Origin of the sequence: Pseudoxanthomonas composti, from assembly GCF_004122095.1 — a bacterium.
Taxonomy (GTDB): domain Bacteria; phylum Pseudomonadota; class Gammaproteobacteria; order Xanthomonadales; family Xanthomonadaceae; genus Pseudoxanthomonas_A; species Pseudoxanthomonas_A composti.
On sequence record NZ_SAWZ01000001.1, the window covers coordinates 230,687 to 345,782 of the forward strand.

Below are 115,096 nucleotides of genomic sequence, written 5' to 3' on the forward strand. Positions count from 1 at the left end.
GCCGCAGTCGATCAGGATCGTGCAGTACGAAGAGCTGGTCGCCGCGCCGGAACCGGTGACCGCGTCCCTGCTCGAGTTCATCGGCTTGCCGCCAGCGCCTGGCCTGACCGACATGCGTGGCAATACCAGCCCGGTGGCCACCGCCAGCAGCGCGCAGGTGCGCCGCCCGATCAACACCGAGGCCATCGAGGCGTGGAGGCGTTACGAAGCGCCGCTGCAGCCATTGCTGCAATTGATGGGGTCTGCGTCATGAATGGCCGCACCCCCGCCGGGCAGGGTGGCTTGGCGACCTTGGTCGCGCGGGCAGAATCCAGGGCGGCCGATGGTGACATCGCAGGAGCCATCGCCCTGCTCGAACAGGCGTTGAGCCAAGTACCGCAGGAGCCCTACCTGCTTGTCCAGCTCTCCTACATGCACTCGCTCGCGGGGCGCTATCGCAGCGCGCACCAGTACGCGCTCAGGGCCAGCGCCACCGGCACTCGCCACCCGGGCGTGCTCTCGGAACTGCTGCCGCGTCTGCGCACGTTCAACGAGGGGCCAGCGCTGCTGGAATGCGTGGCGCGCATGCTGCCCGCATCGCAGATGCCCATCCCGCTGTTGCTTGGCACGGCGGCGCAGCTGACCTATCTGAACCTTCCCGAGCGCGCCATCGCATTGCTGGATGAAGCCCGTGGCGCCGACCCGGACTACCCGCCCACCTTGATCGCCCGGACCCAGGTGCTGACCTACCTCGGTCGCTTCCATGAGGCCGAGGCCGACATCGCCCGGGCGCTCAAGCGCGCGCCGGAAATCGCCCAGGGCTGGTGGCTGCAATCGGCACTGCGCAAGCAGACCCGCAACGCCCACCATGTCGATGCGATCCGCGCCCAGCTGGCCCGTCCCGGGCGAAGCCAGCAGGAAAACGCGCTGTTGAACTTCGCCCTGCACAAGGAACTGGACGACCTTGGGGATCACGCGGCCGCCTGGGAGGCATTGGCGGCGGCTTGCCAATGCAAACGCGCGGTCCTTCGCTACGACATGCGCGAGACCGACGCGCTCTTTTCCTCGCTGGTCGACTTCCAGCACGCGGCGAGCGCGTCGGTGCACGACCCGGTGGCAGACGTGACGGCGACCCCGATCTTCATCGTCGGCATGCATCGCTCGGGCACCACGCTGCTCGAGCAGCTGCTGGCTGGCTCGGAGGACGTTCATGGCGTAGGCGAGCTCTACGACTTCACCAGTGCCATGCGCCAGGCCACGGATTACCACTGCCGAGGGGTCGTGGACCGGACGCTGGTGGACAAGGCCCGCGGCGCCGACCTGGCCCAGGCCGGGCAGCGCTACCTGCAGACAACATCGTGGCGGCTGGGCGCGCAGCGCTTCTTCACCGACAAGCTGCCGTCCAACTTCCTCAACATCGGCTTCATCGCCCGGGCGCTGCCGCAGGCCAGGATCCTGCACATGGTGCGCGACCCGGTGGAGACCTGCTTCTCCAACCTGCGCGAGCTGTTCTCCGAGGCCAACCCCTACAGCTACGACCAGCAGGAGCTGGCCCACTTCCATCGTCACTACCGGCGGCTGATGCGGCATTGGCATGCCAGCCATCCAGGACGCATCCTCGATGTCGACTATGCGCGCCTGGTGCGCGAGCCCGAGGCGGTGCTGCGCGAAGTCTGCACCTTCTGCGGGCTGGACTTCACCCCCGCCATGCTGGAACTGAGCGAGCGCAAGCGCGGGGTGGTGACCGCCAGCGCCGTGCAGGTGCGCGGCGGCATCCAGTCCCGGCAGACGCCGAAGTGGGCCCCGTATGCGGCGCAGCTGCAGCCGCTGATCCAGGCACTGGCCGAGGACTGAGCCCGCAGTTGCATTTCACCGACCGATGGGCGCATCTTCGGATCGCGGGTCCATCGGGGCTGTACGGATCACCCCACTCGCCCTACCCGCGCGTTGTTCCTGTCACTTGTCCTGGCTCAAGGAGGTGGATCATGGTTCGCGCACTACAGTTCGGAAAAGACAGCGGTCTCAGCCTGCAGCGCATCCTGGCGTTGTCCACGGCCATCGGCGTCCACGCCCTGGTGTTCCTGCTGTTGCTGGTGCCCATGGCGATGCCGCGCGTGCAGACCAAGCGCGCGCAGGAGGATCCGCCGCGCTGGCAGATCCCCATCCAGGTGCCCAAGCCGCCCGTGCCGGTGGTGCAGGAGCAGCCACCCAGGCCGCAACCGCCCACGCCCGCCACGCCGACGCGCCCCATCGAAATGCCGCCGCGCCCGATGGACCAGGTTGTGCAGGAAGCCCCACTGGAGCTTCCGAACGCGCCCACCGAAACCAGCGCGCCGCTGGTGGCCGAACCAGGGCCCTCGCTGTCCACCGCGCCGCTGGAGGGCGCCTCGCTCCAGTACGCCGTGGCCTCGCCGCCGCCCTACCCGGCCCGCGAGGTGCGCAGCGGCACCGAGGGCACGGTGCTGTTGAAGATCCTGGTCGATACCGATGGCACGCCGATCGACGTCCTGGTCGAGCGCAGCAGTGGCAGCCGCAGCCTGGACGACAGCGCGCGCCGTCACGTGCTCAAGCACTGGAAGTTCAAGCCGGCCATGGACCAGGGGCGCGCAGTGCAGGCTTGGGGGCTGGTGCCGATCGACTTCCGCCTCGGCCGCGGCTGAGGCACCGGGTGCAACGCGAAGGGCCGGCATTCGCCGGCCCTTTCGCTTCCAACCCCGACTTCCAACAGAAGCTCAAGCGTTGGCGGCGGCCAAGGCCTCCAGCTCCGCCACCCGCGCGCGCAGTTGCGCGTTCTCCTCCAGCAGTTCGCCGACCTTGCGGCGCAGCACGCTGACTTCGGTGGGCGCGCCCTCCTCGTCCGGGTCAGGGCTCGCCTCCGGACGGGGCTTGCGGCGGGCATCGCGCACGCGCTTGGCCGCTTCCTTCAGTTCCTGCTGACCGCCCTGGGCCGCGGCACGCTGCTCGTCCTGCGGCAGCGTGGCCAGCGTGGCCGCGGCGTTGAGCGAGAGACTGCCATCGCGCACCGCGGCGATGACTTCAGGCGCGGCCTGCTTGTGGATCTTCTCGACCATGCCCGCCTGGATGCTGGTAATGCGCGCGGCCTTGGCGATCTCGGCCCGGCTCGGCGCCGGCACCTCGCGCGCCGGCACCGAATCGGCGAAAGGCGTGTCGTCCGCGGGCACCTGTGCGCCGGAGGCGTCCGCCGCAGCCTGGCCCTGTTCCTGCGCGGCCAGCGCCTGGCGCTCGACCATGATCTGGTGGCGGCGCAGGGCCAGCACGCCGCGCTGGAATACCGAAACGCTGCGACGGCCCAGGTGCTGGTCGATCATCCACAGGTGCACGTCTTCCATGGTCTGGAAACGCGTGTGCTGGATGGTCTGGAACGGCAGCCCGTGCTTGCTGCAGATGCCGTAACGATTATGTCCGTCGACCAGCACATCGCCCCACAGGACCAGCGCATCGCGACAGCCTTCGGCCAGGATGCTCGCCTCCAGCGCCGCATGCTCCTCAGGCGTGAGCGGATCGATGTAAGCCTGGAGTGCGGGATCGACAACGATGTTCATGCGGTGCGGCCTGTGCGAGGGGCGCGCATTGTAGTGGCGTGGCTCGGCGATGACATGGGCGGCCGCGAACTTCCTCCGCGGCGCCTGCAACGTGCCCGTATCGCCCTGTTTTCCCGGCCGTGCGCATCGAGCTTGATGAGCCGCCGCGCACGTGCGGGGGTCGCGTCAGGCCCGGTGGTACGGATGATTGGCCAGCATGGCGCAGGCGCGATAGAGCTGCTCGGCCACCAACAGGCGCGCCAGCATATGCGGCAAGGTCAACGGACCAAGCGACCAGGTTTCATCGGCCCGCGCCAGCACCTCCGGCGAATGTCCCTCCGGCCCGCCGATGAGGAATGCCAGGTCGCGCCCCTGCGTGCGCCAATGCTCCAGCCGCCGCGAGAGTTGTTCGGAAGAGAGCTGCTTGCCGGTGACTTCCAGCGCGACCACCAAAGGATCCTTGGGCAGCGCGGACAACACACGCTTGCCCTCGTCCTCGATCGCACGCTGCGGATCGCGTCCCTTCCCGCGCAAGCCCGGCTGCACCTCGATCAGCTCAATCGGCAGCCAGTGCGACAGACGCTTCTGGTACTCGGCGAACCCTTCTGCGACCCATCCGGGGGCCTTTTCACCGGTGGCGATCAGACGGGCTTTCATTTGGAGAAGTGAGTGGAGAGGAGTGAGGAGTGAGGAAAGCAAGCGAGTTGCTCACTCCTCACTCCTGTTCACTCACTCCTGCTCCTCAGCCGGCGCGTTGTCACCGACCGTCCATAGGCGCTCCAGCGCGTAGAACTCGCGCACGCGCGGCAGCATGACGTGCACCACCACATCGCCCAGGTCCACCAGTACCCATTCGGCCTCGCGCTCGCCTTCCACGCCCAGCGGCATGACGTCGAGCTTCTTGGCGAACTTCATCACTTCATCGGCGATCGACTTGACGTGGCGGGTCGAGGTGCCGGACGCGATGACCAGGTAGTCGGTGACGCTGGACTTGCCGCGCACGTCGATCTCGACCAAGTCTTTGGCCTTCAGTTCTTCCGCCGCTTCGCGCACGGTCGCAAGCAGGAGCGGCAACGCCGGCGGCGGGCTGGGCAGGCGGGTCTTGATGACGTGGGCTTGACTGGTCAAAAGGGTGATCGGCTAAGAAAGTTGGCGGCGATTATAGCGGCCCGGCCCCATACAGTCGGTTCATGCGGATGAACCGGGCCACCGGCGGTGGCAGCAGGGTCTCCCAGGCGCCGCCGACAGCGATGCGGGCACGCACCTCGGTGGCCGATTCGGGCTGGCGCGTGTGCGGCAGTTGCAGCAGGCGCCCAGCCGGCGCATGGAGCAGGTCCTCGGGTTCCTGGACCCAGCGCCCTGTGGTCTGGGCGGCCAGCGCCTGCGAAGCCCCGGCCCCCAGCGGGCTGCCGGCACGGGCGGCGACGATCAGGTGCGCCAGGGTGAACAGCTCGGTCCAGCGGTGCCAGGCCTCCAACCCGGCGAAGCTGTCGGCCCCCATCAGGATCGCCAGAGGCTGCGCCGGGCCGATCTCGCCGCGGATCTGCTCCAGCGTGTCCACGGTGTAGGAGCGCCCGGCCCGCTGCAGTTCGCGGCGGTCCACCAGCAGCCCGGTCTCGCCGGCCACGGCCAACTCCAGCATCTGCGCGCGTTGTTCGGCATTGGCCCCCGGGATGTCGCGATGCGGCGGGTCGGCAGCCGGCATCAGGCGCACCGGCACCTGCAGCGCGTCGCGGGCGCTGCGGGCGATGCCCAGGTGGCCCAGATGGACCGGATCGAAGGTGCCGCCGTAGATCAGGTGGAGCGGGGACCGGGGACCGGGGACCCGGGACCCGGGACCAGCAGCGGCTGCCGTGGCTGTAGTGACCCCAAGCGCACGGGGATCGGTGGGCGGCTCCAGGTGGGCGGCGTCGCGGACCTGCGCCTCCCGGGTCCCCGGTCCCCGGTCCCCGGTCCCGGCCCTCATGCCGCCAGCAATCCCACCGCGCGGGCTTCGGCCACGGCCAGCAACAGCCGCTCCAGCGCGACCCAAGCATCGCCATCGCCGCGCCCCTTGGCGATGCGGTCGATGCGCGAGGCCTGGACCACGAAGCGCTCCCAGCGCGCGGCATCGGCGTGACGGGCCAGCGCCCGTTTGAATGGCGCCTGCTTGCTGTCCCAGATGCCCTGGGACTTCATCTCCGCGGCCATGTTGGCGCCGCGCGCCTGCGCCCGGGCCAGGGCGGCGGTGCGCAGCAGCTCGCGCACGATCATCGGCATCAGCCCGGCCACCACGTCGCCTTCGGCGCGTAGCCCGGCGAGCATGCGGCTGACCGCTGCCGCTTGCCCGGCCAGCATGGCGTCCACCAGCCGGAACACGTCGTAGCGGGCGGCATCGGCCACCAGCGACTGCATGGTCTGCGCATCCAGGGTGGCGCCCTGGCTCAGCAAGGCGAGCTTGTCGATCTCCTGCGCCGCCGCCAGCAGGTTGCCTTCCACGCGCTCGGCCAGCCCGGCGACCGCATCGCGCTCGGCACGCAGGCCACGGCTGCGCAGGCGCGCCTCGATCCAGCCCACCAGCTCATGCGGCTTGACCGCCCAGGCCACCGACAGCACGCCGATCCTGGAGATCGCCTCGGCCCATTTGCCCTGGTGGGACTTGCTCCACTCGCCGGCGGTGATCAGCAGCACCACATCCGGCGCGGGATTGGCGCAGAAGCGGCTGATGACCTCGGCCCCGTCCTTGCCCGGCTTGCCGCTGGGCAGGCGGACCTCGACCAGGCGCCGTGCGCTGAACAGGCTGGGCGCATTGAACGCGCTGTCCAGCGCATCCCAGTCGAAGTCGCGCCCATCGGCGTCGAAGACCTCACGCTCGCCGATGCCCTGGGCGCGCGCGGCGGCACGCACGGCGTCGGCGGCCTCGATGACCCGCAGCAGCTCCGGCCCGGCGATGAGGTAGACCGGCTGCAGGGCGCCGTCGGCGCACTGCGCGATCAGGCGCTCAGGGGTCAGCTCCACCTCAGTTCCGGTTGGCCGGGGCCTGACCGGCCGGCGCGGCGGCGCGCGTGGTCCGCCCCGCGGCCTCGCCCGCCAGCACGCCGTCCACGCGCCGCAGGATGGAGGCGGACATCTCCCGCTGCAGCTCGGTGACCAGCGTCTCGCGCTCGGTATTGGTACCGGTGGAGTCGATCGCCTGCGACACGTAGTCGCGCGAGAGCTCCACCACCTGCTGCGGCACCATCACGCTGCCATCGGCACGGCGGAACACGAACACCGCCGCGTAGCGCAGGCTGAATTCCTGCGCCCGCCCGAACTCGTCCACCGCGATCGGCATGTCGCCCCAGCGCTCGGACAGGATCTGCAAGGTGGCCACCTCGGTGGCGTCCTCGTCGGCCTTCTGCGCGCCGGCCGCATCCAGGCCGCGCTCCACCAGCAGCGCCAGCTTGCTGTACTTGGTGGTGGAAGACACCTTGACCGGGCCCAGGTCGCTCGGCAGATCCAGCTTGTTGCGCAGGTGGAAGCCGCAGCCGCTCAGGCCCGTGGCGAGGATCAGGACGCCAAGCAGGCGCGGCAGCAGTCGATTCATGGGCGAAGTCTGGAGGACCGGGTGCGGGTCGGCAAGGGTGCCAGGCGCGCTAGGGTGCCGCAGCCCGCGTGAACGCCTCTTGAGACGCACGCGTGGGCGGGGCGGCGCAGGCCTTGGCGCCGGGGGACACCGCCAGCAGTGTCCACACCGGCAGGCGGCGCCTTGGCAGGCGCCGGCTCAAGCCGCGACCAGGTTGACGATCTTGCCCGGGACCACGATGACCTTGCGGATGGTCATGCCCTCCAGGAACTTGGCGGTGTTCGGCTCGGCCTTGGCCAGCGCCTCGATCTGCTCCTTCGGCGCATCGGCCGCGACCTCGATGGTGCCGCGCAGCTTGCCGTTGACCTGCACCGCCAGGGTGAGCGAGTCGCGCACCATCGCCGCCGCGTCGGCCTGCGGGAACGGCAGGTCCTCCAGCAGCGTCTGCCCATGTCCCAGCGCCTGCCACAGCGCGTGGCTGGCATGCGGGGTGATGGGGTTGAGCAGCAGCACCGCCGCTTCCAACGCCTCCTGGCGCACGGCTCGGCCCTGGGCACTGTCGTCGTCGAACTTGGCCAGGGCATTGGACAGCTCCATCACCGCGGCGATGGCGGTGTTGAAGCTGTGGCGCTTGCCGTAGTCGAAGCCGACCTTTTCGATGGTTTCGTGGGTCTTGCAGCGCAGGGCCTTCTGCGCCGCGTTCAGGTCCTGCGCCTGCAATGCCGGCGCGGCGCCCTCGGCGGCCTGCTTCTGCACCTGCGTCCACAGGCGGCGCAGGAAGCGCGACATGCCTTCCACGCCGGCCTCGTTCCATTCCAAGGATTGCTCCGGCGGGGCGGCGAACATGGAGAACAGGCGCACGGTGTCGGCGCCGAACTTTTCGACCATGGCCTGCGGATCGACGCCGTTGCTCCTGGACTTGGACATCTTCTCGATGCTGCCGATCTGCACCGGCTGGCCGTCGGCGGCCAGGGTGGCGCCGACCACGCGCCCCTTCTCGTCGCGCTGCACGTCCACCAGCGCCGGATTGATCCAGTCCTTGGAACCATCGGAGTTGTCGCGGTAGTAGGTCTCGGCGATCACCATGCCCTGGGTCAGCAGGTTGGTCACCGGCTCGTCGCTGTCCACCATGCGCGCATCGCGCATCAGGCGGTGGTAGAAGCGGAAATACAGCAGGTGCAGGATCGCGTGCTCGATACCGCCGACATACATGTCCGCCGGCATCCAGTAGTTGGCGCGCTTGTCCACCATCTGCTCGGCGCCCGGGCTGGTGTAGCGCGCCACGTACCAGCTGGACTCCATGAAGGTGTCGAAGGTGTCGGTCTCGCGCTCGGCCGGCTTGCCGCACTCCGGGCAGGTGGTCTTGCGCCACTGCGGGTCGGCCTTGATCGGCGACTTCACCCCATCCAGGGTCACGTTCTCCGGCAGCAGCACCGGCAGCTGGTCGTCCGGCACCGGCACCGCGCCGCAGCTGTCGCAGTAGATCACCGGGATCGGGCAGCCCCAGTAGCGCTGGCGGCTCACGCCCCAGTCGCGCAGCCGGTAATTGACCCGGCGCTGGCCCTGGCCCTTGCGCTCGAAGCGCTCGGCCAGCGCCTCGAAGGCGCCGCGATAATCCAGGCCATCGAACTCGCCGGAGTTCACCAGCTCGATGTCCTCGCGGGTCTTGTCCGAATACCAGTCGCGCCATTCGCTGGCGCTCCACTGGCTTTCTTCCTCGTTGCGCGGCTGGGTCAGCCTGACCACCTGCACGATCGGCAGCTGGTACTTGGTGGCGAACTCGAAATCGCGCTGGTCGTGGCCGGGTACGGCCATCACCGCGCCGGTGCCGTAGCCCATCAGGACAAAGTTGGCCACCCACACCGGCACGGTCTCGCCAGTCACCGGATGCACGGCCTTCAGGCCGGTGTCCATGCCGCGCTTTTCCTGGGTCTCCAGCTCGGCTTCGGACACGCCGCCCAGCTTGAGCTGCTCCAGGAACGCGGCCAGCTCCGGATTGGAGGCGGCGGCCTTGAGTGCCAGCGCGTGCTCGCCGGCGATGGACACGAAGGTCACGCCCATCAGCGTGTCCGGCCGGGTGGTGAACACGGTCAGGGGCTCATGGCCGCCCTCGACGTTGAACTGAATCTCCAGGCCCTCGGAGCGGCCGATCCAGTTGCGCTGCATGGTCTTGACCGACTCCGGCCAGCCCTCCAGGGTGTCCAGCCCGTCCAACAGCTCCTGTGCGTAGTCGGTGATGCGCAGGAACCACTGCGGGATCTCGCGCTTTTCCACCAGCGCGCCCGAGCGCCAGCCGCGGCCGTCGATGACCTGCTCGTTGGCCAGGGTGGTCTGGTCCACCGGGTCCCAGTTCACCACCGCATTGCGGCGGTAGGCGATGCCCTTGCGCAGCAGGCGGGTGAACATGCGCTGCTCGTGGACGTAGTACTCCGGCGAGCAGGTGGCGAACTCGCGCGACCAGTCGATCGCATAGCCCAGCGACTGCAGCTGGCTGCGCATGTGCGCGATGTTGGCGTAGGTCCACTTCGCCGGCTGGGTCTTGTTCTTGATCGCCGCGTTCTCGGCCGGCAGGCCGAAGGCGTCCCAACCCATCGGCTGCAGCACGTTGTGCCCGGTCATGCGCTTGTAGCGGCTGATAACGTCGCTGATGGTGTAGTTGCGCACATGGCCCATGTGCAGCGCGCCGGACGGGTACGGCAGCATCGACAGGCAGTAGTACTTGGGCTTGCCGGAGGTCTCGCCCGCCTCGAAGGCGCGGTGCTCGCTCCAGAAGGCCTGGGCGGCGGATTCGACCGACTGCGGGTCGTAGGGGGTCAGTTCGGGAGCGGCGGACATGGGCGGCGGCTTGCGACGGCAAAGCCGCAAAGGGTACCGCAGCGCATCATGGCCGCCAAACGCCAGCCGCAGCCGGCCTGGCGCCGATGCCGTCCAGGTCCGCTCAGCGCCCCCGGCGCGGCGCGGCGATCGGCATCCACAGGCTGGACACGGCCAGCCAGCCGAACCAGCAGGCGAAGGCCAGGTGCTGGGCCAGCCCGGGACCCAGGGTCGCGGTGCTGATCACCGCCAGGAACACCATCACCAGCGAAAGCGCCGCGCCGGTCCACAGCAGGCGCGGCCAGGCCGGGTGATGCATCAGGCCCAGCGCCAGCAGCCAGCTGCCGACCAGGAAGGTCAGCCACCACAGCATCCAGCCGGTGGAATGCAGCTGCGTGGAGCCGCCTTCCAGCTGCATCGGGTCCAGCGCGAACAGGCCCATGGCGATGAAGCCCAGCGCCGACAGGAACAGCAGCTGCGCCCCGACCTTCACGCCCCAGCTTTCCGGCTGTGGCAGCTGCAGGCGCAGGAGGATGGCCATGACGCCGGCCAGCGCGCCGGGCAGGATGAAGCCCAGCAGATTGAAAGCCTGGGCGTGGGCGACGCCCTTGGCGCCCAGCAGCGCCACCGGATGCAGCAGATGCGAGTAACCCGCATGCAGCAGGCCGAAGCCAAGGACCGACCCCAGCCACAGCGCGGCGGCGGCCAGGCCGCTCCAACGCATCCAACCCACTGCCCGTCCTGCCACCATCGCCTGCGCACTCCAACGGCTGGCCGCGCCGGCGACCGTGGCCGACATGATCGCCGCTGCGTGCCGCTGCAGGAAGCCTTCCAGCACCTCACGCCATGCTCGGGCACGCGCCGGCTTGCAATCGGGCCGGGCCGCCACCATGAACGGGGCTGGTCCGGATCTGCGAGCACAGCCCTCATGAGCGACAAGCCCCACGTCTTCGATGCCACCACCGCCACCTTCGAAACCGAAGTCCTGCAGAAATCGCTGCAGGTGCCGGTGCTGGTGGACTTCTGGGCGACCTGGTGCGGGCCGTGCAAGACGCTGGGACCGATCCTGGAAAAGCTGGCGGCCGAGTACAACGGCGCCTTCGAGCTGGCCAAGGTCGACGTGGATGCCGAGCAGCAGATCGCCGCAGCCTTCCAGATCCGGTCGGTGCCGACCGTGTTCCTGGTCCGGGACGGGCAGATCGTCGATGGCTTCCCCGGCGCGATGCCGGAGGGCCAGCTGCGCGAGTTCCTGACCCAGCACGGCGTGCTGCCCGCCGAGGCAGTGGAGGCGGCCGCGCCCGCCGAGCAGGCACCCCAGGACCCGGCGACCCAGGTGGCCGAACTGCGCCAGGCCATCGCCGCCGAGCCGGACAAGGACGAGCTCAAGCTCGATCTGGCCGTGGCCCTGCTCAAGACCGGTGAAGCGGGCCAGGCCGAGGCCCTGCTCGACGCCCTGCCCGCCAACCTGGCCACCGACGACCGCGCCGTGCGCGCCCGCGCCCGCCTGGGCCTGGCGGCCCAGCTCAAGGACGCGCCTTCGATGCAGGCCCTGGAAGCGGCCATCGCCGCCGATGCCGGCGACCTGCGGGCGCGCCAGCAACTTGGCGTGCGCCACATCGTCGAGGGTGAGCCCACGCAGGGGCTGGAGCAGTTCCTGGAGGTGCTCAAGCGCGACCGCGCCTGGGAGGACGGGCTGGCCAAGCGCTCCCTGATCGACGCCTTCCGCGTGATCGAGGACGAGGACCTGGTGGGTCAGTACCGCAGGAAGATGTCGGCCGTGCTGTTCTGATCGGCACCGGATCGGGCCGGGCTGGTCGCGCGGTGCGGGTTGCCGCTGCGCGCTCCTGTCGGCGGCGTTAGCCGCGAAGAGGCTTTCCCGGTACAGCCTCTTTGCGGCTAAAGCCGCTGCCACGAACGGCGCTTCCACAGATTCCTCCAGGGACCTTCGGGAGGCTGGCTACCTTCCATGCAAGCCTCGGACGGATTGCGCAAGCCTCCATACTGCCTGGTATGGTACGGTTCGCACTCCCAAGTCCTGTCTCGCCCGACCGATGAAGGCCTCCACCCTGCGTCACGGCTTCAACGCCTGGCCACCGTTTCTGTTCTCCGGCATCCATGTCACCGCGCTGGCCGACGACTGGCGCCATGCGCGGGTCGAACTGCGCATGCGCCCATGGAACCGCAACTATGTCGGCACCCACTTCGGCGGCAGCCTGTTCGCCATGACCGATCCGTTCTGGATGATCCTGGTCAAGGAGTGCATGGGGCGGGACTACTACGTGTGGGACCGGGCCGCGGAGATCGAGTTCCTCAAGCCGGGCCGCGGCGTGGTCCATGCCGAGTTCAACGTGGCCGAGTCCGACCTGCAGGCGATCCGCGCGGCCACTGCCGATGGCAGCAAGTGCCTGCACTGGTTTCCCACCGACGTGCTCGACGCCCAGGGCGAGGTCGTGGCGCGTCTGCGCAAGCAGGTCTATATCCGCCTCAAACCGCAGGCGCGGCAGCCGTCGCCTGTGGCGTCCTGAGTCGACAAGCGCGCCACGCCGCGTGGGTGAGGGCGTGAACCTGCGTTTGGACAGGCGGTGACTTCGAGCAGCGCGGCGAGCCGAGCACGACCGCCATCCGGCGCGCCACCGGAACCGGACCATCAAGCGCCAGGCCATGCGGGCGTGCGGATGAACCTCCAGGCGGCCGGCATCCTGCCAGCGCGATGCGTCATTTCCACGCGTGACCCTCTGTTGGCAGGCCCGGCGCCCGTACAATGACCCGGCTATGTCACCCCCCTCGCCCACGCCCCGCCCCTCCCTCCAGAAGCTGTTCCTGACCGGCCTGCTGACGCTGCTGCCGATCTGGCTGACCTGGGTCGTCATCAAGTTCGTGTTCGTGCTGCTGTCGGACATCAGCCGGCCATTGATCGTGCCGCTGTCCGAGCAGATCGCCGAAAGCGACCCTGGCCTGGGCTGGGTCAAGGCGCTGTGGGTGCAGGATGTGGTGGCATTGATCGCCACCTTGCTGGTGATCCTGCTGGTGGGCGTGCTTGCGCGCCGGGTGATCGGGCAACAGCTGTTGCGCTGGTTCGAGGCCCTGATCCGCCGCATCCCGCTGGCCAGCACGATCTACAACAGCGCCCGCCAGCTGCTGGACATGCTGGACACCAAGCCGGGCAGCACCCAGCGCGTGGTGCTGATCGACTTTCCGCACCGGGACATGAAGTCCGTGGGCCTGGTCACCCGGGTGATGCGCGAGGAAGGCACGGGGCGCGAGTTGGCCGCGGTATACGTGCCGACCACGCCGAACCCGACTTCCGGCTACCTGGAAATCGTGCCGGTGGAACTGCTGACCCCCACCGACTGGAGCGTGGACCAGGCCATGAGCTTCATCATCTCCGGTGGCGCCGTGGCGCCCGAGGCCATGCCCTTCACCCGCGCCGGTGAAGCCCAGGCGGCCAGGCCCTGAGCTTGAACGCGCCGCCGCGCACGCTGGACGACCGCGCCGTGCGGCTGTTCATCGCGCTGGCGGCATTCTTCTGCGTCAACGCGGTGCTGGCCGAGTTCATCGGCGTCAAGATCTTCGCCCTGGAAGACACCCTGGGGATCGCGCCGCTGGAGTGGAACCTGTTCGGTCAGACCGGCTCGCTGAGCTTCACCGTCGGCACGCTGCTGTGGCCCTTCGTGTTCGTGCTGACCGACACCATCAACGAGTTCTTTGGCCGTCGCGGCGTGCGTTTCATCTCCTGGATCGCGGTGGGGTTGATCCTGTACGGCTTCCTGTTCGCCTTCCTGGCCATCCACGCCGCACCGGCAAGCTGGTGGGTGGGCGTGGCGCGGGAACAAGGCGTGCCGGACTACCAGGCCGCCTTCGCCGCCATCTTCGGACAGGGCATGTGGGCCATCGGCGGCTCGGTCATCGCCTTCCTGCTGGGTCAGCTGATCGATGTCTGGGTGTTCCATCGCATCCGTTCGGTTACCGGCGAGCGCTACGTCTGGTTGCGCGCGACCGGCTCGACCGCCGTGTCGCAGCTGATCGACAGCTTCGTGGTCATCTATGTCGCCTTCGTCCTGGGGCCACAGCATTGGCCGATGTCCCAGTTCATGGCGGTCAGCACGGTCAACTACAGCTACAAGATGCTGGCGGCCCTGGGCATGATCCCGCTGCTGTACCTGATGCGTCATGCCATCCGCGGCTATCTGGGCCACGCCCGCGAGCAGCAGCTACGCGCCGAGGCGGCGGCGGACTGAGTGGCGGGACGACCGGCCCGCCGAGCCTGGCGGCACGGGATGTGACTTTCGATCAGTATTCGGCGCACGCGCTTTGCGGCACGCTGCCGGCTCTTCCCATGGATGTCCCCGCATGCGCCGCAAGCCCCTGCTCACGCTCACCATCGCCGCCGCGTTGCTGCTGCCGGCGGCCAGCGCGCTTGCGCAAGCCACGCCGCCAGCCGCTGGCGCGAGGCAGGATGCCAAGGCCAGACAGCTCGATGCGCTGTATGCCGAGTACTGGGAGGCGCTGCTCAAGCTCAATCCGCTGCGCGCCACCTTCCAGGGCGATGCGCGCTACAACGACCAGCTTCCCAATTACCTCAGCGCCGCCTCGCGCCAGCGCGAGCACGCCTTCCTCACGCAGTGGCTGAAGAAAGTCCAGGACGTCGGCGAGGCGGGGCTGGACGGCCAGGACTTGCTGAGCTACCGCATCTTCGTCGATGAGCTCACGCAGGCGCTGGAGGGCGAGCAGTTCCCCAGCTGGATGCTGCCGGTGGACCAGTTCTCCGGCCTCACCTCGGTGCCGCCGCTGCTGGGCGCGGGCACCGGCGCGCAACCGTTCAAGACCGCCGCCGACTACGACGCCTGGGCCAAGCGCATGCAGCTGCTGCCGGCCCTGTTCGACCAGGCCATCGCCAACATGCGCGAAGGCGTCAAGGCCAAGGTCGTCCAGCCCAAGGCGCTGATGCTCAAGGTGTTGCCGCAGCTGGACGCCATCATCAAGCCCAAGGCCGAGGACACGCTGTTCTGGGGCCCGATCAAGACCTTCCCCGACGCGGTGAGCGCCGCCGACCGCCAACGACTCACCGCCGAGTACAGGCAGCGCATCGAAACCGACGTCATTCCGGCCTACCGGCGGCTGCGCGACTACATCGCCAAGGACTACCTGACGCATGCGCGCGACACGGCAGGCATGCAGGGGCTGCCCAACGGGCAGGCGTGGTACGCCTACAACGCACGGGTCTCCACCACCACCGACATGGCGCCGGCACGCATCCACCAGATCGGGCTGGACGAGGTGGCGCGCATCCACGGCCTGATCCGCCAGATCATGGTGCAGACCGGGTTCAAGGGCTCGCTGCAGGACTTCTTCAAGTTCATGCAGGACGATCCGCGCTTTTCCTTCAAGAGCGAGGAAGCGCTGCTGAGCGCCTACCGCGCCCTGGAGGCGCGCATCGACCAGCGCATCCCCGAGCAATTCTCGCTGCTGCCCAAGGCGGGCTTCGAGATCCGTCCGGTGGAAGCCTTCCGCGCCGAATCGGCCGCCGGCGGCGAGTACATGTCGCCCAGCGAAGACGGCACGCGTCCCGGCATCTTCTACGTCAACACCTTCGACCTGCCCACGCGCAAGACCTGGGACGCGGAGGATCTCTACCTGCACGAGGCCATCCCGGGGCATCACTTCCAGTTGGCCCTGCAGCAGGAGCTCACCGGCATCCCCAAGTTCCGCCGCTTCGGCGGGCAGACCGCCTTCATCGAAGGCTGGGGCCTGTACGCCGAGTCGCTGGGCAAGGACCTGGGCGTCTACGAAGATCCCTACAGCTACTTCGGTTACCTGCAGAACGAGCTGTGGCGCGCCATCCGCCTGGTGGTGGACACCGGCCTGCACGACAAGGGCTGGAGCCGTGAGCAGGTCATCGACTACATGATGGCCAACTCCGCCGCCAGCCGCACCGATGCGGTGGCCGAAGCCGAGCGCTACATGGCCATTCCGGGCCAGGCGCTGGCCTACAAGGTCGGCGAGATGAAGATCCAGGAGCTACGCAAGCGCGCGCAGGCCGCCCTGGGCGCCGACTTCGATGCGCGCGCTTTCCACGCGCAGGTGCTGGAGGACGGCTCGCTGCCCCTGGCCCAGCTGGAGCAGAAGATCGACCGCTGGATCGCGTCGCGCAAGCGCTGAGCCAAGGACGGGATGGCGACTGCAGCCTAGGCTCAGCCGCCACGTGCGACACTGCTGTCATGCACCTAGATGGCATCCACCACGTCGCGATCATTGCCTCGGACTATCGGCGCTCCAAGCGTTTCTACAGCGAAATCCTCGGCTTGAAGGTCCTGGCCGAGGTCTATCGGCAGGCGCGCGACTCCTGGAAACTGGACCTGGCCCTGCCCGACGGCGGCCAGATCGAGTTGTTCTCCTTTCCCGGCGCGCCTGCTCGGCCCAGCTATCCCGAAGCTCAGGGCTTGCGGCATCTGGCATTCCGTACGACGGACCTGGACGTAGCGGTGCAGTCGCTGACCGCGCAGGGCGTGGCCTGCGAGCCGATTCGCATCGATGAGTACACGGGCAAGCGCTTCACCTTCTTCGCCGATCCCGACGACTTGCCGCTCGAGCTGTACGAGACATGATCGACCCAGGGCGCCACGATGCCGACTTGCGCGATCGGTTCATCTGGCTGAAGCGGCTGTTAAATGAATCGCCCCTCACCAATCACATTGCGTAACCGTCGTTCATCCAATGTGCCCGTATGTGATTGATCTCAGGTCACTACCGGCTCATGTGGAAAAAAAGCGACTTAAATCGTTGCAGTTGTGTGGCCTGATTCTTACGGTCCGGTTAAGTCCATCGGTGTGGACTGATGTCGCCGTGCGGCATGCCTTACATCCGAGAACAAGAAAGACATGAATAACGCAATTGCCAGCAAGGGCAGGATGCCCCGCGCGCTCAAGCGCACCACTTTGGCCCTCGTCCTGGGCGCCTGCGTCCTGCAGGGTCAGGTCCACGCGCAGAGCACGACCGGTAGCCTGTACGGCACGGCAGAGCCGGGGACCAGCATCACTGTCACCAGCCAGACCGGCCTGACCCGCAGCATCACGGTGGACGCCAACGGTCGCTACAGCCTGGGCTCGCTGCCAGTCGGCAGTTACAAGGTCGAGCTGCGTCGCGGCGATCAGGTGATCGACACGCGTGAGAACGTCGGCCTGCGCGTCGGCTCGGGCACGGAGATCTCCTTTGCTGGTGCGGGCGCGACCGATAGCAGCGATGCGACCACGCTGGGCGCGGTGACGGTGACCGCGGCCAATGTGCCGCCGATCGACGTCAGCTCCACCAGCTCGCGTTCGGTCATCACCTCAGAGCAATTGGCCGTGCTGCCGCTGGGCCGCAGCGCCGAGGCCATCGCGCTGCTGGCCCCGGGTGCGGTTGCCGGCAGCGGCGCTTTCAGCAATGGTTCGCGCTCGGTTGTCTCCTTCGGCGGTTCGGGCGTGACCGAAAACGCCTACTACATCAACGGCTACAACGCGAGCAACCCGCTGAGCAACCTCGGCGGCGTCAGCCTGCCCTACGGCGCCATCGACCAGCAGGAAACCTACACCGGCGGCTACAGCGCCAAGTACGGTCGCTCCACGGGCGGTGTGATCAACCAGGTCGGCAAGCGCGGCACCAACGAGTGGCACTTCGGTGCGCAGGCCGTCTGGGAGCCGAAGTCGCTTGCCAGCTCGCGAGGCGATGTCTTCTACCCCAACGCCACCTTGCCCGAAGGCTACGGCTATGAGGATCCCACCTTGCCGGGCACGATGTACCGTCGAGGCAAGAATGACGTCCAGAGCCGCACCGTCTATAGCGGCTACGCTGGCGGACCGCTGATCGAAGACAAGCTGTTCGTCTTCGTCGCGGCGGAAACCGACAAGGTCGATGGTGCGACCACCAGTACGGCGACCACGGCCAGCAATCAGGGCCGCAACCACTACGACTACAGCTCGCCCAAGTTCTACGGCAAGCTGGACTGGAACATCAACGACAACAATGTCGTGGAGTACACGCGCGTTGAGAACACCGACCGGCGCGGCGGCTACTACAGCAACTTCGACTACGAGGCGCTTGCCGATGGAGGTCGCTCCGGTCTGTATCCGGACACCTTCAAGCTCAAGGACTCGTACGACATCTTCAAGTACACCGGCTACATCACCGATGACCTGACCATCAATGCGATGTGGGGCCGCAGCACCCAGCACAATCAGCAGTGGAATCCGGCGCCTTCGGATCTTCCGCATATCAGCGGCTTGAACTTGCAAGACCCTTCCGTTACAGGCGGCAGGCGCATCGGCAACGATCAGGCAGCGACGCAGCTGAAAGCCGATGACCCCATCAACAAGACCAGAAATCTCCGCCTTGAATTGAATTACCGCCTGGGCGATCACGACTTGACGGCCGGCGTGGACAATATGTATTTCAATGCCTACGACGAGGGCGTTTTTACCAGCGGCCCGGGTTACCGCTGGATATATGGTCAACAGCAACTCGACGAGGAAACTGGGCAGTACCCGCCGATCAATCCAACACTTGGCGTCGGGCCAGCCGGCGGCGAAGGCTATTACGTCAATCGTCGCATCTTCACCACGACGACCAGCATGGCGGTGGAGCAGAAGGCCTACTACGTCGAGGACCGTTGGCAGGTCAGCGACAACTGGCTGTTGACGCTGGGCCTGCGCAATGACCAGTTCACCAACTACAACAGCGACCATGTCGCCTACGTCGACAGTGGCGACCAGTGGGCCCCGCGTCTGGGCGCAAGCTGGGATGTGTTCGGCGACTCCTCGTTCAAGGTGTTCGCGAACCTGGGCCGCTATTACCTCGCCCTGCCCAACTCGGTGGCGATCCGTGGTGCCTCGGCATCGACCTACACCAATGAATACTTCACCTACAGCGGCATCGACGCCAACGGCGAACCCACCGGCCTCACCCCGCTGGGACCTGGCCCGGTGTCGTCCAACGGCGAGTACGGGCAGGCGCCCAATCCCGGTGCCTTCGCGCCCAGCAATCTGAAGTCGCAGTACCAGGACGAGTTCATCCTGGGCTTCGAGAAGACGATCGGCTCCAGCTGGAACTCCGGCGCCAAGTTCACCTATCGCAAGCTCCAGACCGCAATCGACGACGTGTGCGACACGGGCCGGATGGCTGCCAAGATCGATGCCACCGGCGGCGACTCGGAAGCCGTGGATATCCCGGGCTGCGTCATGTTCAACCCCGGCGAGACCAACAGCTATAACCTCGCCAATCTCGATGGTTCCGGCTTCACCACGGTGAGCATGTCGCAGCAGGATTGGGGTTTCACCGACAAGGCGCGCCGCAACTACGTGGCTGTCGACCTGTTCCTCGAGCATCCTTTCGATGAGAAGTGGTACGGCCGCATCGACTACACCTGGTCGCACCTTTACGGCAACACCGAAGGTCAGGTGAAGTCGGACCTTGGCCAGGCGGACACGTCGAAGACGCAAGATTGGGATTCGGCCGAGCTGATGTACTACGCCGGCGGCAACCTGGCCAACGACCGTCGCCACCAGCTCAAGGCGTTCGGCGCCTACCAGATCACGCCGGAGTGGATGGCATCTGCCACCTTGCGCGTGTATTCGGGGACGCCCAAGTCCTGCCTGGGTTACTTCGGTGACAACGAGGCGGATCCGATCGGCTATGGCTCCGGCTATCACTACTGTGGCGGAGAGCCGGTCAAGGCCGGTGGCGCCGGAGAGACGCCCTGGATCAAGAACCTCGATCTGGGCGTGACCTATCGTCCGGCCTTTGCCGACCACAAGCTGGCCTTCGGTTTGAACATCTTCAACGTGCTCAACGATCGCTCGGTCAATCGCGTCGACAGCGTCTACGGAACCAACCCGTACACCGTGTCCAATACCTACGGGCAAGGCACTTCGGCCTACAGCTTCAACCCACCGCGTTACGTGCGCCTGACCGCCTCCTACGATTTCTGACCGTGGGTCCGCATATCAACTGAAGTGGAAGCAGAAAAGGCCCCGGACGTTCCGGGGCCTTTTTTTGTCTGGGCGGCGCTTCGATCACCGTGATGGCCAAAAGTGCCAGCACGTCGTGGAGCCATGATTCAACGCAGATCCCCCATCACCACCCGCGCCGCGTTATGCCCCGGCGCGCCCGTCACCCCGCCCCCCGGGTGCGTGCCGGCGCCGCACAGGTACAGGCCGGGCAAGGCGCCGCGATAGCCGGCCTGGCCCAGGGCCGGGCGCGCAGAGAACAGCTGGTTGAGCGAGAGCGCGCCGTGGAAGATATCGCCGCCGATCAGGCCGAAGTCGCGCTCCAGATCCAGCGGGCTCTTGATCTGGCGGCCCAGCACCGAGGCGGCGAAACCCGGGGCGTAGCGCTCGACCGTGGCGATCATCAGGTCGGCCACCTCCTCGCGGTGGTCGTCCCAGCTGCGGCCGGCCGGCAGCTCGGGTGCGACGTGCTGGCAGAACAGGCTGGCCACATGCTGGCCTGGCGGCGCGAGCGTCTCGTCCAGGGTTGAGGGAATCAGCAGCTCGACGATGGGCTCGCGCGCCCAGCCATGGGCCCTGGCATCGAGATAGGCGCGGTCCATGTAGTCCAGCGAGGGCGCCAGGATGATGCCGGCGGTGAGATGGTCGCCCTCGCCGGGCAAGGCGGTGAACGAGGGCAGGCGATCAAGCGCCACGTTCATGCGGAAGGTGCCGGAGCCACAGCGCCAGTGGGCCATGCGCTCGGCGGTCGCCGGCGGTACGTGTTCGGGCCGCAACAGGTGTTGGTAGAGCAGCCTGGGATTGACGTTGGCGACTACGCTGCGCGCGCGTAGCGCCTGGCCGTCCTGCAGGCGCACGCCAACCGCACGACCGCCCTGGACCAGCACCTGCGCCACGCCGGCGTCGGTGCGGATCCTGGCACCGGCCGCGCGCGCGGAGGCGGCCATGGCCTGGGTGATCGCGCCCATGCCGCCGATGGCATGCCCCCAGGCGCCCTTGACGCCATCGACCTCGCCGAACACATGGTGCAGCAGCACGTAGGCGCTGCCTGGCGTGTACGGACTGGCGTAGTTGCCGACCACGCCATCAAAGCCGAACAGCGCCTTGACCGGCGCGCTCTCGAACCAGCGCTCCAGGTACTCGGCCGCCGAAATGGTGAACAGGTCCAGCAGTTCCTGTCGCAAGGTCTGGTCCAGCGACATCAGCCGCCGTCCGAGCGTTGCGCCGCGCAGCAGCTCCGGCAGCGCCTTCCACCAGCCTTCGCCCGTGATGTTGGGCGGCGGCTGCAGCGCCATCGCGCGCAGCACATCGGCGATGGCCTCCAGGCGCGCCTCGTAGGCGGGCAAGGCTTGCGCATCGCGCAAGGAGAACTTGGCGAGCTGGGCCTGGGTCTGGCCGGCGCCGGTGAGCAGGTACTGTCCATCGGGCAGCGGCAGGAAATTGTTGCGTCTGCGCTGCACGATGCGCAGGCCGTGGGCGCGCAGGTCCAGCTCGTCGATGACCTTGGGCTGCAGCAGCGAGACGGTGTAGGACGCGACCGAGTTGCGAAAGCCTGGGTGGAACTCCTCGGTCACCGCCGCCCCGCCCACCACGCCACGGCGCTCCAGCACCGTGACCTTCAGCCCTGCGCGGGCCAAGTAGGCGGCGCAGGTCAAGCCGTTGTGGCCGCCGCCGATGATGATCACGTCATCCTGGCCTGGCGGCACGTCGCGTTCCGGGGTGGCAGCCATCATTTTTGTGAACTTCGTCTCTATACTCGCCCAAGTCGCCCCTGAAAGAGCGTCGCATGACCCGCAGTTCCACCGCAGCCCGCAGCCCCCTGCCACAGCCGTGACCACGACGCATCGCATCAAAGCCGTGCGCAGCTATCGGCAACGGCTGAAGTCACGCGCCCTGACCGGCGTGGCCGCCATGGCGCTGGCGCTGGTCCTGCTGCTGGGCAACCTTACCCGACCGGTGGACGACCAGCTCTACCAGCTGCTGCTGCCCTCGGTGGCGCCTGTAGCCAATCCCCGCATCGTGCTGGTCACCATCGACGAGCACAGCCTGGACGAGCTGGGCCCGCGCCCGTGGTCACGGCGCGTGCTGGCGCGGCTGCTGGACCGGCTGACCGGGCTGGATGTGCGGGGCGTGGGCCTGGATGTGCTGCTGTCCGACCCGGCCTTGTTCGATCCGGAAGGCGATGCCCTGCTGGCGCGCGCCATGCGACGCAATGGACGGGTGGTGCTGCCTGTGCACGCCGAACCCGGCGTGGCCAGCGCGCCATTGATCGAACTGTTGCCGATTCCTGAATTCGCCAGCTCGGCCGCGGCGCTGGGCCATGTCGATCCGGGCGCCGACGCCGACGGCGTGGCGCGCACGCTCTACGGACAGGCCGGACCGGGTGCGCCGCGCTGGCCGGCGATGGCCGTGGCGCTGAGCCGCTTCGATGCCAGCCGCGCGCAGTCGCCCCTGCCGGTCCTGCCCGCCACCAATGGCCCGGACGCGCGCGAGTGGGTGCGGGCCGACCCACGTCGTATCGCTTTCACCGACCAGGGCTTCCGCCGCCTGTCCTTCGCCGATGTGCTGAACGCACGCGCCCCTGCCGAAGCGCTGCGCGGCGCCTGGGTGCTGGTGGGCAACGATGGCGCGCCGCAAGACCTGCGTGTTGCCGTGCCGATGCGAGGCAATGCGATGATCGGCACCCTGGAGTTCCAGGCCCAGGCCCTGAACGCCGTGCTGGCCGGCGCCACAGTGGAGGCGCTGCCATTGCCGCTGCAGGTCGTACTGACCTCACTGCTGATGACCTTGCCGCTGCTGCTGACCGGCCTGCCGGGGCTGTCGCGCATGCGCTGGACCCTGCTGCTGGCCGGCATCGCCAGCCTGGGCGCGGCCTGGCTGCTGCTGTACGCGCATCGTTGGTTCCCGCCGGCCAGCGCGCTGCTCACGCTGGCCGTGGGCGCCGCCCTGCTCGGCCTGCACCAGCTGCGCCAGCTGCACTCGCGCACCCAGACCGACCCGCGCACCGGCCTGATCAATGCCTCCGGCTTCCAGCACCGCATGCAGGTGGCCCTGCGCGAGGCCGCCCAGCATCGGCACCCGGTCTCCCTGCTGATGCTGCAGCTGGACCGGGCGCGCTCGCGCAGTGGCACCGACGCGATGCTGCACGAGCTCGGCCGCCGCCTCAGCGCGCGCGCGCGGCGACCGCAGGACCGGGTCGCGCACCTGGGCCAGGGGCGCTTTGCCATCCTGCTGCCGGATACGCCGGCCCATGCCGCCGCGGCCATCGCCACCACCGTGCACGTGGACCTGGGCGAACACCCGGCCGAGGACGAGCTGGGCACGGTCAGCATCGGCCTGCACACCTTCGACCCGGGCAGCGGCGATGACCCGTCCAGCCTGCTGGAAGGCGCGCAGGATGCGCTGCTCAAGGCCAGGACCAGCGGTGGCAACACCACCGTGTGCCATCGACGCGAAGCCGCCGCCCCGCTTGCGCCGGCCACCCTGACCCCGGGCGCATGACCTTCGACACCCTGCCCTGACCCGGGCCGGCGGTAGAGTGGCCGGTCCGCCCGTGGCGGGCGTGGGGGCCTTGCCAATCCACGCGGCACGGGCACCTCATCGATCCGTCCAAGGGAGCCTTACGTGACCTTTCGCAAACCGCATGTCCTGACCCTGTCCCTGGCTGTGGCCGCCGTCCTGGCCGGCTGCGGCAAATCCGAGGACGCCGCCCCGGCGGCCACGGAGCAGACACCCGCTGCCGCGCCCAAGACCCTGACCCTGGACGAATCCAAGCTGCCGCCGGTCAACCGCTTCGAAGCGGCCGACATCGACAGCAGCCTCAACGCCTGCACCGACCTCAACGCCTACGCCAACAGCAAGTGGCTCAAGGCCAACCCGATCCCGGGCGACCGCACCAGCTGGGGCGCCTTCGAAATGCTGGCCGAGCGCTCCAACGCCGCGCAGCAGCAGCTGGCCGAACAGGCCGCGGCCGATCCCAACGCCACCGGCGTGGAAAAGATCGTCGGCGACCTGTGGGCCACCGGCATGGACGAAGCCAAGGTCAATGCGCAGGGCATCGAGCCGCTGAAGGCCGACCTGACCGCCATCGACGGCCTGGACAGCCAGGACAAGCTGGTCGCCTATCTGCGCAGCACCGCGGCCAAGGGCCAGAACGGGCTCTTCAGCTTCGGCGCCGAGGCCGACTTCAAGAATTCGGCGACGAACATGGCCTACGCCGGCCAGGGCGGGCTGGGCCTGCCGGACCCGGAGTACTACACCAAGGCCGAGAACAAGGCCAAGCTGGACGCCTACCAGGCGCACATCGCCAAGGTGCTGGAGCTGTCCGGCGTGGCCGCGGCCGACGCCGCCACCCAGGCCCAGCAGGTCGTCGCGTTCGAAACGCGCCTGGCCAAGGTGTCCAAGACCAGCAAGGAGATGTCGCGCGATGTCTCGCTGTACTACAACCCGCTGACCCTGGCCGAAGCCGACAAGCTGACGCCGAACTGGTCCTGGACCGAGTTCTTCAAGTCGCAGGGCGTGGCCGCACCGGAAAAGTTCTCGCTGGCGATCCCGGCCTTCCACGAGGAGGTGTCCAAGATGCTGGCCGACACCGATCCGGCGCAGTGGCGCGCCTACCTGCGCTTCCACACCGTCGATGGCGCCGCGCCGTTCCTAAGCGATGCCTTCGTCACCGAGAACTTCAACTTCTACAACAAGACCCTGCGCGGCCAGAAGGAAATCCAGCCGCGCTGGAAGCGCGTGCTGGGCGCGATCAACGGCCAGGCCGGCGAAACCCTGGGCCAGCTGTACGTGAAGGTCGCCTTCCCGGCCGATTCCAAGGCCAAGATGGAAACGCTGGTGGGCAACCTGCGCACCGCGCTGAAGGGCCGGATCGAGCAGCTGGACTGGATGAGCGATGAGACCAAGGCCAAGGCCATCGCCAAGTGGGAGAGCTTCACGCCCAAGATCGGCTATCCGGACAAGTGGCGCGACTGGGCCGGCCTGAGTACCCAGCGCGACAGCTACCTGGGCAACATGCTGGCGCTGGCCGAGTTCAACTACAAATGGAACCTGTCCAAGATCGGCAAGCCGGTGGACAAGACCGAATGGGGCATGAGCCCGCAGACGGTCAACGCCTACTACAACCCGCTGCAGAACGAGATCGTGTTCCCGGCCGCCATCCTGCAGCCGCCGTTCTTCGACCCCAATGCGCCGGATGAAATGAACTACGGCGGCATCGGCGCGGTGATCGGCCACGAGATGACCCATGGCTACGACGACCAGGGCAGCCGCTTCGGGCCGTCCGGCAACTTCGAGAACTGGTGGAGCGAGGCCGACGCCAAGGGCTTCTCCAGCCGCACCGGCAAGCTGGTGGAGCAGTTCAATGGCTACGGCACCGAAGCCGGAGACAAGGTGAACGGCGAGCTGACCCTGGGCGAGAACATCGCCGACCTGGGCGGGCTGGCCACGGCCTACGACGCCATGAAAACCGCCACGGCCGGCAAGGACGACCCCAAGACCGACGGCATCACCCGCGACCAGCGCTTCTTCCTCAACTGGGCCACGGTGTGGCGCCGCAACTTCACCCCGGAAGAACTCGTCGTGCGCCTGAAGACCGATCCGCATGCGCCGGCCAACTTCCGCGCCATCGGCACGCCGTCGAACATGCCGGCCTACGCGGCCGCCTTCTCCTGCAAGAGCGGCGATCCCATGGTGCGCGACGGCGAGAAGCGCGTTGTGATCTGGTAAGACCCACCACGGGCGGCACGTCGAAAGGCGTGCCGCCCGTTGCTTTTTCCAGCGACCCGGATTGGATCGCCCTCGCGCCCTGGATGGGCCCAGGCGACGGCGATCTTCCGCACATCGATTCATTCGAGAACGAGCAGACACCATGCACGCACCCAAGCTCATCACCCTCTCGCTGGCGGTCACGCTGGCGCTGTCCGCCTGCAAGGGCGAGGACAAGCCCGCCGCCACGGCCGCCGCGCCGGCCCAGACCCAGCCTGCCGCGCCCGCCAAGCCCGCGTTCGACGTCTCCGAGCTGGACACCACGCTCAACGCTTGCGATGACTTCAACAGCTTCGTCAACGCCAAGTGGGTCAAGGCCAACCCGATCCCCGAGGACCGCAGCGGCTGGGGCGCGTTCGATGCGCTGGGCGAGACCAGCCTCAACACCCAGCACGAGATCCTCGAGGCGGCGGCGAAGAAGACCGATGCCGACGCGGCCTCGGTCGAACACAAGCTGGGCGTGCTGTACGCCGCCGGCATGGACGAGGCCGGGATCGAGAAGCTCGGCTATACGCCGATCAAGCCGCAGCTGGACGCCATCGCGGCACTTAAGGACGGCAAGGACGTGGCCCGGTACATCACCCAGCGCCATGCCGAAGGCGATTCGGAAGTGTTCGAGTTCGGCTCCGGCGCCGACTTCCACGACGCCAAGATGCAGATCGGCTATGCCTTCGAGGGTGGCCTGGGCCTGCCGACCAAGGACTACTACACCGACCCGCAGTACGCGCAGATCCGCGACGCCTACCTGGCCTACATCGCCAAGACCTTCGAGCTGACCGGCACGCCCGCCGATGCGGCCAAGGCGCAGGCGCAGCAGGTCTTCGACCTGGAGAAGACCCTGGCCGCCGCCTCGCTGTCGCGAGTGGAAGCGCGCGACCCGCAGAACCAGTACCACTTCGTCAGCGTGGCGCAGGCCGACCAGGTCATGCCGCATTTTTCCTGGGACGACTACTTCAAGGCGCAGGGCGTGAGCATCGACAAGGGCTTCTCGCTGTCGCAGCCGAAGTTCTTCGCCGCCCTGGACAAGCAGCTGGCCAGTGCACCCATCGCACAGTGGCAGGCCTACCTGCGCTTCCACGCCATCGACGGCGCGGCCAGCGCGTTGAGCAAGCCCTTCGCCGACGCCAGCTTCGATTTCTGGGGCAAGACCCTGTCCGGCCAGCCGCAGCAGAAGCCGCGCTGGAAGCGCGTGGTGGGCGCGGTCAACCGCGCCATCGGCGAGGGCCTGGGCCAGCTGTACGTGGCCAAGGTGTTCACCCCCGAGGCCAAGGCCCGTGCCACCGAGCTGGTGGACAACGTGCGGGCGGCGCTGAAGACGCGCATCGAGCATCTGGACTGGATGAGCGATGAGACCAAGGCCAAGGCCCTGGCCAAGTGGGAGACCTTCCTGCCCAAGATCGGCTACCCCGAGACCTGGCGCGACTGGTCCGGCCTGCAGTTCAGCGCGGGCGACTACTTCGGCAACCTGCAGGCGGCGGCCAAGTTCAACCACCAGTACGACCTGGCCAAGATCGGCAAGCCCACCGACCGCAAGGACTGGGGCATGACGCCGCAGACGGTCAATGCCTACTACAACCCCACCGACAACACGATCAACTTCCCGGCCGCGATCCTGCAGCCGCCGTTCTTCGATGCCAAGGCCGACGACGCCATCAACTACGGCGGCATCGGCGCGGTGATCGGCCACGAGGCCAGCCACGGCTTCGACGACGAAGGCAGCCAATTCGACGGCGAGGGCAACAACAAGAACTGGTGGAGCGAGGAAGACCGCCGCAAGTTCGAGGCGCGCACCGGCAAGCTGGTGGAGCAGTTCGATGCCTATACGCCGATCAAGGGCAAGCCGGACCTGCACGTCAACGGCAAGCTGACCCTGGGCGAGAACATCGCCGACCTGGGTGGCCTGAACGTGGCCTACGACGCGCTGCAGACCGCGCTCAAGCAGCACCCGGAAGAGGCCGGCAAGAAGATCGATGGCTACACGCCGGACCAGCGCTTCTTCCTCAACTGGGCGCGCGTGTGGCGTGGCGATATCCGCGAGCAGCAGGCCATCGTCTACCTCAACGCCGATCCGCATGCGCCGATTGCCCTGCGCGCCATTGCCGCGCCGTCCAACATGCCGCAGTTCGCCAGCGCGTTCTCGTGCAAGGCCGGCGATGCCATGGTGCGCCCGGAGGACAAGCGCGTGGTGATCTGGTAAGCGCCGCGCTTTCCTGCCCTGCTTGATGCCAAGGCCCGGCTCGTCCGGGCCTTCGCTTTTCCCGGCCCGCCGGTGCAAGAGTTGTCGCGCCGCGTCGGCACGCCGGCCGCTTGCGCCAGACCGTAGGCCGGGCCGCGACGTTGACGCCCCGGCGATCCACCGCGACTCGCTGAACGCGCCAGCGAAATCCGCCGACGATCACCGGCGCATTGGTAGAATCCGCCGCTTCGACCGCCGGAATTCTGCCCAGATGACGCAACTGCGCCACGCCCGTACTCCCACCCTGCTTGCCATGGCGCTGCTGGTCGCGCTTGGCGGCGGGGATGCCTTCGCCGCCGCCAAGAAGAAGAAGGCCGCCCCCAAGGCGCCGGTGGTCAAGGCCGAATGCACCGATTTCTACAGCGCCGCCAACGCCGACTGGCTCAAGGCCAATCCGCTGCCGGCCGGCGTGGGCTCGATCTCCGCCCTGGGCCAGCTGCGCGCGCGCGCCGAGCAGCAGCAGCGCGAGCTGCTGGAGGCCGCCGCGACCCAGCCGCAGGGCAACGTGCAGAAGCTGCTGGGCGATTTCTGGGCCAGCGGCATGGACGAGGCCGGTGTCGAGCGCGACGCCGCCAACCCGATCGCCCCGCTGCTGGGCCGCATCAATGGCATCAAGAAGGCCAAGGACATTCCGCCGGCGATCGCCGCGCTGCACCAGGTCGGCATCCCGGTGGCCTTCAACTTCGGCCCGGACGTGGACCTGAAGGCGCTGGACCGCCACATCGGCTACTTCAGCCAGGGCGGCCTGGGCCTGCCCGACCCGGCCTACTACACCCGTACCGATGCCGAGACCCGCGAGCTGCTGGGCCGCTACCGCGCCTACGTCAAGCAGATCCTGGCCCTGACCGGTACTTCGCAGGACCAGCTGGATGCCGAGTCGGCGCTGGTGCTGGACCTTGAGACCCGCATCGCCCGCGCCTCGCGCCCGCTGCCGGACCTGGTCAACCCGCTGACCAACTATGCGCCGGTGCCCACCAAGGAGCTGAAGAAGCAGTTCCGCGCGCTGCAGCTGGACGATTTCCTCAAGGTCCAGGGCGTCAACGACGACGTCGTCTCCGTGGCCAACCCCGAGCTGCTCAAGCAGGTCGATGCGCTGGTCGGCAGCATCAAGCCCGACGCGTGGAAGGCCTACCTGCGCTGGCGCGTGGGCGATGCCATGGCACCGTACTTGTCCAAGCCCTGGGTCGATGCCTCCTTCGCCTTCCGCGGCCGTGTCCTGGAAGGCCAGGTGGCCCCGCTGCCGCGCTGGACGCAGGTGCTGGGCGCCATCAACACCGCCGCCGGCCCGATGCTGGGCCGCGAGTACGCCGCGCGCTACCTGCCCGAAGCGTCCAAGAAGCAGGCCGAGACCGTGGCCGAGCAGATGCGTGCGCAGCTGGAGCAGGCGATCGCCGGCAACACGCTGATCAGCGCCGAGGCCAAGGCCGAAGCCAAGGCCAAGCTGGACAAGCTGAAGATCGAAGTCGGCACGCCGCGCCGCGACCTGGACTACACCGTGCAGCCGATGGGCCGCGGCAGCTTCGGCGGCAACATGCTGATCGCCAGCACCTGGCGCCACCGCGAAGAGATGAAGCGCATCGGTCGCGGCAACGCCGACCGCCGCTGGAACGTGCTGCCGCAGCAGCCGGCCCTGGCCTACGACCTGGCGCAGAACCGCCTGATCATCACCGCCGCGGTGCTGCAGCCGCCGGTTTTCGATGTCAGCCGCGATGCATCCGCGCAGTACGGCGCGCTGGGCGCGATGGTCGGCCACGAGCTGACCCGCGGCTTCGATACCAAGGGCCGCATGATCGATGCCAAGGGCGAGATCCGCGACTGGTGGACCCCGGCCGATGCCGCTGCATGGAATGCGTTGAGCGAGAAGGTCGCCGCCCAGTACGGCGCTTACCCCTACCCCGCCCTGACCGGCACGCGCGTCAACGGCACGCTGACCCGCGATGAGAACCTGGCCGACATCGCCGGCCTGGAGCTGGCCTGGAAGGCCTTCAACGCCGCCCAGCCCAACGCCAACCCGGGCGCCAAGGAAACCTTCTACGCGTCCTGGGCGCAGCTGTGGGCCCAGCAACTCTCGCCGCAGGAAGCCACCCTGCGGGTGACGGTGGACACCCACGCCCCCGGGCAGTGGCGCGCCAACGGCCCGCTGATGAACCTGCCCGACTTCGCCACGACCTACGGCTGCAAGGCCGGCCAGCCGATGTTCAAGCCCGAAGGCGAGCGCATCCAGCTCTGGCGCTGAGACAAGGCGCCGAGTCGAAAGAGCCAGGATGCAGGAGCGTCATCCACCCTGCGTAGGGTGGACAACGCCAAGCTTGTCCACCAATGCGCCTGCCACGCCAAGCCACGAGAAAGCCGCCACGCGCGGCTTTTTTGTTGGACGCGCTGCCACGCCACCACGCATCTTCGTTACCCGTCTCGCGGCGATGGTGGATGAAAGAGCGTCATCCACCCTACGTCGGGTGGACAACGCGAAGCTTGTCCACCGAGGCGCCCGCTGAGCCAAGCCCACGAGAAAGCCGCCACGCGCGGCTCTTTCGTTGGACGGGCTGCCGCGCCACCAGACATCTTCGTTACCCGTCTGGCGGCGATGGTGGATGAAAGAGCGTCATCCACCCTACGTAGGGTGGACAACGCGAAGCTTGTCCACCAAGCCGGCGAAGGAGGCCTGCTCCCCCTTGGCCAGGCAAGATCAGCTCCTTCAACCAACGGGCAGACAAGGAACGCTTCACTGGGCGCACCATCGCCCAGCGCGCCGCATCAACGCACCAGGCGCGGCCCCTTGCGGCGCTTGCCGCCACCACCGAAAGGCGGCTGTCCACGCCAGTAGCGGATCATCAACCAGCCGAACAGCATGCCGCCAAGGTGTGCGAAATGGGCCACGCCCGGCTGGAAACCGCCCAAGCCCATGAACAGCTCGATCGCGCCGTAGACGATCACGAAGGTGCGCGCCTTCATCGGAATCGGCGGGATCAGCAGCATGATCCGCTGGTTGGGAAACAGCATGCCGTAGGCCAGCAGCAGGCCGAAAATGCCGCCGGAGGCCCCGACGGTGGGATACGGCGGGCTGCCCATGCTGGTCATCCACCAGCCCACCAGCAGCTGGATCAGGCCGGCGCCGGCCACGCAGGCCAAAAAGTACTGGCCGAAGCGCTTCTCGCCCCAGGTCAGTTCCAGCGGCGCGCCGAACATGTACAGCGCCAGCAGATTGAACAGCAGGTGGGTGAAGCTGCCATGCAGGAAGCCGTAGGTGAGCAGCTGCCACGGCATGAACCCACTACCCAGCGGCCACAGCGCCAGCCAGCTGTCGATGGGCAGGAACTGCTGCAGCAGGAACATCACCACGCAGCCGATCATCAAGGCCTGCGTGATCGGGGGGATTCGCGACATCATCGGAGGGACACTCGAGGAAAGCTGCGGCCATGATAGCCGCCGCGGCATGACTGCCGGTTCAGTCCCCTTGGCCCCACAGCTGCTCATCCAGGCTGGCCGCGGCGCGCTGCCCGACCACCTTGCCCTTGACCACGCGCACGCCTTCGGCCCGCAGGCGCTGGCTTTGTTCGCGCCAGCCGCGGCTGCCTTCCTCGAAGGCGATGGAACCATCCGAGCGCAGGATGCGATGCCACGGCAGATCCGGCGCCCCGTACTTGCGCAGCACCTGCGCCACCAGCCGCGCCCGCCCGGGCAATCCGGCGCGGCGAGCGATCTCGCCATAGCCGGCGACCTGCCCGGCGGGCACGGCGCGGATCGCCTTGAGGATGGCGGCGGCGCGGGCTTCGGGGGTGGAGAGGTCGGTTGGCATGACGCCGATTCTAGTCTTGCGGCATCCCCGTGTTTGATCGCTCGAGTTGCGTTTCCCGTGAAATGAGATCCGTGTGGGCCACTGCCGACGCTGCCTTCGATCTGTTTGGACACCATCGACGGCTTCGGCGGAAAGCTAGATCAAGGACTTTCGTGCGGCTTCGCCGCCCGACCTACTTTCTTTGCTCGTGCAAAGAAAGGTAGGCAAAGAGGCGCTTTTCAACAGACGCATGTCTGGTCAACACGCCCCTGGCGGTCGGCTTTTCGCTGCGCGAAAAGTCCGCTGCGGCCGCCGGGATTTTTGGAAGGAACATCCATGTCCCTTCTAAAAACGACGCGCATCCTGCGCGTCGCCCTGTCGGGTCTAATCCGTCGGCCTCCGCCCGACCTCAAGGGGAAGTGAGTCAAGAGCAGCAGCAAGAGCAAGAGCAAAAACCACCGCGACCGCGACCGCGACCGCGAAGTCGAAGTCGAAGTCGAAGGCGAAGTCGAAGTCGAAGGCGAAGGCGAAGGCGAAGTCGAAGTCGAAGTCGAAGTCGAAGTCGAAGGCAAGACAAAGTGGGAACGAAGTGGATGCGGAGGTAGGCGTCAGAATTTCAACTTGGCATCCGCATCTGCTTTGACCCTCCTTGGCTCTGGCTGTGGATATCGCTTGGCTTTGGCTTTGGCTTTGGCTTTGGCTTTGGCTTTGGCTTTGGCTTTGGCTTGGGCTGTGGCTGTGGCTGTGGCTGTGGCTGTGGCTGTGGCTGTGGCTGGGGCTTTGGCTGTGGCTCTAGATCTTCCAACCCCGTGAGGCACGGCGGAGGGACGAGGACAAGACCCGCAGGGCGCCGTGCATGGATGCACGGCGTTTTCCGAAGGGACATGGATGTCCCTTTGGAAAATCCCTCGGCCCGCAGCGGACCCGCGAAGCGGGCGTGCCGCCCGGGGCGTGTTGACCAGACATGCGTCTGTTGAAAAGCGCCTCTTTGCTTACCTTTCTTTGCACGAGCAAAGAAAGTAAGTCGGGCGGCGAAGCCGCACGAAAGCCCTTGCTCTCGCTTTGTCTTGCTTTGCCCAGCCTTAACTCTGGCTCTTGACCTCTAAACCTCCGTGAGGCACGGCGGGGGCGGCGGGGGTCAGTGGGAAAGCCCCTTCGCGGCTGAAGCCGCTCCCACAGGAACGATGTGCACGCGGCTCGACTATGGCGAAGAAAGGTTATTCGAGATCCGATGAGGCGAATCACCAGGCATCAAAACGAAAACGGGAAGCCTTGAGGCTTCCCGTTCCAGTCACCGATGGTAAAAGGCGAACAGGCCTACGCCCAACCCACCTGCTGCAATGCCCACAACATGCCATAGGCGATCGCACCGGCCGCCGGGATCGTCAGGATCCACGCCCACACGATGCGCTCGATCACGCTCAGCTTGAGCGCCTTGGGATTCTTGGCATAGCCCACGCCCATGATGGCCGTGGAGATGCTGTGCGTGGTCGACACCGGCATGCCGAAACTGGCTGCCACCGTGAGGATGGTGGCTGAACTGACCTCGGCGGCGAAGCCGTTGATCGGGTGCAACTTCACCATCTTGTGGCCGAGCGTCTTGATGATCTTCCAGCCGCCCGAGGCCGTGCCCAGCGCCATCACCACCGCGCAGGTCAGCACGATCCACAGCGCCACGTCGGTGCCGCCAGCGGCCGGGTCCGGGTGCAGGAAGGACAGCCAGCCCGGCAGGTCGTCGAGCACGCCACCGGCCTGCGCGCCCATCAGTGTCAGCGCGATGATGCCCATGGTCTTCTGCGCGTCGTTGTGGCCGTGGGCATAGCCCATGTACGCGGCCGAGGCGATCTGCGCCTTGCCGAAGAACGCATTGACCCAGCGCGGGCGCGCCATCCGCCGCAGGATGCCGCCGGCGCGGGCCATGCCGGCGATGATCGCCCACAGCAGCAGCATCACCAGCACGCCCAGCACGAAGCCGGCGATCGGCGAACTGATCATGGGCACGAACACCTTCCACAGCAGGCCCTTGTTCTTGACCCAGTGGCCGGCGGTCTCCGACCAGATCAGCGCGTCCCAGTTGTTGTGTGCGGCGGCCAGCGCCGCACCGCACAGGCCGCCGATCAGCGCATGGCTGGAGGAGGACGGCAGGCCCTTCCACCAGGTGATCAGGTTCCACACGATGCCGCCCAGCAGCGCGCACAGGATGACCTGCGAGCTGGCATCGACCACATTGGTGTTGATGATGCCGGTGGCGATGGTCGCGGCCACCGCGGTGCCGGTAAGGGCGCCGATCAGGTTCATCGCCGCGGCCAGGGCTACGGCCCAGCCCGGCGCCAGCACCTTGGTCGCCACCACCGTGGCGATGGAATTGGCGGTGTCGTGGAAGCCGTTGATGAACTCGAAGACGAGCGCGGCCAGGATCACGACAAGCACGAGCGTCAGCATGACGTGCCCCCCGTTGCGTCCACGGCGGCGCTGCGGCGCGCGGCCTTGGCGCGGAAAGGAACATGGCGGGATGCCGAGAACGCGGCCACGCCAAGCCCGTGGTGCGCAAAGCCGGTCAACATGCGGATCGACGGCATGGCGATCAGGAGTTCTTCAACACGATCTGGTAGACCACCGCGCCCGCTTCCTGGCAGCGGTCGATGGCCTTCTCCAAGATCTCGAAGAATTCCTTCAGCAGGAACATCTGCAGGCTGTCCAGGCGGCCAGAGTAGATGTCGCGATACAGCTCCAGCATGAGGCGGTCGGCCTCGTTCTCCAGCGCGCGCAGTTTCTCGTACAGGGCGGTGGTGCGGTCCAGGTTCATCTTGGGCAGCACGTCCACCATCTCCTTCACCACCCCGGCGGCCTGTTCCAGCATGGCCGCGCGCGGGGCGAAATCGATGTGCTCCAGGTGCTTGATCGCCAACGAGTAGCGGTCGGCGAACTTCTCCACCTGCTTGGGGATCTTGTGCAGGGCCGAGCCCAGCGCCTCGATGTCCTCGCGCTCGATCGGGGTGATGAAGCTGTCCACCAGTGCCTGGCCGATCTTGTCCGAGGCCTGGCGCTCGCGCTGGCGGGCCAGCTTGAAGGCGTCCAGCGCCGGCTGGCGGTCGGCGCTCTTCATCATCGCGTGCAGCGCCTTGGTGCTGTCGTAGGCGGCGTCGGCGGCCTCGTCGAGCAGGGTGTAGAACTGCTGGCCGGAACCGAAGATGGTCTGCAGAGAAAACATCGGGCAATCCCGCCGTCGCGGAGTGGACGGCTCAGGGGGCGAATTATGACAGCTCCGCCGCCGCCGTCGCCCCTGGCGGCCCCCCCCACCGCGCCCCGGCCAGGGGGCACCACGCCACGCTCACCGGCTTGCTTGCAATCTTGCAAGCCCCGAAACCGGGCATCGCTCGCTGGCTTTGCTAGACTCCCCCGGCGCCCTCACCGGCGCACCCTATGGACGACGACCCCACGCACCCTCGCCGCCCCGCGACCGCGGCCCCCGCCGGACACGTTCCGCCCTCCCCTTTTGAGCAGGAGGCCGCGACGTGCTGGAGCTGCTGATCGTCTTGTTCCTGATCGTCCTCAACGCCTTCTTCGCCCTGTCGGAGATGGCCCTGATGACCTCGCGCAAGCTGCGCCTGAAGCAGATGGCCGCCGACAGCCGCGGTGCCCGCGCGGCGCTGGCGCTGGCCGAGCATCCCGACAACCTGCTGTCCACGGTGCAGATCGGCATCAACCTGATCGGCATCCTGGGCGGCGTGTTCGGCGGCGACGCCATCGGCGCGATCATCGCCGGCTGGCTGTCCGGCTGGGTCCCGGGCATCGACCAGTACGCCGGCAAGATCGGCGTGGCCACCGCGGTGACGCTGATCACCGCCGGCTATGTGATCTTCGGCGAGCTGATCCCCAAGCGCCTGGCCTTGACCAACCCGGAGAAGATCGCCGCGGTAGTCGCCATCCCGCTGACCTGGCTGCTGCGCATGGCGCGCCCGGTGGTGTTCCTCCTGGGCGCCATCAACCGCGGCGTCCTGCGGCTGATGGGCATCAAGGACGACGCCCGCCACGCGGTCACCGAAGAGGAGATCCGCCTGCTGGTCAGCGAGAGCCACGAGCAGGGCGTGATCGACGACGACGAGCGCAACATGGTCAACCGCGTGCTGCGCCTGGGCGACCGTACCGCCGACAGCCTGATGACCCCGCGCAAGCGCATCATCTGGCTGGATGTGGCCGCGCCCTACGCCGACAACCTCCAGACCATGCGCCAGTCGCGCTACTCGCGCTTCCCGGTCTACAGGAACAACGACCAGGAGGTGGTCGGCATCCTGGAGGTGAAGTCCCTGCTGGACCGTATCGCCGATCACTCGCCGGAGCTGTTCACCGAGCTGCGCGAGCCGCTGTTCGTGTCCGAGTCCACCCATGCGATGAAGCTGCTGGAGATCCTGCGCGAAGAGCAGCAGTCGCTGGCCCTGGTGGTGGACGAGTACGGCGAGATCCAGGGCATGGTGACGCTGAGCGACCTGATGAACGCGGTGGTCGGCCGCTACCACCAGGCCGCGGACAACCCGGACCCGAGCGCGCTGGTGGTGACCCGCGAGGACGGCTCGATGCTGATCGACGGCTCGCTGTCCAATGACGACCTGCGCGAACTGATGGGGGGCGTGGCGCTGCCACGCGAGGAGGACGGCGACTACCACACCGTGGCCGGCATGGTGATTGAGCACTTCGGCCGCATCCCGCACACCGGCGAGCATTTCGACTGGGCCGGCTGGCGCATCGAGGTGGTCGATCTGGACGGGGCCCGCGTGGACAAGCTGCTGCTCAGCCGCCTGCCCGAGGACGAGGAAGATGACACCGTCGGATGAGCCGCAGCGCCCCGGTGCCGCGACCCATGCGGCCGGCACCCGCGATGTGCTGGACCAGCTGGCGGCCGGGGATCCGGAAGCGCGCATCCCCTTGGGCGAGGTCATGGCCGACCTGCAGCAGAGCGCCTTCGGCATGCTGCTGTTCATCGCCGTGCTGCCCTCGTTCCTGCCGGTGCCGGGCCTGGCCGGCGGCATCAGCGGCCCGCTGGTGATGCTGGTCGGCGCGCAGCTGCTGATCGGTCTGCGCAAGCCATGGATCCCTCGCTTCATGGCCGTGCGCGGGCCGCACCGCAGCTCCATCGTGCGCTTCCGCGACCTGATGGCCCGCCCGCTGGGCTGGCTGGAAAAAGCCGTGCGCCCGCGCCTGCAGTCCACGCTGGACAGCCGCATGCTCGGCGCGGTCACCGGCGCGCTGCTGATCGGCCTGGGCCTGCTGCTGGCGCTGCCCATCCCGTTCACCAATTACCTGTTCGGCGTCTTGCTGCTGTTGTTCGTGTTCGCGCTGCTGGAGCGCGACGGCCTGCTGATGCTGGTGGCCTGGCTGGTGGGTGCGATCGCGGTGGTGGTGTTCGGGTTCCTGTCCGGGAACCTGGTGCAGATGACGATGGACCTGTTCCAGCGCTGGAGCTGAGCGGCTGGCGCAGGCCGCTGGCCTTAGCGCAGCAGCTGGTCGAACTCGGCCGAGGTCATCGGATAACCGAACCAGTAGCCCTGGGCCAGGTCGCAGCCGCGCTCGTGCAGCAGGTCGGCCTGGGCCTCCTTCTCCACGCCTTCGGCCACCACCGTGATCCCCAGCGAGTGGGCCATGGCGATGATGGCCGTGGTCAGGGCCAGGTCGTCGGGGTCGCGCTGCAGGTCGGCGATGAAGCTGCGGTCGATCTTGACCCCGTCCACCGGCACGCGCCGCAAGTGGCTCAGCCCGGAAAAGCCGGTGCCGAAATCGTCCAGCCACACCCGCACTCCGGCGCGATGCAGCTTGGACAGCAGCGCGCTGGCGTGCGCCTCGTCACTGATGACCGCCGTCTCGGTCAGCTCCAGGTGCAGGCGCGAGGCCGGCAGGCCCGCGTCGCGCAGGCAGCCGGCGACCAGCTCGGGCAGGTCGCCGCTGTGCAGCTGGCGCGCGGACACGTTCACCGACACGAACGGCAAATCCGACGGCGCCAGCCCCGCCCCCCAGCGCGCCGCTGCCGCACAGGCCGTGCGCAGGACCTGGGGCCCGATGATCTCGATCAGCCCGCTGTGCTCGGCCACATCGATGAACACCGAAGGCGGCACCGACCCCAGCTGCGGGTGCTGCCAGCGCAGCAGCGCCTCGGCCCCGACCACCTTGCGGTCGGACAGGCGGTGGATCGGCTGGTACAGCAGGCTCAGCTCGCCGCGCTCCCAGGCGCCGCGCAGCTCTTGCTCCATGCGCACGCGCCGCTCCACCGCCTGGTCCATCGCCCGGCTGTAGAAGCGGTAGCAGTTCTTGCCGGCCATCTTGGCCTGGTACATGGCCACATCGCCGTTCTTCATCAGCGCCGTGGCCCCGGAGGCATCCTCAGGGAACAGGGTGATGCCGATCGAAGTGCCCAGGAACACCTGCCGCCCCTGCACCACCAGCGGCTGGCCAAGGTCGCGCGCCAGTTGCTCGGCCAGGGCCGAGGCGACCTCGCGGACCTGCCCGTCCTGCACCAGGATCACGAACTCGTCGCCACCGAAGCGCGCCAGCAGCGCGTCGTCGCCGCCCAGGCGCTCGACCGTGGCGCGGATGCGATGGGCGAACTGCACCAGCACCTCATCGCCAGCCTCGTGGCCCAACGTGTCGTTGACCCGCTTGAAGTCGTCGATATCGGCGAACAGCAACGCCAGCTCGCGCCCGGCGCCACGCAGCAGCATCAGCCGATGGTCCAGGCTCTCGCGGAAGGCCAGCCGGTTGGTCAGGCCGGTCAAGGCGTCGGTGTAGGCCATGCGCCGCACGTCGCGATCGTGCTGGGCGATGCGGGCGTTCATGTCCACGAAGGAGCGCACCAGCTCGCCCATCTCGTCCTGGCGGCGGCTGACCAGGTGGCTGGCGTCGTAGTCGCCGCTGCCGATGGCGCGGGTGGCCTCGGACAGCTGGCGGATCGGGCGGATGACCGTGCGCTGCACATAGGCGGCGATGGCCAGCAGCAGCACCCCCAGCACCACCAGCAGGCCGATCAGCAGCTGGCTCTGCCGCTCGCGCAGCGTCGCCAGGTGCCCACGCAAGGACTGCGCCGCCTTCAGCTGGGTGCCTCGCACCTGCTTGAGGGAGTAACCGATGCGCACCCCACCCAAGGTCTCGCCGCCCACCCGCACCGGCTGGGAGACATCCAGCACCTGGTCGGACCATTGCACCAGCGGGCCGCTGCCGGAGGCGGCACGGGCGGCCAGCGGGTCTTCCATGGGCTGCCCGTAACGGGTGATGTCCAGCGACCCGTCGTGCAGCACGCGCCGGTCACGGTCGAACACCAGCACGTAGGCCACGTCCGGCTGGCGCGCGGTGGCGCTGACGATGTCGCCGATGGCCTGCATGTCGGAGAAGTACATCGGGTTGGCCAGCGCATCGGACAGCTGCTGGGCCATCGCCGTGCCGCGACGCTCCATGCTCTCGCTGGCCATGGACCGCACGGCCTCGCCGCCGAGGCGGTCGATCTCATCCTGCAGCGCGGTCTGCCGCGCCATCAACACCACCACCAGGCCGGCCACCAGGGCCAGGACCAGGGTCATGCCCACCAGGTAGCGGGCCTGCAGCCCGAAGCGCAGCCTCATTCCAGCGCGTCCCGCACCTGGGCTGCCCCGGCGGACAACTGCTCCAAGGCCTGGCGTGTCGGCGCGTCCACCTCCAGGAACCGCGTGGTGCCGAAGAAGCGCCGCAGCGCCTGCTGGCCTTCCGGCTCACGCGATGCTTCCAGCAGGACCTGGCGCAGGCGCGCCTCCACCGGCGCCGGCAGGTCGGCACGCACCATTTCCAGCGCACGCGGGTACTCGGCCGTGCGGTGGATCACCTCGAGCTGGTTGCGAAAGGAGGCCGGCATGCGGCGGTCATCGTTCCAGTCCAGGTCGCTGACCGCGCCGGCATCCACCATGCCCTTGGCGACCCAGGTGGAGATGTTCAGTTCAGAACGCGCGAACAGGTAGCCGACCTTGCCGCGGTTGACCGACTCGCGCGGCGACAACATCAGCTCCGGGCGCAGCCCCGCCTGCAGCAGGGTCATGGCCGGCACCAGATAGGCGCTGGTGGAGGACGTGCTTTGGAATGCGACGCTGCGCCCGACCAGATCGGCCAGCGTGTGGATGCCGCTGCCGCGGCGCACGATGAACAAACTGCGGTAGCGGCTGACGCCGTTGCGCTCGGTCAGCAGCAGCGGCTTGGCCCCGCTGCGTCGCTGTAGCTGCATGCCGGTGCCAGCGGTCTCGGTGACCCAGTCCACCCGGCCGCTGCGCAGGTAGATCGCCATCTGCTGCGGATCGCGCGCCATCAGCACCCGGCCCTCGGTGATGCCGACATCGCGCATGCGCGGCACCACATAGTCCAGCAGGGGGCGCAACTGCTCGTAATGCGCGCGGGGATCGTCGCTGATGCGCCCCAGCACCAGGACATGCCCGCCCTCGGAGACCGGGGCGGGCAAGGCCTTGGAGGTGCTCTGCGCCATGGCCGCCCAGGCAACGAGACAGGACAGCAGCAATCCGAGGCCAACGCAGGCACGATGTCGCACGAAACGGGCTCTCCCGGATGATCCGAGCACGTTAGCCCAATTCATTCCCGCCGGACAACACCGCCCTCAACCGCCAGCCGCGCCATGCGCTGGGCATCGGCGAGGATGCCGCGCAGCAGCCGCACTTCCTGCTCGCTCAGGTCGCTGCGCAGGAACAGGCGCCGCAGCTTGCGCATCGCCGAATCCGGGGTGCGGCCCTTGTGGAAGTCGATCTCGTCCAGGGTCTGCCCCAGCTGGGTGAAAAAGCCCTCCAGCTGCGCGTGGCTGGCCAGGACGGCATCGGCCGCAGGCTCGGCCGCGGCGAACTGCTCCGGCGCGGCCAGCCGCACCTCATAAGCCAGGATCTGCACCGCCGCGGCCAGGTTGAGCGAGCTGTACTCGGGGTTGGCCGGGATATGCACCGCGGCATGGCACAGCTGCAGTTCCTCGTTGGTCAGGCCGGTGCGCTCGCGCCCGAACACGAAGGCCACCACCCCCTCGCTACTGGCCTGCACCGCCCGGGCGGCGGCCTGGCGCGGGGCGTACTCGTCCAGCGCCACCCGCCGCGCACGGGCGGTGCTGCCCAGCACCAGGCGACAGTCGGACACGGCCTCGGCCAGCGTGGCGGTGACGCGCGCCTGGGCCAGCAGGTCATCGGCGCCCGCGGCGCGACGGAAGGCCTCATCGGCCGGGAAGTCCTCCGGCGCCACCAGCACCAGCTCGGACAGGCCCATGGTCTTGAGCGCGCGGGCGGCCGCGCCGATGTTGCCAGGGTGCTGGGTGCCCACCAGGACGAAGCGGATACGGGAGGCGAAGGCGTCGCCGCGCCAGGCAACGGCGGAAAGGTCTGGGTCGTTCATCCGCAGATGGTAAACTGCCCGACCGGCGTCAGTCCGCATGACGCCTGGCGCTCTTTCCCACCGCCCGCTATCGCTGCCTGTCCGAGGTCGTTTCGCCATGCTCAATCCCGTTGTCACCGTCATGACCAAGGCCGCACGCTCCGGAGGTGGGGTTCTGCTGCGCAACATCGCCAAGCTCGGCAGCCTGAACGTGGTCGAGAAGGGTCGCCAGGACTACGCCAGCGAAGTGGACGCCGATGCGGAGAAGGTCATCATCAAGGAGCTGCGCCGCGGCTATCCCGAGTACGGGATCATCGGCGAGGAAGGCGGCTCGCTGGTCGGCAAGAACGCCCGCTTCAATTTCGTGATCGACCCGCTGGACGGCACCAGCAATTACCTGCGCGGCTTTCCGCACTACTGCGTGTCCATCGCCCTGGTGGACAACGGCGAACCCACCGACGCGGTGATCTACGACCCGCTGCGCAACGAGCTGTTCACCGCCAGCCGCGGCGCCGGGGCCCAGCTCAACGAGCGCAAGATCCGCGTCAGCGACCGCAAGGACATCGCCGGCGCGGTCATCGGCACCGGCTTCCCGCCGCGCGAGCGCGCCCGCGCCGGCGCCCAGCTGGACTGCATCCGCGCCCTGCTGGTCCACGCCGAGGACGTGCGCCGCACCGGCTCGGCCGCGCTGGACCTGGCCTATGTGGCCTGCGGCCGCCTGGACGCGTACTTCGAAGCCGGGGTCAAGGCCTGGGACATCGCCGCCGGCGCCCTGCTGGTGCGCGAAGCCGGTGGCCGCATCAGCGACTTCAAGGGCGCCAACACCGCGCGCATGGACGACAAGGGCCCAGACACCCGCCCGCTGCTGGCTGGCAACGTGAAGATCGCCGACTCGCTGCAGAAGGTCATCAGCGCCTCTGGATATGCGGCTGCGTTCAATTGAGGCAGGAGTGAGCGGAGAGGAGTGAGGAGTGAGCGAGGGCGGTGCCAGGGGGCTGATGCCTCACTGCCCTTCCCGGGCTCCACTCAACGCCTGACCTGCCCCGCGCCCTAGCCCACCGCCCGAGCGCGTCCGCAAGGCGGCCGAGCCGCACCGTAGGGTGGATGGCGCTCTTCCATCCACCATCGCCGAAGCGACGACGCCGATGGATTGAGGCATGTCGCTCGCTCCAACGCGCAAAGCCGTTCGTGGGCGGCTTCCCTCGTGATCTGCCGCAACGGATGCCTCGGTGGACAAGCTCCGCGTTGTCCACCCTACGTAGGGTGGATGGCGCTTTTCCATCCACCATCGCCGCGAGGCGGATCACGTGCATGGAGGGAGGCGTGTGACCCATTCCAGCGCAGCAGCCCTCGGTGCGCGACAGCCCTTGGTGAGCGGCATCGCTTGTGATCGCGCCGCAGCGCGCGCCTCGGTGGACAAGCTTCGCGTTGTCCACCCTACGTAGGGTGGATGGCCCCCCCCAACCACCATCGAGAAACGACGACGCCGATGGATTGAGGCGTGTCATTCGCTCCAACGCGCAAAGCCGTTCGGGGGCGCTCCACTCGTAATCTGGCGCAACGGATGCCTCGGAGGACAAGCTCCGCGTTGTCCACCCTACGTAGGGTGGATGGCGCTCTTCCATCCACCATCGCCATGGCACCAATCTGCGTGTCGGCGTGTCTACCCGGCAGACGGACCATCAAAAAAAGCCCGCGCAATGCGCGGGCTTTTTGGTATCGCTCGGCAGAAAGGAGTCCGGCAGGCGTCCCACCCCTCACTCCTCACTCCTCCCCACTCACTCCTCGCCTCAAGGCCTGCGCGCCAGGGCTTCCTCGTCCTTGGCCTTGGGCAACAGGTCCTGCTTGCTGACCTTGAAGGGGCCGATGCTCAGCAGCGGCACGGCCACGATCACCGAGGACACCACCACGATCACCGCACCGACCATGTGCGTCTCGGCCAGGCCTTCCATCGAGCGGCCGCCGTAGATGTACAGCGCCAGCGCCGAGAGGAAGAACATCACCGCGGTGATGATCGTGCGCGACAGGGTCTGGTTGATCGAGCGGTTCAGCACTTCCAGCGGCTCCACCCGCAGCGCGCGGAAGTTCTCGCGGACACGGTCGAACACCACGATGATGTCGTTGATCGCAAAGCCCATCACCGACAGCAGGCCCGCCAACACGGTCAGGTCGAACTCGCGACCCAGCAGCGACATGTAGGCCACGGTCAGGATCAGGTCGAAGAACGCGGTGATCGAGGCCACCACCGCAAACTTCCATTCGAAGCGGAAGGCGATGTAGATCAGGAAGCCGGCCAGCATGAAGATGGTGGCGTACACGCCGTTCATGGCCAGGTCGCGACCGACCTGCGGGCCAATGAATTCACCCGGCTGCACGGTCACCGGATTGGCGTCGCTGGTCACGACCTTGCGCACGTCCTCGGCCACCGTGCGGGCGGCGTTGTCGTCGTTGTTGTGCTCGCCATGCGGCTGCAGGCGGATCATCAGCTCGTTGCTGCCGCCAGCGTTCTGGACCTGCGCGCCCTCATAGCCGGACTGCTCCAGGCGCTCACGCACCTGGTCCAGATCGGCGGGCTTTTCGAAGTGCGCGCGCACCAGCGTGCCGCCGGTGAACTCCAGCGCGTAGTTGAAGCCCTTGAGGCCGATGATGGCGAAGGAGGCGACCAGCAGGACCAGCATCAGCGCCAGCACGGGGTAGCGCGGCCGCATGAAGTCGATCTTGGTGTCGTTGGGGATGATGTGCAGCGGGAACAGCTTCATGGGTTCGATGCTCTTCGTTGAAAAGTCCGCGCACGAAGTGCGCGGGCTCTTGCGAGGGACGCGTGTCAGATCGCCACGGACTGCAGCTTCTTGCGACGCGCGTAGATCAGCGTGGCGATGGCGCGCGAGACGGTGATGGCGGTGAACATCGAGGCGAAGATGCCGATGATCATCGTCAGCGCGAAGCCCTTGAGCGGGCCGGTGCCGAAGGCGTACAGCGCGATGCCCACGATCAGGCCGGTCAGGTTGGCATCGAGAATCGTGCCGCTGGCGCGCTCGTAGCCAGCCGCGATGGCGGTCTTGCCCGGCATGCCGGCGCGCAACTCCTCGCGGATGCGCTCGTTGATCAGCACGTTAGCGTCCACCGACAGGCCCACCGACAGTGCCAGGCCGGCAAAGCCCGGCAGCGTCATGGTGGCGCCGAACAGCGACATCACCGAGACCACGATCAGCAGGTTGAACAGCAGCGCAACCGAGGTGATCGCACCGAACACGCGGTAGTAGATGGTGAAGAACACCAGCGTGAACAGGAACGAGTAGACCACCGCCTTGATGCCGCGCTCGACGTTCTCCGCACCCAGGCTGGGGCCGATGACCGACTCCTCGACGAAGCTCATCGGCGCGGCCAGCGAACCGGCGCGCAGCAGGCGGGCCAGGTTGTCCGCCTCGGTCTTCTCCAGTCCCGTGGTCTGGAACTTCTTGCCGAACACGCCGGCGATGCGGGTCGGCGCAAGCGCTTCTTCCTTCACCTTGACCGAGCGCACTTCCTTCCCATCGACCATGGTCACGGTGGGGATGCGCTCGATGTAGACCACCGACATCAGCTTGCCGACGTTGGCGCTGGTGAAGTCGAACATGCGCTGGCCGGCGGCGCTGTTCAGGGTGATGTCCACGCCCGGCAGGCCGTTCTGGTCCACGCCCACGCTGGCCCCCACCATCTGGTCGCCCGAGGCCAGCACGCGCTTGCTCAGCAGCACCGGCTGCCCGGTGTCGCGCACGGTGTACAGCTTGGCTTCCGGCGGCACGTTGCCGGTGCGCTGGGCATCGAAGGCATCGCCATCGACCACCGAGCGGAACTCCAGCGTGGCGGTGGCGCCGATGATGCGCTTGGCCGCGGCGGTGTCCTGCACGCCGGGCAGCTCGACCACGATGCGGTCCTCGCCCTGGCGCTGGATGATCGGCTCGGCCACGCCCAACTCGTTGACGCGGTTGCGCAGCGTGGTCAGGTTCTGCTCGATGGCCTGGCCGGTCAGCGTGGCCAGCTCGCTCTGCGGCAGCGACACGGTCAGCCGCTCACCGCTGCCACCGAAATCCAGCGGCGCGCTGCCGGCCGAGGCCGGGGCCAGCGCGGAGGCCAGCGCCTGGCGCGCCTTGTCGGCATCGGCCGCATCGGCCAGGGTGATGGTCAGGGTGCCGGCGGCGTTGCGCTGCACCGCCTGGTAGCGCACGCGCGCCTCGCGCAGCGCCACGCGGGCGTCCTCGACGAAGGCGTCCAGGCGCTTTTCCAGCGCGGCCTTCTGGTCCACCTGCAGCAGGAAGTGCACGCCGCCCTGCAGATCCAGGCCCAGCACCATGGGGCGCGCGCCCAGCTTGCTCAGCCAGTCCGGCACGGTCGAGGCCAGGTTGACGGCCACCACGTAGTTCTCGCCGAGCCGCTCACGCAGCACGTCGTTGGCCTTGCTCTGGGCGTCCAGGTTGCCCAGGCGCACCATCAGCGCGTCGCCCTCGACGGCCACCGACTTGGGCGTGATGCCTGCCGTTTTCAGGTCGGCCTGCACCCGATCGACCAGGGCCTGGTCAAGCGCGCCGCCGCGGTTGGCCAGGATCTGCACCGACGGGTCCTGCGGATACAGGTTGGGCAAGGCGTAGATGGTGCTGAAGGCCAGCACCAGCAGGATCAGGACGTACTTCCAGCGAGGAAACTCGAGCATTGAGAAAATTCCAGCAGATCGGGCCGGACGCGAGATGCGTCCGCAGCCCCTTGGCCGGGCCGCATCCCCTGCGGCCGGCCGTCCCGTGCGGCGCTTAGGCCGACTTCAAGGTGCCCTTGGGCAGCACGTTACCGACCGCGCCCTTCTGCACCCGCACCTTCACGCCGTCGGCGATCTCCACGGTCACGAAGTTCTCGCCGATCTCGGCCACCGTACCGGCGATGCCGCCGGAGGTGATGACCTCATCGCCGCGGGCGATCTTGTCCAGCATCGCCTTGTGCTCCTTCTGCCGCTTCATCTGCGGGCGGATCATCATGAAGTACATCACGGCGATCAGCACGACCGGGAAGATCAGCATGGACAGGCCGCCGCCCTGGGCAGGCGCGGCGCCGGCGGCCTGGGCCTGCGCGGTCGGGATCAGGAAATCGAGAAAATTCATTGTCTACAGGTCCATTGGGGCCAAAACAGCCGGAGAGTATGCCATGCCGGCGCACGGGCCGGCGCCCGGCGCCGGTGTGCAGGATCAAGACCGCCACCGTCCCGAAAAGGTTCCCGGCGCCCGCTGCGGGCGCCCTCAGGCGCTGGGCCTGGACCCGCGCGCGGCATGGAAGCTGGCACGGAACTCGGAAAAGCGCCCCTCCTCGATGGCCTGGCGGATCTGCGCCATGAGCGATTGGTAATACCAAAGGTTATGCAGGGTGCCGAGCATCGGTCCCAGCATCTCGTTGCAGCGGTCCAGGTGGCGCAGGTAGCTGCGGGTGAAGCCGTTGCGGCAGGCATAGCAGCCGCAGCCCGGTTCGATCACCTCCAGGTCGCGCTCGTACCTGGCATTGCGGATGCGCACGGTGCCGAAGCTGGTGAAGTAGTGGCCGTTGCGGGCGTTGCGGGTGGGCATGACGCAGTCGAACATGTCCACCCCGCGCGCCACCGCCTCCACCAGGTCCTCGGGCCGGCCCACGCCCATCAGGTAACGCGGCCGGTCGGCCGGCAGCTGCGGATGCAGGTGCTCAAGCATCGCATTGCGCTCATGCTCGGGCTCGCCCACCGCCAGGCCACCGATGGCGTAGCCGTCGAAACCCAGCGCCTGCAGGCCGTCGGCCGAGCGGCTGCGCAGATCGTGGTGCACCCCGCCCTGCACGATGCCGAACAGCGCCGCGTCGTTGCCCAGCGCCTGGTGCGCCTCCAGCGAGCGCTTGGCCCAGCGCAGGCTCAGCTCCATCGAGGCGCGCGCCACCCCCTCGGTGGCCGGGTACGGGGTGCATTCGTCGAAGATCATCACGATGTCCGAGTCGAGCACGTGCTGGATCTTCATGCTCTCCTCCGGCCCCAGGAACACCCGGGCGCCATCGGTCGGCGAGGCGAAAGTGACGCCTTGTTCGCTGATCTTGCGGCGATGAGCCAGCGAAAAGACCTGGAACCCACCGGAATCGGTCAGGATCGGCCGGTTCCAGCGCGCAAAACCATGCAGCCCACCGTGGGCCTGGATCACCTCCAGCCCGGGCCGCAGGTACAGGTGGAAGGTATTGCCCAGGATGATCTCCGCGCCCAGTTCCTCGATGTGCTCGGGCAGGATGCCCTTGACCGACCCGTAGGTGCCCACCGGCATGAAGGCCGGGGTCTGGATGCTGCCGCGGGGGAAGGTCAGCTGGCCGCGGCGGGCGTGGCCGTCGGTACGATGCAGGGCGAAGGACATCCGGCTCATGCCGCCCCCTCCCCGTTCGCCTGCGGGAACAGCAGCATCGCATCGCCGTAGGAGAAGAACCGGTAGCCGGCGCGCACGGCGTGGGCATACGCATCCAGGATGCGCTGCTTGCCGGCGAAGGCGGACACCAGCATCAGCAGCGTGCTTTCCGGCAGGTGGAAATTGGTGACCAGGGCGTCGACGCTGCGGATGCGGTAGCCGGGGAAGATGAAGATGCGGGTTTCGCCGGCGAAGGGCTGCAGCTCGCCATCGCGCATGGCGCTCTCCAGCGCGCGCACGACCGTGGTGCCCACGGCGATCACGCGGCCACCGGCGGCGCGGGTGCGGCGGATCTTCTGGATCAGCTCGGCGCCGACATTGAGCCATTCGCTGTGCATGCGGTGCTGGTGCACATCGTCCACACGCATGGCCTGGAACGTCCCGGCACCCACGTGCAGGGTGATGTGCCCGAACTGCACGCCCTGCGCCTGCAACTGGTCCAGCAGGGGCTGGTCGAAATGCAGGCCGGCCGTCGGTGCGGCCACCGCACCCAGCTCACGCGCGAATACGGTCTGGTAGCGCTCCTGGTCGTCCTGGCCAGGCGCGCGGGTGATGTAGGGCGGCAGCGGCATCTGCCCGGCCTTGATCAGCCAGCTGTCCAGGGCATCGTCGACATCGAAGCGCAGCTCGTAGAACTCCCCTTCCCGCCCCAGCACCTGGCAACTGCCGCCGGCATCCAGGTCGATCCGGCCACCCGGCTTGGGCGACTTGCTGGCGCCGATCTGCGCATGGGCGTGATTGTCCGGCAGCAGGCGCTCGATCAGGATCTCCACGCGCCCGCCGGTCTCCTTCTGCCCGAACAGGCGCGCCGGGATGACCCGGGTATCGTTGAACACCAGCAGGTCGCCGGCCCGCAGTTGGCCCGGCAGGTCGCGCACATGCAGGTCGGCCAGCGGCGCATCGCCGGACGGGACCACCAGCAGGCGACTGGCCGATCGCTCGGGCAAGGGCGCCTGGGCGATCAGCTCGGGCGGCAGGTCGTAGTGGAAATCGGACTTCTTCAACGCGGCAGATCGTGTGGGGTCGGCGCACTAGTGTAGCGGGCCGCCGCCTGCCAGCCTCCCCGGCGGCTTGTCATCCCCCGCCCGTCGCGAGGTGGCCGGACCTCGGCCACGCCGCGACGGGCCAACGATTCAGTGGCGCATGCGCATCTGCGCCTCGAGCGCGGGGTTGCCCAGCGCCTGTGCCTGCCATTCGACCCGTTCCTTCCCTTGACGCTCGGCGGCGGCCTGCCACTGCGCGGTGCTGGCCTCCACCGGCTGCTGCAGCGCCTTGGTCACTTCCACGTGCGCGCGCTCGCGCGCGGCGAGCGGGGCGTCGGAGCCATCGACCACGAAGGCGCGGGTGCCGTCCTGGTTCATGGACACCCCACCTACCGAGGGCATGCGCGCACTGGCCGCGGTCAGGGCCGCGGCCAGGCGCTCGCTTGCGGCATCGGGGGTGCGCCCCCTGGCCTGATCGAGCTCGCTGACGCCGGCATGGATCTGCAGATAGCGCTCATGCGCCGGATGGCCGGGCTGGCGCATGTCCGGCGCCGCTTGCGGACCTGACGCGCCGCGCCCGCGCTCGCCCCGCGCAGGCTCACCCGCCGGCAGCGGCGGCTGCAGTCGCTCGCGGATGTGCTCATAGGCATTGCGCGGAACGAGGAATGGGCCGTCTTTGACGATGCCGAAGGCATCGCCAGCCAGCGTCGCCCCGGCACGCAGCTCGCCAACATCCTCGCGATAGCGGCCGATCATCCGCGCGTTCTCGCTCGCGCGCGTGCGCATGGCCGGGTCGCCCAGCGCCGAAACATCGCGCTTGTAGTCGCCGTCGACGTTGAGGAAGTTGTGCATCATGTGGGAAGTGTTGACCGACGCCGCCAATGGATGATCCGGCGTCACCAGGTCCACGGCCCAGTTGTTGTGATACCCGCTGGCCTGCAGCTGGCCGATCTCCCGGGCGCTGGCGTAGATGCGCACCTGGCCATAGTGCGGGCTGGCCGCGCTTACCACATCGGCCGCCATGACGTGATTGATCATGCGGGGCGTGGCCTGCTCGGGAATGCGGTGGTCAAGGCTTGCCGCGCCATAGGGGTTGAACGCCTCCCCGCGCAGGTCGAAGTGATGCGCGGTGATCTGCGCCAGCGTGCCGCCGAGGGAATGGCCGGTGACGGTGACTTCGGGCGCGGGGACATTTCTCTGATGCGCGTAGTCCTTCGCGCGCGCCTGAGCTTCTCGTGTCAACGCGATCGCATCGGCGGCCTGCTGATTGACACGGCTGAAGACCATGCCTCCATCGGTCAGCACGCCATCTTTCCATGCCTCTCGACCGAACTCGGTTCCACGATGCGCAACCACGATCTCACCCGTTTCCTCGCGCTGGAAAATCGTGCCCTGGTAACCCGATGGCTTGTCCGCGTGGGCAAGAATCCGGTAGCTCGCCCCGTCTTCCATGCGGACGACCTTGCCGACCAGCGCCCGCAGGTCGACATGCTCATTGCCCTTCTGGTCGCGCCCGTAACTGAAGTCCGCCAGGTCGGCGTATTGCTGGCTGCTGATGGTCACGGCGTCGCCTCCTTCTCAGAAGCGAATGTCACCGTAAACAGGTCCGTGTCCTTGATCGATGGACCAAACTTGGACCGATCACTCTCTCCCGTATCGATCGGCTCGTACTGACTATCGCGATGCGAGTAAGAAATCTTGTTGAAGAACACTCGCTCGGTGGAAGCCGAGAGCAGCTTGTCATCGGGAATGCTGGGAATGAAGAGCGTTTCCTCATGCGCCCCAGTGGCCTTCATATGCACCCGGAACTGGATCAGCTTCCAGTGGCACACACCGCGGCCGGCATAGTCCTGGTCCAGCATCTGGTCGGCGTAGACCGTGCCGACATATTCGGTCTCGGAGATCTTCTGCAGCGGGATCTCCACGTCATCGGTGGGCACCGGGGCGGTGCGGCCGCCGGGGTTGTCCTTCGGCGGGCTCAGGCACTCCTTGTTGACCACGTCGTACTGCGCCAGCGCCTTCATCCAGGCGAAGGGTCCCGGCGCATCCTTGAGGGTCATGGTGATGCGATAGGCATCCTTCGGCGCGGGGTTGCGCGCGGACGCAGGCGCACCGCCCTGGTCGGCAGTGGATGAGATCACGGCATTCATATCGGTCCTTGAATCCGGAGGGGAGCAGGCAGCCAGGGCGAGCAGCATCGCGGTGGCGGCAAACGAACGGGGCTGATTACGCGTCATGGGGGGTCCTTCCGCGGAGCATCGACAAGCCTTGGACGCATGGTTCCAACCAAGGAACGCCGTGTCAAATCCAGGCGTGGCACGGCATGGCCCTGCGCTGACGCGATCCACCCAGGCGCCAGGACCTGAGGGGCTTAGCGCGACGTCGCATGTAACCCCTAGCGGACACACCGCGCGCTCAGCGCTCGAACTTGGTCGACAGAATGATCGAAGACGTCGTGCGCTCCACGCCGTCGATGCTGCCGATGCGGTCGGTCAGCTCGTCCAGCTCGCCGACGGTGGGCGCCATGCCGATGGCGATCAGGTCATGCGGGCCGCTGACCGAGTGCAGCGCGCGCACCTGGGCGATGGCACGCAGGGCGTTGGTCACGGCCACCATCTGCTTGGGACGCACGGTGATCAGGATGTGCGCACGGATATGCCCATGCTCGACATCGTCGCGCAGGCGCACGCTGTAGCCTGCAATCACGCCTTGACGCTCCAGTTTCTCCAGCCGGCTTTGCGCGGTAGTGCGCGATACGCCGAGGCGGCGGGCGATCTCGGCCACCGGCGCGCGCGCATCCTCGCGCAGCAGTGCCAGCAGGGCCTGATCTGAGGCGGAGATCGTCATAGTGTCAGTTCTCGCTCGTCGTTTCGACGAAAAAGCCGGTGAATTCGCTCAGATCATACCTGCCAATGCGAGTCACGGGCCGCCAATAATGCAGGGAAGTCTGCGTTTCCCATGCCGTGCGATGCCCGAGCGGGTTCGCGGGCGCCCCGCCCATTCGAACGATGAGGTCTGCATGTCCGTGATCGCTCCCCTTGCCCCGCTGCGCACCCGCGCCGGGACCCGTCTGACCACTGGCCTGGACGATGCCACCCTGGAGCGCCTGGCCGCGGGCCACCCGGACCTGGGCCGCGCGATCGCTGCCGCCGCCGACCGCTTTGCGGGATTGTCGGCCGAATTCGGCGACCTGCTGGACCTTGACGAGGCCGAGCAGATCGCCCACGTGCAGGGCGGCTACGTGAATTTCTACGCCGATGATGCCGTGAACCCTTACGTCGCCCTGGCCGCCTGCGGGCCGTGGGTGGTCACGCTGAAGGGCGCGGTGCTGTTCGATGCCGGTGGCTACGGGATGATCGGCTTCGGCCATACCCCGCCGGAGGTGATCGCGGCGATGGCGCAACCGCAGGCCATGGCCAACATCATGACCCCTAGTCTGTCGCAGCTGCGCTTCGATAAGGCCATGCGCGCGGAGATCGGCCACACCCGCAAGGACGGCTGCCCGTTCGCCAGGTTCCTGTGTCTGAACTCGGGTTCGGAATCGGTCGGCCTGGCCACGCGCATCGTCGACATCAACGCCAAGTTGATGACCGACCCTGGTGCCCGCCACGCCGGCCGCACCATCAAGCGCGTGGTGGTCAAGGGCAGCTTCCATGGCCGCACCGACCTGCCGGGCCTGTATTCGGACTCCACCCGCAAGACCTACACCCAGCACCTGGCCAGCTACCGCGGCGAGAACTCGGTGATCGCTGTGCCGCCATACGACGAGGCGGCGCTGCGCAAGGTCTTCGCCGACGCCGATCAGCAGGGCTGGTTTATCGAGGCGGTGTTCCTGGAGCCGGTGATGGGTGAAGGCGACCCCGGTCGCGCACTTCCGGCCGCCTTCTACGCGGTGGCGCGCGAGCTGACCCGCGAGCACGGCAGCCTGCTGCTGGTGGATTCCATCCAGGCCGGGCTGCGGGCGCATGGCGTGCTGTCGGTGGTGGATTACCCGGGCTTCGAAGGACTGGAGGTGCCGGACATGGAAACCTATTCCAAGGCCCTCAACGCCGCGCAGTACCCGCTGTCGGTGCTGGCCGTGACCGAGCGCACCGCGCAGCTGTATCGCAAGGGCGTGTACGGCAACACCATGACCAGCAACCCGCGCGCCCTGGACACGGCCTGCGCGACGCTGGCCCTGCTGACGCCGCAGGTGCGCGAGAACATCCGCAAGCGCGGTGCGCAGGCGGTGGCCAAGCTGGAGAAGCTCAAGGGCGAGCTGGGCGGTCTGATCACCAATGTGCAGGGCACCGGCCTGCTGTTCTCCTGCGAGCTGGCGCCGCAGTTCAAGTGCTACGGCGCCGGCTCCACCGAGGAATGGCTGCGCCAGCGCGGTCTCAACGTGATCCACGGCGGCGCCAACTCGCTGCGCTTCACCCCGCACTTCAACCTGGACGAGGCCGAGCTGGACCTGCTGGTGTCGATGGTGGGCCAGGCCTTGCGCGAAGGTCCGCGCCAGCAGCAGGCCGCAGCCGCCTGACCCACCGCGCCGTCTGCAGCCCAGTGTGAAACGAAGGCCCGCGCGATGCGGGCCTTCGCTTTGAGAGATTTTGAGTAACCCTGAAAGCATCCCATGTCCATGCGGATCTATCAGGGTGAAAATGGATCTTCGGGGCTTTTGTAAAGCGTGCGCGTCAGATCGGCACGGCGGTCAGCTTGCGGCGCAGGAAATTGGTGATGGCGTGACGCGTGGACTTGCCGCGCCAGGATGCCCAGCACAGGTGGGAGCCGAAGGCGACCGTCCCCGCCTTCTGTCCCAGCCCGAACCAGGTCCGGTCGGGATGGAACTGATCGCGCGCCGGGAAAGAGAGGTCCTGAAAACGCGCGCGATTGGCCTGGTAGAACACCGTCATGCCGCGCGGCCCGGAGATCATCGGGATCTTGCGGTGGTCCTCCAGCGTATCCGGCGCGTGCGCGGTGAAGACGTGTTCGATGAAGGCGGCCCAGAACGGATGCCCGGGGCGCGAGCCAAAAACGGCATTGCCGATCTTGAACGCCTGCCCACCCACCGCGCCCTCCTCGATCGGCAGCACGCAGGCTTGGGACATGATCGAGCGGTCCGGTGGCTTGAGCAGCTTGTAGTCGGTATCGAAGTAGAAGCCTCCCTGCGCGTGCATGTAGGCGCAGCGGGCGATGTCGGCCTTCATCACGCCGAAGCCGATGGCCTCGTAGCGCTCGGCAAACTGCGGGAAGGCCCGGCGCATCAACTCGGCATTGTCCGCGTCGTCCCAGAGTTGGCCGCGCCAGTCGGGCAACAGGCGCTGCAGGCGCCGCTGCACGCGGCGCTCTTCCCACAGCAGGATCTTGGTGGGCGCGGTCATGTGGAAGATCTTCGGAATCATCCTGCTCACTCCTTGCATGACGACAGGTCCGACACCCTGGGCGTGCCGACCGCATCCGGTACTTCGCGCTGGCCGACAGGGCCGGCGCTACCGGTACAGCACTTACGCAGTGAAGCTCGGTTACGTCCTATGCCGCGTTTCAAGCTCCTTCAGTCAGCCCAACGCCGAACCGTGGTTCGCCCGGCCACGTCGGTCACTTGCCTTGCGCGGCGGCGCGCTGCATGGCCGCGGCAATCACCGCCCTGGCCTCGGCCGCATCGCCCCAGCCGGCCAGTTCGACCGTGTTGCGGCCCTGCGGCAGGTCCTTGTAGACACGGAAGAAGGCTTCCAGGCGCGCACGCTCGGCCTGGGGAAGGTCGGCCAGGTCGCGGATGCCGGCGTAGCTGGGATCGATCCTGTCGGTCGGCACGCCGATGATCTTCTCGTCCTGCTGGCCCTTGTCGCGCATCCGCAGGACCCCGATCGGACGGAAGCCGATCAGCACACCGGGGTGCAGCGGCTCGCGCGTGAGCACCAGCGCGTCCAGCGGATCGTGGTCGCCGGCGAGCGTGCTGGGCATGGAGCCGTAGTTGGCCGGGTACGCCACCGGCATGGACAGGAAGCGATCGACGAAGATCAGCCCGTCCTCCCCGGTCTCGTACTTGGTGAAGCTCCCCGCCGGAATCTCCACCAGCACCACGGCTTCCTCCGGCGCTGCCTTGGGCTGCGCGGCATGCAGCGGGTTGCGGATGAAATCCGAGGGACCGGACCACGCGGGTGCGGCAACAAGCGCCAGGGCGGCGCAGAAGGCAAAGCGGAGTCGCATGGCAGCGCCTTTGGGGTGGAGGTGAGTCATGGAGATGGTAGGCGGCGAAGCAGGCGTCGCAGCAGCAATGGCACCTGGAGCTTGGGGTCGACTCTGTGAGAGTGAAGTCTGTGGGAGCGCCGCCAGCAGTCCTGCGCAGCTGGCGGCGACAGGGGAATGACGACAGCACTGCCGCGGCGCATGGCCGCAGGCCAGCGCCCTACTCCCAGCAGCGGTCCTCGCGTCCCTTGGGCGAGCTGGGGCGTGCGCAGTCGCGCGGGGCGATGCGCCCCTGCGTCTGCTCGACCAGGCGCTTGCCGCCCTTGGCGTCGCGCTGCAGCTCGAAGGCGTCGTACAGGCGGCCGGTCGCCGTGCGCGATTCGTAGGACAGATGCTGCGGGTCGATCTTCAACACCTGGTACAGCTGGGTGTCCTCGCCGACCGGCTTCATCGTCCTGCGCGCGTAATCCGACAGCCGGTACTGCTTGGGCCCGGCCACGGACACCACGAACACCGGCGTGGTCGTGCTGTCGGTATCGCCGCGACGTCCATAGGTGTGGTCGTGCCCCTGCAGCACCAGGTCGACCTTGTGCTTGCGGATCACCGGCAGCACCTGTTCGACCAGCTTGAGGTTGTCGCGCTCGGCACGGGGCGAATAGAACGGCTGGTGGATCAGCACGATCGACCAGGGGTGCGGATTGCTCGCCAGCACAGTGTCCAGCCACTTGGCCTGCGCCCGTCCCGTGCCCAGGTCCAGCGCCGAGGTCCCGTCGATCACCGCCACGCGCACGCCCTGGTAGTCGAACCAGTAGGTGGTCTTGGCGGTGGCCGTCGGGCCGTTGTCCGGCAAGGCGAAAGTCACCGGCCAATGTCCACCCAGCACGCGGCGCTCCTGCGGCGTGTCCTCGAACTCCTCGTGGTACTCATGGTTGCCCGGCGCCGGCGCGACGGCCGTGCCCTCCAGCAGCCAGCGCCCGGCCTCGAACCACTCGGCCCACTCGCTGTCGTCCACCCCGTCCTTGCCCGAAACCAGATCGCCGGCAAACAACGCCAAACGCGCGTCCGGCGTGCTGCGCCAGGCCTGGCGGAGCACCCGCGACACCAGGCTCAGGTTCTTGTTCTGGGTATCGCCGAAGTACAGCAGCGTCAGCGGCGTGCCCGCCGGCGCGGCGGTCCGGAAGTGGTTCCAGCTGCCCCAGGTGTCCTGGCCCTGGACGCGATAGGCGTACAGCGTATCGGGCTTCAGGCCATCGATCTGGACGCGGTGGTGATGCGACAGGCCGTTCTCGCTGGTCAGCGCCTGGGTGGTCGCCGTGAGCTCGCGCGGGACACCGACGTCCGGCGAATCCCCCGCCAACACCAGTTGCAGCGCGGGCTGGGACACGCTGGCATCGGTCCGCCATGCCACGGCAAAGCCGGTGGAGGCCTCCTGCGCCGGCGATGCGACCACGCGGTCCGGAAAGCCGCTGGCCGCGTAATGCCTGCTGCCGGCTGGCACCTGGGTATTGGGTTCGGCCTCATTGGTGACCTGGGCACTGGCGCTTGCCGCCAGTGTCAGGCCGAGCATCATGCTCAAGGGGCGCGTCCATGCCATGCGGCGATGGATCATGGAGCGCATTCCTTCAGCTTCAGGGCCGCTGCGATGTCGCGCCAATCGAACGCGGCCACGGCCTGGTCATCATGCAGCGCATAGAACACGCCCTGCGGGAAGCGCGCATCGCCACGCGCATCCAGCCACACGCCATCGGTATTGGCCGTGACCTTGCCGGCGAACGCACCGACATGCGCCAGGGTCTTGCGGTCGAACACATGGAACAGGCTGCGGTCCTTGAACTGGTCGGTCCCGACCCAGTAGCCGCTGCCGTCCTTGCAGCTCAGCAGCGCGATGCCCTCTGCCTGTGCCTTGTACAGGCCGGCGCCGACATCGCGGCCGGCATAACGGCCATCGGACAGCCGATACTCGCGCAGGCGGGTGCCGGTGGGGACATCCTCCTCGGCCAGCAGCAGGCGATCGTTGTCGGCGTCGGCATACACCGACTCGGCAATGCGGATCGCCCCGGCCTGGGTGGTGTCGCCGAAGGTCTGCTTCAGCGTCGCCTTCCACGCATTGCCCTGACGCACCAGCTGATAGCGGCGGAAGCGCTGGTTCAACTCGGCCAGCGGCGGCACGGTCTCCTCATCGGCGCCCAGCATGTAGTTGTCGCTGACGATGACCTCGATGCCGCCCTCCTTCTGCTGCGCCCACAGGCCATAAGGCTTCTTCAGGTCTTCGGCGCCGAACACGGCCACCGAGGTGAAGTCCGGCAGCGAGAACGCCTGCACGCGATGGTTGTCGCGCTCCACCACCAAGGCCATATCGCCGACCACGGACACGCCGTTGGGGCGGTCCAGCTGGCCGGGCGCTGCGCCCTTGCCACCGACCGTGCGCAGCCGCTCGCCGGTATCGCCATCGAATACGACCAGCTCGCCGGACTTCTTGGCCGTGGTGATGACCCAGCGCTTGCCGTCGGGGGCGGCCCAGGCCGCGGGCGAGTCCAGGTTGTCCTGCGGCGTGGGCGTGGTGATGAAGGCTTCGGCCACCACCTGGTGCGGCACGTTGGCCTCACTGAGCAGCGGATCCTTCTCCATGCGCTCGTCCGGCTCGCGGTCGGCGCTGGCCACCACCGCTGCCGAAGCGGCCGGCGCGGCCTGCTCCGGCGCCTGCCTGTCGCAGGCCGCGATCGCAAGGACGGTCATGCCCAGCGCGCCTGCCAGCGCGGCGCGCTGCATCGTCACTGCCGCCATTACAGGTTCACCCGCAGGCCGATGGCGTAGGTGCGGCCGTACTCTTCCATCTGCTGGGTGTGCGAGCGGCTGCCCTGGTAGCGCTCCAGCGGTTCGTCCAGCAGGTTGCCGGCATCGAAATAGAGCTGGAAGTCCGGGGTGATCTGGTAGTTCAGGCTGAAATCCAGCTGGGTGTTGGGCGCCACGTAGATGTCGTAGGCGGCGCCGCCACCGATTTCGTCCAGGTACTCGCTGCGGTACACCGCCGACAGGCGCGTGGAGAAGTTGTTGGCCTCATACCCCAGGAACGCGGTGTAGACGTGCTTGGACGCGCGCGGCAGGTCGAAGGAATCATCCTCGCGGCCTTCGATGCCCGGATCGAAGTCGGTGTGCAGCAGGGTGCCGCTGGCGCCGGCCAGCAGGCCGCTCCAGCCGCCCGGCAGGAAGTCGAACTGCTGCTGCCAGTTGAACTCAGCGCCATAGACCTTGGCCTTGTCGCCGTTGATCGCGGTGCTGACGTCATAGCCGATGAAGGCCGGATCGTTGTTGAGGGTGACGTCGGTGATGTAGCCATCGATGGACTTGCCGAACAGGCCCAGCGAGACGATGCCGTTCTTGCCCAGGTACTTCTCGAAGGAGACATCCAGGTTGGTGGACTCGTAGGGATCCAGGTTCGGGTTGCCCAGCTGCACCTCGTTGTCGGCGGTGTTGATCGTGGCGTTGGGCGAGATCTGCCCGAAGCCCGGACGCGAGACGGTCTTGTTGATCGCGCCGCGCAGTGCCCAGGTGTCGCCACCATCCCAGCGCAGGTGCAGGCCCGGCAGCACGTTGGTGTAATTGCTGCTGACCTCGCGGGCGTTGACCTCCACCGCGTCGCCGTCATCGACCACATCCAGCTGGTAGCCGTTGGCGTTGAAACTGGTGCTTTCCACGCGCACGCCGGCGATCAGGCGCAGCGCGGGCGTCAGGTCCCAGGTGCCCATGGCGTAGGCGGCCAGGATGTCTTCCCTGGCGGTGTAGTCCTCGGCCAGGCGGGTCACTTCGGTATCGACCACATCGCCCGGGCGCACGCTGTAGCGACTGCTGTTCTGGTTCCAGTACTCGCGCATGACCGACGGGCTCAGCGCCTGGCCCATCGCGTTGCGGCGATGCGCCGGCGCGGGCAGGGTCCAGCTGGACAGGTCGATCTCCGGTCCACGGCGGTACTCGGTCTCGTTGACGTCGACATCGCGGTCGCGGAAGCGACCCAGCAGGCCGAACTTGTAGCTGCTGTGCTCGCCATCGAAGCGCACGTTGACCTTGGCGCTGTGTTCCTTGTCGGTGGTCTGGCCCGGCGAGGTGACGAAGCGGTCGAACTCGTAGTTGCCCGTGTCCATCCAGTCCGCAGCGGACAGGGTGAACTCGGGCAGCCTGCGGTTCTGGTCGACGTTGACCGTCAGGTCGTCGCCGGCGTATTCGAAACGGGCTTCCAGCTCGTCCGGCGCGCGTTCGCGGGTCTTGGTGTAGCCGACCTGGTAGTCGACCACGGCGCCATCCAGGCGGTTCTCGCCGCCGAAGCTGGTGGCCAGCGTGTCCTGCTTCTTGGTGCGGTTGCGCACGCGCTTGGCGATCCGTTTGAACGGGGCGTTGTAGGTACCGTCTCCATTGGCAATGATCAACGGAACGTCGGTACCGTCATCGAGAGTCTCAACAGCTTTAAGGGTCAGCACCGTGTTCTGGCGCGTTTCGGCATCGTCGAACCGGCTGAACAAGGTGCGCAGGTAATACTTGCTGTCCTCGTCCGGACGCCAGTCCAGGTTGAAGTTGGCGCCGGTGCGCTCGCGCTCGATGTAGTACTTGCGGCGCTGCTGTTCGATCATGACCATGTCGCCGTTGTCGGCGGCCGCGTCGTACTCGCCCTCGGTGTTGTCCGATTCGAACTTGCGATCGGAATAGTTCACGCCCACGGCGATGCCGAAGGTGCCGTCGGCGAAGATGTCGCTGTAGTTCAAGGAGGCCTTCGGGCTGTTCTCGCCGCTGAGCTGCTGGCGGCTGCCCTCGATCTTGGCGCGGATGGCGCGGCCGTCGCGGTCGAAGGCCGAGGCCGATTCCACCTGGATCGCACCGCCGATGGAGTCGCCGGGCATGTCCGGGGTGGGCGACTTGACCACCTTCAGACGCTCGGTGGACTCGGAGGGAATCAGATCCATCGGCGCGGCGCGGTTGTCCGCTTCGGTGGTGCCCAGGGCCAGGCCATCGACGGTCACGCTGTTCAACGCGGCGTCCAGACCACGCACGACCACGTAGCGGCCCTCGCCCTGGTCGCGGGTCACGCTGACGCCCGGCAGGCGCTGCAGCGACTCGGCCACGTTCTTGTCCGGGTAGTTGCCCATGGCGTCGGAGGAGACCGCATCCAGGATCGCATCCGAGTCGCGCTTCAGGTCGATCGCGCGCTCCTGCGCCATCAGCTGCGGCAGTACCTTGATGGTGTCCAGGGTCTGCGCGTCGGCCACCGCTTCGGCGGCCATGCCGGCGGCCATGGTGGCGCCGTCCGGGGTGGCGACCTGGGCCGAGGCAGGCATGGCGGACCACATCGCCACGCTGACGGAAATGGCGGCAAACAGCGGATGCTTTGCGAACACGGGGGGCTTTCCAGCGGTTAAGGAATGGTGCGCACCGTATTTCCGGCAGGTTTCACCCTCATGACATCGGCCGCGCCCGTGTTATTGAGAAACTTGGCGCTGTCATCGTTGCGTCATGCGCTGGCGTGGCCGCGCAGGCGGCGGCACACTGGCGGCCTGTCATTGCAGGCCTGCCCATGAAGATCGTCGAAGTCCGCCACCCCTTGGTCCAGCACAAGATCGGCCTGTTGCGCGATGCGTCCTTAAGCACCAAGGGCTTCCGCGAACTGGTCACCGAGCTGGGCACACTGCTGGCCTACGAGGCCACCGCCAATCTGGAAACCGAACCGGCCACGCAGGCCGGATGGGCCGGGCCGGTCCAGGTGCAGAAGATCGCCGGGGCCAAGATCACCCTGGTGCCGATCCTGCGCGCAGGCCTGGGCATGCTGCCCGGCGTGCTGGCGCTGATTCCGGCGGCGCGCGTCAGCGTGGTCGGCCTGCAGCGCGATGAGGAAACCCTGCAGCCGGTGCCCTACTTCGAGCGCCTGACCGGGCGCTTGGAAGAACGCGACGCGTTGATCCTGGACCCGATGCTGGCCACCGGCGGCACCCTGATCGCCACCATCGACATGCTCAAGCGCGCCGGCGCCCGCCGGATCAAGGGCATCTTCCTGGTCGCCGCGCCGGAAGGCCTGAAGGCGCTGGAAGCCGCGCACCCGGATGTGGAGGTCTACACGGCCGCCATCGATGACCACCTCAACGAGAAGGGCTACATCCTGCCGGGCCTGGGCGATGCGGGGGATCGGATCTTTGGGACGCGCGTAGGGTGAAGTCGAGGAACGAGTGATGAGGAACGAGGAACGAGTGAAGCGCCTGGAGCTGCCACGTCACTAGTCACTCGTTCCTTTCAACTCGTTCCTCGTTGGGGCAACGGCGCTGAGCACAGCGTCTTGTTTCCCCTGGTAGCGGCTTCAGCCTCGAAGGGGCCTTCCCGGGAAAGCCTCTTCGCGGCTGAAGCCGCTCCCACAGGGCTCGCACAGGTCCCCGTGGGGCGTCGACAAATGCCGCAATCGCGGCATCGCCGGAGCATGAACGAGTGGGAAGAGTGAGCGCTTCTGCCGCCATTCGTTCCTCGTTCCTCTCCACTCGTTCCTCGCCCCCACCCCACTCGTTCCTCGCCCCTCTTATTCCACCGCAGCCGACCCCACCTCATTGCGCGGATCGCTGCCACCACTAAGCGTATTGGTCCGCTTGTCCCACTCCACCGTCTGCAGGTTGCCCCACACGTGGCTGGAGCCGCGTCCACCGGCGGCGGTGTCGCCCGGCAGCTTGAGCTTGTGGCCCATGGCCTCCAGCGACTTCACCGTGGCCTCGTCGAAGGTCCCGGTCTCGGCTTCGATCAGGTCCGGCAGCCACTGGTGGTGATAGCGCGGCAGCGCCGCGACCTCCTGCGCGCTCAGGCCATCGTCGTAGCCCAGGATGCCCAGCAGCACCATAGTGATGATGCGGCTGCCACCCGGCGTGCCCAGCACGATGGCCTTGTCGGCGTTGTCCATGAAGGTCGGGGTCATCGAGCTCAGCGGGCGCTTGCCGGGCTTGGGCGCATTGGCCTCGTACCCCATCACGCCGAAGGCATTGGGCGTGCCCGGCTTGAGCGCGAAGTCGTCCATTTCGTCGTTGAGCAGCACGCCGGTGCCCTTGGGAATCAGGCCCGAGCCGTACAGCAGGTTCACCGTCTGCGTGGCGCCAACGCGATTGCCTTCGCTGTCGATGATGGAAAAATGCGTGGTCTCATCGTCCTCCAGCGGCGTGGGCTTGCCCGACAGCAGGTCGCTGGGCGTGGCCTTCTCCGGATTGATGGTCGAACGCAGGCCCAGCGCGTAGTCCTTGCTCAGCAGCACGCGCTGCGGCACCTCGGTGAAATCCGGGTCGCCCAGGAAGAAGGTGCGGTCGCGATAGGCGCGGCGCATGGCCTCCACCACCAGGTGCGTGCGATGGGCCGCGTCCATGGACTTCAGGTCGTAGCCTTCCAGGATCTGCAGCATCGACGCCAGCGCGATACCGCCGGAGGACGGCGGCGGCACGGTGGTGATCTTCCAGCCCTTGTAGTCGAACACGATCGGCGTGCGCTGCTTGACCTGGTAGTTGGCCAGTTCCTCGGCGGTCCACTTGCCACCGGCCTGCTTGACGCCTGCGATCAGCTTCTTCGCCGTCTCGCCCTTGTAGAAGCCGTCATGGCCCTTGTCGGCCAGCAGTTGCAGCGTGTGCGCCAGTTCTGGCTGCTTGAACAGGTCGCCTTCGGCGATGGGCTTGCCACCGCGCAGGTAGACCTCGCGCGTGCCGGGGTAGCGCTCCATCACCTCGCGGCGCTGCGCATAGCCCCTGGCCATGCGGGCATAGACCGGAAAGCCCTCGCTGGCGATCTTGATCGCCGGGGCCAGCGAGGTCTTCAACGGCAGTTTGCCGTGCTTGGTGGCCAGTTCCACCAGCGCGGCCGGCAGGCCGGGAATGCCGGCCGACCACGGCCCGTTGACCGCCTTGTTGGGGTCCAGCTTGCCGTCCTTGTCCAGGTAGGCCTCGGGCTTGGCAGACTCGGGCGCGGTCTCGCGCGCATCGATCATCACGTCCTTGCCGCTGGCGGCATCGTGCAGCAGGAAGAAGCCGCCGCCACCTAAGCCGGAACTGATCGGCTCGACCACGCTCAGGGTGGAGGACACCGCCACCGCCGCGTCGAAGGCATTGCCGCCCTCGCGCAGGATCTGCAGGCCGGCCTCGGTGGCGAGCTTGTGCCCGGAAGCCACGGCGGCGCCCGGCGGATGCGTGGCCGGCGTGGAAGCGGATGAGGGGGACTGGCCGAACGCCAGGGGGACAAAGGCGACCGTCATCACGACGGCGAGGGCAAAACGGATGGTCACGGATTCTCCTGCGGCAGTGAAAGGCTCAGGAGCAGCCCCCTTAGCCTTCTTGGAGCCGGCGCAACTTCGCCAGCAGATCCTCCCGGCTCTCAGGATACGCCGGATCCGGATCGATGCACTCCACCGGGCACACCACCACGCACTGGGCCTCGTCGTAATGGCCCACGCACTCGGTGCACCGCGCCGGATCGATCACATAGATCGTCTCGCCCATCGAGATGGCCTGGTTCGGGCAGGCCGGCTCGCAGACGTCGCAGTTGACGCAGAGTTCGTTGATCTTGAGCGACATGGCGGAACGGGCGTGGGGACTCCGATGCTGACACAGGGAAGATGAGGACGGCCGGGCGCCGCCACAAGCGGCCAAAGCCCTGACAGGCAAAACCCCGGCGCGCGCGTCACCGGGGCCTTGCAGGTCCAGCCTGCCGATCCCCGCCTGCGCGGGGATCGCACGGCGACCCGGGCGCGGGCCGCGGCGCGGCCCCGCCCGGTGTCGCCTTACTTGGCTTCGACGAAGACGAAGGTCGCGCCCGAGGGCTCGACAGCGGCCTTCACGCGCTCCTGGTCGGCCGCGGCACCCACGAACAGCACGCGCACACCCTTGAAGGTGTTGGGCTCGGCCTTGGCGAAGGACGCCACGGCCATGTCGGCGATGCGGGCGCTGTCCGGCGAACCGAAGGCGATCATGTTGCCGCTGGTCACGCCGCGCGCCATCGCGTTGGAGGCCTGCTCCAGCTGGCGGTCGTAGGAGCCCTGGTCGGCGTTGGACGCCAGGTAGTACACGAACGGCGCGTTGGTGATGTCGCCCATGTTGCGGGTGACCACGTCGGTCAGGTACTTCTTCCAGGCGGCATCGTCGCTGCCGGCGGCGGGGGCGCTCAGCGGCGCGGCTTCGGCCGGCTGGGCGGTGGCGGCTTCTTCCTTCTTGCCGCAGGCGGCCAGGGCCAGGGCCAGCGTGGACAGCGCGAACAGGCGGGTGACGGTCTTCATTGCGGTGTTCCCCTTTGCAGAAACGTGATTGGGCATGAGGCGATGGAACGGTGTGGGGGGCGGCGGGGCTGGCGGGCCAGCGCTACCGTGACCAGTGCGCGTCGAGCGCGGCGGAGACCTCGGCCGGCACGAAGCCGGTGATGTCCCCGCCCAGGCGCGCGATCTCGCGCACCAGGGTGGAAGAGATGAAGCCGAACTGCTCGGCCGGCGTCAGGAACAGCGTCTCCACGTCCGGGATCAGATGGCGGTTCATGCTGGCCATCTGGAACTCGTACTCGAAGTCCGACACCGCCCGCAGGCCGCGCAGCAGCACGCCGGCGCCGGTGTCGCTGACGAAATGGGCCAGCAGGCTGTCGAAGCCGCGGACCTCCACGTGCGGGTGATGGGCCACGGCATGCTGGGCCAGCTCCACCCGCAGCTTCAGAGGCAGCGCGGGGCGCTTGTTGGGGCTTTCGGCCACGCCGATCACCAGCTTCTCGAACAGCGGCGCGGCGCGGTCGATCAGGTCGATGTGCCCGTTGGTGATGGGGTCGAAGGTGCCGGGATACACCGCAATCCGGGTACGCGCCACACTCATGTCCGTCATCACCGCGGGAAATCTCGGGGCCGCGAGTGTATCAGCGCCCTTCCGGGCCGCGATACAGGGCGTAATGGACCTCGCGGGTCTGGCCCTGGCGGTGCAGGAACCAGCCCGCAGCCGGCGCCGGGGTCTGGCCGGCGGGCGATTCCACGTAGATCCAGCCGCCGGCGCGCATCTTCGGCAGCAGCGCGGCCAGCACCGCATCCCACAACCCGTCCGCGAACGGCGGGTCCAGGAACACCAGGTCGAAGGCATCCTCGGCCTGCCCGGCCAGCCAGGACAGGGCATCGCCCTGCACCACCGTGGCCTCGGCCTGCGCGCCCAACCTGACCACCGTGTCATTCAATGCCCGCACCAGCGCCGGGTCGCGCTCGACCAGCACCGCGCTGGCCGCACCGCGCGAGAGCGCCTCCAGGCCCAGGGCGCCGGTGCCGGCGAACAGGTCCAGCACCCGCGCCCCCGCCAGCTGGCCGGTCAGCCAGTTGAACAGCGTCTCGCGCACGCGGTCGCTGCTGGGCCGCAGCCCGGGCAGCGCCGGCACCGCCAGCCGGGTGTTGCGCCAGCGCCCGCCGACGATGCGCACCTGCCCCAGCGGCGGCGCGCCTTTGCCGGGTGCGCCCTTCACGCGCGGCCTCCCGCCTGGATCTGCAGCGGGCGTCGGCGGTGACTATGGCGGGCAGGCGTGCGCAACAGGGCAGTCCAGCGTGGGATCGAGGGGCCGCGATGATAGCCCGCCGCTTCGATCCAGCCGAAGTCGCCGCCCGGGGGACGCCTTGAAAATCGCGGGCCCGGCCCGCACCCGTGGGGCCAGGCGTCCGAACGACGCGCATCACCGAATCCGGATTTGAGGAACCACCACGACATGAGCGCCGAGACCAAACAGACCCTGGGCTTCCAGACCGAGGTCAAGCAGCTGCTGCAGCTGATGATCCATTCGCTGTACTCCAACAAGGAGATCTTCCTGCGCGAACTGGTGTCCAACGCCGCCGACGCCGCCGACAAGCTGCGTTTCGAGGCGCTGACCGATGCCAGCCTGCTGGAAGGCGATGGCGGCAACCTGCGCATCCGGGTGTCCTTCGACAAGGATGCCAAGACCGTCACCATCGAGGACAACGGCATCGGCATGAGCCGCGAGGAGGCCATCGCCCACCTCGGCACGATCGCCAAGTCCGGCACCGCCGACTTCCTCAGCCACCTGTCCGGCGACCAGAAGAAGGACGCCAACCTGATCGGCCAGTTCGGCGTGGGCTTCTACTCGGCCTTCATCGTGGCCGAGCAGGTCGATGTCTACAGCCGCCGCGCCGGCGTGCCGGCCGCCGAGGGCGTGCACTGGTCCTCCAGGGGCGAAGGCGATTTCGAGGTGGAGACCATCGACAAGCCCGAGCGCGGCACCCGCATCGTGCTGCACCTGAAGGAGGGCGAGGAAGGCTTCGCCGATGGCTGGCGCCTGCGCAGCATCGTCAAGAAGTACTCCGACCACATCGCCCTGCCGGTGGAACTGCCCAAGGAGCAGCCCGCTCCCGCCGAAGGCGAGCAGGCACCGTCCGCCGCGGAATGGGAGGCGGTCAACCGCGCCAGCGCCCTGTGGACCCGGCCCAAGTCCGAGATCAAGGACGAGGAGTACCAGGAGTTCTACAAGCACATTGCCCACGACTACACCGATGCGCTGGCCTGGAGCCACAACAAGGTCGAGGGCAAGCTGGAATACAGCTCGCTGCTGTTCGCCCCGGCGCGCGCGCCGCATGACCTGTACCACCGCGACGCGGCCAAGGGCCTGAAGCTGTACGTGCAGCGCGTCTACATCATGGACCAGGCCGATCAGTTCCTGCCGCTGTACCTGCGCTTCATCAAGGGCGTGGTGGATTCCTCGGACCTGCCGCTGAACGTCTCGCGCGAGATCCTGCAGAAGGGCCCGGTGATCGACTCGATGAAGTCGGCCCTGACCAAGCGCGCGCTGGACATGCTGGAGAAGCTGTCCAAGGACAAGCCGGAGGACTACGCCAGGTTCTGGAAGGAGTTCGGCCAGGTGCTCAAGGAAGGCCCGTCCGAGGACTACGCCAACCGCGAGAAGATCGCCGGCCTGCTGCGCTTTGCCTCCACCAAGTCCGGCAGCGATGCCCAGGACGTCGGCTTGGCCGACTACGTGGCGCGCATGGTCGAGGGCCAGGACAAGCTGTACTACCTCACGGGCGAGAGCTATGCCCAGGTCAAGGACAGCCCGCACCTGGAGGTGTTCCGCAAGAAAGGCATCGAGGTGCTGCTGCTGACCGACCGCATCGACGAGTGGCTGATGAGCTACCTGACCGAGTTCGACGGCAAATCCTTCGTCGATGTCGCCCGCGGCGACCTGGACCTGGGCGCGCTGGAGTCGGAGGAAGACAAGAAGGCCCAGGAAGAGGTGGCCAAGGACAAGGAAAAGCTGGTCGCGCGCCTGAAGGACGTCCTGGGCGAGGACGTGGCCGAGGTGCGTGTGTCGCACCGCCTCACCGACTCCCCGGCGATCCTGGCCATCGGCGATGGCGACCTGGGCCTGCAGATGCGCCAGATCCTGGAAGCCAGCGGCCAGAAGGTGCCCGAGTCCAAGCCGGTGTTCGAGTTCAACCCGGCCCATCCACTGATCGAGCGCCTGGACGCGGAGGCCGATCAGGCGCGCTTCGGCGAGCTCAGCCGCGTGCTGTTCGACCAGGCCGCGCTGGCGGCCGGCGACAGCCTCAAGGACCCGGCGGGCTACGTGCGCCGTCTCAACAAGCTGCTGCTGGAACTGGCGCGCTAAGCGCTCACTGTCCCTCTCCCGTTCGCGGGAGAGGGACTGGGTTCGAGGTCTGCCGGGTCGGCACCCTTGTTGGGCGCCATGCCTTCAAGCCAGCACGTCGAGCAAGCTGCCGAGCGCATCGTGGCCGCGCTCCAGGACGCGGACATTGGCCTGGAATCCGGCACGCGCCTGCAGCCCGTCCACCGCGTCGGCAGCCAGGTCCGCCGGTTGCTCGGTCACCCCGCTCGCGATCACGCCGCTCCCGGGCACGCTGGCCGATTCCAGCCGCTGCCGTGTCTGAGCGTCGGCACCACGCGCGACATTGCCCGCGGTGACTTGCAGGGCCTGCTGCTGCAGGCGCAGCCCGGAAGCGGCGATGTTGGTCAGCGAGTTCATGGTCTGGCTCCCACCACGATTGACAGCCCGGCCACCAGGTGGCCGGTATGCAGTCTGCATCGGCCGGCACGGCCGCCACTTGAGCCCTGCACGGCCGGAAATCCCCCCGGTGGTAGCATGTCGCCCCCCTCGGAACGCCTCCTCCATGGTCAGTTTTTTCCGTCGCAAGAAGCCCGAAGACACCGCCACCGGCGATGCTGGCAGCCGCCGTTTCAGTGTCGAGGAGCTGGCTGCGGCATTCCCCGATGCCAGACCCGCCGCACAGGAGGTCGACCCCGTCGCCGCGGTGGCCGAGGCGCGCAAGGTCCAGGACGCGATCGCCGAGGCGCCGCTGGCCGACGCGCCTGCCGCAACTGATGCGCCGCTAGCCGCTCCGCCCGCGCCCGCGCCCGCGCCTGGAAGCTTCGCACCTGCCCAGCCGCTCGCCGAGGTCGTCGTCCCCGGCCCCTCACCGGACACCTTGCCGGGCAACGCCGCAGCTGTGCCGGAGGCACCGGCGGCCGTACCGCCCCCCGCAGCGCCGATTCCCACACCTGCCCCGAGCCCGGCAGTGGTCCAGGCGCCCGAAGTAAGCGCGCCGGCATCCGCGCCCCTGCCACCGGCCGATCCGCCCGCGCCGTCGCTGAAGCCGACCACGACGATCGAGATCCCCTCCGGCGATTTCGCGACCACCGACAAGCCTGCCGCCCCGGCCGGCAAGCTCGGCTGGCGCGAGCGCCTGCGCGGCAGCGCGTTCGCCCGGAGTTTCGGCGGCCTGTTCTCGCGCAACCCCAGGCTCGACGACGATCTGCTGGACGAAATCGAGACGGCGCTGATCACCGCCGACGTCGGCATGCCGGCCACCACCGCGCTGGTGGAGGACCTGCGCAAGCGCATGAAGGCGCGCGAGTTCGCCGATGCCGCCGCCCTGCTGGCCGCCCTGCGCGCCGAGTTGATCGCCCTGCTCAAGCCGGTGGCCGTGCCGCTGGCCATCGACCGCGACGCCAAGCCCTTCGTGATCCTCACCGTGGGCGTCAACGGCGTCGGCAAGACCACCACCATCGGCAAGCTGGCCAAGCGCTTCAAGGACGATGGCTTCAGCCTGATGCTGGCCGCCGGCGACACCTTCCGCGCCGCTGCCGTGGCGCAGCTGCAGTCCTGGGGCGAGCGCAACGGCGTGGCCGTGGTCGCGCAAGGCCAGAACGCGGACGCCGCGTCGGTGGCCTTCGATGCGCTGCAGGCCGGCAAGGCCCGCGGCACCCAGGTCCTGATCGCCGACACCGCCGGCCGCCTGCACACCCAGACCGGCCTGATGAACGAGCTAGGCAAGATCCGCCGCGTGCTGGGCAAGATCGATGCGACCGCCCCGCACGAGGTGCTGATGGTCATCGACGGCACCACCGGCCAGAACGCGCTCTCGCAGCTGCGTCAGTTCCACGCCGCGGTGGGCGTGACCGGCCTGGTGGTGACCAAGCTGGATGGCACCGCCAAGGGTGGCGTGGTGTTCGCCCTGGCGCGCGAGTTCGGCATCCCCATCCGCTACGCCGGTATCGGCGAGCGCCCGGAGGACCTGCGCGTGTTCGACGCCGAGGCCTTCGTGGATGCGCTGCTGCCTGGAAGGCTGGGAGTGAGTGGAGAGGAGTGAGGAGCGGGTTGAGGAACGAGTGGAGAGGAACGAGGAACGAGTCTTGAGAAGCAAAGCACCCGGGTCCGCTCGTTCCTCGTTCCTCGGCACTCGTTCCTCGCACTACGCCGCTCGGCTCCTGCCCTGGTTCGACCAGCACGGCCGCCACGACCTGCCCTGGCAGCATCCGCGCTCGCCCTATCGGGTATGGCTGTCGGAGATCATGCTGCAGCAGACCCAGGTGCGCGTGGTGATCCCGTACTTCGAGCGCTTCGTGCAAGCGTTCCCGACGCTGCCGGACCTGGCCGCGGCCAGTGCGGATGAGGTCATGGCGCAGTGGGCCGGCCTGGGCTACTACGCCCGCGCCCGCAACCTGCACGCCGCGGCCAGGCGCTGCGTGGAACTGCACGGCGGCGACCTGCCGCGCGACTTCGAGGCCTTGCACGCATTGCCCGGCATCGGCCGCAGCACCGCTGGCGCCATCCTCTCGCAGGCCTGGAACGACCGCGCCGCGATCATGGATGGCAACGTCAAGCGCGTGCTTGCGCGCGTGCACGGTATCGCCGGCTGGCCCGGCCTGCCTGCAGTCGAAAAGCAGCTGTGGACGCTGGCGGAACAACACGTCCGGCATGTCCCGGAAGGCCGCTTGGCCGACTACACCCAGGCGCAGATGGATTTCGGTGCCACCCTGTGCACGCGCGCCAATCCGGCCTGCCTGCTGTGCCCGATCTCGGACGACTGCGTGGCCTTCCGCGACGGTCTCACCGAGGCCCTGCCCACGCCCAAGCCCGGCAAGCCGCTGCCCGAGCGCAGCGCGGTGATGCTGATGGCCTTCGACACGCAGGGGCGGGTGCTGCTGCAGCGCCGCCCGCCTACCGGCATCTGGTCGGGACTGTGGTCGCTGCCGCAGGCCGAGGACACCGGTGCGGCCCGCGCCTGGTTCCAGGCGCACCTGGCCGGCGACTTTGACGCTGCCGACGAGCTGCCTGAAACGCCCCATACCTTCACCCACTACCGCCTGCACATGCTGCCGCTGCGCTGGCGCCGCCTGTCCCCGCGCGACGCGGTGGGCGACAATGACGACCTGCGCTGGGTTGCACCCGGCGAACTGACCACGCTGGGCCTGCCCGCGCCCATCCGCAAACTCCTGGATGCCTGACATGCCCCGTACCGTGTACTGCCAATACGAAAACAAGGACGCCGAAGGCCTGGACTTCGTCCCCTACCCCGGCGAGCTGGGCAAGCAGGTGTTCGAGCACATCGGCAAGCCGGCCTGGGCGGCGTGGCTGGCGCACCAGACCATGCTGATCAACGAGAACCGCCTCTCGCCGCGCGACCCCAAGCACCGCGCCTTCCTTGAAGAGGAGCTGCGCAAGTTCCTGTTCAAGGGCGGCGCCGACAAGCCCGCCGGCTACGTCGCGCCCGAGGCCTGAGCCTTACCCGCCGACCGCATCGCGCGCGCCCGCCCGCGCCTCGCGCAGGGCCTTCTGCGACGCGCGCAGCGCCTTGGTCTCCAGTGGCCGGATCGTCCGGATACGGCAGGCCGTGGTGAAGCCGCGCGGGCTGTCGATCAACTGCACGCGGTCCAGCCCCGCCGAGACCTGGCCCAGCAGGTTGGTGATCAGGATCGTGGTGGTGCTGGAGAGGTTCGCGCATCCGCCGTCCAGCTCCAGCAGATAGGCCTCGTTGGGCCGTGTCCAGACCGCCAGCGCGTTATCGCCCACCGCATTCCAGCCGGTGAGCCGATCGGCGTAGCGGAAATCCCGCACCGGCGCCTTGGCATGCTCGCGGTACATCGCCAGTTCCTTCGAATCGCTCAGCCCGGTCGTGGCGCAGCCGGACAGCAGCAGGCCGGCGGCCAGCAACATAACCGTGGCAGTGAACGAGCGCGGCGCAAACGCGCGTTCGTGTCGGATGGTCTCCATCGTGATTCCCTTCGTTTACTGGAGGCCGGCCGCCATCAGCGGTCCGGCGCCGTGGGAGCGGCGTCCTCCGCCGGGCGCTCGCTGGTCTCGGCCTTGCGCAGCTCGGCCCGCTGCGCCCGGATGGCCTTGGTGTCCAGGGGCCGAATCGTCTCGATCCGGCACGCCACGCGCATCACGTTGGTTCCGCCGCCCAGGACGTTGATCCGGTCGAAACGCGCCTGCACCTGGCTGCCCAGGCTGGTGATCGCGATGGCCGGCGCCCAGTCCAGGTCCTGACAAGGGCCCGTGGTCTGCAGCAGGTAGGCCTCGTTCGGCCGGGTCTGCACGACCAGGGTGTGATCGTCCAGCGGGTTCCAACCGTTGAGCTGGCCGAACAGCTGGAATCGATCCACCGGTGGCCCGGCATGCTGCAGATACAGCGCGCGCTCCTCCAGCCGGCTCAGCCCATCGCTGGCGCACCCGGCCAAGGCCGCCAGCCCCAATGCAATCAGCCACTTGCCCATGTCCGCCACCCGCTCATGACCCAACTGCCGCCATCATGCGCCTGCCCCTGTTGCATGGCGTGTCGATGACCTCGACGATTCAGCCGCCGGCACGCTTGCCCTTCCGGCCACAGATCCGTATGATTCGCGACCTCGCTTCGGCTCGGCCGCAAGTGCAGTCCGGCCGGGTAGCTCAGTTGGTAGAGCAAGGGATTGAAAATCCCTGTGTCGGGGGTTCGATTCCCTCCCCGGCCACCACTTCAGGTGGCAAGCAAAGTGCAGCGACAACAAGGACCTGCGAGCGATCGCGGGTTTTTTTGTGTCTGGGGATAAGTGGCCTGGATTGTGGCTTGCATAAAATTGGGATTAAAAATAATCCCAGTAGCCTCTGAGACGAAGCCCAGAAATCGTCGCATCCTCAGTGACTGTTTCCGCCAACCATGCCTCGATGGGCCGCCGATCAAGACCCCCGCTTTGAGCCTGGAAAGGCACATGCGCGGTGCGCGCTAGGATGCTCAGACGTGCAGTTGACAGGCCCTTTCTGCTCGTCGCGACTGCTTGACACCAGCATGCGTAGCGTCGGGATCTCCTACTGGAGATCCGAATGAGCGATCAAGGCAAACCCAATCCCGTCATCGATGCCATCGCTAATGTGGTTGGCGCCGTGCGCGCCGATGGGGACATGCATGAACTGGCCAAGGCGCACGATTCACTTGAGCCCAAGGCCATCGAGAAGCTGACCCCCGAAGAAGCGCGCCTGCAGCCCACCATCGCGGACGCCGTCAAGAAACTGTTGGCAACCAAGGGCGTGGATTCCGATCCGAACAAGCTGGTCCCGGGCATTGTCCGATCTGATATACAGGTCGAAACCGCCAATGGCTCCCTGCCCGCCTACGTCTACACGCCAGCGGGGCAAGGGCCGTTTCCAGTTGTCGTTTATTTCCATGGCGGCGGCTGGGTGATTGCCGACAAAGAGGTCTACGACGGTGGCGCGCGAGGCCTCGCCAAGGAGGCGTCGGCCATCGTTGTCTCGGTTGACTACCGGCAGGCGCCGGAGCACAAGTTCCCGGCTGCGTGGGACGACGCACTTGCGACCTACGCGTGGGTCCTCGCCAACGCACATCGCCTCGGTGGCGATCCGTCGCGTGTCGCCCTGGCCGGTGAAAGCGCGGGCGGCAATCTGGCCATCGCCACGGCTGTGGCCGCTCGGGATGCAGGCCTTCAGCGGCCCGCGCACGTCGTAGCAGTCTACCCGGTAGGCCAGACGGGGAGCCTCAACACCGAGTCCTACATCGAAAACGCGATCGCCAAACCGCTCAACAAGGCAATGATCGAATGGTTCGTGGGCCATTTGCTTCGTGGCGATGACGATAAAGCTGACACGCGCCTGGACCTGGTCAACGCTGACTTGAGCGGGCTCCCGCCGGTTACGATCATCAACGCGACCATCGACCCGCTCCGTAGCGATGGCGGCAAGTTGGAAGACGCCCTGAAGGATGCCAACGTACCGGTGGAGCGCAAGATCTACACCGGCGTGACGCACGAGTTCTTCGGTGCCGCCGCCGTCGTGGAAAAAGCGAAGGAGGCACAGGTGTATGCCGGGCAGAGGCTGCGCGCTTCCTTCGGCAACACCCCGTAAGGCTTCATTGCATGACAGCAAACGCGGGCCCAGGGCCCGCGTTTGCTATTTTGGATCGTGCCGACATCGTGTTTGACAGCGGTGTCTGCATAGTGCGTTGCGCTCAGCCGTTGCGCTCGAACCGATGACTGCAGGATCGGCCGGACGCTCAGTCCACGGCGGAAATATTCAAGGAAGTCCTTAGCCGCTTCTGTCCGCTCAAGGCTCCTCCCCCGCCGCAAGCCGCTCTTCGATCTCCGCGAACGCTGAGCGCTTGCCCGGCGGTGTCTGTTCCACACCGGTGGCGAAATACGCCACACCGGTGCCGGCGTCGCGATCGATCCACAGGCCCGACAGCAGGCCATAGGCTTCGCCCTGATGCCCCACGCGCGGACGGCCGTCGCCGAAGGGATCGTCCGCGCAGCCGTCCTGCTTCGTCGCCAGCGTCTGCACCGCCAGGCCGTAGCGGCAAATGGATGCACCGGGCTTGGCCGCCGCGTCGGCAATGTCTTCCTCCCAGGTCAGGCCATTGCCAGGACGATAGGTCCAGACCGGTTTTTCCATCTCGCGCACCGAGGCGGCGCTGAGTAAGCGCACGCCGTCCACCTGGCCTTCGCCCAGCAGCATGCGACCGATCCGCGCCAAGCCATTGGCCGAGATCCGCAGGCCGCCTTGCGGTGCGAAGGTGGCGCCATTGGCGCCGGGCTTCCACACCGACAGGTCGCACCGGCCATCGGAGGCAGGCACGACCGAGCAGGCCGGCTTGGCGCCATGGTGGTCGTCGCGGACCGGCTTGCCGTCGGCGCCATACAGCACTACCGCGCGCGCGGCGGTGGCGGCGTCGCAGCTGTCCCAGTTGAAGCAGGCCTGCAGGCCCAGCGGCTCCAGCACCAGCCTGCGCATCAGCCGGTCGAAGCGCTCGCCGGTGGCACGCTCCATGACCGCGGCCACCACCGGGAAATTGAGGTTGGTAAAGCGGAAGTAGCGCCCTGGCGCATGCGCACCGTCCCAGGCGCGCGGATCGTCGAAAACATCCTTGAGCTGGCCATCCAGCGGGGTCGCGTAATACCCGGCCGCATCGGTGAGGCTGGAGCGATGGGAGAGCAACAGCCTCAGCGTGATGGGCACATCCGGAAAACCCGGATTGCGCAGCGTCCAGCCAAGGCGCTGCGAAACATCGGCATCCAGATCCAGCTGGCCCTGCTCCACCAGCCGCATTACGCCGATGGCGACGACCAGCTTGGAGATGGAGGCCACGCGCACTGGGTCGTCGGCGGTGAGCTTTCGCCCCGCGCCGACATCGGCCAGGCCATGGACCTGCGTGTCGGTGACACCGTTGCGGTCGAACACCACGCGCGCGCTGGCGATGGGCTCGGCGGCCTGCACCGCGTGGACGAACGACAGCAGTGCGGCAAGGCAGATCGAGACCCGGCGCATGGAAGCTCTCCAGAGCGGACATGGGCCGATCATAGCCAGCCAGGCACCGATGGCCGCAGGTCACGGCCGGCGGCTATGCTTCGAAACATCCCATGCACCGCTTCCGGAGCCTTCCGATGATCCACCGCCGCTCGCTGATCCTGATGGCCGCCACCGTCGCCCTGCTGGCGGCCTGCGGCGGACCGGTGCGGCGCGTCTCCGAGCCGGCGGCCAGCATCCAGCAGCTCACCGTCAATGCCGATGGCAGCTGGAAGGTGGAGCTGCGCCTGCAGAACTACAGCAGCATCCCGATGCGCTTTGACAGCGTGAAGCTGGCCATCACCGTGAACACCCAGGACGCCGGCACGCTGACCGGCAGTCCTGCCATTTCCATCGGCCCGGAGTCGGCGGACGTGGTGTCGCTGGCGTTCATGCCGGCGGGCATCGCCAAGATCGCCGTGGCCGACGCGTTGTCCGGCCGCCACGCGCTGCCCTACACGCTCAAGGGCACGGTGATGGCCACGCCGGAAGAGGCCAAGGCGCGTAGTTTCGATCTGGACGTGCGCAACACGCTCAATCCGGTGCCGGGGCTGGACGGCGCGCTCAGGTAAGGGGTCGTGCAGGTCGCGCTGGCCGGGACCGCGCACAAACATCAATCGCCGGCTACACAGGCCGATTGCTGTTCACTCGAACGCGATGCCACCCAGCAAGGGGGCCGCGACGACTGAGACCAAGACCCCGATGGACCCGCGTTCTCCACTTCGCTGCGGTGGATGGAAGAGCGTCATCCACCCTACGGGTCGGCCGTGCGTTTCTCTCCCGTGACCCGAGACGAGCACAAAAAAGCACCCCCGCACCAGGCGGGGGTGAGTGTTGCGCCCTCCATGGCGCGGGTGCTCGGGCCCCCGGCCCGATCAATCCTCGGCCAGTCGGTTGGTGTCCAGGAAGCGTCCGGCGGTCACCGCATAGGCGCCGCGGGTCACGATGGAGGACGGGTCGAAGTACGCGTGCAGCGTGGGCTGCAGGTCCGTCGGCCCCTGGGTGACGGTGTAGCGGGCGTTGAGGATGCCGTTGTCCAGGGCCGACTGCACGTATCCGCGCAGGCTGACCGGGATGGAAGCCACGTCCTCGATCGGCAGCTGCTTGCCGTTGTAGCTCACCGACAGCGTGCCGTTGAAGCCCAGCGCGGTGTCCTGCAGGCCCAGCGACTGCACCAGCGAATAGGCCAGCTGCAGCTTGGTGACCTTGTCGGCCGGCTTGAAGTTGCCGTTGACCAGGCCCATCACCCCAGCCTGGGTCTGCGACAGGTCACGCAGCACCGCGCCCTTGGCCACCACCGCCTCGGCCGCCGCGTAGCTAGGGTCCTTGGTCGACAGGCCGCTGAAGCTGGCCTTGCCCGAAGCCGGCAGCCACTGGCGCACGCCGGCACCCATGACCAGGTACTGGGCCAGCTCGGCGCGGGTCAGCGCGTCGTTGGGGCGGAAGTTGCCGTTGGAGGAACCATCCATCAAGCGGTTGGTGACCGCGTACTCCACCGCGCCACGGTAGGCGCTGGCAGCCGGCACGTCCTTCAGGCCGCTGAAGCCGGCGCTGTTGGTGAACTCGATGGTGCCCGAGACCAGGCCCGGCGCCGACACGCCATTGGTCAGGCGCAGCGGGTCGACCGCCACGCCGCCGATCGAACCGATACCGCTGATGCTGACCTTCCAGGTGCCCTTCTTGCCCGGCGCGCTGGCGCTGACCGTGCTGCCCAGCAGCGGCAGGGCGATGGAGGAGCCGTAGCGCTCGCCGTCCGGATCGGTCAGCACCACTGCGCCAGTCGGACCGGTCATGGTCGCGGTGGCCTTGACCCAGGCCACGTTGTCACCGACTTCGAAGGTTTGGTACTGCGGTTCGCCCACCGGGGTGAACAACACTTCGAATGGCTGCGAGCTCCCCTTGGACAGCAGCGCGTTGCTGTTGAACTCCTTGTAGGAGTTGACCGTGCTGCCGTAGCCAGTGCGCAACTTGGCAGCTTCCTGCAGGGCGGCGTAGGCGTTGACGTAGCCGGCGCCGGCTTCCCAGTAAGCGCGGCCGGGGATGTTGGTCGCGGTGCGCTCCAGGATGTCCTTGACCTGGGCCGGGTTCAGATCCGGGTTGGCCTCCAGCATCAGGGCGACGATGCCGGCCACGTGCGGGGCGGCCATCGAGGTGCCGCTCATCGTCGTGTAGTACGGCAGCTGCGCCGGCGACAGGTTGGCCACATCGTCCTGCGCCGCCAGCGGCGGCAGCGCGCCGGTGGAGGCGCGGGCGGCGATGATGTCCACGCCCGGCGCGGTGACGGTCGGCTCATTGAAGTAGGTCCACTGCTTGCCGTCGGGCATGGTGAAGGTGCCGCTCTCACCCTGCTTGCCGCGCGAGGAGAAGCCGGTCAGCACGCCGTCCTTTTCGCCGGCGGCCACCGAGATCACCCAGGGTGCCTGCGCATACGGGTTGTGCGTGTCCTCGCTGGGGCCGTCGTTACCGGCGGCGAAGACGTTGACGATGCCGTGCTTGTACATCTCGTAGGTGGAGACCGACACCGGATTGGTGGGATCGAACTTGCCCGAGCTGCCCCAGGAGTTGTTGACCACGCGGATCGGGTCCTTGAAGCTGAACTGGTGCACCAGCGCATAGTCCAGGCCGCCGACCGCGTCCAGGATCAGCACCACCCCGCCCGAGCCGTAGCCGACCAGGCTGGCGCCGGGCGCCACGCCCCGGTACGTGCCATTGGATTGGGCACCGGTGCCGCCCACGATGCCGGCGCAGTGGGTGCCGTGGCCGGAACCCAGGTCAGTGTTGGGCACGTTCTCGACATAGGTGATCGGCAGCATGGAGTCGAATGAGGCCAGGTTGGTATTGGCCAGCACGTTCTGCACCACGCGGCTGCCGTAGGCGACGTCTTTGTTGGTGCCATCGATGCCCGAGTCGTTGATCAGCACGCCCACGCCACGGCCGCTGTAGGGCACCGCGCGATTGAAGTCGCCCGGGTTGTCGTAGGCGCGCTCGACGCCACTGATCTCCCGGGCCTCGGCGTCGTAAAACTTCACCGGAGCGTTGTAGTAGATCGAGGCCACGTCATCGCGCGCGGCCAGCGCCTTGATCTCGGACGGGGTGGCCAGGGCGCCGGCGATGGGCAGCTTGCGCATCGCCACGCCCTGGGTGATGCCCAGGGACTTCAGGACCGACAGCTGCGCCGCGCTGGGCGCGCCGCTCTGCTTGTAGGTGATGACCACCTCCAGCGGTGCATCGGCCGCGGCCTTGGCCATCTTGGACTGCAGCTGCTCGTCCAGACGGGCGGCGGCGTGGGCGGAGGAGAAGGCGCCCATGGCGCCAAGGACGGCGCAGACACTCAGGGCAAGAACGGGACGGAACTGGGACATGTGCGTGGCTCCGGAAAGTGGACCCGTAACGGGGTGGTCCCAAGTTGCCCGCGGCGGTCGGGCCGGCCAATCCGGTATTGCCCCCACAGGCCCTGGGTAAAAACCCTCAGTGATGCGCATCCCGGTTCCCGGCTGGGTATGATCCGGACCGTGGCCCGCACAGGGTCTCCCGCCCGCAGCCGGTGCAGGACCGGCTGCACGCCATCCACAAGGGTTCGCGCCATGACTCGACTCCCGCTGTTCGCATCTGGCCTGCTGCTGATCGCCGGGCTGCTGCCCGCAGGCGCCACCACCGCGCAGACGCTGCCGGTCAACGTGGCCATCGCCGGCGATACCGCCACTGTCGCCATCGGTGCTCCCGACGCGCCGCTGGTGGACCTCACGCTCAACTTCGACCAGGCCAGCAATCTCAGCGCCGCCAACCTGGGCATCAGCGCCAAGCTGCTGACCGGTTCCGAGCTCGGGGCTCTGGCCACGCGCCTGCCCGGCCCGGCGGTGCACCTGACCCAGCCGCTGCCGCTGATGATCACCATCGAGCCACCGGTGGCCGGCGGCCTGAGCTTCAAGAAGCTGGTGCGCGTGGAACTGCATACGCATGTGCTGCCCTACACCGCCGGCTCCACGCTGCGGGTGTTCAAGGCGCCACTAGGCGGCGCGTTCCGCGACATCACCGATGAGTTGTCCCCGGGCAGCGTGCGTGCGCGTGGCACCACCGACGGCTTCTCGCAGTTCCTGCTGGTCAGCGATCTGCGGCCCTCCCAGACGGTCGTGGCCGGCAAGCTGGCGCTGCTGCGCACGCAGGTCGACGCGCTGCCACCGCCCCAGGCCGGCCCGCTGGACGCGTATCTGGATACGGTGGACGCAGCGTTGGCGGCCGATGATTTCACCGCCGCGACCGTGGCCGTGGACGGCTTCCGCGAGCGCGTCTCGTCCCAGGCCGGCACCGGGATCCCCCAGGTCTGGAGCGCCGGCGACCATGCCGGCAACCCCGCTGGCGCACTCCTGGCAGGTGCGGCGACACTGCGGTTCTCCATCGACTACCAGCGCCTCTACGACCCCTAGCGCGCGGGACTTGAGCACACAGGCCTGCGCCTTCGCTCGTGTTGCACCGGCACGGGCCGACGGTTATCCAGGACCAAGCCGCCGCGGGCGGCTTGGTGGGCCTTGCAGGCGCATCCAACCCCTACCCGCCATGGACGCTTGCGCCGCGCTGCATTGCTTTAGGCTTCCGCAATGCCCGCACGCCTGATCGCCTACCTGCCCGACGCGCCCGCGCCCTCGTTGCTGCTGCGCGAAGGCGATGCGGTGACCATTGGCCGTGCCGAAGGCAACGCCCTGCGCCTGTCCCATCCTTCGGTCTCGCGCCACCATGCCCGGCTCTCCAGCAACGCACGCGGCTGGGCGCTGGACGATCTGGGCAGCAAGAACGGCAGCTTCCGCGACAGCCAACGGGTGGAGGCGCCCGCCCGGCTGGACGGCGCGGCGTGGCTGCGTTTCGGCGACATCTATGTGGAATTCACCCCGATGGGTGAGGAAGACGCCGCTCGCGAGGCGGGCCAGGCCCACGCCCGCCGCACCCGCGCCACCGCGCTCACCCGCGGCGTGGGCCAGGCGCTCGATCTGGACGACATGCTCACCGCCAGCGTCCATGCGGTGGCCGAGCTGGCCCAGTGCGACCGCGGCTATCTGATCCTGGCAGGCGCGGACCAGCCACGCGTGGCCGCCGCCTGCGGACCCCGTGCCACGCGCGACTTCGCCGGCAGCACCGGCGCCCTGCAGCACGCGCTGGCGCGGGGACTTAGCACCGTGGCCCACGACATCGGCCACCTGCCCTGGCTGTCCACGCGCGAGTCGGTGCTGGCGTCCGGGATCAGCGCCCTGGCGTGCCTGCCGCTGCGCGATGGCGATCGGGTGATCGGCGCGCTGTATGCGGACAGCATGCGACCGGGTGCGGCCATCACCGCGCTGGACATGGAGCTGCTGCAGGCCTTCTGCGAGCGCTGCGCGCTGTGGCTGGTGGCCCGTGGCGCGCGCGACCGCCTCGACCACGCCGCGACCTGATGTCCGACGCCCCCACCGCCACCGGCCTGTACCTGCATCAGACGCTGAGCAGCGGGCAGGTGCTGGCGGGCCGTTTCCGCGTCGAGCGCCTGCTCGGCATGGGCGGCATGGGCATGGTCTACCTGGCCACCGACCTGACCCTGGAGGTGCCGGTCGCCATCAAGGTGCTGCGGCCGGAGCTGGCCGAGCGTCCGCAGGTGTTCGAGCGCTTCCGCCAGGAGCTGCTGCTGGCGCGCCAGGTCTCCAGCCCGCACGTGGTGCGCATCCACGACCTGGCCGAGCACCAGGGCCGCTGGCTGATCAGCATGGACTACGTGCCGGGCCAGTCGCTCGAAGCGCTGCTGGCGCGCGAAGGGCCGCTGGAGGTGGAGCGCGCCGTGTCCATTGCCCGGCAGATCGCGCTGGGCCTGCAGGCGGCGCATGCGCGCGGCGTGGTCCATCGCGATCTCAAGCCGGCCAATGTGCTGCTGGATGCGGACGACAACGCGTGGATCAACGATTTCGGCGTTGCCCGCTCGATGGCCAGCAGCGGCCTGACCCGGCACACCGGGGCGATCGTGGGCACACCCGACTATCTCTCTCCGGAACAGGCGCGCGGCGAGCCGGTGGACCCGCGCAGCGACCTGTACGCGCTGGGGCTGATCCTGCACGAAATGCTGACCGGGCAGCTGCCCTTCGCCAACGGCACCCTGGCCGAGGTCCTGGCCCAGCGCATGCTGCGCACGCCCGAGCCGGTCAATCGCGCGCGTCCGGGCACACCGCCGTGGGTCGTGCGACTGGTGGACCGACTGCTGCGGCCGCAGCCACGCGCGCGCCTGCAGGACGCGGCGCAGGTGGTCAGCGCCATCGATCGGCGCCACGTCGAACGCGATGCGCCACCCTGGCGGCGCATCGCGCTGGTGACTGTCGCAGTGCTGGCTGCAGGCCTGGTCGGCTGGGCCGGCTGGTCCTGGCAGCGCGCGCGTGCGCCGGCCACGGCCGAGGCGCCGGTGGTCGCGCCGCTGGCGCGGACCCTGGTGCTGCCGCTTGCGGGCGAGCTCGACCCGGTCCTGCGCCAGGGCCTGGGCGTCTGGCTGCGCGATGCGCTGGCCGAGCGCACCGCCGTGGTCGAGGCAGGCCGCACCCTGCAGGCGCTGCGTTCGGTCGACCCCACCGGCCAGGCCAAGCCGGACCTGCCCGCACTGGGGCGCGCGGCGGCCGCACGCCAGGTGCTGATGCCGCGGGTGCGACACGACGGGCAGGGCTGGCGGTTCAGCGCCACCTTGCGCGATGCCCAGGGCGGTGAGCACGCGCTGGAAGGCCCGGCGGCGGCCACCGTCGCTGCCGCGGCGACCGGCTGGCTCGACACGGCGGCAGTCGCGCTTGGGGTGCAGCCAGCACCCTGGCCCACCGCGCCGCCGGACCTCGCGCTGCAGGCCTTGGGTCGGGCCAGCGCGGCGGCCGCGCAAGGCCAGGGCGCCGCGCGCCTGGCCGCCCTCAGCAAAGCCGCCGAGGCGGCCCCGGACACGCTTCCGATCCGCCTGGCGCAGGTTCGCGCCGCCGAGGCGATCGGCGAGGAGCAGCAGGCCGACGCCCTGCTCGCCAGCCCGGTCGACACCAGCGCCTGGCCGCGCAGCGCACAGATGCTCTCGGCCATGCGCGCGGCCGCCGACGGCGATGCGCAAGCCGCGCTGGAGGGCTGGCAGGCCATCGCCGACGCCAGGCCGGACGACGCCCAGGCGCAGCTGGAACTGGCGCGCGCGCAGGCGGCAGCTGGCCAGGGCGAGGCGGCGCGGACGCGGCTGCAGGCCCTGGCCAGACGCGACCCCGACGACCCGCGCGTGTGGTTCGAGCTGGGCAAGCAATCCATCCTGGCCGGCGATGCGGCCAAGGCTGTGGACGACTACCTGCTGCGGGCGCAACTGTTGTTCCGGCGCGGCCGCGACCTGGCCGGCGAGGCCGAGACGGTCAACGCGCTCGGCGTCGGCTACGGGCGGCTGGGCCAGAGCAAGGCCGCCGAAGAGCAGTACACCCGCGCCGTACAGCTGCGCACCCAGGTCGGCAATCGCCGCGGCGTGGCCACCAGCCTGCGCAACCTGGCCGGCATCGTCAGCCTGCGCGGCGACTTCGAGGCAGCCAGCGCCCACCTGGACCAGGCCCGCGCGCTCTACCAGGCGTTGGGAGACCGCGGCGGACTGGCTGCCACCTACAACGAGGCCGGCCTGCTGGCCGAGGAACGCGGCGACTATCCGCGCGCGTTGCAGGCCTTCCGCGACGCCCTGCAGGCCTGGCAGCAGGTCGGCAACGCCCGCGGCACCGCGCAGACCTACAACAACATCGGCTTCGCCAACTTCCAACTCGGCGACTACGACAGCGCCGCGGCGTTCTGGCAGCAGGCGGCCAGCGCCTATGGCGCACTGGACGATGTCACCGGCCAGGTCCGCATCGAACAGAACCTGGGCCTGCTGGCCACCGCGCGCGGCCAGTGGCAGGACGCGGCCAAGCGCCTGGCGTCGGCCCTGCGCACGGCCGAGACGCGGCAGATGTTCGAGGAAGTCGCCGTCAGCCGCCGCAACCTGGCCGAGCTGGCGTACTGGCAGGGGCGCCTTGCCCAGGGCCTGGCCCAGGCCGAGCAGGCGGCAACGCTGTTCCAGCAGCGCGATGACCAGCGCGGGCGCGTGGATGTGGCGCTGCTGCGTGCACAAATGTGGCTGGGGGCCGGCCAGCCCGCGCGCGCCGAGGCCGAGCTGGAGCGCGATGCCAAGCTATTCGAGCAGGTCTCCGAAGAACAGCAGGCCGCCCGCGCCCTGCTGCGCGCGCAACTGGCGCACCAGCGCGGCGACGCCGCGGGCGCGCAGCGGGCATTGGCTGAGGCCACCGGCCTGGCCGCGGCCGCGGGAGTGCGCCTGCTGCAGCTGCAGGTGCGGCTGCAGGCGGCGCACGACGAAGCGTCCCTGGCGGCACTCGACGGCGATATCGCCCGCCTTGGCCATGCCGGCCTGCGCCTACAGTTCCTGTTGGCCGCGCTGAAGGACGGCGCCGATGCCCAGGTCGAATCTCGCTACCGCGAGGCCCAGCAGCTGTTACGGCGCGGCCCGATGCTGTTGGCCGCCGACGTGCATGCGCAGGCTGCCCAGCGCCTGGCGCGGCTGGGCCAGACCGACGCGGCGGCCCGCGCCGAGGCCGCCGCCGAGGCGTCGCGGCAGGCGCTGCGCGCAGACCTGCCCACCCAGGCGGCCGCGCCATGAGCGAGCCCAGCGACCCTGCCCGCTACCAGGCCCTGCTCGACCGGCTGGAGGCCAACGAGCGCGAGTTCCGCAGGCTGGGCCGCGCGGTGGTCAAGGTGCAGGAGGACGAGCGCCGACGTCTTGCGCGCGAGCTGCACGACGGCGTGGGCCAGAACCTGACCGTGCTCAAGCATCGCCTGGCCCTGCTCGGCACCGCCCTGGGATCCACGCAGGCGCCGCTGCGCGCGCAAGTGGAAAGCGCGATCGCGCTCTGCACCCAGACCCTGGAGGACACCCGCCACCTCTCCCGGCTGCTGCGCCCGCCGATCCTGGACGACCTGGGCCTGGAGGCGGCGCTGCGCTGGCTGGCGCGCAGCCAGTCCGAGGCCGGCGGGCCGCAGGTGGCTCTGGAGATCGGGCCGCTGCCCAGCATGGACGATGCGCGCCAGACCCTGCTGTTCCGCGCGGCGCAGGAATCGCTCAACAACGCGCTCAAGCATGCGCGCGCGCAGTCGATCCTGCTGCGCCTGGTCGCGCATGACGAGTGGGCGCACATGCAGATCCTGGACGATGGCATTGGCTGCGATCCGGCCCTGGCGCTGACCAGCGGCGGCAGCGGACTGGGCGGCCTGCGTGAGCGCCTGCGCCTGGGCGGCGGCAGTTTCCGGCTGGTGTCCTCGCCCGGCGCCGGCACCTGCGTGCAGGTGCGGGTGCCGCTCTCCGGCGACTGAGCACGCCGCCGCATTGACAAAACCCCGCGCACGCCCGACAAACACAGGACATCGGATGTCCTGGCGCGACAAGGAAGCCGGCACCCACTCCCTTCGCCCATAGCCACGCATGCCGCCTGCCCCGATCCGCGTCCTGTTGGCCGATGACCACACCCTGGTGCGCGAAAGCCTGGCCAGCATCCTGCAGGGTGCCGGCGGCATCCAGGTGGTCGCCCAGGCTGCCGACGGCGTCTCGGCGGTGGCCGCCGCACAGGAATGCGAGCCGGACGTGGTGGTGGTGGACATCTCGATGCCGCGCCTGAACGGTATCGACGTCATCCGCCGGCTGCGCAGCGATGTGCCGCAGGCACGGGTGCTGGTGCTGACCATGCACGAGGAGAACGAGTACGTCCTGCACGCAGTGCGCGCCGGTGCCTCGGGCTACCTGCTCAAGGAGGCGGCCACCGCCGAGCTGATCGCCGCGGTGCGCAACCTGCACGCCGGCCGCGGGCATTTCAGCCCGCAGGCGGCGGTGGCGCTGGCCGCGCAGATCCAGCACCCCGAGCGCGAGCTGGACGACCCCTACCAGGGCCTGACCGCCCGGGAACGCGAGGTCTTCCACCTGATCGTCGAAGGCCAGACCACCAAGGAAATCGCCCGGCGCCTGGACATCAGCACCAAGACCGCCGAGAACCACCGCTTCCGCGTGCTGAACAAACTGGCGGTGCGCAACACCGCCGAGCTGGTGCGCTACGCGGTGCGCCACGGCCTGCTGGACTGACACGCGCCAGGGAGGACGACCGGGCGTCCGTTGACCCGGGGGACAGCACCATCTCCATACGCAGTAGTATGCTTGGCGCCAGAAGCGGGCCGGGAGGCGGCCTGCGCCGCCACCAAGAGCACCCGCATGAGCAGCTACCGCGCGCCCCTGAAAGACCTTCGTTTCGCCCTGTACGACGTGCTGGATGTCGAGCCGCTGTTCGCCCGGCTGGGTTTTGCCGACGCCAACGCCGAGCTGGTCGATGCCGTGCTGGAGGAAGCCGGCCGCTTCACCACCCAGGTGCTGGCCCCGCTCAACCGCGTCGGCGACGAGCAAGGCTGCACCCTGGATGCGGCCACCGGGGAGGTCACCACGCCTGCCGGCTTCAAGGCGGCCTACGCGCAGTTCGCCGAAGGCGGCTGGACCGGCCTGACCGCGGCCACCGAGCTGGGCGGCCAGGGCCTGCCGCACACCGTGGGCGTGCCGCTGAGCGAGATGATCAACGCCGCCAACCTGGCCTGGGGCAACTTCCCGCTGCTCTCGCACGGCGCGATCGAGGCGCTCAAGGACCACGGGCAGCCCTGGCAGCAGGAGGTCTTCCTCAAGCCGCTGGTGGAAGGTCGCTGGACCGGCACCATGTGCCTGACCGAGCCGCACTGCGGCACCGACCTGGGCCTGCTGCGCACGCGCGCCGAACCGCTCGGCCAGGACACCTACGCCGTCACCGGCACCAAGATCTTCATCACCGCCGGCGAGCACGACCTGACCGAGAACATCGTGCACCTGGTGCTGGCCAAGTTGCCGGATGCGCCGGCCGGTCCCAAGGGCATTTCGCTGTTCGTGGTGCCCAAGTTCAAGGTCGCCCGCGATGGCAGCGTGGGCGCACGCAACGCGGTGCGCTGCGGCTCGATCGAACACAAGATGGGCATCAAGGGCTCGGTGACCTGCGTGCTGAATTTCGACGGCGCCGAGGGCTATCTGGTCGGCCAGCCGCACAAGGGCCTGCAGGCGATGTTCACCATGATGAACACCGCGCGCCTGGGCGTGGGCTTGCAGGGGATCGGCCTGTCCGATCGCGCTTACCAGAACGCACTGCGCTATGCGCGCGAGCGCCTGCAGACGCGCTCGCTGTCCGGCCCGAAGGCGCCGGACAAGCCGGCCGACCCGATCATCGTCCACCCGGACGTGCGCCGCATGCTGCTGACGGTCAAATCGCTGGTGGAGGGCAGCCGCCTGCTGGCCCTGCACGCGGGCACCCTGATCGACTTGGCCCAGCATGCCGCCGACCCGGTCGAGCGCCAGAACGCCGACGTGCTGGTGAGCTTCCTTACCCCGATCTCCAAGGCCTGCCAGACCGAATGGGGCATCGAGAACACCTACCACGCCCTGCAATGCTTCGGCGGCCACGGCTACATCCACGAGCACGGCATGGAGCAGCTGGCCCGGGACGCCCGCATCACCACCCTGTACGAGGGCACCACCGGCATCCAGTCGCTGGACCTGATGGGCCGCAAGACCGCCGCCACCGGTGCGGCCGGGCTGAAGCTGTTCCTGGAGATGGTGGAGGGCTTCGTGCGCGAGCATCAGGGCGATGCCGTCCTGAGCCCCTTCACCGACGCCCTGCAGCTGAAGGCGCGCGAATGGGCCCAGCTGACCACCGAGATCCTGGAGCGCGCCAAGCAGGACCCCGAAGAAATCGGCGCGGCCAGCACCGACTACCTGTTCTACTCGGGCTACGTGGTGCTGGCGTACTGGTGGGCCCGCAGCGTCGCCGCTGCCAATGCCAGCCAGCATGACGCCGAGTTCGTGCAGGCCAAGCTGGAGACCGCGCGCTTCTACTTCGCCCGCATCCTGCCCCGCACGGCCATGCATGCGGCGGCCATCCGCTCCGGCGCCGCGCCGCTGATGGCGATGGACCAGGCGCGCTTTGGCGACGCCTGAGCCGGCCTGAAACCACACCCGCCGATGCCGCACGCGTCGGCGGGCCTGCGTGGGCACCCTTGCGCTGTTTCGGCCGGCCGCAGCGCTATCCAAACCGTCACGATTTGGGTATAACCTGTTTCCCCGATGGAAGCAGACCCTGCTCAGCTTCATTCGATCATCGGTTCCAGGGAACAAGCGTTCCCGGCGAGCCTGCTCTCCCCTGCGCCCCGCTCCAAGTACAACGGCCTGCGGCTGTTGTCGCTGGATGCCCACGGCCGGGTGCTGGACTGGATCAACTGGCAGGAAGCGACCTGCCTGTATGCGCGCGGCGCGGTGGCCTGGACGCTGGGCGACCCCTGTCTGCGCGTCCACGGCGGCACCAATCGCCTCACCGGCGCGCAGAGCATCATCGAGCTGCATCCGATCGTGGCCTCGCGCGGCCATGCCCGCGCCGCCGGTCTCTCGCCGACGCCGGCCCTGACCAACACCGCCCTGTTCGCCCGCGATGCGCACCTGTGCCTGTATTGCGGGCGCGAGTTCACCCGCCAGCACCTGACCCGCGATCACGTCATGCCCGTCTCCAAGGGTGGCCGCGACACCTGGGAAAATGTCGTCTCGGCGTGCTTTCACTGCAACTCGCGCAAGGCCGACCGCACCCCGCAACAGGCCGGCATGCCCTTGTTGGCCGTGCCCTACCGGCCCAGCTGGATCGAGCACCTGATCCTGTCCAACCGCCACATTCTGGCCGATCAGATGGCCTTCCTGAAGGCCCAGTTGCCCAAGCGTTCGCCGCGCGCGGCCTGAGCCTCACCGCGCTTTCACGATCGTCACGGCCCCAGGCCTACGCTGGGCCAAAACCCCGTTGCTTGCCCCTCCTTCCGGGGGGGAGGACAATGACTGGCTATCAGGTTCAGCCGCAGACATGATCGATCCCACCCGCTATCCGCGCCTGTCGCGCATCCAGTTTCCGGCCGACCTGCGCACGTTCGAGGAGAGCGAGCTGACGGCCGTGGCCGATGAGCTGCGCGCCTACCTGATCGAGTCGGTGGGCAAGAGCGGTGGGCACTTCGCCGCTGGCCTGGGCGTGATCGAACTGACCGTGGCCCTGCACTACCTCTACAACACGCCGGACGACCGCCTGGTGTGGGACGTGGGCCATCAGACCTACCCGCACAAGATCCTCACCGGTCGCCGCGACCAGATCCACACCGTCAAGCAGGCCGATGGCGTCGCGCCGTTCCCCAAGCGCGAGGAATCCGAATACGACACCTTCGGCGTGGGCCATTCGTCCACCTCGATCTCCGCCGCGCTGGGCATGGCCATCGCCAATGCGCGTGCCGGCAACAACCGCCGCACGGTGGCGGTGATCGGCGACGGCGCGATGACCGCCGGCATGGCCTTCGAGGCGCTCAATCACGCCGGTGGCATGGAGGACGAGCCGGACCTGCTGGTGATCCTCAACGACAACCAGATGTCGATCTCCGAGAACGTCGGCGCGCTGACCAAGCTGCTGGGCCGGATGAGCTCCAGCCGCACGCTCAATGCGATCCGCGAGGGCGGCAAGAAGCTGCTCGGCGACAAGCGCAAGCCGCCGGCGCAGTTCGTGCGTCGCTGGGAAGAGCATTGGAAGGGCATGTTCGTGCCCTCCACGCTGTTCGAGCAGATGGGCTTCCACTACACCGGCCCGATCGACGGCCACGACGTGCCTGCGCTGGTCGGCGCGCTGAAGACCCTCAAGGGCCTGAAGGGGCCGCAGCTGCTGCATGTGATCACCACCAAGGGCAAGGGCTACGAGCTGGCCGAGGGCGATCAGATCGGTTACCACGCCGTCGGGCCGTTCGACCCGACCAAGGGCCTGATCGCCAAGGTCGGCGCGGTGAAGAAGCCGACCTACACCGATGTCTTCAGCGACTGGCTGTGCGACATGGCCGCGGCCGACCCGCTGCTGCTGGGCATCACCCCGGCCATGCGCGAAGGCTCGGGCCTGGTGCGGTTCTCCAAGGAGTATCCGGACCGCTATTTCGACGTGGCCATCGCCGAGCAGCACGCTGTCACCCTGGCCGCGGGCATGGCCTGCGAGGGCGCCAAACCGGTCGTGGCGATCTACTCGACCTTCCTGCAGCGCGGGTACGACCAGTTGGTGCACGACGTGGCGATCCAGGACCTGGACGTGCTGTTCGCGGTGGATCGCGGCGGCGTGGTCGGCCCGGACGGTGCAACCCATGCCGGCAATCTGGACCTGAGCTTCCTGCGCTGCGTGCCGAACATGGTAGTGATGGCGCCGGCCGACGAGAACGAGTGCCGACAGCTGCTCAGCACCGGCTTCCTGCACAAGGGCCCGGCCGCCGTGCGCTACCCGCGCGGGACCGGCACCGGCGTGGCGATCGACCCGTCGCTGGAGCCGCTGCCGATCGGCAAGGCGCAGCTGCGCCAGCGCGGTTCGCGTGTGGCCCTGCTGGCCTTCGGCGCGACCGTGCCGGCGGCCGAACAGGTCGGCCGCGCACTGGGCCTGAGCGTGGTCAACATGCGCTTCGTCAAGCCGCTGGACCGCGCCCTGGTGCTGGAGCTGGCGCACACCCACGAGGGCTTTGTCACCCTGGAAGACAACGTGGTGGCAGGCGGCGCCGGTTCGGGCGTGGCCGAACTGCTGCACGCCGAAGGCGTGGAGATGCCAGTGCTGCACCTGGGCCTGCCGGACCTGTTCCAGCACCACGCCAGCCGTGAGCAGCTGCTGGCCGAGGCCGGGCTGGATGCCGACGGCATCCGCGCGGCGGTATTGGCGCGCTGGCCGACGCTCAAGCAGTTCAATACGCCGCTGACCGCGGCCGGCTAAAGTCCCGCCGCGCCGGTCACGTCGACTGGCGCAGCGCGCGGGACGGCCCTCAGCCCTCTTCGGGCGCGGTGACCGTGTAACCCTTCGCCTTAAGCCGGTCCATCAGGTTGCCTGGCTCCAGCAGCAGTCCCAGCGGCAGCAGGCCGAAGCTGGTGGTGTTCTTCTGCAGCGCGGCTTCGGCCTTGCTGAGCCACAGGTCCAGCGATTGCTGGCGCAGGGTGTCGGCGCCGAACTTGCGGGCGATGCCGCTCTCGCTGACGGCGGCCATGCAGGCGCTGTACTGGTCGCGCTGCGGATTGCGCCGCAGCGCCTGGATATCGCCCACCGCCCAGGCATTGGCGCGCTCGCGCATAGCCTCGATATCGGTTTCGATCACGTCCAGGGTCCGTGCGAAGCACGCCGTGTCCTGCAGGCCGGTGCGCTGGAACTCCTTGATGGCGGCCTTGGGATCGTCCAGCGTGAAGGTCACCACGCTGGCCGTGACCGGCACGCCGGCGCGCTTGGCCTGCTTGATCACTTCCTCGCGCACCACGTTGTCCATGCTCAGCGCCGAGCGCTTCATCGCCGCCTCGTAGAGCTCGGCCGCGGCGAACACCGGGCGCCAGGATTCCACGCCCTTGTCGCGGCCGATGTAGCGCGCCTTCAACACCGACCAGCGCGCGTACTGGTCGGGGGGCACCACGTCCTGCAGGGTCTTGCCATCGGGATTCTTGCGCGCCTTGAGCAAGGAGGGGACCAGGAACAGGCTGCGGAACATGCCGCGGCCGGTGCTGACGGTCATGGTCGGCGCAAGCAGCAGCTCCTGGGACTGGGCGATGGTGTCCTCCACCTCCTTGGAACGCCATTCCATGCGCTTGGGCAGCGGCGCAGCCGTCCCCAGCACCCACAGCGTGTGGCCCTGGCGGCTGACTTTCCAGAGGCCAGGCCCTGGCTGCACGCCGGAGACCACCATCGCCTCCAGATCGGTGATGGGCGCCTCAGACGGCACCGGCACCGCTTGGCCCGCCTCCTGCGCCGCCAGCGACCCTGTCCCGGTCAAGACCCACAGCAGCAATCCCACAAAAAAACGACCACGGCGCATCGGCATCCTCCTTGTCAGCGCGTCACAGTAAGCGCAATCAGGCCAACATGGTCGAGCAGGAGCGAGCTCAGTCCAGATCGCCGCCTGCCGCGGAAATCGCCCTGGCGATCCCGGACCCCGGCTCGAGCAGCGCAAAGCCCTCCCAGACGAATCCCGGCGAAACCGTACAGGCCACCAACGTGAACGCACCCAGCGTGCGCGCGGCCTGCCAGCAGCCCGAGGGCACCACGGCCATGGCGGGACCGCCGTGCGATGCAGCGTCCAGTTGCAGGCGCTGCAGGTGTCCGGTGACCGGATCGAAGATGCGCAGCTCCAACGGCGCGCCCTGCTGCCAATGCCAGGCCTCCTCGGCATCCACCCGGTGCCAGGCGCTGCGCTCGCCCTGCGCCAGCAGGAAGGCGATTGCGGTCAGGGCTGGGCGTGACTGGCCATCGCGACAGACCTCGGCTTGGGAGACATAGGTCCGGCGGTAGTGGCCGCCTTCAGGGTGCGGCGCCAACGCCAGCTGCGCGATCAGCTCAGAGGCGGCGTTCTGTGGCTCACCCTCGTCCAATCCATTCATCTACTGAAACCTCTTGCCAACGACGCGGCCACCGTACACGGACGTTCCACCATTGTGAGCGCACTATCCCAGTTCAAACACGAGACGGATCCCATTCCCTCGGGTATGGTCCCAAAGGACGCTCAGCGCATCCGTCACGGCCGTCGCTTCCGGATCGGCATGTCAGCGGCCTGCCCGAGAGGAATTTTGCGTTGTGTCATTTGAGATTGACCTTTCACTCGGGAATGGAACCACAGGGGGACCCGACATGATCGCCATTGACCTGCCCGCCGCACGGGAGGATTACCTCACCATCCGTGGCCGACGCCTGGACCTGAATACGCTTGTCGACGAGCGCGTGTTCGACGAGCGCTATGCTCGTAGTCTGGGCCTGCGCTTCGCCAACGCGCGGCCATTCGAGCACCTGCGCCTGCAGGGCCTGTTCGACCCGGCGCTGCTGGAGCTGGTGGCCGAGGAGTTCGACCTGTTCCCACGCCAGGATTGGAACACCTTCACCACGCGTCAGGAAAAGACCTTCCGCTCGGCACCGGGTGCGCGCCTGGGGCCGGCCTCGCAGCTGTACTTCAGCATCGTCAACTCCGGGTACTTCGCCGAGTTCCTCGGCCATGTCACCAATGTCCATAACCTGATCGTGGACCAGACCTTGTTCGGCGGCGGATTGCACGAGAGCCGCAACGGCGGCAAGTTCGGCATCCATTGCGATTTCGACCGCCATGGCCACAACGGCCTGCGCAACGAGATGGTGATGCTGACCTATCTCAACAAGGACTGGGACCCGGCCTGGGGCGGCGAGCTAGAGCTGTGGGATGCCAGGACCCGCACCTGCGTCACCAAGGTGGCGCCGGACTTCGGCACCACCTTGCTGATGAAGAACACGCCGGTCAGCCTGCATGGACACCCGCATCCGCTTGCCATGCCGGAAGGCCGCACGCGGCGCTCGGTGGCCTCGTACTACTACACCAACAGCGAAAGCGTGGAGCAGATCCTCAAGGGCCGCACCACCAGCTTCATGGAACGCGCCCTGCCCGACTCGGTCCAGACCTCGGCCAAGCGATTGGCCCGCAGCTGGATGCCGCCTGCGCTTTGGGCCATGGCCCGCCGGCTCAAGCGACGCGCCAAGGCGGGAACCGAAGGCTGAGCCGGCTCGCGTTTCGCCCTCAGGCGGCGTGAAGCGCGCCGCCCAGCCTTTGCAGCAGGTCCTCGATCGCCACCGAGGGCACTGCAAGCACCAGCAGCACCGCCAGCAGCCAGGCACCGGCCATCGGCGCCCAGTGGATGGCGAGCTGCTGGCGCCAGCGATAGATCATCGCGCCGCTGACCATCGTCCCCAGGGCCAGGCCGCCGACGATCTCGGAGGCCGAGTGCAGGTTCATCGCCGCGCGCGAAAACCCGACCACCAGCGCCAGCAACGCCCCGGCGGCCACCGCCGGCCAACGCAGCGCGCGGGCCCGGGCGCACAGCGCATACAGGGCAACGGGATAGACCGTGGCCGACATGGCGCTATGGCCGCTGAAACCGTAGAACCGCAGGGTCTGCCAATCGATGCCCCAGACGATGTAGGCCAGTTTCGACGCGGCCACCGTTGCCCCCATAGCCGCCACTAAAGCACCCCACTCCAGCGCCATGCGCGGGCGCGTCCGCCACCACAGCAGCGCCATCGCGGCGATGACCGGCAACAGCAGGCGCGCATCGCCCATCCATGTCAGCAGCTGCTCCAGCGCGTTCATCTCGCACCACGCTCCCCCGCACCACGTTCGACTCATGCAGGACGCTTTCCTGCGCGCAGGCACACCCAGAAGAACGCCACCAGGTCCACCGAGTAACGCTTGAGCAAGCGACGCGGCTCGCGCGTTAATCGATAGAACCACTCCATGTGCAGCTTGCGCACCCAGCCAGGGGCGCGCTGGGCATTGCCGGACAGGAAATCCAGCAGTGCGCCCACGCCGAACTTCAGCGGCACCTGCAGCGCGCGCTGATGCTTGAGGATCCACTCCTCCTGCAGCGGGTTACCGAAAGCCACCAGCAGCACGTCGGCCTGCGCGGCGTTGATCCGGTCCACCAGTGCCGGACCGGCCGCGCGCATTTCCCCATAGCCGTCGCAGGTGCCGACCACGTGCTGCCCGTGCTCACGCTGAAGGGTCTGCGCCGCCGCCTGCGCAACGCCGGGCTTGCCGCCCAGCAGGAACAGCCGCAAGGGACGCGCGCTGCGCTGGAACAGGTAAGGCAGCAGATCGGTGCCATTGAGGTTGGAGGCGAATTTCCGGCCATGCACCAGCAGTGCACCCAGATCCATGCCGATACCGTCGTTGACGATGCTCACCTGCGGGTCGCGCAAGGCCGGGCGCAGGGCCTGGCATTGCATGACGAAGTTGGTGTTGGCGAAGAACACGCAGCGCGACTGCCCCGCCGCCAGCGAGGCCAGCAAGCCATCGACGAAGGGGTCAAGCTCCGTGGACAGGATCGGATAGCCGCCGAGATACCGGATCTCCTCCCCGCTTGCGGAAGGGCTGGCCTGCTGCATCATCGCGTATTCGTTACCAGAGGTCATAGGGGAAGGTCGCCATCAAGCCATCCTGGATGGGGCGAAGATCGAAGCTGCCGTTGCCACCAATGTCCAGGCACTCCTCGACCGTGTTGCCCGAGCGCCAGCTCGTCCGCCCGGTGCCGGCGTAGTAATCGTCGTACTTGAAGCGGTCCTCGCCATTGCCCCAGTCCAGGTAGACCGCCGGGATTCCATAGGCCTCGGCCAGGATCAAGCCATGCAGCGAGCTACTGACGATCAGTTCGGCACCAAGCAGTCCGCGCACGAATTCGCCGGGTTCCACGCGCGGGGACACCAGGTGCTCCTCATAGCCAGCGTACTTGTCCAGCGACTCGTTGAAATGCGGCACCACCGCGAACGGCTTGCGCTGGGAAGGCATCAGGAAGGCCTTGTCGAAGAATCGCGGCAACAGCAAGGCTGGGTCGCCATAGACCTCGGGGACCGCGATTCCCATGTCCATCAGGAACGCTCGGGTCTTGGGGCCACGCACCGCGCGCACGTCCAGATCGGTGAAACGGTGCGAGGCGGCCGGCATCTTGCCGTTGACGCCGCTGCCCCACACCACCTCGCCGGTCTTGGCGAAATGAAGAACGGAACCGATGCACAGCATGCGTGGCGTGCCCGCGCGCTTGCGCAGCAGATTGGTGTCGCGCAGGGCCAGCATGGCCGACACCAGCACCTTGGACAAATGGTCGCCGACGTTGACCGAACCATCCCGCGGTTTCCACCAGAACAGCGACTGCCGCTCCTTGCGTTCCACGAAATTCTCAAGCATCGACATATTCAGCGTTCCTCTGTGACGTTGGCCCCTGGTGGATGAGTTCCCCGTGTAATCCTTGCGTGCGGCTCAGAACAGACGCGTCTCCGGATACGGCGTCGGGTCGAGCACGCGATCGGTGGTTTCAGGCCACCCCAGGCAGGTGCGATAACGCACGCGCGGCGCTTCCAATGCCTGCTCGATGGCCCGCTGGATCGAGGCCTGGTCGCCCGGCGTGTAGCCGAAGCGCGATTTGTAGGTGCCGACCACACGATTGGGGCACACCGCCGGCAAACCGAAGAAATCGTACTGCAGCAATTTCATCGAACTGTCCGCCAGGTAGTCCGGCACTTGCTCGGACGAATACGGCGCGATGCCGAAGCGCGCATGCTTGATGTAGCGGATGGTCTCGGCATGCTTCATCTCGCCATAGACCTTCACGTTGTCGCCATAGCCGGGCATGCGCTCCTTGCCCGAGCCAATCACATGGAAGGTCACTTGCGGGAAGGCCTGGCTGGCGTGGGCGATGAAATCCGGATCGAACAACATCGAACCCACCGAGACCGCGTGGATACCCTCACCGTATGGCGAGGGGTCGCCCATTTCCTCAAGGCCCGGGTCCACCCCGTGCCCCACATGGAAGACATTACGCTTGGACGGGATCTCCGCGGCCATCGCCGGCGACACGAGCGCAATCACGTCCAGCTGCTCGCACACGCGCGCGAACTCGCGCTCGATGAAATCGGCCACGTTGATCGTGCTGAGTCCATCGGAAGCGCGGTAGACTAGGCGCGCCTTCGGGTTCAGGCGCTTGGCCAGGGCGATGAAGGCCACCGCCACCCCGCTCTCGAACACGATGACGTCCGAGTCCTTGATCCACGCCACCAGCTGCGCCGGCGGGCGACCGGCGTAGAGGCGGAACATCATGTCCTCGGCCGGACGCAACCAGCTGCGGTGCGTGTTGAAAGGATGGACCAGCGTGCGCCACAGGTAGCAATCCACGCCCTTGTGATGCACCACCTGGTTGGCGGTCTCGTCTAGCGGCAAGCGCATGTCGTTCTTCATCTTCGACAGGCGGCTATAGCGCAACGAGAAGAACCGGGTGGGCCCGCGCTTGGCCAACTCATCGGTGATGAAATGGATGTTGGCCCGCCGCGGCGTGCGGTAGTCATGGGCCGATAGCACCAGAAAGCGCGGTTGCGCGCTCTCGGGTTGCGCATGGGCAGGCTCTGGCCCCCCGGCGGCAGCCGTCTCCGGCCCTGAATCCTGCATGGCGCGTGAGGCAGACATGGCGATGTGGCTCATTAAGCAACTCCTTTGGATGCCCGCGCGCTGGCGAGGAGCGAACGACTATTGAGGATGGAGACGACATCGCGCCGGAAGGCCGGCCACAGCAGGCACACCAGGCCGAATGCCAAGGCCATGACGGCACCGCCGATCAGCAACTGCACGATCAGTGACTGGTCCTGCATGAAGTGGCGCACGGCGGCCCACGATGCGATGCCGCCGATCCCGTAGCCAAGGATGGCACGCAGGCCGTTGTGGAACATTTCACGCACCGGCGCCTGGGTGCAGCGCGAGATCCAGAACAGGGAGAATGGCCAGATCAGCGCCAGCCCCAGGGAATAGCCGGCCGCCACGCCGATGGCGCCCCAGTGCGAGCCCACCACGATCGCCGCGATCATGAGCACCCGACCTACCACCGAGTTCGTCAGCTGCGCTTTGCCGAGCCCCTTGGACAGAAATACCCAATAAGCCGCGTAGCCGGCAGCCTGGAACAGACCACCAATGGTCAGCACCTGGAAGATTTCCACCGCGCTGACCCAGTGCGCGCCCAGCACCAACTCGATCAGTGGCCGTGCCTGCGCGCAACCGAAGACGAAGATGGAAATGATCACGTGCAGCAGCACGGTCTGCCCCCGCAGCAGGAACGCATCGAAACGCGCCGGCTCGTCCTGCAACCGCGACAGCACCGGCAGCGCCACCGTCGTGGCCGGCGCATTGATCTGGTACAGCGGCATCATCAGCAACTGGAAGGCGCGGTTGTACAGGCCCAGGGCTTGCGCGCCGATGCGGTTGCCGATGATGACCTGGCCCAGGTTCTGGCTCGCATAGGCGAGCATCTGCGTGGCCATCAAGGTCCAGCCAAAGCTCAGGAAGCCGCTCATCTCCACATGGCGACGCGGCCGGCCCGGGAGCCAACGCGTGGCGATCATCATCACCACCAGCCCGGTCACCGACTGCACCACCTGCTGCGCCACCAGGGCCCAGTAGTTCTTCCACAACAATGCGCAGGCCACGCCCACACCCAGCCCCAGCGCCTGCGCGCTGACATCGGCGGTGGCGATCTTGGCGAATTTCAGATCCCGCACCAGCTGCGCGCGGTACTGCGTGGTCATGCCATTGACCAGGAAGGTGAAGGACAGCACCTGCGCAATCAGGACAAGGGCCGGCTCGCGATAGAACGCCGCAATGCCCCTGGCACTGAAGAAGATCACCAGGCCAAGGCCCAGGCCGATGCCGGAGTTGATCCAGAACAGGTTGCTACGCTGCGCCTGGCTGACCGACTTGGCCTGCACGGCCGCCGAGGACAGACCGAAATCGCGCAGGATCTCGCCAATGCCCACGATAGACACCACCATGGCCAGCAGGCCGTAGTCGTAGGGCGTCAGCAGGCGCGCCAACAGGATGATGCCGCCGAACTGGATCGCGATCTTGGCAGCCTGCCCGCCCATCGTGACCGCCGCACCGCGCGCGGCATGGGATCCCAGTGAACGCTGCGGTGGCGGGGGACTGTTCGATGCACTCCCAGGTGCTTGTGTCGCAGGGCTCAAGCAGCCTCCACCGGCAGCCCCAAGGCGGCCCGATAGGTGCGGTAGTGCGCTTCACCCGCAGCTGCCCACTCCCGGCGCGACAGGTCCGGTGCTGCCGATAGGCTTGCGCTACGCACGGCGGCCAGGGCCGTGTCGATGGCGGCAGCGTCGAAATCATCGTGATAGAGCTGCACCCAATGGCCCCCAACCTCATCGGCGATGGCTTGGGTGGCGCTGTTCCACGGTGCCAGCACCGGACGCCCGAGCGACAACGCCAACAGCAAGGTGCCCGAGTTATGCATCTGCCGATAGGGCAGCACGATCAGCTCAGCGGCGCTGACCTCCTGCGCCAGCGTTTCATCGTCCACATACTGCAGCAGCGAGGAAATGCGCGGATCGCGTTCTGCGGCCTCCAGCACCAGCTGTCGCATGTCATCAGAGGCCGGCGAACCCACGATACGCAGGCTCACGCCTCCGGAACGGATCTGCGGCATCGTTTCCAGCAAGGTCTCCACGCCCTTGTAGGGTCGGATGAGTCCGAAATGCAGCAGGCGTCCGCGCACCATCGCGGACTTCGGCTTGCTGGCATACCAGTCTCGGTAATGCCCATGCAGCACGGTGTCGGTGGCCGGCGCTTGTAGCGGCGTGGTGACGTTGAGGCGGATCCAGCGGGTGGTCAGCGCATCCAGCCACTTCAGCAAGGTGCGCTCGCGCCAACCCTTGTCCTCGTGCGGTTCCAGGTTGTGCAGCGTGCGCACCACGGCAGTCCGGGTGACGGCCAACTTGCATAACAGCAGCACCGCACTGAACTGCTTGAGCAACGTGCCCAACGGATGCCGATGGCGGAACAGATACTCGGGCCAATGCACGTGCAACACGTCGTAGCGCGAGAACAGGGCGCGGCGCATCGAGAAGAACCGCACCTGGACTTGATCCGGCAACGCGCGAAGCAGCTGGATCAGATACGGATTGGTGTGGTCATCGATGCGGTCCACCGACTGCAGCACGGTCAGGCTGCGACGCATCGGGTTGCCATGGGTGTGCGCGACCGCGCTCATGCCGCCTGCCCCGCCTGCTTACCCGCCGCCAGCCGATATTCCTCCACGTACTGGTCCACCGCGTGGCGCCAGTCATGGGGCGTCACCGAACGCATCGCATGCTCGCGTCGCGCCTGGAAATCCGCTGCGTCCAGTTTCGCCAGGGTCGCGACCTGGGCTGCGGCGGCCTGTGGTTCCTTGGGGTCAATCAGCAAGCCGACGCCGCCCTCCCGCACGAGTTTCTGAAACGGTGGGATCGGGCTCAGGATCGGGATCAGCCCGGCGCTCATTGCCTCGATTGGCGCGATGCCGAACCCCTCGTGCCGCGATAGACACACGAAATACTGCGCGCGCGCCATCAGCTCGGCGAGGAGCGCATCGTTCGGCGCCGCATGGAACTCGACGCCGGCCACGATGCCACGCTCACGCGCCGCGCCCTGGAGATCGGCCAGGGACAGATCGTACTCGCGCCCGGCGATGATCAAGCGCCACTCCGGATCCAGCGCCTGGAGCCTTGCGAACAGGTCCAGCGTTTCCACCAGCCCTTTGTTCACCGACCAGCGGCCGAAATAGAGGATGGTCTTGCCGGGGGAAGGCGAGGACTTTCCTGCGAACTTGTCGATGTCCACGCCGTTCTGGATCACCCGTAGGCGCGCTGGCGCCACGACCGGACGGAACATCGCGCCATCGTTCTCGCTGGTGGCGATGATGCGCCGGTAGCCGAATGCGGACGCACGCGTGATGGTCTGGAACCACAGCGTTTTCAGCTTCGATGCGTAGGCGGTGTGGAAGAAGCCGCCATGGGTAGACACCACCATCGGCTTGCGATGCAGCGGTGCGGTCCAGGCCAGGTAGTCGTAAAAGAAGTCGATGGCATGCACGTGCACGACATCGGCATCGCGGATCTCGGACAGCACGCTGGGCGCGACCGGATAACGGCGCGATCCCCGATAGGGAATGCGCGAGATCTCCACACCCTCGAAGCTGTCGCGGGCTGCCAGGGCGACCGACTCTTCGCCGAACACGCGGTCCAGGGTCACGACCCGGACGTTATCGCCTCCCCGGGCCTGGTGCCGGCGGGCAATATTCAGGACGACCGCTTCCATGCCACCCACGGAGGGATGGAACTGACGGACAACATGGACAACCTTCATGCAGGGCGCGTACTCGATCGGGGGAGTGTCTTGGCGGCAATGGCCCAGGGCGCCCAGCGGGCGAGACACCAATGGATCGGCCAACTTGCCAGCAATGCAATGAAGGCTACCGAAACAGCCCACCCCATACCGTGATGAAGACTTGAAACCTTCAAGACCGCTGCCACGCCAGAGGTCACCATCAACACCACGATATGGGTACACAGCACGACCAGCGTGTTACGCCCCAGCCATCCCAGCGATCCAAGACCCTTGAGCAGTTCGCCCAGGCACATGACCACGACGATGCCGCACACGCCAGCGCCGATCAGCAACACCGGATGCCGACCGAATCCCTGCAGATTGAAATCCACCCGGCCATTGCGAAGCGACATCCAGATCCACAAGGGTGCAGCGAGCGCCAGCAACATCGCGCTGAAGCCCCTGTCCTGGCGCAGGACACCCCACTGACGGAACGCGGCTCCGGCCGCGTAGAAGAACAGCGAAACCGGCACGATATCCAGACCCCACGGGAGCCGGTACGGCAGCGGCGCGATGCTCGTCCAGATCGCGGTCGTGGCGATGCCAATCAGCACCAAGGCAGGAGGCTCGAGCCAGCGCCTGCCCAGGTTGAAGAAGAACGTCGTGGTGAACAACGCGGGAAGGAACCAGATCGCAACGTTGACGTACAGGTCCGGGCCAAGCCCGGTGACCAGCCCCTTCAACGGATCCCACCATGGCAGGCCGCCCCAGCGCACCGCTTTTTCCCCGATATGGCGAGTCAGCAGCCAATACGCGTACGCGCAGAAGAAAAAGAACGCATACGGCAACAGCAGGGTTTTCACCAGGTGCCGCTGCCGCTGCAGCAAGCCCTGCTGAGCCCGCGCACCGTCACTGGAAAGCCAACCTGACACGAAGAAGAACAACGGCATGGTCAATGCCGAAGTCAGCACGGTGTACAGCCCCGGGGCACCCTTGGCATGCCCGATCACGACCAGGGCAATGCCGATGCCCTTGACCGCATCGATGCGCGTGTCCCGCGCGGCTGCCACACCGCTCGCCCGGCCTTTGGGCTGCAGCGGTAAGGTGAAGTTGCCGCCGCCCGGTAGCGGCTCAGGCGACCCCGGCAGTACCGACATGACGTCCGATCCCGGGATTAGGAGATGGCGAATCGTCCGCCAGGCCCGATCGCATGGCTTTCCATTGCCACAGATAGCCGCACGTGAACCACCACAGCGCGCCGGTCTTCACCGAGAAGTAGCCGTTGGAGACCAGCAAGCTCAGCGCGAAGGCGAAGATGAAGAGATTCTTGAACAACTGACCGTTGCTCGAGGGCATCCACAGCACGAACGAATACGCCAGCACGAACGCAAGCACCGTCAGGATGGACTGCGACGCGATGAAATACGAAATGCCGCTATCGAAGTAGCGATAGGCTGACGCCATGTCCAGTCCAAGCCAGGACGCCGCCGATAGGTGGGTGATGGAATCGACCGTGAAGAAGATCCGCCCCAGGGTCGTGTCCTCGTACTGCGTGGTGCGCGTCACCCAGACCAGCAACCAGGCCGACAGGATCACCAGCAAGAAGATCACCCCGGCGAAGCGCTGGTCCAACCGGCGCAGAAAGGGTGCCATCAACAGCATCAGCACGCAGGTACCGGCGGCCAGCCGGCCGTCTGAGGCGACGATGAGAAACAACACCGTCCCGATAGCCAGCGCAATCCGCCGGGGTCCGTAGGAGCGCCAGAACGTCAGCAGGGCCGCGCAGAAGAAGATGATGTAATTGCCCATCGTCACCGGCTCGATGAAGATCGAGGAGGCACGCGGCAGGCCGCTCCCGGCCAGGAAATTGCGATCGCCCGGCCGCGTCGCGCTGACGAAGAGATTGCTGTCCTCGTTCCAGAACGAGTCCTCGCTGGCGCCACGCGTGTTGACGAAGTAGGACTTGGGATTGACCACATCGCCGTAGACCGTCGGAAACGCCAGTTCGAACGCGGCGATCAAGCCGATGATCACCGCCATGCGCAGGAACAGCTTCGGCGCCGAGCCGGTGTAGGCCGCGCCGAGCAGGACGAAGGCGAACGGGATGATGGCATCGCGCAGGAACTTGGGGTCGATGGACATCGTCGCCACGAAGCGAAAGAACGCCACCAGGGCGATCAGGCCGATGCCCGACATCACGATGGCCAGCTTGCGGCGCTCTACCGTCAGAAAGCCGACCACGAAGCAGCCACCGTAGGCGAGCAGTTCGGCAGCGTAGGCCATCGACGGACTGATCGAGATCGCCAGCGCATTGATGACGGCCAGGATCAGGTTGTATCCCACCGCGAACAGCAGGATGCACTCGATCAGCAGATTGCGGCGATGCTCGGCCACGGCACTGGCCGCGGCAGGCGAGACGGCGCTCATGCCCAGCGCTCCGATTGCGATGCCCCTCGAGCCACCTCACCAGCGCCCGAGCAATCCCGACCTTGGCGCGACATCAGTAGGCGGTCTTCTGGCCGAGCACCTTCACGGCCGTCAGTACGATGATCTTGATGTCCAGCCACAGCGACCAGCGGCGGATGTAATCCAGGTCGTACTGCACGCGCTTCTTCATCGTGCGCAGCTCCGGGGTTTCGCCACGGAAACCGTTGACCTGCGCCCAGCCGGTGATCCCCGGCTTGACGTAGTGGCGCTGCATGTAGCGGTTGATCAGGGACTGGTAGTAGCTGTTGTGCTGGGCCGCGTGCGGGCGCGGGCCCACGATGGACATGCTGCCGCCCAGGACATTGAAGATCTGCGGCAGCTCATCCATGCTCGAGCGACGCAGGAAGGCGCCGAACTTGGTGATGCGCGGGTCGGTCTTGGTCGCCTGGGTGATCTTGTCCGTCTCCTGATGCACGCGCATGGAACGGAACTTCAGCATGTTGAACTCGCGTCCGCCCAGGCCATGGCGCCGCTGGCGGAAGAACACCGGACCCGGCGAGCTGAGCTTCACGCCAATGGCGATCGCCAGCAGCAGCGGCCACAGCACCAGCAGCGCGCCGAGCGCCACCAGCTTGTCCTGCAGAGTCTTGGCCACGACGAAGTAATTGTCGCGATCCACGCCGCCCTGGCGCAGGTTGATCACCGGCACGTTGCCGATCTGCTCGCCGGACTGGTTCAGCATGCCGAAATCGAACAGGTCCGGCACCAACTTCACCTGGATCGGGTAGCGGTCCAGGGCGGCCAGCAAACGCTTGATGCCATCGCGTTCACCCAGAGGCAGCGAGATCCACACCTGCTCGACCGGCGTGCGCGACAGGAAGTCCTCGAGGTCTTCCGGTTCGCCAAGGCATTCCAGCGACTGCGTCTGCTCGCCAACGGCCACGTCGTAAGGGCTCTTGAAGTAGCCCACGATCTGCAGGCCCACCCAGGTGTTCTTGCGCAGGTAATGATGCAGCTTGACCACCGGGTGGCGCAGGCCGATGACCACCACGCGCTGCACGTCCATGCCCTGGCTGCGCAGGCGGTTGAGCACGTTGCGCAGCAGCGTGCGCGACAACAGCAGCGCGACGAATCCGCCCAGATACCAAGAGCCAATCCACAGGCGCGAGACCAGCTCACCCATCTGCACGATCAACGCGTGGACCGCGAACAGCGTGAACACCCCTGTCCAGGCCAGCCCCAGCACCACCAGCTCGCGGCCCAGGCTGCGCCCACGCCAGCTGCGATACAGCGGGAACACGCTGAAGCAGATGATCGCGTAGAGCAAGGTGGTGGCGAGCGCTGCGCGATAACCCGGACCCGGCAGCCATTGGCCATACCGCAGCCAGTAGGCAACTAACCCGCTTCCAACGACCAGCACGATATCCGACACACGCAGCAGCAGGTCCGCGGCGGCCGAGTACTTGGACAACAGGCGTGGCGAGGAGGTTGCGTAGGTCGTACTGCTGAGGTCAGCCAGGAGCATGGTCGATTCCTTGTGGTGCCGAGCGGCCCGAGGGGGGTGAGGCCAGAATTTCGGAGACAGCCCTTCACTGGTACCACGGTGAAGGAAAACCGTTTCCGAACAAGTCAACGGAGAAACAAGGACAAACAAGCCACGGTTGCTGCGAGGCAACAATGACACAGTGCGTGGCGTTACGGCCACTACGCACCGGCTGCCCATCCCGCTGAGCGGTTGAAGCGATTCTTTTTTTAATCAGAAACTTACGTAGATACCGCAACCAATCGCGTACCAATCACGCGATTGGCTTTTCGATTACGTGTCAGCGATCACGCAGGCCACGCTGTGCGCTTCCCAGAAAATACGCGATCAGTGCCGCGACCAGGCCAAGGAACACGCCGAAAATCAGTCCGACCGCCAGGAACAGCGCAACCCGGGGCGAATAGGCCTGCGTCGGAACGTCCGCAGAGTCGATCACCGAGATGTTGTTGGCGCCGACATTACCCGCAACGCCGATCTCCTTGAACCGTTGCAGCAGCGCGTCGTACAGCTGCCGGTTGGTATCCACCTCACGCTTGAGCATGTTGTAGCGAATGCTGCGGTTCTGCAGATCCAGCTCATCGCCCTTCAGGCCGGCGATGCGGCTGACCAGCATGTTTTCCTGCATCGTGGCTGCGTCGTACTCAGCCTTGATCGACTGACGCACGTTGGCCACTTCGGCATTGATCTGGCGGTCCAGCTCGGAGATCTGACTCTTCAGCCGCATCATCTCCGGATAGTCCGGCTTGTACGTGGACAGCTTCTGCTGGTACTCGGCCGACAGCGTCGCCTTGGTCTGGCGCAGGCTCTGCACGACCGGGTTGGACGAGACCTGCGGAATGCCCAGGCCGCTGGCGTTGCGCGCCTGCTGCCAGGCGGCCTCGGCCTTGATCTTCGCGTCCTGCGCCGCGGCCAGCATGCCGTTGAGCTCGGACAGGTTCTGCGCGGCCAGCGAGGGCTGGTTGTCGCCGATGGAAACGATCTGCTGATCGGCCGAATAGCCCACCAGCTCCTTTTCCGACTCCTCCACCCGGCTCTTCAACTGCGCCAGGCGCTCGGACAGATACTTCACCGCGAAGGTGGAAGCATCCAGGCGACGGCTCAGGTTGTTGGCGATGAACAGGCGCGCGTAGGTGTTGGCCACCTTGGCGGCCAGTTCCGGGTCCGGCGACTGGAAATGGATGCGGACCAGGCGCGAGTTACGCACGGGCTCCACTTCCAGTCCCTCAAGCACCTGCCCGGTGAGCGCGCGCTCAATCATGTCCTGCTTGACCCGCTCGCTCTGGCCCTCGGCCTTGGCGGCCGCGGCATCGGCGACCTCCTTGAACTGCGGGTGGCTGCCCAGCTTGGCCTCGCGGATAACCTCACGCGCCAGGGTGCGGCTCTGCAGCAGCTCGTACTGGGTCTGGTAGAAGTCCCGATCCATCGGCGATTCGCTCGGGATCAGGTTCTCCACATTGACCACGTTCATCGCATCACGCTCGATCTGAAGCGTGGAGGTGGCGCGGTACTGCGGCGTCATGAAGAAGGTGATCGCCAGCGTGACCAGCACCACCAATAGCGTGATGCCAGCCACCAGCCACCACCGGCTGCGGATGGCGTACCAGTATTCGGACAGGCCCATCGAATCGTGCTGCACGGGATAGTCGGTCGTGTAGGCGCGCTGGTTCATCGGTAGGCCCTCCACACCATCACGAAGGGCGTCAATTCGAGCACCGTACGCAGCAGCAGGCGGGCATCGGAACGGTAGACCACCACGATGTCGCCACCATAGATCTCCGGATCCGGCATTTCGCCCTTCTCGATCGCAGGCAGGTCGAAGCGCGCGATCTTCTTTTCACCATCGATCTGGCGAAACACCACCACATTGCGGCGGCTGGCGAGTTGGCTCACGCCTTCGGCCTGCGCGATGGCCTGCTGCAGCGTCAGCTTGGAACCGACCACCGGGTACAGGCCGGGCTTGGTCACCGCACCGCTGACCGTCACACGACGCCCGGTGAACTCATCGACCAGCACGGTGACCTGCGGATCCTGCAGGTACGTCTTGGAATACAGCTCGGTGATCTGCTTCTGCAGCTGATCTTCGCTCAGGCCGGCGGCCTTGATGGTGCCGATCAACGGCAGGGTGATACGACCGGAGTTGTCGACCCGGACCTGACGCTCGAGCTCTTCGATCTGGAACACCTGAACGGTCAGCAGATCGCCGGCACTGATCAGGTAGTCGGTATCGGCCACGACACCTGCCAGCGGGTCGGGAGGCGGCATGTCGCTGGCGACGGGACGGCTGCTGCAGGAGGTCAGGAACAGGAGCGAGATGACGAGCAGGAGAGACCAGGCTCGGGTGACACTGCGTTGGACGTTGCCCATGGGTGGTGATCGCGGTCCTTGGAAATGGAAGTGGTGAGCCTCATAGACAGCGTGACGGGCGGATGTCACCTCGTCGCACGTGGCCTATTCGGCGTTGGAACGATGCCGGTCCGATGCAGACGGTGCTGCATCGCACTATTGCATGCAGCCCCAGGACGTCCAACCCTTTTCAATCGTTGCAAGGGGCTGGGGTTCATGCAGCTGCAGTGCGGCTTCTGGTGTTGAGTACGCAAACCGGCGCTGAAACCGGCAATGTACCCGGGCGATTGTGACGGCTGTCGTGTTAAGAAATGTTGCACGGCGCAAGTGTTCAACCCTTTCCGCATCACCCCGCGTTGGTCGAGCAAGACAGTGCAGTGCGCTGCTGCTGCCCCTGTGCCTCTGTCCCAGTGGGACCCGTTTTGCGCGGTGCCAGAACAACCTATTGGCGGCACTTGGTTGTATCCCCGAGCAAGGACACTCGTACCTGAAGCGCCCTGCGCCCACAGCACAGGGCGAATACAGCTTTGGAAACGACACGGCGGTTCGAACGCGTGGACTCAGCGTGCGATATCCCTCATCCACCGCCGCAAAGCCTTGACCCGATCAGGGGCGTGGCAGCAGCCGGCGGGAGGGACCGCAGCTGCGAGTCAGCTCGGGAGGGCGGGCCCAAGCCGCCACGCCCGCCTCAGATCCAGGCCGGTTGGAACCGACTGGGCATCTACTCGCGCGAGCGCACTGCTGCCCCCACCTCTGCGAAGCCCAAAAGAAAAGCCCGCGGCGCGAGCCGCGGGCTTTCTGATGTTGGTCGGGGTAGCCGGATTCGAACCGACGACCACCAGTCCCCCAGACTGGTGCGCTACCAGGCTGCGCTATACCCCGTAAAAACAAGCGCCCCCGCCGTGGCGGGCCGCGCAGTATACCGGATCGGATCGATCCTAGCGACGTAGCAGATGCAGGATTTCTTCCAGCTCAGTTCGCACCTGTCGGATGATCTGGTTGCTGAGCGCGGACTCCTCCTTGGCGCCCTCACCTTCCAGGCGCAGGCGCGCGCCGCCGATGGTGTAGCCCTGCTCGTACAGCAAGCCGCGGATCTGCCGCACCATCAGCACATCGTGGCGCTGGTAGTAGCGACGGTTGCCGCGGCGCTTGACCGGCTCCAGGCTGGGAAACTCGGTCTCCCAGTAGCGCAGCACGTGCGGCTTGACATCGCACAGCTCGCTCACCTCACCGATGGTGAAGTAGCGCTTGGCCGGAATCGGCGGAAGTTCGCGGTTACTGCCCGGATCCAGCATAGCTTTCCACGCGCTCCTTCAGTTTCTGCCCCGGACGGAAGGTCACCACCGTACGTGCAGAGATCGGAATCTCCTCGCCGGTCTTCGGGTTGCGACCGGGGCGCTGGTTCTTGCGCCGCAGGTCGAAATTGCCGAAACCGGACAGCTTCACCTGACGCCCCTGCTCGAGCGCGTCGCGCAGGACATCGAAATAAGCGTCGACGAACTCCTTCGCCTCACGCTTGTTCAGCCCCACTTCGTCGAACAGCCTTTCGGCCATTTCCGCTTTGGTCAATGCCACGCCTTCTTTCCCCCTGAGCCTCAACCGCGGATCCGCGCCTGGAAGCGACGGTCCAGTTCGGCCACCACCTCCGCCACGGTCGTCTCCACGTCGCGGTCAGTGAGCGTGCGCGAGTTGTCCTGCAAAATCAAGCCCATAGCAAGACTCTTGTGTCCCGTTTCGACCCCCTTGCCGACGTAGCGGTCGAACAACAGCACCTCGCGCAGCTGTGGGCCCGCCACGTCCTGCACCGCCTTGGACAGGGCTGCCCACTCCACGTTCTCGGGGACCAGGAAGGCCAAGTCGCGACGTACCGAGGGGAAACGCGAAACTTCGGTCGCGCGGGACAGCGCACGTTTGGACAGCGGCGCCAGGTCCACCTCAAAGCCGATCGCCTCCACGTCCAGGTCCATCGCACGTTGCAGGCGCGGATGCAGCTGGCCGATCCAGCCGATGCGCACGCCATCGCGCAGTACCTGCGCCGAGCGGCCCGGGTGGCCGAAACCGTCCTGGATCGGAACGAGTTCCAGCCGGGCGCCCGCCACGGCCGCCAGGCTTTCCAGGTCGCCCTTGAGATCGTGGAAGTCCACTGCGCGGTCGGCCTCGCCCCATTGCTCGGCGCGCGCCGCCCCACAGGCGATGGCGGCCACGCGCAAGGTCTCCTGTGGTGCCTGCCCCTGGACCGCGCGGAACACGTTGCCGGTCTCGAACAGACGCACGCGGCCGGCCTGGCGCGCCAGATTGCGCTGCAGGGCATCGGCCAGGCCCGGCAACAGGGCCGGGCGCATCACCGCCAACTCGGCGCTGAGCGGATTGGCCAAGGGCACCAGGGCGTCGATCAGCCCCCAGCGCTCCAGCAGGCCGTGTTCGACGAAGGCGAAATTCACCGTCTCCAGATAGCCGCGCGCCACCAGCTGGCGGCGCAGGGTGGCCGCATCGGCCACGCTTTCCGAGGGCGCGATGATGCGCGCGGCGCCGGCCGGCAAGGTGGTCGGGATGGCCTCGTAGCCATGGATGCGCGCCAGCTCCTCGATCAGGTCTTCCTCGATGGCGATATCGAAGCGGCGGCTGGGCGCGGACACCTGCCACCCGTCGGCATCGGCCGCCACCTCCATGCCCAGGGCACGCAGGATGCGTTCGACCTCGGCATCGGCGATCTGGATGCCGAGCACGCGGGCGATGCGCGCCCGGCGCAAGCCGATGGCCTTGGCGGGGGCGCGCTGCGCCAGCGCCGCCTCGACCACCGGGCCGGCCTGGCCGCCGGCCAGTTCCAGCACCAGCCGCGTGGCCACCTCGATGGCCTGCCGCGGCAGGGCCGGATCCACACCGCGCTCGAAACGGTGCGAGGCATCGGTGTGCAGGCCCAGCTTGCGGCCGCGGCCGATGATGGCGGCCGGGATGAAGTGCGCGGCCTCGAGGAACACATTGGTGGTCACATCAGTCACCCGCGTGTCCTTGCCGCCCATCACCCCCGCCAGCGCAACGGGGCGATCGCCGTCGGTGACCAGCAGGAAGCTGTCATCCAACGTCGCCTCCCGGCCGTCCAGCAGCACCAGCGACTCGCCCTTGCGCGAATGGCGCACGCCGACCGGACCGCTGAGGGTGTCGCGGTCGAAGGCGTGCATCGGCTGGCCGAGCTCCAGCATCACGTACTGGGTGATGTCCACCAGCAGCGAGACCGGGCGCACGCCGCTGCGGCGCAGGCGCTCGGCCATCCAGATCGGGGTCGGCGCCTGGGCGTTGATGCCTTCGATGATGCGGCCGCAGTAGGCCGGCGCATCGGCACCGGCGTCCAGCCGGATCTGCAGCACGCGCTCGTGGGTCGCGGCGACCGGAGTCGCGTCGAAGGCCACCACCTGGCTGTCGCAGGCCGCGGCTACGTCGTAGGCGATGCCGCGCACGCTGAAGCAGTCGGCGCGATTAGGCGTGAGCTTGATCTCGATGCTGGCATCGGGCAGGCCCAGGAAGTCGGCAATCGGCGTGCCAACGGGCGCATCGGCGGGAAGTTCCAGCAAGCCGGACGCATCGGCGTCCACACCCAGCTCCTTGGCCGAGCACAACATGCCGTTGGATTCCACGCCACGCAGCTTGGCGGCCTTGATGACGATGCCAGCGACGTGGGCACCGACCAAGGCCAGTGGCGCCTTCAGGCCCGCGCGCGCATTGGGCGCGCCGCAGACGATCTGCAGCTGCACGCCCTGCCCCGCATCGACCTGGCAGACCTGCAGGCGATCGGCTTCAGGGTGGCGCTCGCAGGCCACGATCTGCGCGACCACGACCTGCTCCAGCCCCTCGCCCAGCGCGGTGACCTCCTCCACTTCAAGGCCAATGGCGGTCAGCGTGGCCGCCAGTTCATCACGGCTGGCGGTGGTCGGCACGTGGCTGCGCAGCCAGTTCTCGGAGAATTTCATATCGTCGTATTCCGTAGGGCGCCACGGGCGTGGCGCCGCAAATCAGGCAGAAGGACCGATGATCAGGCGAACTGGCGCAGGAAGCGCACGTCGCTTTCGTAGAACGCGCGCAGGTCGCTGACGCCATAGCGCAGCATCGCCAGCCGCTCCACCCCCATGCCGAAGGCAAAGCCGGTGTAGCGCTCCGGGTCGATGCCGACCGCCCGCAGTACGTTGGGATGCACCATGCCGCAGCCCAGGACTTCAAGCCACCGCGTGCTGCCGTCGGGCTGCTGCCAGGCGATATCCACCTCCGCGCCCGGCTCCACGAACGGGAAATAGCTGGGGCGGAACCGCATCTGGAAATCGCGCTCGAAGAAGGCACGGACGAACTCGGACAAGGTGCCCTTGAGATCGGCAAAGGTGGAGTGCTCGTCCACCAGCAGGCCTTCGCACTGGTGGAACATCGGCGAATGGGTCTGGTCGCTGTCGCTGCGATACACCTTGCCCAGCGCAATCATGCGCAGCGGCGGCTGCCCGCCGGACTTGAGCAGGTCGTCCATGTAACGTACCTGCACGCCGGAAGTGTGGGTGCGCAGCAGGCGACCGTCGCCGAAGTAGAACGTGTCGTGCATGGCGCGCGCCGGGTGGTGCGGCGGGAAGTTCAGCGCCTCGAAGTTGTGCCAGTCGTCCTCGATCTCCGGGCCATCGGACAAGTCGTAGCCCAGGCGGCCGAAGATGTCGGCCATGCGCTCCATCGTGCGGGTGATCGGATGCAGGCCGCCGCGTTCGGCATTGCGCCCGGGCAGGGTCACGTCGATCGCCTCGCCCGCCAGGCGTGCGTCCAGCGCGGACTCTTCCAGCGTGGACTTGCGCGCGGCCAGCGCCTGGGAGATCGCATCTCGCGCGCGGTTGATGCCTTCGCCGGCAGCCTTGCGCTGATCGGCCGGCAGCGCACCGAGCTGCTTGAGCTGGGCGGTGACGCTGCCGCTCTTGCCCAGCAGGGCCACGCGCAACGCCTCGACGGCGTCCGGCGTGGAGGCAGCGGCAATGTCGTCCAACGCGCCGCGGGTCAGGACTTCGATATCGCTCATGGGTTCGAAAGAGGGTTCCATGCGTGCCGCCGCAGGCGGCCGTGTCGCCAAGACACAAAAAACAATGGGGAAGGACTTGCGCCCTTCCCCACGTCTACAGCGGCAAGCCGCTGTCATTCACATCACGGTGGAGACCGCAGCCTTCAGGCTGCCAGCGCGCCCTTCGCCTTTTCGGCCAGGGCCGCAAAGCCCGCCGCATCGTGCACGGCGATGTCCGCCAGCACCTTGCGATCCAGGGTGATGCCGGCCTTCAGCAGGCCGTTCATGAAACGGCTGTAGCTCATGCCGTTGATGCGGGCAGCCGCGTTGATGCGGGTGATCCACAGCGAGCGGAAATTGCGCTTCTTCTGCTTGCGGCCGATGTAGGCGTACTGCTCGGCCTTGATGACCGCCTGCTTGGCTACGCGGAAAACCTTGCGGCGGGCGTTGTAGTAGCCCTTCGCACGGGAGATGACTTTCTTGTGACGGCGACGTGCGGTCACACCACGCTTGACTCGTGCCATGGTCTATATCCTCAGAGGTAGGGCAGCATGCGGTTCAGACGGCCGGAATCTTCGGCACGAATGATGTTGGTCGCGCGCAGACCGCGCTTACGCTTGGTCGCCTTCTTGGTGAGGATGTGGCTACGGTTGGCGTGGCCAGCCTTGAACTTGCCCGAGGCCGTCTTGCGGAAGCGCTTGGCGGCGGCTCGGTGGGTCTTGATCTTGGGCATTGCGATGTCCTTAGATTCTTCGATAACTGACCGGGCGGCGGCATCTGCCGCGCTTTCCATCCTGCCCATGTCGGCTTGTAAGTCTTTGATCCGCAAGGATCAAGACGGGTTCCATCAGGCCCGAAGGCCGCCCCGGCACGAAACCGGGCCGCGCATTATGCCTGACTGGCCTTTCCCTTGCAAATCAGCGGCTTTGCCTGCCGCAGGGATCGCCAGGCCAAGAAAAAAGCGCGCCGTCAGGCGCGCTCTTTCAGGGAACCGCGGGCGGATCAGCGCTTCTTCGGCGCGATCATCATCACCATCTGCCGGCCTTCCAGGCGCGGACGCGACTCGATGATGATGTCATCGCCCAGGTCGGCCTCAATGCGGGCGGCCATTTCGCGACCCAGCTCCTGGTGGCTCATCTCACGGCCACGGAAGCGGATGTTGACCTTGACCTTGTCGCCCTCTTCCAGGAATCGGCGCATGTTGCGCAGCTTGATCTGGTAGTCGCCCTCGTCGGTGACCGGACGGAACTTGAGCTCCTTGATCTCGACCTGCTTGGTCTTCTTCTTGGCCTCGTTGGCCTTCTTCTGCGCTTCGAACTTGAACTTGCCGAAGTCCATGATCTTGCAGACAGGCGGGTCCGCCTGCGGCTGGATCTCGACCAGATCCAGGCCTTCGTCCTCGGCCTTGGCCAGGGCTTCGTCGCGCGACAGAACGCCGATCATCTCGCCATCGCTGCCGATCACGCGGACGCGCGGCACGCGGATTTCATGATTCCTGCGGTTCTGCTTGTTGTCGGGGGTGCTGATATTGCAGTCTCCGTTGTGGTGTTGGCCGGCGCGTCGAACGCGCCGGTGCCGTCAAGCTGCCTGCTCGGCGCGTAGTCGCTCCGTGAAGGCTTCGATGGACATTGTGCCCAAATCCTCACCGGAACGCGTACGCACCGCAACGGCGCCATTTTCCTTCTCGCGGTCGCCGACCACCAGCAGATATGGCACCCGCTGCAGCGTGTGCTCGCGGATCTTAAAGCCGATCTTCTCGTTACGCAAATCCGACACAACCCGGAAGCCTTGATTTGCAAGGCTTTTCTTCACGGACTCCACATAGTCGGCCTGGGCGTCGGTGATGTTGGCGACCACGACCTGCACCGGGGCCAGCCATGCGGGGAAGGAACCGGCGTGGTGCTCGATGAGGATGCCCAGAAAGCGCTCCATCGAACCGACGATGGCCCGGTGCAGCATGACCGGGTGCTTCTTCTGGCTGTACTCGTCCACGTACTCGGCGCCCAGGCGGCCGGGCATCATGAAATCCACCTGCATGGTGCCCAGCTGCCAGGTGCGGCCGATGGCGTCCTTGAGGTGGTACTCGATCTTGGGACCATAGAAGGCGCCCTCACCCGGCAATTCCTGCCATTCCACGCCCGCCGCGCGCAGGGCCGAACGCAGGGCATCTTCGGCCTTGTCCCAGGTGGCATCGTCGCCAAGGCGCGATTCCGGGCGCAGGGCGATCTTGATCTGGATCTCTTCGAAGCCGAAATCCGAATAGACCTTCAGCGCCTGCTGGTGGAAGGCCCGCACCTCGTCCTCGATCTGGCTTTCGGTGCAGAAGATATGGCCATCGTCCTGGGTGAAGCCGCGCACACGCAGGATGCCGTGCAGCGCGCCGGAAGGCTCGTTGCGATGGCAGGCACCGAACTCGCCATAGCGGATCGGCAGGTCGCGGTAGCTGTGCAGGCCCTGGTTGAACACCTGGACGTGGCCGGGGCAGTTCATCGGCTTGACCGCATAGGTGCGCTTTTCCGACTCGGTGAAGAACATGTTCTCCTGGTAGTTGTCCCAGTGACCGGACTTCTTCCACAGCGACACGTCCAGGATCTGCGGGCAGCGCACCTCGCCGTAGCCGCTCTCGCGGTAGACCCGGCGCATGTACTGCTCGACCACCTGCCAGATCGCCCAGCCCTTGGGGTGCCAGAAGATCAGGCCAGGGCCTTCTTCCTGCAGGTGGAACAGGTCCTGCTGCTTGCCGATGCGGCGATGGTCGCGCTTTTCGGCCTCCTCGATGCGCTGGATGTAGGCCTCCAGCTGCTTCTTGTCGGCCCAGGCGGTGCCGTAGATGCGCTGCAGCTGCTCGTTCTTGGCATCGCCGCGCCAGTAGGCGCCGGAGATGCGGGTCAGCTTGAAGGCCTTGAGGAAGCGCGTGTTCGGCACGTGCGGGCCGCGGCACATGTCCACGTATTCCTGGTGGTAGTACAGGCCCATGGCCTGCACGTCCTGCGGCATGTCCTCGATCAGACGCAGCTTGTAGTCCTCGCCACGCGCCTTGAAGGTCTCGATGACTTCCGCGCGCGGGGTGAGCTTCTTGATGACGTCGTAGTCCTGCGCGATCAGCTCGACCATGCGCGCCTCGATGGCCGCCATGTCCTCAGGCGTGAACGGGCGCTCGGAGTAGATGTCGTAGTAGAAGCCCTCGGCGATCACCGGGCCGATGACCATCTTCACGTCCGGGTACAGCTGCTTGACCGCGTGGCCGACAAGATGGGCGCAGGAGTGGCGGATGATCTCCACGCCCTCCTCGTCCTTGGGCGTGATGATGCGCAGGGAGGCGTCGTGGTCGATGACGTCGCTGGCATCGACCAGCACGCCGTCCACGGCGCCGGCCACGGTGGCCTTGGCCAGGCCCGCGCCGATGGACTGGGCGACCTGCATGACGGAAACGGGGGCTTCGAATTCGCGGCGGCTGCCGTCGGGGAGCGTGATGGTGATCATGGGCTTGGTTCGATTCGGCCGGCCAGCGTGGCTGCGGCGGGGCGGTGCGGATGGGGGGATATCAAAAGCACGAAGGCGCCCCATGGGCGCCTTGCGGTCAGGTGGCCATGCGGGGCAGTCAGCAGTGGGCGATGGTAGTGCTCATGTCGCACGCTCGGCCGGCGCGTTGGCACGGGCCACCTGGAACGGGTTGGGAAGCGGCATGGTAAACCACATCGGGCCGATGGGGACGCCGCCGGGGTGCTCTTGAATGGGGACGCCGCCAGCCCACCTCAAGCCCGCGCGGCGCCGTGACTTCAGAAGCTGTCGGCCGGGACCCGCACCCAGCCTTCCATCAGCACGCGCGCGCTGCGGCTCATGACCGCCTTGGTCACCACCCATTGACCATCGACCTGCCGGGCCTGCGCGCCGACCCGCAACGTGCCGGACGGATGGCCGAAGCGCACCGTCTCGCGGGTGCCGCCGCCGGCGGCCAGGTTGACCAGCGTGCCGGGAATTGCCGCGGCCGTGCCGATGGCCACGGCCGCCGTGCCCATCATCGCGTGGTGCAGCTTGCCCATGGACAGCGCGCGCACGCGCAGATCGATGTCGCCCGCCTCCACCCGCTTGCCGCTGGAAGCCACATAGCCTTCAGGCGGCGCGACGAAGGCGATCTTGGGCGTGTGCTGGCGCCGGGCCGCCTCGCTCACGTCCCCGATCAGGCCCATGCGCACTGCGGCGTGCGCGCGGATGGTTTCGAACCGCGCCAACGCCTGCGGATCCTCGTTGATCGCGCCCTGCAGCTCGCTGCCGGTGTAGCCCAGGTCGGCGGCATCGAAGAACACCGTGGGGATGCCGGCATTGATCATCGTGGCGCGG

General features: G+C 67.5%; 95 protein-coding genes, 2 tRNA genes and 2 pseudogenes (2 of these 99 cut by a window edge). 35 read left to right on the plus strand and 64 right to left on the minus strand.

The genetic code is table 11. From position 1 onward, the window contains the following. The 3 genes from EPA99_RS00905 to EPA99_RS00915 form a co-directional block, all read left to right on the plus strand. On the plus strand, nt 1-253 hold the end of the coding sequence (locus EPA99_RS00905; protein WP_129469314.1) for a tetratricopeptide repeat-containing sulfotransferase family protein. 1,340 nt of this gene lie to the left of the window's left edge; the window shows 253 of its 1,593 coding nt (coding positions 1,341-1,593); its start codon lies beyond the left edge, outside the window; it ends in the stop codon at nt 251-253. Then, a complete protein-coding gene (locus EPA99_RS00910) occupies nt 250-1,833 on the plus strand; it encodes a tetratricopeptide repeat-containing sulfotransferase family protein (RefSeq protein ID WP_129469315.1) in 1,584 nt (527 codons plus the stop codon). Before EPA99_RS00905 ends, EPA99_RS00910 begins: the two co-directional genes overlap by 4 nt. 131 nt (nt 1,834-1,964) lie before the next feature. Continuing rightward, the gene (locus tag EPA99_RS00915; protein ID WP_129469316.1) at nt 1,965-2,639 is read left to right on the plus strand and encodes an energy transducer TonB; all 675 of its coding nucleotides are present in this window, start codon (nt 1,965-1,967) and stop codon (nt 2,637-2,639) included. Between the two features lie 72 nt (nt 2,640-2,711). Here the strand turns inward: EPA99_RS00915 and EPA99_RS00920 are convergent, their stop codons facing one another. The 8 genes from EPA99_RS00920 to EPA99_RS00955 all read right to left on the minus strand — a co-directional run bounded on the left by EPA99_RS00920 (nt 2,712) and on the right by EPA99_RS00955 (nt 10,717). Further along, entirely contained in the window at nt 2,712-3,542 is an 831-nt protein-coding gene (locus tag EPA99_RS00920; RefSeq protein WP_129469317.1) for a ParB N-terminal domain-containing protein, read from the minus strand. 165 nt (nt 3,543-3,707) lie between these two features. Beyond that, nucleotides 3,708-4,178 (minus strand): 23S rRNA (pseudouridine(1915)-N(3))-methyltransferase RlmH, encoded by a 471-nt coding sequence (rlmH, locus tag EPA99_RS00925; RefSeq protein WP_129469742.1) that lies wholly within the window; start codon nt 4,176-4,178, stop codon nt 3,708-3,710. 72 nt (nt 4,179-4,250) lie between these two features. After that, a complete protein-coding gene (gene rsfS, locus EPA99_RS00930; protein ID WP_129469318.1) occupies nt 4,251-4,649 on the minus strand; it encodes a ribosome silencing factor in 399 nt (132 codons plus the stop codon). Between the two features lie 31 nt (nt 4,650-4,680). Next, on the minus strand, nt 4,681-5,487 hold the full coding sequence (nadD, locus tag EPA99_RS00935; protein WP_129469319.1) for a nicotinate-nucleotide adenylyltransferase: 807 nt from the start codon (nt 5,485-5,487) through the stop codon (nt 4,681-4,683). Next, a complete protein-coding gene (gene holA, locus EPA99_RS00940) occupies nt 5,484-6,518 on the minus strand; it encodes a DNA polymerase III subunit delta (protein ID WP_129469320.1) in 1,035 nt (344 codons plus the stop codon). Before holA ends, nadD begins: the two co-directional genes overlap by 4 nt. 1 nt (nt 6,519) lies before the next feature. Then, nucleotides 6,520-7,074: an LPS-assembly lipoprotein LptE gene (locus tag EPA99_RS00945; protein WP_129469743.1), complete on the minus strand. Its 555-nt coding sequence runs from the start codon at nt 7,072-7,074 to the stop codon at nt 6,520-6,522. Nucleotides 7,075-7,263: 189 nt separating this feature from the next. Next, the gene (gene leuS, locus EPA99_RS00950) at nt 7,264-9,900 is read right to left on the minus strand and encodes a leucine--tRNA ligase (protein WP_129469321.1); all 2,637 of its coding nucleotides are present in this window, start codon (nt 9,898-9,900) and stop codon (nt 7,264-7,266) included. Between the two features lie 103 nt (nt 9,901-10,003). Beyond that, nucleotides 10,004-10,717 carry a DUF998 domain-containing protein gene (locus EPA99_RS00955; protein WP_206733658.1) on the minus strand — a complete coding sequence of 238 codons (714 nt, stop codon included), beginning with the start codon at nt 10,715-10,717 and terminating at the stop codon, nt 10,004-10,006. Nucleotides 10,718-10,807: 90 nt separating this feature from the next. On the opposite strand from EPA99_RS00955, the gene trxA reads away from it, so the two are divergent. The 7 genes from trxA (at nt 10,808) to EPA99_RS00990 (ending at nt 19,841) form a co-directional block, all read left to right on the plus strand. Further along, complete coding sequence (gene trxA, locus EPA99_RS00960; protein ID WP_129469323.1) at nt 10,808-11,668, plus strand: thioredoxin; 861 nt, start codon at nt 10,808-10,810, stop codon at nt 11,666-11,668. 262 nt (nt 11,669-11,930) lie between these two features. After that, nucleotides 11,931-12,404 carry a DUF4442 domain-containing protein gene (locus EPA99_RS00965; RefSeq protein ID WP_129469324.1) on the plus strand — a complete coding sequence of 158 codons (474 nt, stop codon included), beginning with the start codon at nt 11,931-11,933 and terminating at the stop codon, nt 12,402-12,404. A gap of 247 nt (nt 12,405-12,651) precedes the next feature. Next, a complete protein-coding gene (locus tag EPA99_RS00970) occupies nt 12,652-13,335 on the plus strand; it encodes a DUF502 domain-containing protein (RefSeq protein WP_129469325.1) in 684 nt (227 codons plus the stop codon). A 2-nt stretch (nt 13,336-13,337) separates the two neighbouring features. Continuing rightward, complete coding sequence (locus tag EPA99_RS00975) at nt 13,338-14,117, plus strand: queuosine precursor transporter (protein ID WP_129469326.1); 780 nt, start codon at nt 13,338-13,340, stop codon at nt 14,115-14,117. A 112-nt stretch (nt 14,118-14,229) separates the two neighbouring features. After that, nucleotides 14,230-16,038, plus strand: coding sequence for a DUF885 domain-containing protein (locus EPA99_RS00980; RefSeq protein ID WP_129469327.1), 1,809 nt, complete (start codon nt 14,230-14,232; stop codon nt 16,036-16,038). A gap of 59 nt (nt 16,039-16,097) precedes the next feature. Continuing rightward, nucleotides 16,098-16,484, plus strand: coding sequence for an SMU1112c/YaeR family gloxylase I-like metalloprotein (gloA2, locus tag EPA99_RS00985; protein WP_129469328.1), 387 nt, complete (start codon nt 16,098-16,100; stop codon nt 16,482-16,484). A 303-nt stretch (nt 16,485-16,787) separates the two neighbouring features. Then, complete coding sequence (locus tag EPA99_RS00990) at nt 16,788-19,841, plus strand: TonB-dependent receptor (protein ID WP_129469744.1); 3,054 nt, start codon at nt 16,788-16,790, stop codon at nt 19,839-19,841. Nucleotides 19,842-19,969: 128 nt separating this feature from the next. On the opposite strand, the gene EPA99_RS00995 is transcribed toward EPA99_RS00990, so the two are convergent. Further along, nucleotides 19,970-21,589, minus strand: coding sequence for a phytoene desaturase family protein (locus EPA99_RS00995; protein WP_129469329.1), 1,620 nt, complete (start codon nt 21,587-21,589; stop codon nt 19,970-19,972). A 100-nt stretch (nt 21,590-21,689) separates the two neighbouring features. On the opposite strand from EPA99_RS00995, the gene EPA99_RS01000 reads away from it, so the two are divergent. From EPA99_RS01000 to EPA99_RS01015, 4 genes are all read left to right on the plus strand, one after another. After that, the gene (locus tag EPA99_RS01000; RefSeq protein WP_164978519.1) at nt 21,690-23,360 is read left to right on the plus strand and encodes a CHASE2 domain-containing protein; all 1,671 of its coding nucleotides are present in this window, start codon (nt 21,690-21,692) and stop codon (nt 23,358-23,360) included. A 147-nt stretch (nt 23,361-23,507) separates the two neighbouring features. Further along, nucleotides 23,508-25,589, plus strand: coding sequence for a M13 family metallopeptidase (locus EPA99_RS01005; RefSeq protein WP_129469745.1), 2,082 nt, complete (start codon nt 23,508-23,510; stop codon nt 25,587-25,589). Nucleotides 25,590-25,731: 142 nt separating this feature from the next. Then, a complete protein-coding gene (locus tag EPA99_RS01010; protein WP_129469331.1) occupies nt 25,732-27,825 on the plus strand; it encodes a M13 family metallopeptidase in 2,094 nt (697 codons plus the stop codon). Between the two features lie 250 nt (nt 27,826-28,075). Further along, nucleotides 28,076-30,100 carry a M13 family metallopeptidase gene (locus EPA99_RS01015; protein WP_129469332.1) on the plus strand — a complete coding sequence of 675 codons (2,025 nt, stop codon included), beginning with the start codon at nt 28,076-28,078 and terminating at the stop codon, nt 30,098-30,100. Nucleotides 30,101-30,618: 518 nt separating this feature from the next. On the opposite strand, the gene EPA99_RS01020 is transcribed toward EPA99_RS01015, so the two are convergent. The 4 genes from EPA99_RS01020 to EPA99_RS01040 form a co-directional block, all read right to left on the minus strand. Beyond that, nucleotides 30,619-31,248 carry a rhomboid family intramembrane serine protease gene (locus EPA99_RS01020; RefSeq protein WP_129469333.1) on the minus strand — a complete coding sequence of 210 codons (630 nt, stop codon included), beginning with the start codon at nt 31,246-31,248 and terminating at the stop codon, nt 30,619-30,621. Between the two features lie 61 nt (nt 31,249-31,309). After that, the gene (locus tag EPA99_RS01025) at nt 31,310-31,660 is read right to left on the minus strand and encodes an MGMT family protein (protein ID WP_129469334.1); all 351 of its coding nucleotides are present in this window, start codon (nt 31,658-31,660) and stop codon (nt 31,310-31,312) included. Nucleotides 31,661-32,956: 1,296 nt separating this feature from the next. After that, nucleotides 32,957-34,081 (minus strand): inorganic phosphate transporter, encoded by a 1,125-nt coding sequence (locus tag EPA99_RS01035; RefSeq protein WP_129469336.1) that lies wholly within the window; start codon nt 34,079-34,081, stop codon nt 32,957-32,959. Nucleotides 34,082-34,223: 142 nt separating this feature from the next. After that, the gene (locus EPA99_RS01040) at nt 34,224-34,850 is read right to left on the minus strand and encodes a DUF47 domain-containing protein (RefSeq protein ID WP_129469337.1); all 627 of its coding nucleotides are present in this window, start codon (nt 34,848-34,850) and stop codon (nt 34,224-34,226) included. A 304-nt stretch (nt 34,851-35,154) separates the two neighbouring features. Between EPA99_RS01040 and EPA99_RS01045 the strand changes: the two genes are divergently transcribed. Next, on the plus strand, nt 35,155-36,471 hold the full coding sequence (locus EPA99_RS01045) for a hemolysin family protein (RefSeq protein WP_129469338.1): 1,317 nt from the start codon (nt 35,155-35,157) through the stop codon (nt 36,469-36,471). Beyond that, a complete protein-coding gene (locus EPA99_RS01050; protein WP_129469339.1) occupies nt 36,455-37,102 on the plus strand; it encodes an exopolysaccharide biosynthesis protein in 648 nt (215 codons plus the stop codon). The genes EPA99_RS01045 and EPA99_RS01050 overlap by 17 nt, the downstream gene beginning before the upstream one ends. Before the next feature lie 23 nt (nt 37,103-37,125). Here the strand turns inward: EPA99_RS01050 and EPA99_RS19125 are convergent. The 4 genes and pseudogenes from EPA99_RS19125 to EPA99_RS01065 form a co-directional block, all read right to left on the minus strand. Beyond that, nucleotides 37,126-37,869: pseudogene (locus EPA99_RS19125) on the minus strand (putative bifunctional diguanylate cyclase/phosphodiesterase); the annotation flags it as partial. Between the two features lie 69 nt (nt 37,870-37,938). After that, nucleotides 37,939-39,243, minus strand: a pseudogene (locus EPA99_RS19130) (diguanylate cyclase domain-containing protein); the annotation flags it as partial. After that, on the minus strand, nt 39,240-40,127 hold the full coding sequence (locus tag EPA99_RS01060; protein WP_129469341.1) for a phosphate/phosphite/phosphonate ABC transporter substrate-binding protein: 888 nt from the start codon (nt 40,125-40,127) through the stop codon (nt 39,240-39,242). The pseudogene EPA99_RS19130 and the gene EPA99_RS01060, both read right to left, overlap by 4 nt. Nucleotides 40,128-40,231: 104 nt before the next feature. After that, complete coding sequence (locus EPA99_RS01065) at nt 40,232-41,029, minus strand: RNA methyltransferase (RefSeq protein ID WP_241688211.1); 798 nt, start codon at nt 41,027-41,029, stop codon at nt 40,232-40,234. Nucleotides 41,030-41,126: 97 nt separating this feature from the next. Between EPA99_RS01065 and EPA99_RS01070 the strand changes: the two genes are divergently transcribed. Beyond that, nucleotides 41,127-41,951 (plus strand): inositol monophosphatase family protein, encoded by an 825-nt coding sequence (locus EPA99_RS01070; protein WP_129469343.1) that lies wholly within the window; start codon nt 41,127-41,129, stop codon nt 41,949-41,951. Nucleotides 41,952-42,798: 847 nt separating this feature from the next. On the opposite strand, the gene secF is transcribed toward EPA99_RS01070, so the two are convergent. The 8 genes from secF to EPA99_RS01110 all read right to left on the minus strand — a co-directional run bounded on the left by secF (nt 42,799) and on the right by EPA99_RS01110 (nt 51,269). Continuing rightward, nucleotides 42,799-43,767, minus strand: coding sequence for a protein translocase subunit SecF (gene secF / locus EPA99_RS01075; RefSeq protein ID WP_129469344.1), 969 nt, complete (start codon nt 43,765-43,767; stop codon nt 42,799-42,801). Nucleotides 43,768-43,832: 65 nt separating this feature from the next. Beyond that, nucleotides 43,833-45,698, minus strand: coding sequence for a protein translocase subunit SecD (secD, locus tag EPA99_RS01080; RefSeq protein ID WP_129469345.1), 1,866 nt, complete (start codon nt 45,696-45,698; stop codon nt 43,833-43,835). A gap of 94 nt (nt 45,699-45,792) precedes the next feature. Next, nucleotides 45,793-46,137, minus strand: a complete 345-nt coding sequence (gene yajC / locus EPA99_RS01085; RefSeq protein ID WP_129469346.1) for a preprotein translocase subunit YajC — start codon at nt 46,135-46,137, stop codon at nt 45,793-45,795. A gap of 135 nt (nt 46,138-46,272) precedes the next feature. Further along, nucleotides 46,273-47,400: a tRNA guanosine(34) transglycosylase Tgt gene (tgt, locus tag EPA99_RS01090; protein WP_129469347.1), complete on the minus strand. Its 1,128-nt coding sequence runs from the start codon at nt 47,398-47,400 to the stop codon at nt 46,273-46,275. Beyond that, a complete protein-coding gene (queA, locus tag EPA99_RS01095) occupies nt 47,397-48,443 on the minus strand; it encodes a tRNA preQ1(34) S-adenosylmethionine ribosyltransferase-isomerase QueA (RefSeq protein ID WP_129469348.1) in 1,047 nt (348 codons plus the stop codon). Before queA ends, tgt begins: the two co-directional genes overlap by 4 nt. A 129-nt stretch (nt 48,444-48,572) precedes the next feature. Beyond that, complete coding sequence (locus tag EPA99_RS01100; RefSeq protein WP_129469349.1) at nt 48,573-49,985, minus strand: XVIPCD domain-containing protein; 1,413 nt, start codon at nt 49,983-49,985, stop codon at nt 48,573-48,575. Next, nucleotides 49,982-50,563, minus strand: a complete 582-nt coding sequence (locus tag EPA99_RS01105) for a hypothetical protein (protein WP_129469350.1) — start codon at nt 50,561-50,563, stop codon at nt 49,982-49,984. The genes EPA99_RS01100 and EPA99_RS01105 overlap by 4 nt, the downstream gene beginning before the upstream one ends. Nucleotides 50,564-50,837: 274 nt before the next feature. Then, on the minus strand, nt 50,838-51,269 hold the full coding sequence (locus EPA99_RS01110) for an Lrp/AsnC family transcriptional regulator (RefSeq protein WP_129469351.1): 432 nt from the start codon (nt 51,267-51,269) through the stop codon (nt 50,838-50,840). 172 nt (nt 51,270-51,441) lie between these two features. Here EPA99_RS01110 and EPA99_RS01115 point away from each other — a divergent pair, with 172 nt between their 5' ends. After that, nucleotides 51,442-52,941, plus strand: a complete 1,500-nt coding sequence (locus tag EPA99_RS01115; RefSeq protein ID WP_129469352.1) for an aminotransferase class III-fold pyridoxal phosphate-dependent enzyme — start codon at nt 51,442-51,444, stop codon at nt 52,939-52,941. Between the two features lie 154 nt (nt 52,942-53,095). Here EPA99_RS01115 and EPA99_RS01120 read toward each other — a convergent pair whose 3' ends face one another. The 5 genes from EPA99_RS01120 to EPA99_RS01140 form a co-directional block, all read right to left on the minus strand. Then, nucleotides 53,096-53,803 (minus strand): glycosyltransferase family 32 protein, encoded by a 708-nt coding sequence (locus EPA99_RS01120; protein WP_129469353.1) that lies wholly within the window; start codon nt 53,801-53,803, stop codon nt 53,096-53,098. A 193-nt stretch (nt 53,804-53,996) separates the two neighbouring features. Beyond that, the gene (locus EPA99_RS01125; RefSeq protein WP_129469354.1) at nt 53,997-54,608 is read right to left on the minus strand and encodes an inorganic diphosphatase; all 612 of its coding nucleotides are present in this window, start codon (nt 54,606-54,608) and stop codon (nt 53,997-53,999) included. A 199-nt stretch (nt 54,609-54,807) separates the two neighbouring features. Beyond that, the gene (locus EPA99_RS01130) at nt 54,808-56,157 is read right to left on the minus strand and encodes a purple acid phosphatase family protein (protein WP_241688242.1); all 1,350 of its coding nucleotides are present in this window, start codon (nt 56,155-56,157) and stop codon (nt 54,808-54,810) included. 35 nt (nt 56,158-56,192) lie between these two features. Then, on the minus strand, nt 56,193-57,215 hold the full coding sequence (locus tag EPA99_RS01135; RefSeq protein ID WP_241688243.1) for a phytase: 1,023 nt from the start codon (nt 57,213-57,215) through the stop codon (nt 56,193-56,195). 155 nt (nt 57,216-57,370) lie between these two features. Next, a complete protein-coding gene (locus EPA99_RS01140; protein WP_164978520.1) occupies nt 57,371-59,971 on the minus strand; it encodes a TonB-dependent receptor in 2,601 nt (866 codons plus the stop codon). Nucleotides 59,972-60,147: 176 nt separating this feature from the next. Between EPA99_RS01140 and upp the strand changes: the two genes are divergently transcribed. Continuing rightward, nucleotides 60,148-60,780, plus strand: coding sequence for a uracil phosphoribosyltransferase (upp, locus tag EPA99_RS01145; RefSeq protein WP_129469355.1), 633 nt, complete (start codon nt 60,148-60,150; stop codon nt 60,778-60,780). A 354-nt stretch (nt 60,781-61,134) separates the two neighbouring features. Here upp and ggt read toward each other — a convergent pair whose 3' ends face one another. The 5 genes from ggt to rsmD form a co-directional block, all read right to left on the minus strand. Further along, on the minus strand, nt 61,135-62,835 hold the full coding sequence (gene ggt, locus EPA99_RS01150; RefSeq protein ID WP_129469749.1) for a gamma-glutamyltransferase: 1,701 nt from the start codon (nt 62,833-62,835) through the stop codon (nt 61,135-61,137). A gap of 70 nt (nt 62,836-62,905) precedes the next feature. Then, a complete protein-coding gene (locus tag EPA99_RS01155) occupies nt 62,906-63,154 on the minus strand; it encodes a YfhL family 4Fe-4S dicluster ferredoxin (RefSeq protein ID WP_129469356.1) in 249 nt (82 codons plus the stop codon). Between the two features lie 206 nt (nt 63,155-63,360). Beyond that, a complete protein-coding gene (locus tag EPA99_RS01160; RefSeq protein ID WP_129469357.1) occupies nt 63,361-63,852 on the minus strand; it encodes a hypothetical protein in 492 nt (163 codons plus the stop codon). An 82-nt stretch (nt 63,853-63,934) separates the two neighbouring features. Continuing rightward, a complete protein-coding gene (coaD, locus tag EPA99_RS01165) occupies nt 63,935-64,429 on the minus strand; it encodes a pantetheine-phosphate adenylyltransferase (RefSeq protein ID WP_129469358.1) in 495 nt (164 codons plus the stop codon). Nucleotides 64,430-64,469: 40 nt separating this feature from the next. Beyond that, nucleotides 64,470-65,057, minus strand: coding sequence for a 16S rRNA (guanine(966)-N(2))-methyltransferase RsmD (gene rsmD / locus EPA99_RS01170; RefSeq protein WP_129469359.1), 588 nt, complete (start codon nt 65,055-65,057; stop codon nt 64,470-64,472). Nucleotides 65,058-65,294: 237 nt separating this feature from the next. On the opposite strand from rsmD, the gene htpG reads away from it, so the two are divergent. Continuing rightward, nucleotides 65,295-67,205: a molecular chaperone HtpG gene (gene htpG, locus EPA99_RS01175; protein ID WP_129469360.1), complete on the plus strand. Its 1,911-nt coding sequence runs from the start codon at nt 65,295-65,297 to the stop codon at nt 67,203-67,205. 84 nt (nt 67,206-67,289) lie between these two features. Here the strand turns inward: htpG and EPA99_RS01180 are convergent, their stop codons facing one another. Continuing rightward, nucleotides 67,290-67,580 (minus strand): flagellar basal body rod protein FlgC, encoded by a 291-nt coding sequence (locus EPA99_RS01180; protein WP_129469361.1) that lies wholly within the window; start codon nt 67,578-67,580, stop codon nt 67,290-67,292. A 145-nt stretch (nt 67,581-67,725) separates the two neighbouring features. On the opposite strand from EPA99_RS01180, the gene ftsY reads away from it, so the two are divergent. From ftsY to EPA99_RS01195, 3 genes are read left to right on the plus strand one after another with little or no spacing between them, the layout of a single operon-like run. Continuing rightward, on the plus strand, nt 67,726-69,204 hold the full coding sequence (ftsY, locus tag EPA99_RS01185; RefSeq protein WP_129469362.1) for a signal recognition particle-docking protein FtsY: 1,479 nt from the start codon (nt 67,726-67,728) through the stop codon (nt 69,202-69,204). Between the two features lie 43 nt (nt 69,205-69,247). Then, entirely contained in the window at nt 69,248-70,342 is a 1,095-nt protein-coding gene (gene mutY, locus EPA99_RS01190; RefSeq protein ID WP_129469363.1) for an A/G-specific adenine glycosylase, read from the plus strand. 1 nt (nt 70,343) lies between these two features. Beyond that, entirely contained in the window at nt 70,344-70,616 is a 273-nt protein-coding gene (locus EPA99_RS01195; RefSeq protein ID WP_129469364.1) for an oxidative damage protection protein, read from the plus strand. Nucleotides 70,617-70,619: 3 nt separating this feature from the next. Here the strand turns inward: EPA99_RS01195 and EPA99_RS01200 are convergent, their stop codons facing one another. Both EPA99_RS01200 and EPA99_RS01205 read right to left on the minus strand, forming a co-directional pair. Then, nucleotides 70,620-71,051, minus strand: a complete 432-nt coding sequence (locus EPA99_RS01200) for a DUF6491 family protein (protein WP_129469750.1) — start codon at nt 71,049-71,051, stop codon at nt 70,620-70,622. A gap of 92 nt (nt 71,052-71,143) precedes the next feature. Continuing rightward, nucleotides 71,144-71,611: a DUF6491 family protein gene (locus tag EPA99_RS01205; protein ID WP_129469365.1), complete on the minus strand. Its 468-nt coding sequence runs from the start codon at nt 71,609-71,611 to the stop codon at nt 71,144-71,146. A gap of 161 nt (nt 71,612-71,772) precedes the next feature. Here EPA99_RS01205 and EPA99_RS01210 point away from each other — a divergent pair. After that, nucleotides 71,773-71,848, plus strand: a tRNA-Phe gene (locus EPA99_RS01210). Nucleotides 71,849-72,194: 346 nt separating this feature from the next. After that, a complete protein-coding gene (locus tag EPA99_RS01215) occupies nt 72,195-73,229 on the plus strand; it encodes an alpha/beta hydrolase (RefSeq protein ID WP_206733659.1) in 1,035 nt (344 codons plus the stop codon). Between the two features lie 198 nt (nt 73,230-73,427). Here the strand turns inward: EPA99_RS01215 and EPA99_RS01220 are convergent, their stop codons facing one another. After that, the gene (locus EPA99_RS01220) at nt 73,428-74,645 is read right to left on the minus strand and encodes a serine hydrolase domain-containing protein (RefSeq protein WP_129469367.1); all 1,218 of its coding nucleotides are present in this window, start codon (nt 74,643-74,645) and stop codon (nt 73,428-73,430) included. 116 nt (nt 74,646-74,761) lie between these two features. Between EPA99_RS01220 and EPA99_RS01225 the strand changes: the two genes are divergently transcribed. Beyond that, a complete protein-coding gene (locus EPA99_RS01225; protein WP_129469368.1) occupies nt 74,762-75,235 on the plus strand; it encodes an LEA/WHy family protein in 474 nt (157 codons plus the stop codon). Between the two features lie 303 nt (nt 75,236-75,538). Here the strand turns inward: EPA99_RS01225 and EPA99_RS01230 are convergent, their stop codons facing one another. Next, nucleotides 75,539-78,025, minus strand: a complete 2,487-nt coding sequence (locus EPA99_RS01230; protein ID WP_129469369.1) for a S8 family serine peptidase — start codon at nt 78,023-78,025, stop codon at nt 75,539-75,541. 222 nt (nt 78,026-78,247) lie between these two features. Between EPA99_RS01230 and EPA99_RS01235 the strand changes: the two genes are divergently transcribed. From EPA99_RS01235 to dxs, 8 genes are all read left to right on the plus strand, one after another. After that, entirely contained in the window at nt 78,248-79,087 is an 840-nt protein-coding gene (locus EPA99_RS01235) for a DUF6689 family protein (RefSeq protein ID WP_129469370.1), read from the plus strand. Between the two features lie 171 nt (nt 79,088-79,258). Further along, a complete protein-coding gene (locus EPA99_RS01240; protein WP_129469371.1) occupies nt 79,259-80,086 on the plus strand; it encodes an FHA domain-containing protein in 828 nt (275 codons plus the stop codon). Further along, nucleotides 80,086-83,313, plus strand: coding sequence for a serine/threonine-protein kinase (locus tag EPA99_RS01245; protein WP_129469372.1), 3,228 nt, complete (start codon nt 80,086-80,088; stop codon nt 83,311-83,313). The genes EPA99_RS01240 and EPA99_RS01245 overlap by 1 nt, the downstream gene beginning before the upstream one ends. Continuing rightward, nucleotides 83,310-84,023: a sensor histidine kinase gene (locus EPA99_RS01250; RefSeq protein WP_129469373.1), complete on the plus strand. Its 714-nt coding sequence runs from the start codon at nt 83,310-83,312 to the stop codon at nt 84,021-84,023. Before EPA99_RS01245 ends, EPA99_RS01250 begins: the two co-directional genes overlap by 4 nt. 109 nt (nt 84,024-84,132) lie before the next feature. Beyond that, complete coding sequence (locus EPA99_RS01255; RefSeq protein WP_129469374.1) at nt 84,133-84,783, plus strand: response regulator; 651 nt, start codon at nt 84,133-84,135, stop codon at nt 84,781-84,783. A gap of 126 nt (nt 84,784-84,909) precedes the next feature. After that, nucleotides 84,910-86,703 (plus strand): acyl-CoA dehydrogenase C-terminal domain-containing protein, encoded by a 1,794-nt coding sequence (locus EPA99_RS01260; RefSeq protein WP_129469375.1) that lies wholly within the window; start codon nt 84,910-84,912, stop codon nt 86,701-86,703. Between the two features lie 126 nt (nt 86,704-86,829). Beyond that, complete coding sequence (locus EPA99_RS01265) at nt 86,830-87,489, plus strand: HNH endonuclease (RefSeq protein ID WP_129469376.1); 660 nt, start codon at nt 86,830-86,832, stop codon at nt 87,487-87,489. Nucleotides 87,490-87,607: 118 nt separating this feature from the next. Next, nucleotides 87,608-89,518, plus strand: a complete 1,911-nt coding sequence (gene dxs, locus EPA99_RS01270; RefSeq protein ID WP_129469377.1) for a 1-deoxy-D-xylulose-5-phosphate synthase — start codon at nt 87,608-87,610, stop codon at nt 89,516-89,518. Nucleotides 89,519-89,567: 49 nt separating this feature from the next. Here dxs and EPA99_RS01275 read toward each other — a convergent pair whose 3' ends face one another. Together EPA99_RS01275 and EPA99_RS01280 are read right to left on the minus strand one after the other, a co-directional pair. Then, nucleotides 89,568-90,599 carry a TraB/GumN family protein gene (locus tag EPA99_RS01275; RefSeq protein ID WP_129469378.1) on the minus strand — a complete coding sequence of 344 codons (1,032 nt, stop codon included), beginning with the start codon at nt 90,597-90,599 and terminating at the stop codon, nt 89,568-89,570. Between the two features lie 67 nt (nt 90,600-90,666). Further along, nucleotides 90,667-91,161 (minus strand): cupin domain-containing protein, encoded by a 495-nt coding sequence (locus tag EPA99_RS01280; RefSeq protein WP_129469379.1) that lies wholly within the window; start codon nt 91,159-91,161, stop codon nt 90,667-90,669. 247 nt (nt 91,162-91,408) lie between these two features. On the opposite strand from EPA99_RS01280, the gene EPA99_RS01285 reads away from it, so the two are divergent. Then, on the plus strand, nt 91,409-92,299 hold the full coding sequence (locus tag EPA99_RS01285) for a 2OG-Fe(II) oxygenase (RefSeq protein ID WP_129469380.1): 891 nt from the start codon (nt 91,409-91,411) through the stop codon (nt 92,297-92,299). 19 nt (nt 92,300-92,318) lie between these two features. Here the strand turns inward: EPA99_RS01285 and EPA99_RS01290 are convergent, their stop codons facing one another. The 22 genes from EPA99_RS01290 to prpF form a co-directional block, all read right to left on the minus strand. Continuing rightward, nucleotides 92,319-92,888, minus strand: a complete 570-nt coding sequence (locus tag EPA99_RS01290) for a phosphatase PAP2 family protein (protein WP_164978522.1) — start codon at nt 92,886-92,888, stop codon at nt 92,319-92,321. A 32-nt stretch (nt 92,889-92,920) separates the two neighbouring features. Continuing rightward, nucleotides 92,921-93,682 carry a WecB/TagA/CpsF family glycosyltransferase gene (locus EPA99_RS01295; protein WP_129469751.1) on the minus strand — a complete coding sequence of 254 codons (762 nt, stop codon included), beginning with the start codon at nt 93,680-93,682 and terminating at the stop codon, nt 92,921-92,923. Between the two features lie 13 nt (nt 93,683-93,695). After that, the gene (locus EPA99_RS01300) at nt 93,696-94,490 is read right to left on the minus strand and encodes a polysaccharide pyruvyl transferase family protein (protein ID WP_164978541.1); all 795 of its coding nucleotides are present in this window, start codon (nt 94,488-94,490) and stop codon (nt 93,696-93,698) included. 60 nt (nt 94,491-94,550) lie between these two features. After that, nucleotides 94,551-95,732, minus strand: a complete 1,182-nt coding sequence (locus tag EPA99_RS01305) for a GumK N-terminal domain-containing glycosyltransferase (RefSeq protein ID WP_425479150.1) — start codon at nt 95,730-95,732, stop codon at nt 94,551-94,553. A gap of 32 nt (nt 95,733-95,764) precedes the next feature. Then, nucleotides 95,765-97,294: a lipopolysaccharide biosynthesis protein gene (locus EPA99_RS01310; protein WP_241688213.1), complete on the minus strand. Its 1,530-nt coding sequence runs from the start codon at nt 97,292-97,294 to the stop codon at nt 95,765-95,767. After that, nucleotides 97,291-98,331, minus strand: coding sequence for a glycosyltransferase (locus EPA99_RS01315; protein WP_129469384.1), 1,041 nt, complete (start codon nt 98,329-98,331; stop codon nt 97,291-97,293). Before EPA99_RS01315 ends, EPA99_RS01310 begins: the two co-directional genes overlap by 4 nt. After that, the gene (locus tag EPA99_RS01320; protein ID WP_129469385.1) at nt 98,328-99,464 is read right to left on the minus strand and encodes a glycosyltransferase family 4 protein; all 1,137 of its coding nucleotides are present in this window, start codon (nt 99,462-99,464) and stop codon (nt 98,328-98,330) included. The genes EPA99_RS01315 and EPA99_RS01320 overlap by 4 nt, the downstream gene beginning before the upstream one ends. Continuing rightward, nucleotides 99,461-100,582, minus strand: a complete 1,122-nt coding sequence (locus EPA99_RS01325; RefSeq protein ID WP_129469386.1) for an acyltransferase family protein — start codon at nt 100,580-100,582, stop codon at nt 99,461-99,463. Before EPA99_RS01325 ends, EPA99_RS01320 begins: the two co-directional genes overlap by 4 nt. Further along, complete coding sequence (locus EPA99_RS01330) at nt 100,557-101,852, minus strand: polysaccharide biosynthesis protein GumE (protein ID WP_129469387.1); 1,296 nt, start codon at nt 101,850-101,852, stop codon at nt 100,557-100,559. Before EPA99_RS01330 ends, EPA99_RS01325 begins: the two co-directional genes overlap by 26 nt. Before the next feature lie 73 nt (nt 101,853-101,925). Then, nucleotides 101,926-103,377: an undecaprenyl-phosphate glucose phosphotransferase gene (locus tag EPA99_RS01335; protein ID WP_129469388.1), complete on the minus strand. Its 1,452-nt coding sequence runs from the start codon at nt 103,375-103,377 to the stop codon at nt 101,926-101,928. Between the two features lie 298 nt (nt 103,378-103,675). After that, nucleotides 103,676-105,064: a GumC family protein gene (locus tag EPA99_RS01340; RefSeq protein WP_241688214.1), complete on the minus strand. Its 1,389-nt coding sequence runs from the start codon at nt 105,062-105,064 to the stop codon at nt 103,676-103,678. Beyond that, the gene (locus EPA99_RS01345) at nt 105,061-105,759 is read right to left on the minus strand and encodes a polysaccharide biosynthesis/export family protein (protein WP_129469754.1); all 699 of its coding nucleotides are present in this window, start codon (nt 105,757-105,759) and stop codon (nt 105,061-105,063) included. Before EPA99_RS01345 ends, EPA99_RS01340 begins: the two co-directional genes overlap by 4 nt. A 784-nt stretch (nt 105,760-106,543) precedes the next feature. Further along, a tRNA-Pro gene (locus EPA99_RS01350) sits at nt 106,544-106,620 on the minus strand. Nucleotides 106,621-106,676: 56 nt separating this feature from the next. Next, a complete protein-coding gene (locus tag EPA99_RS01355; protein WP_129469389.1) occupies nt 106,677-107,033 on the minus strand; it encodes a MerR family transcriptional regulator in 357 nt (118 codons plus the stop codon). Further along, entirely contained in the window at nt 107,014-107,313 is a 300-nt protein-coding gene (locus EPA99_RS01360; protein WP_129469390.1) for an integration host factor subunit alpha, read from the minus strand. The genes EPA99_RS01355 and EPA99_RS01360 overlap by 20 nt, the downstream gene beginning before the upstream one ends. Nucleotides 107,314-107,333: 20 nt before the next feature. Next, complete coding sequence (pheT, locus tag EPA99_RS01365) at nt 107,334-109,703, minus strand: phenylalanine--tRNA ligase subunit beta (RefSeq protein WP_129469391.1); 2,370 nt, start codon at nt 109,701-109,703, stop codon at nt 107,334-107,336. Between the two features lie 62 nt (nt 109,704-109,765). Beyond that, on the minus strand, nt 109,766-110,776 hold the full coding sequence (gene pheS / locus EPA99_RS01370; protein WP_129469392.1) for a phenylalanine--tRNA ligase subunit alpha: 1,011 nt from the start codon (nt 110,774-110,776) through the stop codon (nt 109,766-109,768). 143 nt (nt 110,777-110,919) lie between these two features. Further along, complete coding sequence (rplT, locus tag EPA99_RS01375) at nt 110,920-111,279, minus strand: 50S ribosomal protein L20 (RefSeq protein ID WP_129469393.1); 360 nt, start codon at nt 111,277-111,279, stop codon at nt 110,920-110,922. Between the two features lie 11 nt (nt 111,280-111,290). Continuing rightward, entirely contained in the window at nt 111,291-111,488 is a 198-nt protein-coding gene (gene rpmI / locus EPA99_RS01380) for a 50S ribosomal protein L35 (RefSeq protein WP_014160066.1), read from the minus strand. Between the two features lie 269 nt (nt 111,489-111,757). Beyond that, a complete protein-coding gene (infC, locus tag EPA99_RS01385; protein ID WP_129469394.1) occupies nt 111,758-112,282 on the minus strand; it encodes a translation initiation factor IF-3 in 525 nt (174 codons plus the stop codon). Between the two features lie 51 nt (nt 112,283-112,333). Continuing rightward, a complete protein-coding gene (gene thrS, locus EPA99_RS01390) occupies nt 112,334-114,238 on the minus strand; it encodes a threonine--tRNA ligase (protein WP_129469395.1) in 1,905 nt (634 codons plus the stop codon). Between the two features lie 296 nt (nt 114,239-114,534). Further along, nucleotides 114,535-115,096, minus strand: the 3' end of a protein-coding gene (gene prpF, locus EPA99_RS01395) for a 2-methylaconitate cis-trans isomerase PrpF (protein ID WP_129469396.1). It continues 626 nt past the right edge of the window; only the last 562 of its 1,188 coding nucleotides appear in the window; the start codon falls outside the window, past its right edge; its stop codon occupies nt 114,535-114,537.

What these genes read in the sequence shown, in the direction of transcription:
- secD (WP_129469345.1), bottom strand. Translation starts at nt 45,698, where the DNA reads ATGCTCGAGTTTCCTCGCTGGAAGTACGTCCTGATCCTGCTGGTGCTG.
- EPA99_RS01280 (WP_129469379.1), bottom strand. Translation starts at nt 91,161, where the DNA reads ATGAATGGATTGGACGAGGGTGAGCCACAGAACGCCGCCTCTGAGCTG.
- dxs (WP_129469377.1), top strand. Translation starts at nt 87,608, where the DNA reads ATGATCGATCCCACCCGCTATCCGCGCCTGTCGCGCATCCAGTTTCCG.
- EPA99_RS00970 (WP_129469325.1), top strand. Translation starts at nt 12,652, where the DNA reads ATGTCACCCCCCTCGCCCACGCCCCGCCCCTCCCTCCAGAAGCTGTTC.
- EPA99_RS01260 (WP_129469375.1), top strand. Translation starts at nt 84,910, where the DNA reads ATGAGCAGCTACCGCGCGCCCCTGAAAGACCTTCGTTTCGCCCTGTAC.
- leuS (WP_129469321.1), bottom strand. Translation starts at nt 9,900, where the DNA reads ATGTCCGCCGCTCCCGAACTGACCCCCTACGACCCGCAGTCGGTCGAA.
- EPA99_RS01215 (WP_206733659.1), top strand. Translation starts at nt 72,195, where the DNA reads ATGAGCGATCAAGGCAAACCCAATCCCGTCATCGATGCCATCGCTAAT.
- EPA99_RS00990 (WP_129469744.1), top strand. Translation starts at nt 16,788, where the DNA reads ATGCCCCGCGCGCTCAAGCGCACCACTTTGGCCCTCGTCCTGGGCGCC.
- EPA99_RS01315 (WP_129469384.1), bottom strand. Translation starts at nt 98,331, where the DNA reads ATGAGCGCGGTCGCGCACACCCATGGCAACCCGATGCGTCGCAGCCTG.
- EPA99_RS01040 (WP_129469337.1), bottom strand. Translation starts at nt 34,850, where the DNA reads ATGTTTTCTCTGCAGACCATCTTCGGTTCCGGCCAGCAGTTCTACACC.
- EPA99_RS01235 (WP_129469370.1), top strand. Translation starts at nt 78,248, where the DNA reads ATGACTCGACTCCCGCTGTTCGCATCTGGCCTGCTGCTGATCGCCGGG.
- EPA99_RS01290 (WP_164978522.1), bottom strand. Translation starts at nt 92,888, where the DNA reads ATGAACGCGCTGGAGCAGCTGCTGACATGGATGGGCGATGCGCGCCTG.
- EPA99_RS01220 (WP_129469367.1), bottom strand. Translation starts at nt 74,645, where the DNA reads ATGCGCCGGGTCTCGATCTGCCTTGCCGCACTGCTGTCGTTCGTCCAC.
- EPA99_RS01335 (WP_129469388.1), bottom strand. Translation starts at nt 103,377, where the DNA reads ATGCTCCTGGCTGACCTCAGCAGTACGACCTACGCAACCTCCTCGCCA.
- EPA99_RS01265 (WP_129469376.1), top strand. Translation starts at nt 86,830, where the DNA reads ATGGAAGCAGACCCTGCTCAGCTTCATTCGATCATCGGTTCCAGGGAA.
- tgt (WP_129469347.1), bottom strand. Translation starts at nt 47,400, where the DNA reads ATGAGCCGGATGTCCTTCGCCCTGCATCGTACCGACGGCCACGCCCGC.
- EPA99_RS01285 (WP_129469380.1), top strand. Translation starts at nt 91,409, where the DNA reads ATGATCGCCATTGACCTGCCCGCCGCACGGGAGGATTACCTCACCATC.
- EPA99_RS01060 (WP_129469341.1), bottom strand. Translation starts at nt 40,127, where the DNA reads ATGGCGCAGAGCACCTCCAAGGCCTTGCCCGCCCCGGTCTCCGAGGGC.
- EPA99_RS00920 (WP_129469317.1), bottom strand. Translation starts at nt 3,542, where the DNA reads ATGAACATCGTTGTCGATCCCGCACTCCAGGCTTACATCGATCCGCTC.
- EPA99_RS01160 (WP_129469357.1), bottom strand. Translation starts at nt 63,852, where the DNA reads ATGAAGACCGTCACCCGCCTGTTCGCGCTGTCCACGCTGGCCCTGGCC.
- EPA99_RS01130 (WP_241688242.1), bottom strand. Translation starts at nt 56,157, where the DNA reads ATGATGCTCGGCCTGACACTGGCGGCAAGCGCCAGTGCCCAGGTCACC.
- EPA99_RS01050 (WP_129469339.1), top strand. Translation starts at nt 36,455, where the DNA reads ATGACACCGTCGGATGAGCCGCAGCGCCCCGGTGCCGCGACCCATGCG.
- ftsY (WP_129469362.1), top strand. Translation starts at nt 67,726, where the DNA reads ATGGTCAGTTTTTTCCGTCGCAAGAAGCCCGAAGACACCGCCACCGGC.
- EPA99_RS00995 (WP_129469329.1), bottom strand. Translation starts at nt 21,589, where the DNA reads ATGGCTGCCACCCCGGAACGCGACGTGCCGCCAGGCCAGGATGACGTG.
- nadD (WP_129469319.1), bottom strand. Translation starts at nt 5,487, where the DNA reads ATGAGGGCCGGGACCGGGGACCGGGGACCGGGGACCCGGGAGGCGCAG.
- EPA99_RS01305 (WP_425479150.1), bottom strand. Translation starts at nt 95,732, where the DNA reads ATGCAGGATTCAGGGCCGGAGACGGCTGCCGCCGGGGGGCCAGAGCCT.
- rlmH (WP_129469742.1), bottom strand. Translation starts at nt 4,178, where the DNA reads ATGAAAGCCCGTCTGATCGCCACCGGTGAAAAGGCCCCCGGATGGGTC.
- trxA (WP_129469323.1), top strand. Translation starts at nt 10,808, where the DNA reads ATGAGCGACAAGCCCCACGTCTTCGATGCCACCACCGCCACCTTCGAA.
- EPA99_RS01245 (WP_129469372.1), top strand. Translation starts at nt 80,086, where the DNA reads ATGTCCGACGCCCCCACCGCCACCGGCCTGTACCTGCATCAGACGCTG.
- EPA99_RS01295 (WP_129469751.1), bottom strand. Translation starts at nt 93,682, where the DNA reads ATGCAGCAGGCCAGCCCTTCCGCAAGCGGGGAGGAGATCCGGTATCTC.
- EPA99_RS01010 (WP_129469331.1), top strand. Translation starts at nt 25,732, where the DNA reads ATGCACGCACCCAAGCTCATCACCCTCTCGCTGGCGGTCACGCTGGCG.
- EPA99_RS01205 (WP_129469365.1), bottom strand. Translation starts at nt 71,611, where the DNA reads ATGGGCAAGTGGCTGATTGCATTGGGGCTGGCGGCCTTGGCCGGGTGC.
- EPA99_RS01135 (WP_241688243.1), bottom strand. Translation starts at nt 57,215, where the DNA reads ATGGAGAAGGATCCGCTGCTCAGTGAGGCCAACGTGCCGCACCAGGTG.
- EPA99_RS01340 (WP_241688214.1), bottom strand. Translation starts at nt 105,064, where the DNA reads ATGAACCAGCGCGCCTACACGACCGACTATCCCGTGCAGCACGATTCG.
- EPA99_RS00965 (WP_129469324.1), top strand. Translation starts at nt 11,931, where the DNA reads ATGAAGGCCTCCACCCTGCGTCACGGCTTCAACGCCTGGCCACCGTTT.
- yajC (WP_129469346.1), bottom strand. Translation starts at nt 46,137, where the DNA reads ATGAATTTTCTCGATTTCCTGATCCCGACCGCGCAGGCCCAGGCCGCC.
- EPA99_RS01330 (WP_129469387.1), bottom strand. Translation starts at nt 101,852, where the DNA reads ATGAGCGCCGTCTCGCCTGCCGCGGCCAGTGCCGTGGCCGAGCATCGC.
- EPA99_RS01125 (WP_129469354.1), bottom strand. Translation starts at nt 54,608, where the DNA reads ATGCGACTCCGCTTTGCCTTCTGCGCCGCCCTGGCGCTTGTTGCCGCA.
- EPA99_RS01255 (WP_129469374.1), top strand. Translation starts at nt 84,133, where the DNA reads ATGCCGCCTGCCCCGATCCGCGTCCTGTTGGCCGATGACCACACCCTG.
- EPA99_RS01180 (WP_129469361.1), bottom strand. Translation starts at nt 67,580, where the DNA reads ATGAACTCGCTGACCAACATCGCCGCTTCCGGGCTGCGCCTGCAGCAG.
- secF (WP_129469344.1), bottom strand. Translation starts at nt 43,767, where the DNA reads ATGAAGCTGTTCCCGCTGCACATCATCCCCAACGACACCAAGATCGAC.
- EPA99_RS01240 (WP_129469371.1), top strand. Translation starts at nt 79,259, where the DNA reads ATGCCCGCACGCCTGATCGCCTACCTGCCCGACGCGCCCGCGCCCTCG.
- rplT (WP_129469393.1), bottom strand. Translation starts at nt 111,279, where the DNA reads ATGGCACGAGTCAAGCGTGGTGTGACCGCACGTCGCCGTCACAAGAAA.
- EPA99_RS01200 (WP_129469750.1), bottom strand. Translation starts at nt 71,051, where the DNA reads ATGTTGCTGGCCGCCGGCCTGCTGCTGTCCGGCTGCGCCACGACCGGG.
- EPA99_RS01025 (WP_129469334.1), bottom strand. Translation starts at nt 31,660, where the DNA reads ATGCCAACCGACCTCTCCACCCCCGAAGCCCGCGCCGCCGCCATCCTC.
- EPA99_RS01110 (WP_129469351.1), bottom strand. Translation starts at nt 51,269, where the DNA reads ATGACGATCTCCGCCTCAGATCAGGCCCTGCTGGCACTGCTGCGCGAG.
- EPA99_RS01115 (WP_129469352.1), top strand. Translation starts at nt 51,442, where the DNA reads ATGTCCGTGATCGCTCCCCTTGCCCCGCTGCGCACCCGCGCCGGGACC.
- EPA99_RS01035 (WP_129469336.1), bottom strand. Translation starts at nt 34,081, where the DNA reads ATGCTGACGCTCGTGCTTGTCGTGATCCTGGCCGCGCTCGTCTTCGAG.
- EPA99_RS01120 (WP_129469353.1), bottom strand. Translation starts at nt 53,803, where the DNA reads ATGATTCCGAAGATCTTCCACATGACCGCGCCCACCAAGATCCTGCTG.
- pheT (WP_129469391.1), bottom strand. Translation starts at nt 109,703, where the DNA reads ATGAAATTCTCCGAGAACTGGCTGCGCAGCCACGTGCCGACCACCGCC.
- EPA99_RS01065 (WP_241688211.1), bottom strand. Translation starts at nt 41,029, where the DNA reads ATGAACGACCCAGACCTTTCCGCCGTTGCCTGGCGCGGCGACGCCTTC.
- EPA99_RS00910 (WP_129469315.1), top strand. Translation starts at nt 250, where the DNA reads ATGAATGGCCGCACCCCCGCCGGGCAGGGTGGCTTGGCGACCTTGGTC.
- EPA99_RS01230 (WP_129469369.1), bottom strand. Translation starts at nt 78,025, where the DNA reads ATGTCCCAGTTCCGTCCCGTTCTTGCCCTGAGTGTCTGCGCCGTCCTT.
- rpmI (WP_014160066.1), bottom strand. Translation starts at nt 111,488, where the DNA reads ATGCCCAAGATCAAGACCCACCGAGCCGCCGCCAAGCGCTTCCGCAAG.
- EPA99_RS01345 (WP_129469754.1), bottom strand. Translation starts at nt 105,759, where the DNA reads ATGGGCAACGTCCAACGCAGTGTCACCCGAGCCTGGTCTCTCCTGCTC.
- thrS (WP_129469395.1), bottom strand. Translation starts at nt 114,238, where the DNA reads ATGATCACCATCACGCTCCCCGACGGCAGCCGCCGCGAATTCGAAGCC.
- EPA99_RS01020 (WP_129469333.1), bottom strand. Translation starts at nt 31,248, where the DNA reads ATGTCGCGAATCCCCCCGATCACGCAGGCCTTGATGATCGGCTGCGTG.
- EPA99_RS01275 (WP_129469378.1), bottom strand. Translation starts at nt 90,599, where the DNA reads ATGCGCCGTGGTCGTTTTTTTGTGGGATTGCTGCTGTGGGTCTTGACC.
- EPA99_RS01320 (WP_129469385.1), bottom strand. Translation starts at nt 99,464, where the DNA reads ATGAAGGTTGTCCATGTTGTCCGTCAGTTCCATCCCTCCGTGGGTGGC.
- EPA99_RS01225 (WP_129469368.1), top strand. Translation starts at nt 74,762, where the DNA reads ATGATCCACCGCCGCTCGCTGATCCTGATGGCCGCCACCGTCGCCCTG.
- pheS (WP_129469392.1), bottom strand. Translation starts at nt 110,776, where the DNA reads ATGAGCGATATCGAAGTCCTGACCCGCGGCGCGTTGGACGACATTGCC.
- coaD (WP_129469358.1), bottom strand. Translation starts at nt 64,429, where the DNA reads ATGAGTGTGGCGCGTACCCGGATTGCGGTGTATCCCGGCACCTTCGAC.
- ggt (WP_129469749.1), bottom strand. Translation starts at nt 62,835, where the DNA reads ATGACGGTCGCCTTTGTCCCCCTGGCGTTCGGCCAGTCCCCCTCATCC.
- upp (WP_129469355.1), top strand. Translation starts at nt 60,148, where the DNA reads ATGAAGATCGTCGAAGTCCGCCACCCCTTGGTCCAGCACAAGATCGGC.
- EPA99_RS01355 (WP_129469389.1), bottom strand. Translation starts at nt 107,033, where the DNA reads ATGCTGGATCCGGGCAGTAACCGCGAACTTCCGCCGATTCCGGCCAAG.
- EPA99_RS01195 (WP_129469364.1), top strand. Translation starts at nt 70,344, where the DNA reads ATGCCCCGTACCGTGTACTGCCAATACGAAAACAAGGACGCCGAAGGC.
- EPA99_RS00915 (WP_129469316.1), top strand. Translation starts at nt 1,965, where the DNA reads ATGGTTCGCGCACTACAGTTCGGAAAAGACAGCGGTCTCAGCCTGCAG.
- gloA2 (WP_129469328.1), top strand. Translation starts at nt 16,098, where the DNA reads ATGCACCTAGATGGCATCCACCACGTCGCGATCATTGCCTCGGACTAT.
- EPA99_RS01250 (WP_129469373.1), top strand. Translation starts at nt 83,310, where the DNA reads ATGAGCGAGCCCAGCGACCCTGCCCGCTACCAGGCCCTGCTCGACCGG.
- EPA99_RS00980 (WP_129469327.1), top strand. Translation starts at nt 14,230, where the DNA reads ATGCGCCGCAAGCCCCTGCTCACGCTCACCATCGCCGCCGCGTTGCTG.
- EPA99_RS01015 (WP_129469332.1), top strand. Translation starts at nt 28,076, where the DNA reads ATGACGCAACTGCGCCACGCCCGTACTCCCACCCTGCTTGCCATGGCG.
- EPA99_RS01325 (WP_129469386.1), bottom strand. Translation starts at nt 100,582, where the DNA reads ATGTCGGTACTGCCGGGGTCGCCTGAGCCGCTACCGGGCGGCGGCAAC.
- EPA99_RS01070 (WP_129469343.1), top strand. Translation starts at nt 41,127, where the DNA reads ATGCTCAATCCCGTTGTCACCGTCATGACCAAGGCCGCACGCTCCGGA.
- EPA99_RS01155 (WP_129469356.1), bottom strand. Translation starts at nt 63,154, where the DNA reads ATGTCGCTCAAGATCAACGAACTCTGCGTCAACTGCGACGTCTGCGAG.
- htpG (WP_129469360.1), top strand. Translation starts at nt 65,295, where the DNA reads ATGAGCGCCGAGACCAAACAGACCCTGGGCTTCCAGACCGAGGTCAAG.